Origin of the sequence: Dyadobacter sp. CY351 (assembly GCF_021502625.1) — a bacterium.
In the GTDB taxonomy this organism is placed as follows: Bacteria; Bacteroidota; Bacteroidia; order Cytophagales; family Spirosomataceae; genus Dyadobacter; species Dyadobacter chenhuakuii.
The window spans coordinates 230,686-334,957 of the sequence record NZ_JAKFFU010000011.1 but is presented as its reverse complement, the minus strand read 5'-3'; the positions used below and the strand labels follow the sequence as shown (position 1 = coordinate 334,957).

The following is a 104,272-nucleotide window of genomic DNA, read 5'->3' as shown; positions in this document are numbered from 1 at the left end:
TTGATGAATATAACCACCGAAGACCTCATGAAGGACTCGGCAATATGACACCTTTTGAATGGAAAGACTTGCTGCTGAAAAAGGAAATACAACAACAAATGGCTGTCTGAAAATCGGGGTACATACACCAGACCCTGCCCATTAGATATAAGTTACAATTTCTTCTAAAATACTCTGAAAGTCCACTCTCATTTCTTTCAAGTCAATCATTACCTTGATCACCTCAAAAGTTGTCAGGCTCAATCGGTGAATTGTCCAAACAATTACGACATCTCCTTTGTGAAGATGGATTTCATCTTAATATCCTGTTTTTGTTTGAACTCCTGAAATCTTCCTCCGACCTGCGTTGCCAAGGTCATCAAATTGCAGGTCTTGGTTCTGATGGACTTCGAATCCGTGTGAACTTTAAGAATCTTTGCACGTAAATTTCAGAATTAAATTGCAGTGAGATGAATATTTATTCAGACCTTCAGGGATGTTACAATCGCAAAACGCATGAGAAGTAAAGTAAACCTTTATTTAGGAATTCTGGTCCAACCGTTCAATCTCAATCCCTTCATGCTTTAAGTAATTATAAAGCATTGCCTTAGTCTCGATTTTAAGTTGCTCACAAATTTGCTTCGTTGTCTATTTTGTATTTGTGTAAAGGGTAGCAGCAAGGCCAGCTATCTCCTTGGCTTTTTTAGTTAAATCGTTTGGCCTGCCTACTACGCGGCCCCTGGCACGTGCGGCTTCCATTCCAGCCAAGGTCCGTTCCATCAAAATTTCTCCCTCGTTCTCGGCAAATACCGAACCTAAAATATACCAAAGCCGACCCATTTTTGTTGAAGTGTTGATCCCTTCTGAAATACTCCGAAAGTCTACACCCATCTCTTTCCAGTCAACCATGAGCTTTATCAATGTCGTAAGTTGTTCTACTAAGACGGTCAATTCTGCAGACTACTATTACATATCCTTTGCGAAGCTCAGAGATCATCTTTAAATATTCCGATCATTGGTGGCGGCGCCTGAAATCTTTTCATGATATATTTTCTCGCAGTCTGCTTTTTTAAGGGAGTTAAATTGTAGATCCTGATTCTGTTCAGCCTTCGAAAGACAATGTATCGGATCACCATTCCAAATACAGTTTAACTTTCCCGTTCGCAATAAAGCATTTGTTTTGGTGTACCACTAATCCTTATTTCAAAGTATCGTCATTAAGCATTTTAGTAGCCAAAAGGGAGAAAAATGAAAATCTAGGAGTACATAAAAATCACAGTACTCCCGTTGCTATCGTAACAATAATATTTAAAACGCACATTGCTCTACTCCAAATTAATCTGACAAGGATTTATGGGCTATAAACCTATTACCCTGGACTCTTAAATAGGCAAGAATGTCATTGATTCCGATTAAGAACGCTGATAATCAACTTCTTAACTGTATCCATCTCTTCTGGTTTGCTGGCCGCAGCAAAAAGCGTCAGACTTGCAAGGGCTTCATTGCTGATAAGTGAGGCCCCGCCTGCCGATTTTAAAAGGCCGTTACTTTCTAGGAACAACAGGAAACAAGCAGCAGCAATTCGCTTATTCCCGTCGACAAATGAATGGTTTTTAATGATCAGGTAGAGTAATGTGGCGGCTTTCTCTTCAATTGAGGGGTAAAAGTCTATCTCTCCAAATCCTTTGCTTATCTGTGCTACGGAGCTTTGGAAGCTATCATCCTTTTCCTTACCAAAAATATCTGAGTCGAAATCCCTTCTCATACTCTCAATGATGTTTCGGTAATCTGATACTTCCGGATACTTCGCCTGGCGGGTTGTGATACCTTTCGGATCCAATTGTTCATGATCGTAGTCGTCTAGTAATTCAAGACCTTTAGCAAATTGGTCGAGCAATGTCAGATCTGCATCGTCGGTCTTTATTTCAATTGCCCGGCTGAGTATCCGGATTCCGTCCCTTAAGGTTTGTACCTCTTGCTGCTTTTGATTCAGTCGTTTCTCGTTAATCGCATAACCCTTGATCAGATAATCTCTTAGGCGCTGAGTTGCCCATTGTCGGAACTGAGTGGCTTTTGTTGAATTCACCCTGTAGCCAACAGATATTATAACATCCAGGTTATACAAGTGCATCTTTCTTTTCTTTCCGTCTGCTGCAACCTGTTCCAAAATGGAACAGGTTGCAGCAGGATCTAACTCATTAGATTTATATATGTTGTTAATATGTTTTACCACCGCGGGACGCTGAACTGAAAATATTTCAGCTAAGGAATGAGCGTCCAGCCAAACGGTTTCTTCTCCGAATTTTACTTCTATCTGCGTCTGCCCGTCTTGGCTTTGGTAGATTTCTATTTGATTTTGCATTTTCTAGATTTAGAATTCAAGTTTACAATAAATTCATAAATGTTAATAAGCCGTTGCGAATGGAGCTGATCTCTATAAGGATGTAAAGTGATACACCATTGCTCGTCTTGCTCTTCCTGGTGCGTAAGTCAGGTACAGAGGCTCATAGACTCAGTTGTTCCTAAACGAATTTCCCTAAACTTTACTACCAAACTTCCTATTAAATCAATAAAGAAGATTATCCGACAACAAAAGTCAAAATCAATCCTTTTTAAGTTTGTTAAGCATTTCTCTCGCTTGCTTCGCCTCATTTTGCCTCTGTTGCAATAGTTCCTCAGCTTCTAAAACCGTTAGTTCATGTGCCTCGCGCTTCTGTGTTTCAAGTTCCGCTCTGTCAGGATCTTCATAATAAATGCTATCAACTCTCTCTGTAAGTTCCGGGCTGAGCTGCCTGGCAATCCGAAATTTGAGATCGCTGCCTTGCAGTCGGTTGCTTTCCATGTAATTGTTAATGGCCACTGCGATGCTTATGGCAGTAGAGAGCAACAGCACTGCTGCCGAGATAATGAAGCCCTTCGATTGAAGGTCGAAATGATGGTGGTGCCTGACTTCTGATGCCTTTGGTACGTTTGCAACTGCTTGCTGAATATGAGAAAGGTAAGTCTTTAAATGTTGACTCGAACTTTGATTTAAATCCTCTTTTAATTCAATCAGCGTATCGGCCAGCGTCTTGTTTTGTGATTCAGTAGCCGTTTGGATCAGGTTCTCAATTGATGCATTTTTCCTGATCACAAGCGAAAGCACTTCTTCAATCGATTCGAGTTGTTCTTCTATCTTTTTCATAAGCTTTGTCCTAAGTATTTTTTACGTTTTTTCTTTTTTGATGGATTCGAACTCTGCTGGTCAAATTGCTGGATAGGTTGCAGCAAGTCATCCAGTATTCGATCGTCGGGGATCTGCTGTGAGAGGGTTGCGAGCCGGAATGTTTCTTGCGGGCGGGAGGACTGATATTGTGGCTGCATCCGAAACGGCTGCGACATCGCCAGTTCCTGGTTGTGCCGGATTAGTGCGTCTAGCCTGCCAAAGCTTAAACTCCGATCGATCTTTGATCCTTTAAATTGCAGATCGCCTTTGGCAAAGTTGACGCCTTGGATCTCACTAGTGCCAGATTTATACTTGAAAATGGTCTCGATGCCTTGCCTTTCCAACCTGGCGCGCAGTTCATTCCAGCTTGCAGCGGTTGCGCTTGCTGATTTGATAGCATCATACAATTCATATCTTACTTTGTCGCCACCTTTCAGCTGCTGCCGGTTGACCTGCTGTTTGCCCTTACCGAAATGATATCCGTATCTGAGCGTGATCTCTTTGCAGACCTTGTGGTTCCTCTCTTTTTGAAACCGGTCTGAGATGGCCTTGCCTTCATTGCTAACCCGGTTATAAATAATGTGCAGATGTGGATGATTTTTGTCCTGGTGCTCAACAAGGATAAACTGCGTGCTGGTGCTCTCCATCTTTTCCATATAGTCTAATGCACGTTGCTTCATAATCTCAGGCGAAAGCCGGGCTGCATCTTCCTTGCTCCAACTCAGCGAGATATGCCCGACTGCCTTTGTCAAGTCAGGGTTTAATTTCCTTTGCATATTAAAATCATCGATTATGGAGCGCACTTGATCTGTTCTCACGCCTTCGGATAGCAACAGGCTCGCTTCCTGCTTTTCCATCGCATAGCGGATCACACCGCCGAAGCTGCTGCCAATCGTCACCTTACCGATCATCGCCGCCAAGCTTTTTCAGGATTCCATCGATTTGCAAAAGCAGTTCTTTGCAGGATTGCCGGATGAATGTTAATCCTTCCTTATGGGCAAGGTGCGTCAGCTGATTAAGGTTGTTGGCCATGCCTGTTAGTGTCCTGAAATGTCTGAGGTCATCAGGTTTTAATCTGGCCAAAACTTTTGCTTTTTTGGCAGCCTGCCTAAACCAGGCGCTTGGTTTCATCCCGGCATCCTTGGCCTTTTCTTCGATCAGAAAACGCTCGTTTTCCGTCAGCCTGACCATGAGCTGAGTTTCCCTTTTTACTTTTTTGCGTGGCCTGCCACCTTTGGGATTGTAGGGCTTTGGGTCTTTGATTTCTGTCTTTTCCATCTCACATTCCATTATCTGTATTAACCCTTTTGCGACCAACGGGAGAAAAAGGCAAGTTTCCAGTCACGCGGGAGCGGGACGGGTTTTTGCGAAGCGAAAACACAAACTTGCTCCCCAAAGAGACTCATAGACTTAGCCCCCTCGACTTTTTCAAATCCTTGCGTTGTGTCGTGTCTTGCTGTATTGGCTTCTGTTCTAGTAAGTACTCATTGAGATCTTTAAACTTCTGATACATACCAGATGCATCGACGGCGTTCAGACCAGCGGATTCATATTTTTCCAAAGCTTTTCTGCCTGCATTATCATGATCCAGATAGAGAAAAACATTATGGTAGCTTTTCAAAATGTCCATACTGCGATCCACAAAACTGACAGAGTTTAGGATCAGAAAATCACTAGGGACAGAGCTTTCTTTTCTTAGCGTCAGAAGTGAAAGAAAATCCATAAAACCTTCCATTATACTAACCGATCGGCTGCCATTTTCAATGTGGCTGATATCCTTAGGAGATGACGAGCCTTTGAAGTTTTGACTGCGAAGTTCATATCCACCGGATCTGTTTTTAAAGCCTACTGCAAAGTAGTTTTTGTCTCCGATCTGGTAATACACTTCCTGACAGTGCATTCTGGCAATTTCGGACGCAATTCCTCGTGACTTGATGTAATTTGTAATAGCAGGATTGTTCCCCAATGGCTGGACATGCGAAATTTTTATTCGCGAAATACTTTCTTCCTGGGTAACGCTATCCAATATATGTAATGGTCTTCTTAACGCATATTGCTGTTGAAATAAAAAAGAACCTGCTTCAAGCTTTGATAGCAATCCTTTCACATCACACTTAAAAAGCTGGCATCCCAGATCAATAATATCTCCGCCTATGCCACTACCATGATCATAAAATAGGTTGAGCTTTGTGTCAACTTTGAAGGAGGGTGTATTTTCCCGGCGTAATGGAGACAGATACCAATGATCTTTTCCACGGCTAAACTCAGGATGGATATGATGGCTTTTCAGGAACTCTACAATAGAGATCTCTTTGGCTTGCTGGCAAGTCATAATTACAAGAGTTAAAAAGTTAAAAAGACTGATGAATTGATGCGCTAAGCTCTTACCTTTCTCTATTTCAACCGCTTAGCTCATCATCGAAATCTCATCAAATAGCATCGAACGTCGCATCATGGTTTTCGGATTGATGCGCTGCTGATGCAATCTTGATGCATCATAATTTATTGACTATTAATACATTAAACCTATTTCTCATCAATTCATCAAAATATTAGATGATATCATTGTACTCATTTATCTGCTTTTTCGACAGGGTATAATATCTGCCTTTCCCTGTTTGCTCAAACACACTACCATCAGTAAGAAACTTGTATTGTAGGTAGCTCAGTGAGTTTTTAGCTGGAACCAGTTTCCAAGTATTTTGCAGGATCCGTTTAATTTGTATGAGATCTTTGTACCGGACATGCTTTTTATTAAGCCAATCCTGCACGTCTGCAGTACAGAACTTTATCTCGTCTAAATCTTTTTCATCCACAATTGTCAATAGGACATGGGCAATCTCTAATTCCAGTTTATTCCGGTTTTGGTTGAGCAGCTTCTTTAATGCCGGTGTGGCTATCTGTGCGGCGGTAAACCACATACGTGTCTGCTGCTGATAGGCGAAGTCTCGGTGAATGAGAAAATAAATAAAGTAGGGAATCTCAGACTGAAGCTCAGCCAACAGTTTCTCGTTATCGAATTTGAGCGCCGGGATTTTCCGAACCCATTAACGGATTTCACCAGGCTCGGCAATGATAAAATGATCTTCGTTGTTGCTGCAAAGAATAAATTTTCCGAAGAACTCAATCTCCTGCCGGTCAAATCCCTTAGCTTCTATTTTGTAAAACTTAGCCGTACTCAAATTTTTGATCCGCTCGGAATCTTCTTTCCGGTCAAGAAATGTCTCATCTACCCCAATGATTAGCTTCTGAGCCCATTCAATATTGAAATTAGACCGAAAATCCTCATTGCTGTTAATGGTCATATTTTCTCCGAAAATGGATTTGACAAAGTGAAGAAAAGTAGTTTTTCCAGTATTACGTTCTTCACTGACCAGGCAAAGGATTGGTAGGATCTGTGTAGGTTTTTCTAAAAGCACTTTGAAATAGTCATATCCCATTTCTATCTGTTCTCCGAAAATATGTCGGAGAAAACCGAAAATAGTGATCGGGTCACCTTGTTTGGCGACATGCTGAAATGGTTGATAACGGTTGTAAAAGCCGACCACTTTTTGCTCATAGTTCAAGTGGCTGGGCACAAAACAAAATCCATCATACCGGTCCACCTCGTTTTTGAGGTATTCACGATCATGATCCAGCCGTATGCAATCCGCGGACCATGGGATCAAAGTGGACATGGTGTCGCCGGACGAGAGCGGCTTTCTTACTTCCTTGAAGTAGCTCGTTCCAATCCTCAGATACTTGTGTTTTTCTTTCATTGTTTCGCTGAGATTGGTGTCTGACCATTAGCAACCCATTCCAAAAGCTCTTGTCTAGAAAATAGGAGCTTACCTTCGATCTTACAGAACGGAATCTTTTTTCTTTTCACCAGCCCATATATTGACGTCTCTTTGTATTTGATAAGCTGCGCTGCTTCTTTAGTATCTAAGAGCGTATCAGTATCGTCCGATTTGGGAACTGGTTGCAGTAGTAATGCTTTTCTAACTGAGGCTTCGATCAGCTCATGCAGTTGCTGCCCTGAGAGTGAAATCAAAACGGTTGTGTCCATCATATCTGTCAGTTTTAGTGATGGGCAAAACAAACTTGAAAAAACTGAGAAAAGGAATAAAACGTTGACTACGTCCAAAAGGAAAACTATCGAGAAATAAACTTTTTTTACATTAATTGGCTCGATAAGCACGAACCGGTGCGGCTTAGCTGGGTTGATTATAGCATAAGCAGGACTGCTCCTCCTCCAATCGAAGCATCCGCGTCCTAGCGCATTATTTTAGACTGACGCAAGCTTTGATCACTTAAGATAAATCGCTTAAATTTCAGTGTAAGTTGATATATATTCAGTGAAGAGCGAAGAACAAATCATCCGAGAACTGGCGGAAATTAAACAGGCCATTGTCAGAATTGCAGGCACGTCAGAGCTTCCAAAAGAAGAACAATTCTCTGTAAGTGCGTTGGATAAAGCTGCGGTAGAGTTAAAAAAGTTGGCAATCACAAGAGGTGAGTGGATACAAGACAGAGATTTAAGCCGATATTTTAAAGGCGTTTACAATGGAGGGAAGTTCATTAGAGAAACCTTTGGATTCAATGATTACTTTACAAAGGGTAAATCATATTATTATCGTAAGTCCAGTATTCTCAGGCTATCACAAGAATTAAAATCTCGCAATGTCGATTTGGCTCGCTATATGGAGCTCAAGGAGAGTGAAGCAAAATTTCAAGAAAAGGTTGCAGCAGTCAAGGCAGCGAAAAAGAAAGAAAAAACTAAATCACGCTTTCTACTACCGGATTCTCTCAAAGACATTACAACTGATGGCTTTCAACCCCCAATTGAACAGGTAGAGACTGAATTGAAACAGCTCCAAAAAGACTTCATCAACGAAAATCTTTCAAAATACATTGATGTTTATGGCAGGCATGCAATGCTAAAATTCCGTTATCCGTTTTCAGGTTTTGTTGGTAAGGAAATAAAATCGAGGTGCAAGCGATGGTGCGACCAATACAACATGGCCTGCCAAGCACTTTCTGAGTTAACCGGAAAGCAGTTAAAGTTCTCCCCTCCGGAGAATCCCAGCGCTTACGAATTATAAAGGCTTTTTTCTTCTACCTACTGAAATCTTGAGCACTTCTGATTCTAAATACATCGCCTTCGTTCTTCCTTTTACCAGTTGTGGCTTTACAATACCGGCATTCACGGCTTTTAGGAAAGCTGCATTACTTGCTCCGGTAAGCTTTAAAGCACCTTCTTTTGTAAGTAGTTGATCCTGTTGCAAAACGCTCTTTAATTCCTCCCTGACAATTGTCCGTATTTGGTTCATAAACTCTTCGACTGTCAAAGAGTGCAGTATGATGGTTTCCATAAAAAAAGGCTTTTAATTAGTGAATGGCACAAATCGCCTTAGCTGGCATATTCGTTGATCTTTCCCAAGACTTTCAAAAAGTCAGTCTTGTAGGTTCCATCAGGTAGTGACTTGATGCTCTGAATAATGTTACCGCGCTCTTTATTAATATTACTCTTGAGGCTGGCAACCTTGGTTTTACTGTAACATGAAAAGGTTGCTATCAACGCTTCACAGTATCTTTCAAGGTTGATGTTGTTGCGGTCAGTGTTCAGTTTGTATGTAATATGCATTAGCAGGTTAATAACTCTCTCATATTTTCCTGGCGGTAAAATATAAAACTTATATTCTGATTGTGGGAGCAGTCCCTTGTTCGCCGAATCGTCAAACATGCAGCCCAATAACTCCAAAACATCTTCTGGTTCAAAAAACACCTGGATGGAATTAATAGGCCGACATTTCCACACTTCTAACAGAATCATCCACAGCGAAATAATCTCATTAACCGGATAGTCCAATGGGATCTTATTAAATTTTGTCCTTTCGACCTGTTCACTGAGTAGGCTTGGCAGAAATTCCTGCTTACCATCTTCTTCAATCGCTGAGTCATCATCCGGCCGTTCCTCAATACGCTGGTCTTTCTCTATGATTTCCTCAAATATATTTTCGTCAGAGACCGACTCCCGAATTCTTACCTCCGGAATAGTACTTTCGAGACTCTGGATCAAATTGCGATATTCTCCAAATGCTTTAACCAGATATGCCTGTATAAATCCTAGGGCATAAAGACATTTGGGAGTAGCAAACCCTTCAAAAAACAAATGATCGCCGCAAAACTCGATGAAGCCACGAAGCCTGGTTTCCTTTACAGCACCATCTGGTAGATTTATGGTGGATTGGATCTCTCTTGGGAAGTCTGAACTTCCATCGTAATAGCCCTCAGAGAAATTGGATCTTATTGCGTCAAGGTGTTCAGCCGAAATAGGATGACTGTGATCTATTAGTAGATCATTTTTGAAAACTGGGTTGTACTCAAAGACTTCTATCAGGTTCATTTCGCTGACAAACAGTGTTTGACGGTTGTTGAAAAGAATCTTTTTGAACGGGAAATAGGAATCACAGTAATCAATTTCCTCTTTTTGAAATATTTTGTCGTTAAAATGCAAATAGGGATGCTTTCCACGATCGTCCGTGTCGAGACCACTAACCGGGTGAAAGCCTGGCAAATCAAAAAAATACATAAGCTAAATAGTTGAGTTGATCAAATCATCCAGTACCGGATCTCCGATATCTTCAAGATAGATATCTGTTGTTTTCAGACTATCGTGACCTAGTGATCTGCCAATATTCTCTTTTGACATTCCGTTCCTGCGAAGTGCCGTTGCATACGAGTGCCGAGCTACATACGTAGTCAACGTCTTTGCGATGCCGAGTGATAAACCCAGCTCCTTTATCTGCTTGTTAACCCTTGTGAGTATTTTCTTCTTCCTGTCCCTAACAGATTGAAGAGTCGCATGCCTCTTGTATAATATCGGAAAGACGTGTCCGGAGTCACTATTCCCCTCCATATTTCGATAATGGTCAAGAATTCGCAAGGCGGTCGGATGCAGCTTAAACCGAAACTCCTCTTTTGTCTTGGATCGGAAGTAATGAAGTTCGTCCCCAATAATGTTGGTCCATTTCAAATCTGCGAGATCGGTAAAATTCAATCCACGGCAGTAGAAACTAAAAAGGAAGTAGTTCCTGGAATTGATCAAAGTATCGTTCTTGGGATCAATTACCTGAGCTTCTATCAAACCTATCTGATCCTTGGTAATCGCTCTCTTTTTGGTTCTTGGATTATTATATTTTGAAAATGCGAAGTCCTTGAATGGATAGTGGGTTTCCGGGCAGTATTTGTTTTTGATGGCCAGCTTCCACAATGTTCGAAATGTGCGCAAGTAGAAACTGCGCGTCGTAATGGCGCAACCTCGTGCCAGGAGATATTCCTCATACTTCACTAAAAAACCTGTGTTGATGCTTAGGAACTCTTTGTCCTTATTGCTCATGAAGTTTTTCAAGCTTTTCAAAGTAGACTCGTAAGTTTCCTTGGAACCAAGACGGTTCTGCTGATCCAAGAAAGCGATGTGCTCGTTGAACACGTCAAAAAGCTTTTTTCGCTCTGGCTCGGTGTTTCCTCCCGTGAGCTTCCTAACCAAGGCCTTTATCTCATCAAACGAAGGCCTGACCCCTTTCTTCCCTTCGGATAAGATATAGAAATCTATTTCGGAAGAGATCGTCCTTAACAGCAGATTGATCTCTTTGTGCTTTGGATGTGCCTTGGATACAGATTGTGTTTTATCTTGCCAATTCTCAATTGAACTGTACTTTTTGGTACTTACCAATTGATTCTTCCTGTCAATGATAATCTAAAGCATAATTGGATATTCCGTCTCATTCGGGGAGCTCTGAGGCCGCAGGATCAATCTGGTTGAAATCGCCATATTGAGATAATTTAGTCGAACATTAGTCGAACATTTGTATCTAATCTTACATAGGCAAACTTAGTGAAAATAATTAAAACCTTGATTATTAGATAGATGATAAAATTGAACTTATGTAAAATTATACAAAATTACCATAAAAAGTTGCATGGGGTGCTAGGGGTCGCAAGTTCGAATCTTGTCATCCCGACAAAGCCTGGTCTAACGACCGGGCTTTTTTGGTTTTATGGCGTATTGGCAAGGGTGCTAGGAATCGCAAGCCGACGGAACGCGTATCGGCGTCATCCTGATTCCATACAAAAAAATCTATCTCAACACCCGAAGTGTATCGCAATGTATGGCTTACCAGCTTGGCACGAAAATTTACTAGCGCGGGATTTTTTCAACCACCCATCCACATTGCGAAATCATGAACGATCACACAGCTGACAATACGCCCAGCCCGGATGAGCATGGCAGGGTCAAATTGGACGATTTATTCACACCTGGACTTTTTAGAAAGCGCGACGGCACTTTCTACAACCGGCCCTTGAACAAAACAAAAAGCGATAAGGCAAAAATCAAAAATCAGGAGGATAAAATCCTGACAGAGCCGGGCGGCAACATTTAAACGACCATTTGCCTGAGTCGATGTTGGCATAATTTTTAATGCATCGCCAGCCTAACAGTAAGTATCAAAATCAGTTTGAATTATGGGAAAAGATCAATCAGGTGGATTTCATCCGCCCAAAGGAAAACCTTCAACCATTAACAAAGTGGAGGGATTAGGAATTTCCAATGCGCCAGCTGAGAAGTTGGATGAGTTTTTGGAATTGGATAATAAATATGTCGAAGACGACCTCACCCTGGATCCGTCGCTGCCGGTCCGGCACCCGAACAGGAACACCTCAAAAGGAGAAAATTCTTTTAAGGGTAAGGAAAATAAGCCTGAAAGTGATAAAACAGCCGAGCTTTCGATAGATGACGAGAATAAAACTGAGCCCGAAGAGCTTCCGCAGGTGCTTGATAAAGAGTTGTTTGTTGAGCTAGCCAGTTACCAGGCGCCCTGCTGCGTTACCATGTACATTCCCACCCATAAGTCGGGTGTGGAAGTGAACGAGAAAAAGGATTTAATTAATTTCAAAAATGCTCTTCAGGATGTTTCAAAACGGTTGGCTGATAGGGAAATTCCTCAGGCGGTAATCGAACAAATGCTGACGCCAGGTTATGAGCTGCTGCAAAACGACACATTTTGGGCTGGCATGAACGAAGGGCTCGCAGTCTTCATTTCGGAGGGTTATTTCAGGTATATTAAAATGCCGGTTGCTCCCGAAAACGAGCTGATGTGCGAAAAAAGCTTCTACGTCTCCCCGTTGATCCCGATCATGGCCAGCAAAGAGCATTTCTTCCTGCTTGTTATCAGCAAGCAGAAATGCAAGTTGTTCAGGGCGGATGCGTTTGGAATGGAATATATCGACGTGCCCGACCTTCCAGAGGAAATGATGGACGTGAAACGGATTTCCGAAAAAGATGCGAGCACCGTTCGTGTAGCAAACAGCTCGGGAGGTGGCGCCAATTTTCACGGAATGGGTGGAGGCAATCCCGACGAGAAAGCCAACATTGCAACCTATTTCGAGCATGTAGATGATATTTTGTACAAACAAATATTGCATACCGAGAATGTGCCGCTTCTCCTGGCCGGGGTGGAATATCTGATCCCGATTTATAAATCCGTTTGCGACTATCATAATGTGTGCAGCGAATCCATAACGGGCAGCCATGAGCACGATGATAAGAATGAACTGTACAAATTGGCCAAGGAAATCATGTTGCCTTATTTCGAGCAACCGTTGGACAAAGCGCTGACGATCTTCGCCAATCAGTCGGCTACGGAACTCACTTCATCGTCTCCCAACGAAATCATTCCCGCAGCTTATTACGGCAGGATATCCCACATTTTCGTAAAAAAGGCAAATCACATTTGGGGCACATTTGATGAAAATTCGAACGAGCTCACACTTGGTGATTCAGAAAGTGCCGACTCGGAAGACTTGCTGGACGAAGCATTGATTAAGACGATTCAGAACGGTGGCGAAGTGTATGTGTTGGACGAGGATAAAATGCCCGCCGAATCGCCTGTTGCGGCGGTGTTCAGGTATTAGAATTATAAAGAGCTGAACACTTGTTAAGTTAACATATGAAGTGGCCCGTCGAGTTGATGCTCGGCGGGCCACTTTGTTATTTGCCGCAGAATAACTGATTCCGCACGGTTACTCAATGTAAAGTTGAGTAGTGAACCGAGTGCTTTTTCTTGCGCAATGCAGGGTAACAGGCCTGCACATTACCAAACCACATATGCTAGATTCTATTTCAATCCTGGCCAAAACAATGACACTAGCCATTGTTGCTTTGCTTATGCAGCACGCAGCCAGCGCGCAATGGAGGCCACCTTATGCAAATAGTTGGATATATTATGAAAAGCCGTATGTAAAAATCGGCATAGCGAAAAAAGGCATCCACAGGATATCGCTGACCTCCCTGCCGAAAGATTTCCCAACCGGATCTCCTGACAAATTGCAATTATGGAGACGGGGAAAGCAAATTTCCATTTTAAGCGCCAATAACAAAGAGGTTCTGTTTTACGCGCTTCCCAATGACGGAGCGAGCGATTCGCTGTTATACCGGCCCATGAACTCCCGGGTTAATCCCTATTTCAGCCTGTATTCTGACGAGGGTGCCTATTTTTTAACGGTCGGAGATGCGCAGGGTGACAGAGCAAAATCTGTTGAACAGCCTGTGGATCAGCGTATGCCTGAACTCACATTCCATCAGGAAAAGGTAACTACGGTTTACCGGGAAGATTATACATTGAGCACGCTGAAATATGAGAGCACACCGCCCTTTTTGAATAGTTTTTTTGTGAACGGCGCCAGCAAGACCAGCCGCATCCAGGATAGAGACGGGGCTGGTTCTATAATGGGAAATTTTGAGTTGAAAAACCTGGCCAGCCATGCGCAACTTCCCAATATTAAGCTGCTGATTCACGGCAGAAGCAACATGGAGCATCAGATAGAAATTTATGTTGGTAAAAATCAAAAGTCATTGCGACTGGTGAATGTGCTGCCGATTTCAAGATTTAGTCCGGCTGCGTTTTCGTTCGACTTAAAACCCGGAGATACCGATGCCGAAGGCAAAGGGATCATTTCGCTCAAAACGACCAAAGCGGATATATTGAACCGGTTTTCACTCACTTATTTCTCATTAAATTTCCAACAGTTACTTCAAATCGATAAGCAGGCAAGTAAGGAATTTACGCTGGTCCCTACCCCGGATCCATGGAGCAGGGTTAATATTAAAGGCGCTTCACAAGATTTCATGTTCCTGGAAATTTCAGACCCGGGCAAACCTGTGATTATAACAGGCAAAAAAGAGGGCATAATGGTGCCCCGGCAAGCAGGCAAAACTCAGGTCCTACTTGCTTCAAAAGAGATTATTAACGTTGATGCAGCCAAAATAAAGGCTGTTAAACTAAAACCATTATCTCCTAAAGAAGCGAACTATATCATCATCACCACCGACACTTTACTGGAAAGCGCAAACCAATACGCTGATTACCGCGCTTCTCAGGCCGGAGGGAGCTTTAAACCTTTGGTTATGGAAATCCAGGAAGTGTACAATCAGTTCAATTACGGCGAACCCAGCCCGGTTGCCATCAGGAAGATGATGTCTTATATGCTTACCAATGGTGGGAAGGACAAATATTTGTTCCTGATCGGGAAATCGATCACGCACAATGAGAAAATGAAGCGGGAGCTGCCGGGAGAAGTGCCCACGATCGGGTATCCCGGTTCTGACGTGCTGCTCGTGGAAGGCCTTGCCGGAGCGGCGAGGGATGTCCCTGCTATGCCGGTCGGCAGGCTGTCTGCTTTTACCCCCCGGCATGTTACCGACTATCTGGAAAAGGTAAAGCAGTATGAAAGCAAGAGCACGGATTACGCCTGGCGGAAGAATGTCCTGCATCTGAATGGCGGCAAAACCGTCGGCGAGATCACACAATTAAAAGGACTGCTAAGTATCCTGGAACCCGATGTTCAAAACGGACAGCTGGGTGGTAAAGTGAAACAATATGTAAAACAACAGGCAATGGCCGAGCCAGAACCCGTCAACATAACGGCAGATGTCAATGCGGGAGCCGGACTGATCACTTTTTTTGGTCATGGGTCGACTTACATCACCGATTTGGATTTCGGCTACATTACGGATGCGCCTCGCAACTACAATAACCGGCGCAAGTATCCGATGATGTATTTCAATGGCTGCGGAGTAGGAAATATATTTACCGGAAGGTCCAACCAGAACCCGAAAACGCCTAAGTCAGATGACAGGATTACCCTTTCACTGGACTGGTTGCTGGCCCCTGACCGCGGCGCTATCGCAATCATTGCTAATTCCTTTCAAAGCTACGTAGGCCCCTCTGCGAAATATCTGCGCAGGTTGTATCATTATATGTTCACAGACCCGGCCACTGTGCATTTGCGGATCGGAAAAATCCAGATGGCAGTTGCCAGTGACATTGTCACCAAGGATAAGGATGAATACAGCATTGCCAATGTGCATCAGTCTTTGTTGCAGGGTGATCCCGCATTGCGGCTCGTCACGGTAGACAGGCCTGATTATTCAGTTGATCCGGAGGAAAGCATTTCACTGCACTCAAAATCGGTGAGTCAGTCGTTTGAATCGTCTGATTCTTTGAAAGTTAAAGTCGAAATGCATAATAACGGCAGGTTCGTTGCCGGACAAGACGTGCGGGTTAAGGTGACCTATTTTGGGAAGCAGGGTAATGTTGTCAAAACACAGATGCTGAAATCTTTTCCTGCTCAAGACACATTACAAGTAACTTTTCTTAATTCAAAAGATATCCAAAAAATCCAGGTCCATATAGATCCTGATCATTTGATTGAGGAACTAAACACAAGTAACAACATTGCAGAACTGGATATTGATTGGGATATTATCAAGACAAAAACTACATTTTCTTCCGGGAATACAAAGGACATTGTGCCGCCTATGCTGACAGTGGAGTTTAATGACAGATTATTACAACACAAGGAAACTATTTCTGCGGATCCGACTGTGACGGTGCTATTGTCGGATGACAGACTGCTTTTGCCGGATACTTCGCTGGTTGAAATATTCTTAAAGCGTTGTGGGGACGATAACTGTGATTTTGAAAAAGTCACATATGGAGAAAACGACATTGAAATCACGATCAAAGACACCAAATCACTACGGCTAAGTTATGCAACGGATCTTAAAGCAGGAACTTATGAAATCCTGGTCAATGCCAAAGACCGCGCCGGCAATGCAACCGCACAGCCTTATAGAATGCTTTTTGAAGTGGTTGATAATGAAAATCCGCCTACCGAACTCGTAGTAAGCCCTAACCCAACATCCGTGTATTTGCGTTTCGAGCTTAAAGTGGCAAAAAATGCGGATCTACGGGCCATCCGGACTGTCATTTACAATCAGCAGGGCATTGTTGTGGAAGATAAGCTTATCACAGTTTTACCGGGAACACTTACAAATGAATGGTATTGGCTGCCCGCCAATCCTGTGCCCGGACTTTACGTATATAAGGTTTTCTTGATCAATGAATGGAATGAACCCTTCGCAACATTGCCAGGCAAAGCAATCATCCATGGAAAATAAAAAGCCCAAAATGAGGTTTCAAACATTTTGAATGAAACCTCATTTCGGGCTAAACTAACTTACTCAGCCATCAACTCAAACCTACTCCTTAATCCGGACCGCCGTAGCATCAAACATTCCGTTCATTACCGAGCCTTTCAAATGGTCATCATCTACTTTTGCCAGGTCCAAAGACACTTCTGTTCCTTGCGCTTCGAAGAAAATGGTCATTTTGTTCCCTTCTTCCATAATGTTTGAGATTGGCAAAGCATTTGGGTTTTTTCCTGTGGGATCTTTCAGTTCACCGGTCAGTTTGCCGTCTTTGCGGGTTAATTCGGTCACCAGTTTAGAATCTCCGTCGGGAGTGCCTACAACCAAAACCTCCCACTTACCCAGGAAAAAGTCGTTCGTTGCTGCGGTTTGGGAAAATCCGTTAATAGCAAATCCTAAAAATAAAAATACGAAGGCGATACTGGTTCTTTTCATTGTTCTGATTAATTAAAATTGAGAGACTGACTATTATTTTCTTTAATTACTTATTTCCGTAAGCTTAAACTCCGCTCCAAGCACAACCATCAGCGAATGTCCATCGGCTTGGGGATTGGTAAATACAAGGTAAACATTGTGCAGTTTGCCATCCGGTTGCCCTGCCAGTTTGATTGGAATACTTAGGATGTTTGGTTTGAAATCCATTTTTTCGGTCGGTTCGAGGAATTCGGACGTTCCTACTACCGGGCCGGTAGGGCTGTCGAGCCGCAGCTCTACTTTTCCACCGGCAGCATTAACCTGCGGCTTTGGTGCGATGGCTTGCAACTGCACCTCCGAAATTCCGCTCAGGTCTGTTTGTTTAAGCACAACATAAGATCCTGATTTCGAAGCAATAGCCAGGTTCATTCCACCATTTGATATCTTCATCATGTCTTCATACACATCGAAATTGTGCATATCCATTTTTGCATTTTTCAGCACAAGCGTCTTCTCCGACTTCAATGATGGCAAGCCGCTTGCACCACTATCCTCATAAGCAGCCCTTACAATGAAAACGCCCTTGCCTTTATCGCCTGCCGGAACTTTGGCCACATAGCTGCCTTTTGCAGGCATTGATTTCTCCTTCGGCTTTTCGTTGGTCACATTCAGAATGTATTTCACCATTTCGGAAGCGTCCGCCGCTGAAAGCTGGGGATGTGCAGCCATGGCCGTTTCACCCCAAACACCTCCCCCACCGGCGATCACTTTCTTAGTCAGTTTCTCAACGGCCGAATTATCGCCCTTGTATTTGGCTGAAACCTCGCGGTAAGCAGGACCGATCGACTTTTTATCCACACTGTGGCAAGCTTTGCAATCACTGGCTTCGATCAGTTTTTTTCCAGGAGCAAATGCGGCGCTGGCATCTGCCGAACGGTGTCCCTGCGCAATGGCGATTTTATCAAAACCTTCGGCCAGGTAATCAATGTTCACTGCAACGCGGTCTGCCTCAATGCCTTTTTCTAATGTTCCGTCTTCTTTGTCAGAAACTTTTACATCATAATTGAAAGGTTTGTTGGCAGCATAAAACGACTTGTTACCCATTGGCATATCGAGGCTCAATACCGGCGGCTCGTTGCCAACCGTAATTTCCATCGACTGCGTGTTGACGCCGCCTTTACCATCATTAACGGTCAAAGTAGCTTTGTAAACACCCAGCTTGGTAAGTGTCAAATTCGCTTCCGGCGTGTTGATCTGCTTTGAGAAACCATTTTTCGAAGTGATTTTCCATGCATAATTCAACATATCGTTGTCTGCATCAACCGTTCCTTTTGCATCGAGTTTCAAAGCAAGCGGTGCAGAGCCGCCCATTTTGTTAGCAGCCATCTGGATCTGCGGTTTGCGATTGCCACCGTTATACTCAATGCGGATCAAGCGCGCATCATCATTCGCTGAAAACCAGCCTGTTCCGTATTCCAGCATATACAAATCTCCGTTGTCCGCAAATTCCATATCCATCGGATTGGAGAACTTGTAGCTGGGCATAAACCGCTCCATAGCAGCATAATTACCTTCCTGATCCATCGTCACAGACATAATCCAGCCGCGCATCCAGTCGTAAGTAAGCAGTTTGCCGTTGTAGTAAGCCGGAAATGCATTATTTGCATTCTTGAACCCATCCGAATAGAAAACCGGCCCAGCCATTGCATTTCTACCACCGCTACCCGTTAAAGGAAACTCCTTCGAGGCGCCATATGGATACCAGATAAATGCCTTTTGAGCCGGTGGAAGCACTTTTAAGCCGGTATTGCTCGGCGAATTGTTGGTAGGCGCAGCAACGTCCCACTTTTCCAAAGACTTGCTTGCCGTAAAATCAAACTTATTATATGCCTTATTATCTCCCACAAAATGCGGCCAGCCAAAATTTCCCGCCTTACGGGCCTGTCCTACTTCATCGTGCCCGGCAGGTCCTCTGCTGGAATCCGGCTTGGCTGCGTCCGGGCCAACCTCACCCCAATATACGTAACCCGTTTTCTGGTCCACGGATATCCTGAATGGGTTTCTGTGACCCATTGTGAAAATTTCCGGCCGCGTCTGCGGGGTTCCTTTGGCAAAAAGATTGCCTTCCGGAATGGTGTAAGTTCCGTCCGGCTGTGGCTTAATGCGTATGATTTTGCCACGAAGATCATTTGTGTTGGCAGAAGATTTCTGCGCATCCCAGGCTGACCTTCCCTCGCGCTCATCACTCGGGCTGTAACCATTCGAGCCATGAGGGTTAGTGTTATCCCCTGTCGATAAATACAGGTTACCCGCTTTGTCCCAGGCAATTGAACCACCCGTATGGCAGCATTCTTCACGTTGCGTTTCCACTTCCAGCAGCACCTTTTTGGTTGCAAGATCCAGCTGGTCGCCCTTCATTTCAAACCTTGCCAGCACATTCTTAGGCGCTTCCGGTATGGAATAATATAGGTAAATCCAATGGTTCTGAGCAAAGTTCGGGTCTTTGTTCAAACCCAAAAGCCCATCCTCGCCTGTCGATTCCTTTCCTTCCTTATTTTTGTACTTCGTACTGACCGGAATGTTGGCAATGTTCTTCAATTCTTTCGTTTTGGCATTATAAAGCCGCACTTCTCCTTTACGCTGAATGAACAGGATTCTGTCTTTGTCCAGCACGCTCAGCTCCATCGGTTCATCCAGCTTTTCTTCCAGGATTACCTTTGTAAAGCGGTTCTCCTCAGGTCGGGATTTGGAGAAATCCACTGTTTTCGGTGAATCACCGCCAGCTGTATATTTGATCCCGGCATACAGATGGTTCAGGAAAAGAGGGTCAGAGAATGTCTCGTCCGTATGTCCCATCGCCGTATAAAACGAGCGGCCGCCGTCGAACTCCTGATACCATCCCATCGGGTGAAAATCAGGGTTTTTGCCACCTATATAGCTCTTTTCATCAATTTTAAGTACAACTTTGATCTTGGGTGAAATGTCTTTGAAGCTGTAAAACTCATCCGTTCTTTCAAATTCATCCGGCATCCCTTGCGTTGCCCAATGATTTTTTTCGGTCACGATGAATTTCCCTTTTTGCACATTGCTGGGTATCATGGGATGATCCAGGAAATAGGCACCTGCAAGTTGTCCATACCAAGGCCAGTCATATTCCGTATCAGTGGCCGCATGTATGCCCGTGTAACCTCCGCCCGCCTGAATGTATCGCTCAAACGCAACTTGCTGCTCATTGGTCAGCACATCGCCTGTTGTGTTTAGAAAAACGACAGTATTGTATTTTTTCAGGTTAGGTTCATTAAACTGGCTGGCATCTTCCGTGAAGCTGACACCGAAACCCTTCTCTTTAGCCATTTTGGTCAATGCTGTTTTTCCAGCAGCAATGGACTCGTGCCTGAAAGAAGCGGTCTTACTGAAAACCAACACATTCACCTTTGTGGTTTGCGCGTCAGCAGATTGAAACGTTAAGCAAAAACTCAAAGCGAGCATGCTTAGTAGTAGAGACTTTACTTTCATCCGTTATCTTAGGTTTGATTGAGTCGAAGCAAAGCTATGATTAATTTATTTATTGTCTTAAATTAAGACAATAAATATTTTTCTATTTTACATTTGTATTGTACTACATCCCTAAACCTACATGATACGTAATCCAAGTGAACAAAATTATATTGAACAGCTGTCTATCGACTGTGTGATATTCGGTTACCACAATAAGCAACTCAAAGTTTTAGTGCCTAAGCTCAATTTCAATGGTGATTTCTGGGCCCTGCCAGGTGGTTTTTTTTCGCAAGACGAGGACATTGATACAGCAGCAAACCGCATTCTTCAGCAGCGGACCGGCATTAAGGAAATTTACCTCGACCAGTTTCACATTTTTGGTAAAGCTGCCAGGAACAGCTTGAAATTCATGACTAAGCTTATTGAACTTAATCCGCAGCTCCTGAGCGAAAACGGGCAGTATGGGAAGGAGTTCAATTGGTTTACAAAAAGATTCGTTTCAATTGGCTACTACGCGCTTGTGGACCTGAACCAGGTGGTCCCTGAAAAAACGGATCTTGACTCGTCGATTGATTGGTATAACATTAAAGAACTGCCAGAAATGATCATCGACCACAACGAAATCGTCACCAAAGCGCTTGAAACGCTTCGTTTCCATCTGGACGAAAAGCTGATCGCATTCAACCTGCTCCCCGAAACATTTACGATGAAAGATGTGCAGGAACTTTACGAAACCATTTACGACAAACCTTTCGCCAGAAACAATTTCCAAAAGAAAATCCTGGATCTGAATGTGTTGGAACGCCTGGAAAAGAAATTCACCGGCGCCGCTAACAAGGCGCCCTATCTGTATCGCAGAAAGAGTTAGGGCACAAAAAAGCCGTGATCGTAGTCACGGCTTTTTCGCTAAAAGTTATTGAGATTCTTAAACTCCCAGGCTCCAACCTTCCCGGTAATTCCGGCGGACGAACTGGTTTACTTCGTCGAAGTTGGTAACCTTCATGTTTTGAGCGTCCCAGAGCATTTTCATGTTGCTTCCCGGATATGTGAAACCTTTTCCGTCTTCTCTTGCCTTTGGCATATCTGCGCCGCGGATGGCGAGGTTGGCACCCAGGATTGCTTCGGTTAGCGGACCTGCCAGTTCGAATGGTGAGCTTAGCTCCATCTTACCGTAACCGGCGATACAGCCTTCCACCCATTGTGCGTAGTGACCGTCTGCGCTTCCTGGTACGCGGGCAAATTTTTGTTTTACTTTCACTTCCTGCATTTTGGTTAATGGCAGCAAACGAGGGTTAGCAGCATATTCGCTGGCCATCATTTTGCCTTTTGAACCAACAAACAAAATACCGCTGTTGCCATCTCCGAATAACTCATTCGGGCCAAGTTCCTCCGGACGCTCCGGCTTGATGCCGCCGTCCATCCAGTGCATGGTTACCGGGCCTTTTGTTTTGGCTGTTTTTGGGAAAGTTAATGTTGCGTGGCTTGATGGCGGGCAACTGTCAGGGAAAATGCCTCTCTTGCCAAAAGCAGTAAAAACGCTGCCGACACTCGCCTGCATATCCGTTGCATATTTCAATCCCAGCACGCGGAACGGAGCTTCCATCAAGTGGCAGCCCAGGTCGCCCAATGCGCCGGTCCCGTAATCCCACCAGCCTCTCCAGCTTCCGGGGATCAGGTTTTCTACATAGTCTTTTTTTGGTGCTGTGCCCAGCCAGAGATCCCAATCAAGTTCCTTGGGAACCGGTGGTTTTTCGGACGGCCAGGGAATGCCTTGTGGCCATATCGGCCTGTTGGTCCAGATATAAACCGTGTCGACGTCGCCAATGATGCCTGCGTCGTACCATTCGTGCAATGTTCTTACGCCGTCGCCGGATGAGCCCTGGTTTCCCATCTGGGTCACCACTTTATATTTTGCAGCGGCTTCGGTGAGTTTTCTTGCTTCGTAAATATCATGTGTCATCGGTTTTTGCACATAAACGTGCTTACCGAGCTGCATGGCCGCCATGGCTACAACTGCGTGCGTATGGTCGGGCGTGGAAACCGAAACTGCGTCAAAGTTTTTGGATTCTTTTTCAAACATTTCCCGGAAGTCCTTGTAATACTTGGCTTTGGGATAATTGGCAATGCTTGTAGCAGCACGGCGGTCGTCTACATCGCATAAATAAGCAATGTCGGCTTTCCCGCTTTTTGCAAAGCTCGCAAGATCTGATGTTCCTTTTCCGCCTACTCCTACACCCGCAACCGTGAGCCTGTCGCTGGGTGCAGTGAAGCCTTTTCCACCCAGCACGTGCCTTGGGACAATCATAAAACCTGCCGCGGTCACACCTGCAGCTTTAACAAAGTCTCTTCTGGAAGAGGTTGACTTTTCACTTGTTGTACTCTTTTTTTCCATCACGGGTTTTGGTTTAGTGCTTTGCCAGCAACAATTCAGCCTTTATCCAACAGTTTGGACAGGTTTATTATTTTGTTAAGCAGGTTATTTTCATAATTTACTCGAAAATAATTCACTGACTTCCTGCCTCCCTAGTGCTACTCCAAAACCGTGTGAAAAGACTATTTAACCTGTCCAGCGTTTTCCTCCAACCGTTTGCATTTCGTGTTGCGACCGTTTATCGTTTTTATGCCAACCATTTATCGAACCAGTCAAATGCGTCAGCCTGCATTTGTGCATCGAACTTGTGCGGGCCATCGTAAAAACCTGCCTTATACTTTTCCGCAGCGCCTGCCTTTTTGAAAATCTGTTTTAAAATATCATCTGCCTGCTTCATTTCTGACAATGTAAACAAGGCATCCTGGTTATTGTTCTGGACCAAAGTGGGCAACGGAACGCGCAGACCTAGTATTTCGGGAAAATCCATATAGTTGGCAAGCAATGGCGCAAAGGTCATCCAGGTATGATTGTAGGACCGGTTCAGCACAAGATCATTGAATGTGGTCATAAAACCAACGCAAACCGCACACTTGATACGGTCGTCCAAACCAGCCAGATAAACAGTCCGAACGCCACCCCCGGACAGTCCCGCACATCCAATACGCTCGTTATCAACATCTTTTCGGGCGCTTAACACAGACAATGCTGCCTGGTCCTCAGCCAGACAAACGCCCGGCCAGGTTGTTCCTGCACAAAAGAGGGATTTGGACATTACATGCTCATGCTCTTTGGACCATTCATTATAGGTCAGAATGTGCGTTTCCTCATCCGGATTCTGATCCGTTTTATCCTGTGTTTTCAACGCCCCGTAGTCCAAGCCAGCAATATCACCATAAAATACACGCCGACTCCCAAAAGCAAATGTGTCGTGCACCAGCACAGCATAACCGCGCCTGGCAATGTCGTTGGCCCATGCGTTACTGCTGTAAACCGCAGCCTGGTGTTTTACGATCATCGGATGTTGCTTGCCGGAAGTCTTTACCAACTTCGGATAGCCAAAATACTTTTTCCCCGCATGATCATGCAGCGCAAGAATGGCTGGCAAAGGCTTTGAGCTTCCCTGAGGTTTCAAAAAAACCGCCTTGGTACGCTTCCCATAAGGCAATTGCCAGGACAGTTCCTCAAAATCCAATCCATCGTAAACATACTTTTTCTCCACCTTCACCACCGGCATTTTCCCCGTTCCTGGCGCAGAAAGCAACTCAGCCGCTTTCGCCCTGGCTTTTGTCTGCCAGTCGGATAGGTTTTCCCAACCGGCATTCCGGAAGGATAATGTTCCTGGCTTCTTTGCAAGATTGGCAAAATAGTTTCCGTATGCACCGATAAGGCTTTTTTCGGGTGGCTGGGTTGGATGGTCGTGCTTCATGGTTCATGTTTGATACAGGTGTTGGGTTGGGATCATCGTGCTTGCGCTTCGGCTCCGCTCAGCGTAAGCACAATGCCCCCCTACTCAATCGTCATCAGCGGTTCCACATTTCGCTCGGCTCCGTCATAGCCTGCATTCTGATTGATCACTCCCTTGGTATTGGCTGTGATAACCAGAGAAGGAATGGGCCATAGGACATGGAATGGGGCCATATTAGCGGTGTTACCCAGCAATTGCACCTTTTTCTCGTACGTGTTATTGTAACGCATGACGCGGTCGTAGAAAAAGTTTTTCTCGCTGAAACTGGCCAGATTGTAGCCTCCCAGGTTGGATTTAGCCATAATATAGGATACTCTTACCAGTTCCGAATGTCGCGGCTCTTCGGCGAACAGCTCGCGGGCGCGCTCGTTCATGATGAAGTCGATCGTTACTTCGCCAGCGGATATGGGCAAGGCTTTGGCCCGCTCCCGGACTTTGTTAATGTCTGCTGCTGCCAATGCATGCTGATTTTTCCAGTAATATGCCTCGGCCCTCAGCAAATAAGTTTCCGCTAACCTGAAAATATACCAGTCCCCATTGCCGCCCACAGTGCGGGCGAGCGGATCGTCCATGGGATTGTACATAATGTAATGCGGCATCGCGTACACGTGCTTGAATGTATCGATCGGATTAGCGAGGAATGCGGTGTTGATCACTTTTCCATAATCGACGGAAGCGGGATTGTTGTAGCGCAGCTCGTGCTTATCCACCCAGTTGATGTCGCTTCTGCGTAAATCTGTTGTGTTTTTCCAGGTTTGCCCTTTATAAGCCCAGATATCATATTGATAGTAACCCGTCAGCCGCACATTTGCATTGCCAATGCCCAGCGAATCCAGCATAGGCCCGCTCCTTACCATACCGGGTTTCCCCTGACTGTCCAGCACCTGTGGCTGAAAATACTGGCAATTATACATCCGCATGGTGTAAAGTCCTTCCGAGCGGGCTCCCGGAGGCGCTTCATAGCGATCAATGGATGCGAGGATGGTTTCCGTATTCTGTGCAATGCTGAAATTCTTGGAGCGGTGCAAATCCCAGATCAGATTGCGGTAAGCCTTGTCCGCATCCAGGCCAAAACGCTGGTTCATTAAGGCATAGGGGCCATTAATGACTTTCGTAGCAGCTTCAATGGCCTTATCAAATTCCAGGTTGGCAAGATAAATTTTTGCCAGTAAATGATGGGCAGCGCCTTTGGTAATGACACCAGGCTTGGCAGCAACGGGCAGCCATTCCGCCGCATACTCCGTATCCGACTGGATTTTGGACAGGATCGCCCAGCGGCTATGCGTGCGAAAATCGAGCTTGGCTCCCTGAATTTCCTCATTAATAAAAGGAACATCTCCGTAGGAATTCACCAAACGATAATACCAGTAAGCGCGGTGCCAGTAAGCCTCGGCCAATATCGCATTCCGCTCCTGCTCGGACTTCCATTCAATGTCGTCGATCCTGGAAATGAGCACATTCGCATTTTTTACAGATGAATAAATGACCGTAAACATCGACAGATAGCGGTAATACATGTCGGTGTTCGGGGTGAGATTATAAAAATCCAGCTGCGACCAGGGCGAGGCCAGATCCGATGCTGCAAATTCCATGGTGAGGTTCGGCATGATCGTAGATGTGGACGCTGTGCCTGTGTTCTCTGTTTTGAGATCCTTGCGCATGGTGATGAGCAAAGATTCGAAACCGGCTTTGTCTGTAAATACATTTTCAGGACTGAAAAAAGACAATGGTTCCGGTTTCAGCCAGTCTTTGTCGCAGGACGATTGTGTCAATAGCAGCACAACCATTGCCAGGGATATGTTAATGAGGCGTTTCATGATTTTAATTTCTTCTGATTACAATGACAAGTTCAAACCGAGCGTAAAATTCCGGGGCATGGCAACATTAACCGACTCGGGGTCCCAGCCGGGCCATTTATCAAAACTGTATAAATTGCGTCCAGATGCAAATATCCGTAGGCTGCTCAATTTCAACCGCTCAGATATTGCCCCGGGCAATGCATAGGAAAGGTTCACATCCTGGATCCGTACAAAAGAAAGGGGTCTGTAAATCTGGATTCCGCCGCCAAAAACGTTTGTGTTGGTGTTAAGCCGCGCATATTCGTTGTTGCCGTTTTCCGGCGTCCAGTAAGGGAAATCATTCGTATTGCGTCGATCGTAAGTGTCTGATCCGCCTGATCTTAAACCTTCCTGGAAAGGTGCGATGTGACCAAATTCACCCCGCAAAAACACGGATGCCGAGAAGTATCTGAGGAATGTGAATTCATTCCGGAGCCCAACCCTGAACCGGGGCTGGCGGTAACCGATGAACATTTTGTCTGCTAATGCCTCATATTTGCCATTTCCGTCTGCATCCGTTGCCTTGAAATCGCCCGGTTGCAGCTTGTAGACTTCTGCCGCTTCCTTTCCATTCAACTGCCAGATTCCCGTCACGTCGTAATTCCAGACGCGGTCCAATGCTTGTCCTGGAAACCATTCATTGGAATAATCCGGCAGCTCGGTGGTAACGGTCTTTCCATCCACGGTTTTTTCTTCATAATCTCCAAAAAGACGCTTGATCTTGTTTCTGTTAAAGGAAAAAACCAAACTCGACCGCCAGCTGAAATTGCGTTTTTCGGTGTTAATGGTGTTGATTGTCATTTCAAAACCTTTGTTTCCCAATTCACCCAGGTTGGATGTAATGTTCTTAAAGCCTGTGATTTCAGGGAGTAAGCGGTTCATTAACAGATCCGTAGTGGTCATATCATAATATTCCACACTCAAATCCACGCGGTTTTTCAACAAGCTTAAATCCATCCCGAGGTTAATAGAGCGCGTTTTTTCCCAAACCAGATCGGGATTAGCCAGCGAATTGTTGTAAACACCGACCTGCACATTGGAACCATCATAATATTGGGTTGAAAGAAGTTGCGCAAGGGCCGAATATGCGCCGATATCGCGGTTACCATTCACTCCCCAGGAAGCACGGAGCTTCATTTGACTTACAAAATCGAGGTTAAAGAATTTTTCTTCCGAAATTTTCCATGCAACCGCCGCTGCCGGGAAGGTTGCCCTTGGTTGTTTTGTTCCAAATGCGGAAAAGCCATCTCTCCGGAGCGAGGCCGTGATCAGATATTTATCCAATAATGTGTAGTTCAATCTCGCCATTGCGGCGTCGCCCGTGATCTGCGTGTCGTTGGTCAGTAATGCCGGGTTTGTGCCGTATTGCAGGCCGTGGTATCCGAGGTTTTGATTGGGTACAAAAGTCTGATTGCTGATCGTGGAAGCCCAGCCGCGGTTTCGCTCGGAGCTGTAAAGCAATGTGAGGTCAAAACGGTGCGCGCCAAATTCCTTATTCCAATGCAGCAGGTTATCCAGAATCCATTCGTAAGTGGAAGAATCATCGCGTGTTCCATAACCGTTACTGCGTGTAGAACCGCCGTCAAGCGTTTTGGACGACCAGAAACTATAATCTTTCAGCGTTTCATAGCGCGGCTGGAAAGAAATTTTGTAGTCGAAACCAAAGGGCAGCTTGATCTTTGCATACATGGACGCAAACAATGTGTTGATCTTTCTCATTTTTTCCTGCCCAAAATAATTGATCAGCGGATTGGCTGTTGCGAAGCTGTTGGGATACCAGGAAACGTCGCCATTGTCTTCAAACATGGACCCGTAAGGGCTCATAATGAACATTTGGCCCAGATTTGCCGTCACAGCGCTCTCGTCCCGGTCCGCAAACTGCGTGTTCACACCCACATTCAGGAAGTCGGTAACCTTGAAATCTACATTCAATCGTGACCGGATGGTTGAAAATTTGTCCCCGCGCAAAACGCCTTCGTTATTTTGATAACCCAATGACCAGTAATAGGTTACTTTATCCGATCCGCCCCCGATGCTGACATCGTAATTTTGTCGCTTACCTCTCCGTATGACCTCATTATACCAATCCACAGACTTGCCTTCGAGGAAATTTTCAGTTTCAATAGGAAAAAAACGCAGGCGTCCCAGCCATTCCTGGGTGTTGTCCTGCTGCGGATTGTTACTTGCATTCCGCCATTGGTCAATGGTCACGCCAGCAGGCAGTTGGGTCGGGTTATCATAGTAGAACGTGGGATTATTCGGGTTCGTGGCTTTGAGCAAATCCCTCCTGAATGTAAGATAACCGTCCTTATCGAAAGGCTTGAAGTCATTGGTGGGCTCGGTAATGCCCACATTTGCAGAAAAATTAATGATTGGCTTTCCGGTTGCGCCTTTTTTGGTTGTAATCAAAATGACGCCACCTGCTGCTCTTGCCCCAAATACGGCCGCTGAGCTGGCATCTTTCAGAATGTCCATCGTTTCAATGTCGGCCGGGTTAATGTCCGCAATGCTGCCGTTGAAGATCACTCCGTCCATCACGACCATGGGATTTGTGGACGCATTCAGCGATTTGGGACCGCGTACTTGCAGTGAACTTCCGCCCGCAGCCGTCGCGCCCTGGTTGGCATTGAAGCCGGCAACGGTTCCGGTCAGCATGTCGGTAAACTGGGTCATGGGCTGATTTTTAAATGTTTTGGCATCAATCCGGATCACCGCCCCTGTTAAATCACTCTTTTTCATCGTGCCATAACCGACCACAACCAGCTCATCCAATGCATTCACACTCGGTTGCAGCGTGGTTTCTATCACCGATTTCGTTCCTACGGGAATTTCTTTCAGATTATATCCTACAAAACTAAAAGTCAGCACCTCCGAACCGGCCGCCTGGATCGAAAAACGACCCTCCGAATCGGTGGTGGTTCCACGCTGGGTGCCCTTCACGATCACCGAAACGCCAGGCAGGCCAACCGTGGTCACGCTATCCAGGACACTGCCCGAAATGTTTTTCAAATCTTGCGCATGAAGCTTCTGCCCAAGCCACATGGGCCCGATCCACAACAAGCTGGTCAGCAATGCGAGCATCATGCAGATTTTCATGGATTTGTTCTGTCGTAATTTTAGTTTCATAAGAGTTTGGTTATCATGTTTTTCGCATAGCAATTCTGCTTCACAATAGGAGATTGTGAAAATTTAAAACCTGCATTTCGCCGTTAGTCAGAATTTAATTTGGAGGCAGAACAATGTTACAATGAATTCATTCTGGTTCAATGACATTTGCTGAAAATAGTAGCGAGAACGTTACCGTTAACGTTCTCGAAAATTCCAGAAGCGGTTTTGAGGAAGGTTTGGGAATAAAAACGCTGCTATCAGGGCTTTAAAAACTTGCTGAATCCGGCGGTGGTTGTGTCGGCAATGGTGCTGTCCTGCTTTTGGAAAATGAAATAGGCGTGCAGGTTTTTACGCTTTTTCAAAAATTCCATTGCATGATCTAAACCCATGAGGAGCAATGCATTATCATATCCGTCGGCGGTTATCGCATCGTTGGCGATCACGGTGGCGCTGATTATTTCTGTCGATGCGGGATAACCCGTTTTGGGATCGATAATGTGGGAAATCCGCCGCGAACCGAGCTTGCGGAAGTTGCGGTAACTTCCCGATGTGGTAACCGCGCCATCCGGGACCTGGATAACCTGCCGGATGCCTGCGGCCTGAAATTCATTTTCGGCTGGTTTTTCAATGCCGATGGACATGGCCGTATTTTCGGGATACTTTCTACCCTTAACCCTTATTTCTCCTCCTATTTCGACCAAATAATTTGCTATACCATTGGATTCCAGAAAATCAGCCATTACATCTACGCTATAACCCTGTGCAATGCCATTGACGTCAATTTTAACGCAAGGCAGATCCTTAGTAAGCCGGCTAGGGCTTAAATGCAGCTTTTCCGAGCCAATGCAAGGCATTAAAGATCGAATTTCAGCAGCGTCCGGAATGGCACTAACCCGTTCATTCCCAAATCCCCACGCCCAAACGAGCGGATAAACGGTTATGTCAAATGCGCCCTCCGTTTCCTTGAAAATTTCCTGCGATTTCCTGACCACATTGTAAAAATGGTCATCAATGTCCACACCGGAATCGGATGCATTGAACCGGCTGATGATTGAATTGGGATTATAAATGGAAAGTGAATGATCCAGCTGGCCGAAAATGCTGTCGATCTGCGATTTTTTCACCAATTCAAATTCAGCATAGTAAGTGATCGCGTAGCTCGTTCCCTGTGCTAAACCATTGATCTGAAAACGCTTGAACGATTTAGTTTCCGGAATATCCAGAATGCAAAAAGCAGGCAAGACCAGAATGGCTATGCCTGCGAGCAAAAATTGTTTATAGTTTGAAAGCCGCATGGCTTAAACGGAGTATTCGGGTTTCCAGATCTGCACAGCTTCCGTGTCCGCAGCCGCATTGCCCATATGGATCGCAATAGAGCCGTCGCGGCCGGTTTCGACATTGGAAATCGGCTGTTTTTTATCCTTAATGCATTTTATAAAATCCTGCAAAGCATAAACGGTTGGTTCCAGACTTTCTTCCCCGGGTTTTCCGTAAGCTACTTCCATGCCTTTACCTTGCGTGGTCACAGCCAATGTTGCGCCCGTGACGCCGTCCACGGTTCCTTTCGCATTGTTGGTGGATTCTGCGTAAATGTATGCTTTATCGCGCAGGATTTCCACGGTCGCTTTATCTCCTAAAATCCTGATACTGTAACCATTATAAGCATTTGATAACACCGAAGTTACGCTGGCTTTCACGCCGCCTGGATAATCGTAAACCGTCCGGATGTTGTCGTATGTATCGCGGCCATCTTTCCAATAATTAATGCCTCCCAGCCCGACCACCTTCGTGGGATGACTGTCGACGAGATAATTTACGACATCAATTTCGTGCGCGCAAAGCTCAGAAAGCGGACCGCCGCAATATTCTCGATACATTCTCCAATTGATCTGGCGCTCCATTTTCGGGTCTTTCACAGGAAAACGCCAGTTGGAATTCCGGTTATACTGACATTCAAAATGGGTGATTTTGCCCAGCCAATTTTCTTTGATTATTTCCTTAACGCGATGATAAAGGCCATAGTAACGATACTGATAGCCGATTTGAAAAATGAGTTTCGAATCACGCACTTTTTTCACCAGATCAATGGCCTGCGGAATGTCGTAAGTCATTGATTTTTCAAGATAAATGTGCTTTCCAGCCTGTATAGCGGCAACAGCCATCGGATAATGCAGGTAAAGCGGTGTGGCTATAATGACCGCATCCAGGCTTTTATCTTCAAGTAACTTGCGATAATCCGAATAACCTTTCGCTCCTTTTTCGGCCAGGCTTAATCCCTTTTGCAGATTTTCAGGAATGGTATCGCAGCATGCAACCAGCGCAATTTCCGGCATTTCCTTGATCAATGTGCAGAGGCCGGCTCCCCGGGAACCCGTGCCGATGATGCCCAAACGAATCCTGTCAGCGGCTCCTGACCGCGCTGCAAAAAGCGGATTAGCGATCACCGACAACCCTGCGGCCGCGGTTAAGCCAGTTGTAATGAAATGTCTGCGGGAAGTGGATTGAGCTGCCATGATTGATATAAGTTACGGGCACGTGCCCGTAAATGTAAACATTTTTGTGATTCATCCATAATGATGAGTCTCATGATTACCAATTTAATTATTGCCTATGACTCTGTCCATCAGCATTATTTAAGCCATTTATCAAACCAGTCGAATGCGTCTTTCTGCATTGCAGCGTCGAACTTGTGTTCTCCGTCGTAGAATTTGGCCAGATACTTATCCTGTGCACCCGCTTTTTTGTACACATCTCCTAAAACTTTATCCGCCTTTTTCATTTCAGGAAGCGTGTAAAGCTCGTCCTGATTGTTGTTCTGAACCAATGTTGGCAAAGGCACTCTCAGGCCCAGGATTTCGGGAAAATCCATATACTTGGGCAAAAGCGGCGTATAAGTCATCCAGGTGTGGGTTACGGATTTTGTTAAGATCAAATCTGTCCAGGTGGTCATGAAACCAACGCATACTGCACATTTAATACGCGGATCCATTCCACCGAGGTAAACAGTCCGCAAACCGCCGCCCGACAAACCGCCACACCCTATACGTTGGGGATCCACGTCCTTACGCTGTTCCAAAATATCGAGCGCGACCTGATCTTCGGCCAGGAAAACACCCGGCCACGTCGTCCCGGCACTGAAAAGTGACTTGGACATGACATGCTCATGCGCGCCGGACCATTGATTGTAGGTTTCAATGTGCTCACTTTTTTCAGGATCCTGGTCCGATTTTCCCGTCGTGTCCACATCGCCCCAGGTTAAACCTTCCACATCTTCATACATAACGCGACGGCTCCCGAATGTGAATGTGTCATGGACCAGCACCACATAGCCACGCTTGGCAACTTCATTGGCCCAGGCTATCCCGCTATAATCGGTTGCGCGGTGCTCCACCAGCAGCGGGTGCTGTTCATCTGCGGTTTTGACAATTTTCCGATATCCAAAATACTTCTTACCACCATGGTCATGCAAGCCCAGGATAGCAGGAAGCGGCTTGGTGGTGCCTTGCGGCTTCAATACAATGGCCTGGGTTTTGCGGCCGTACGGCAACTGCCAGGAAATCTCCTCGATTTCCAGACCATCGTAAATGTATTTTTTATCGACCGTAACTTTTGGCAAAGCTGACTTCGGCGGGCTGGCGATCAGTTCCTGCGCTTTGGCATAGGCTTCTTTTTTCCAGGTTGCGAGATCTTTCCATTTGGGATCCCTGAACGAAAGCGGCGGAACGGGTTTCAATAATGAGGCAGCCCAGCTTCCATAGTAGCCGATAATGCTTTTGCCAGGTAAAGATGCGTTTTCAGAAACCATGTTTTGCGCCGGGATAAAATTTGAAATTGCATGAATGTCAAAGCTAAGTGGAATTGCCATGGCAGTCAATGACGCTTTCAAAAATTCCCGCCGCTCATTGTTTCCCTCCGGATTTTCAGGTTTCATATCATAGTTGGGTTAGGCAATCACACTTTCGGGCAGCAGGGATGCGGAGCTTTTATCCAGGAAAAATGTGCAATGTGCATGATTTTGCAAGATGCTCGCCGGATAAATGTTGCTTACTTCCTCCGTCAGACTATTCCTCACAGCCAGCGCCTTACGCTCATCCGGCACCGAGCAGACAATGTGTTCCGACTTCATGATCTGCTTCACTGTCATGCTAATGGCCTGCAAGGGCACCTCGTCCAGCGAACCAAACCAGCCCTCGCCCATTTGCTGCATGCGGCAAGGTTCGTCCAGGTTCACGACGTGGTATGGTTTTTCATTTTCAAAATCTGCGGGCGGATCATTGAATGCCAGATGCCCGTTTTCACCAATGCCAACCAAAGCTACATCGATCGGGTGGTGGCTGATAATGCTGTTCAGATTCTCAATCTCCGCCGTAATGTTTCCCTCGCCATTGATCAGGTGAACGGCTTTTAACGGAGGCACTTTGTCCAGAAAACGTTCCTTTAGATATTTCCTGAAACTGGCTGCATGGGCCAACGGCAAGGCGATGAATTCATCAAGATGGAACATGGTAACCTTGCCCCAGTCTATATTTTCCTCTCTTATTAATTGTTCCAAAGTTTGAAACTGACTGGTTCCTGTGGCCAGGATAATGTTCGCAAAACCCTTTTCTGCGATGGTTTTGCGGATTAGCTCTGCTGCAAGCGTTGCCGCTTGTGTTCCTAACTCTTCCTTAGTCTCCGAAATGACAACTTTCATTACAATCTGTTCTTGATTAAGATTTTATTTTAACTCAGAAATTACGATTTCACACCCGTATTGCCGCCTTGCGAAAGGGCAATGTCCACGGGCTTGTTGGATTTCCAGGCCCCGGCGGTGAAATCGGGGATGTCGATGGAATTGGAGCGATGCGCTACGGACCATTCGCTCAGCGGCGAGATCACGCTCCATGAAGCGGCGTCATAAACGTCCTGATCCAGGGGGAGGCCGTTTCTGAGGCAGTCGATAAGGCGCCAGTCCATTAGAAAATCCATGCCGCCGTGACCGCCTACTTTCTTCGCCAGCTCACCGATTCTTTTCACGATTTCGGGCTGGTACTTTTGTTCCAATGCTTTGAATTCTGCGTCTTTTAACCATTCATGACCCTTGGCAATGCGTCCTTCGGGAGTTCCTGCCGGGCCTTCGGGCAATGGATATTTTTGCGCGGAGCCTTTGGTGCCGCTGATCACATGCAACCTGGAATAAACGCGCGGCGAAGTTACGTCGTGCTGCAACATGATCGTTCTGCCTTTTGCAGTCCGGATGGTTGTCGTGTTCATGTTCCCACGAAACTTCTTCCCTTTGAATTGTTTGAACTCGGGATCTTCGGCGGCCAGTTTTTCAGCGCGGGCTTGCAGCATAAAATCGTTGCTTGCCATGCTTACCAGATAATCCATTTTATCGCCCCGGTTAATGTCCATGATCTGCGCAACAGGTCCCAGCCCGTGCGTCGGATAGAGGTTACCGTTACGCTGGTTTTCTTTCAGACGCCAGAGGTCGAAACGTTTGGATTTATCAAAAAAGGAATCATAAATGTCATGTATATAAGCACCCTCGGCATGAATAATGTCGCCAAAATAGCCTTGTCTGGCCATATTAAGGGTTAGTAATTCAAAAAAATCATAGCAGCAGTTTTCGAGCATCATACAATGCTTCTTTGTTTTTTCTGAGGTTTCAACCAGCTGCCAGCATTCGTCCACTGTGACGGCGGCGGGGATTTCTACGGCCGCGTGCTTGCCGTGCTGCATTGCAAAAACGGCCATTGGTGCATGCAGGCTCCATGGCGTGCAAATGTAAATGAGATCGAGATCTTCCTGCTCGCACATTTTTTTCCAGGCATCGGCTGTTCCGGAATACACTTTGGGATTATGGCCTGTTCCTTCAAAAGTCTTTCTTGCTTCCTCGGCTTTTTCTGGCCGGATATCACAAAGTGCGGTAACATGCACATTTTCTAACTTTTTGATCCTTTGAATGGCTCCGCCGCCTCTGTTACCAAGCCCAATGTATCCGATGCGAACGGTTTCAATTTTCGGCGCGGCATAACCGCTCATGTTGAACTTCGGAGCCGCAGGAACGATCCTGGCAGGCAAATCGAGCGGGCTGGCACCTGCATAACCGGCATTTAGCAACCCGATGCTGCTCAGCCCGGTAAGTTTGAGGAAATCTCTTTTTTTCATGGGTTTAGTTTGATATACTTACAATTTTACAACGATTCGATTAGCTATCGCTGACATTGCAGTTAATTATTAACGAGAACGTTATCGAAAACGACTGACGTTTTTTAAAGCTTTCAGACCCTAAACCCATGCGAAGACCAGCCACCATCAAGGACATTGCAAAAGCACTCGGCATCTCCGTCGCGACGGTTTCCAGGGCGTTGCGGGATGCCTATGACGTGAGCCCGCAGACGCGGACGCTGGTGCTGGAAAAAGCGGAGGAAATGCATTATAAGCCTAATTTTAATGCAACGGGTTTGGTCAAAAGCAGCACGCATAAGATTGGCGTGATCATCCCGGCTATAACCAATTATTATTTTTCAACGGTCATTACCGGCATTCAGGAAGTAGCTCAGCATAAGGGATATAGCATTATTTTATACATTACAAACGACTCGCCGGAGCTGGAAAAAAAGATCGTTCATGATCTTTCATTAAGCAGCCTGGACGGTTTACTGGCTTGCGTTTCTTCACCTTCCGACGCTTGCAAGCATTTCCAGGAACTCATTGACGACGGACTTCCCGTTGTCTTTTTTGATCGTGTTCCCGAGGAGATCAGTATTTCAAAGGTCATGCAGGACGACTATAACGGCGCCTATCAGGCTGTAAATCACCTTATTGAAAGAGGATATAGAAAAATAGCGCATATTACCGGCCCAAAGGGTGTGTTGCTGACTGAAAACAGACTGCGCGGCTATCAGCACGCACTCCGGGAGCATAACCTGGATTTTGATAATGATTGGGTAGTTTATTCGGGGTTTTCTCAAAAAGACGGAGAATCGGATGTTGCGCAGTTGTTTACAGAAAATACTGAAAAGCCTGACGCCATTTTTGCAGTTAATGATCGTAAAGCCATTGGGGCGATGGTGGCTTTGAAGCGTAAAAACATTCGGATTGGGGGAGAAGTCGGTGTTATTGGGTTCACTAATGATCCTATCTGTGAAATTATATCACCGACATTGTCCACCGTAGCTGAGCCTGCTTACGAAATCGGTCGCAAGAGCTGTGAATTGTTGTTGATCCACATTAAAAAAACAGGTTTTGCAGGTGAAGAAGTTGTGCTTTCGGGAGAGCTTATCGTACGCGAATCCACTTCAAGGATTTAATACATTATCACTGACCAATTTTCAAGCTTGACTCTCAAAAGAAAAGTCCGCCCCAATGACGGGACAGACTATTCTTACCAATTTATTTTATCAGTTTTTTCCTTTTGATCAGTTCTCTTTCTTCGGAGTTGATTTGTTCCCTTTGTTCAATGTAGCGTCTCCTTTGTTCATTTTATTCACATTGGATTTGCCATTCGCGCCGTTACCTTCCTTACCTGTTCCGCTGGTTTTGTTAGAACCATTCACTTGTCCGGCTTTGCCAGGCTGGGTGGCATTTGAGTTCCCTACCTCGTGATTGGCCCCTTGCGTAGTTCCCTGCGTATCTGTTCCTTCATTTTTTCCACCGGTTTTGCTGCTGTCCGCAGTGGCAGTTCCTTGTTGTTTCGGATTGGTCGACTGCGTAGTAGATTGTGCATATACCGAAGCAGAAACGGCGAAAGTAAATATCAAACTTGCGATTACCTTTTTCATGATTGGAATTATTAGTTGTTGAATGTTGATGCCTGCTTCTTTAAAAATCATACCCGCAACAATGCGGCCCAAACTGGCATGGATATTTACCAGTGGTTGGCGTTTACACGAAAGCATGCTTCACCATGGACGCTACTACATCAAAACCTAAGTTTTTCTTATCGCTTTTTAAGGACAGTTTTTCAGAGTTTATGGAAGACAATTGCCTTAAATTAAGCGCTGCGCTATCCTATTACACTATTTTTTCCCTCGCTCCGATGTTGCTGGTGATCATCTCGATCGTAAGCATTGTATTTGGGAAGGAAGCATTTCAAGGTGAGCTGTTTGGGCAAATAAGTGGTCTGGTCGGCAAGGAGGCTGCCTTGCAGTTGCAGGAGTTGATTAAAAATGCAGAGCTTTCCAATAAATCAGGACTTGCCGCCACAATCGGGATTGTGACGCTGCTCATTGGTGCGACGGGGGTTTTTGCCGAGATACAGGATTCGATCAATTACATATGGTCTATCAAATCCAAACCCAAAAAAGGATGGCTGCAATATCTTAAAAACCGGCTGCTATCATTCTCCATCATTATCACCTTAGGCTTTTTACTCATCGTTTCCCTGGGTGTGAATACTCTGGTTGATTTAATGAGTGCGCGTTTGGAGCGCTATTTCTCAGAAGTGTCCGTGATCTTTTTCTCAGTTTTGAATGTCGTCGTGGTAATGGCGATCATTACAGCACTTTTTTCTGTCATATTTAAAATATTGCCCGATGGTCATGTGCGTTGGAAAGAGTGCATTGTCGGCGCGGCATTTACGGCTATCCTTTTCGCAATTGGTAAATTTGGCATCAGCTTTTACCTTGGAAAACAGGATCTTGGCGCAACCTATGGTGCTTCCGCTTCAATCGTGATCCTTTTGACCTGGGTTTATTATTCCTCTATTATCCTATATTTCGGGGCGGAGTTTACGAAAGTTTATGCGAAAACCGACGGTGTCGGGATTTCGCCTAATGAGCATGCGGTGCTCATGGTAAGGCGGGAAATGGAACAGGATAAGCCCGAACAGGCTATTGCGGATGCACAGCACGCCACAACCTCCGTAAATCCAAAGGAAGTGACGCATAAAATGATGGACACGGTCACCCAGTTCATCGATGACAAGCTGAATGCGATCAGGGCTGAGATCAAGGCGAAAATTGCCCAGATCACCGCACCTTTTTCCTACTACGCATTTGTTGCGATCATTGTATTTATGATCGTGATCATGGTGGTCGTTTTGCTGGGCCATTTCCTGAACAATGCATTTAACAGCGATTATCTGGGTTTCGTCGTGTTGCTGGGCTTTACATTAGTCCTGTTCTCACTATGTTTTATTTTCAGGGAAAGCTTGCTGGCAGGCATAAAAAAGGCAGTTGCCAAAAAGGTGCAGTCTGGGAACGAACCGTGATATCTATTACTATGGTTAGCAAAAAAAGGGGACATCTGTCCCCTTTTTTATTACCTATAATTCGCTACTGATTTATAAACGGCTTGTGTTAATCCGCTCGTTCAATTATCCCTCTTTTGAATAACCCACATCCAATCTGCCGGCCACGAATTGGAGCGAATGCTATCGTGCCTCACGAGCTTCTCATCAATCACCTCATAGCCAATCAATCGCCCTCCCTGACTTTCCACATCTGCACGTGCATAATTATGAAGCTGGATCCAAACTTCCGGCGCAATCAATTCTACGGAAACAAAGCTTAGCCTCTTCCATTTCGGATCGCTGGAATCATCTACATAACGAAGCAAAAGATAGTGTTTGAAACTTTCGTTGCTCAAAGACAATATCGTCTTCCTAGTGTCTGCATGTTTCATGATACGCTAATTTAATTGTCCTAAAAAATATTCAAATAATACAATGAATGAAATTTAGCATTTGTACGCCGCATATCGGTTGTAACCCCGGTATACAACGCGTCTTCTATACGATATAAAATTCTTGCCACAGCATTTATAAAAGTAATTCTACGCTTCTACATGATATTTTAAAATTTTATATTTATGTTTTCGCGGACTTTAAAAAGTGGCATAAAATTTTAAAATACCATCGGACGATAACACATAAACCGATGGTCACATTGAACTATATGAAGGATGACTGGGTGAAGGAGAAGAACGGAACCCGTATTATGCAAGTTGATGAATATCAAATTGTAGACATTGTAACCTATGTAAATGGTAACTCAACGCCTGTAACAAAAAGAAGTTATAACGGAAAAGTTTGGTGTACCTGGGTAAATGAGAATAAAGCAGTGGTTACCCAGCCTTTTTTAGAATCAGATCTTGAACCGGCTGTACCCCAGCAAGTTGCGCATTACTGATTTCACAAGAACTTTCGTCTCCCGACCATTCAAGCAATTGCATTGTATTAAAATGCCCGAAATTAAATTTCGGGCATTTTAATTTTTGTTTGTTGATGATTATGGTTTTCTGTCGGCTTCGGTTGCTGAGCCAGATGAATTTGTGTCGGTCGCGTTCGCGTCTTTTCTATTTTTCTTCCGGTTTTTCCTATCCATCTTTTTATCACTCGCTGGCATAAGCGAATCCTTTATTACTGCACCGGACGCGCCCTGGGATTTAATCAATGTATCTTCCGACGGTGTATTTGAAGGCCTTACGGGCGATTGCGGAGAGTTGAACTCTGCTTTTTTCTCGGTCGTCGGATTAGACGATGAAGGCGTTGTGGTAGTTGGATCCTGCGTAGGCACGCTCTGTGGCTGCGATGGGGATGTTGGCGTTGTTGGAACAGTTTGCGCATAGCTTGCGGCAGAAACTCCCAGCGCTGCAATCAGGATAAATGCTTTTAAAGTTTTCATCTTAGTTCAGTTTAGTTGTCGATGGTCTGATACTCGCAGTGACATCCAAAACTATTCCTAAGAGTGACATTTTCGTGCTATCAAATATTATTTCAATATTGTTTGTTTAAAATTAATCAGAGGCATTTTTCGACCGATGGTCTTAGATATCAAAATAGTTATCTTATTAACAATAAGTATCTTATCCACAAATTGCGCATTGGTTTACCCAAACTGCCTGCGTTAAGATCATTGGAACAGCATTAAATAAATTTTTCATATACGAAGTAATTCTATTGAGAAAGGGTTCGCTTTTGCACGGATCAAAAATAGAAATATAACGCTAAGGTTTAGCAGGTCAAAAAGTGTAGAACTCGTAGTTGACGTTCCACTTTGTTTCCTGACCCGGTTTTGCGCTGATATGAATGTAGGGCTCAGGGCATGAGGTGGTGGGATTGGCCCAGTATACCAATTTCTCCAAAGGCCTGTCACCCGTAATTCTTACGCCAGCCGATGTTTTTGTATTTTCAATGCGTATATCATAATCTTTCGCGCTTGCCCCGAAGCCTTTCAGGCCACTGGAGAATATCTGATCGCCATTTACAACCGGCCTTGCATAGTTGAGCGTTTTGCCTTTTGCATTGACAATGGTTCCAAAACCTGCTCCTTCCCCACTTACTTCGAAGGGAAAAACGATCCGTATATGCTCGTTCGTTGGCTCTTTATCGATCATGAAAAAGTTGTGATTGTAAGTGCTGGTTGAAATTTCTTTCGAGCCGGTATTTTTAAGGCTGTGTTCTAAAACGAGTTGAGGCTTTCCTTTAACCAGTTTTAATGTCTTTGTATATACATAACCGTAGCCTGTTGCGTCTTTCAATGTATGCGTGAATGTTACGTGATCCTGTCTCTTGTCAACGGTCCATTTACCAGCATCTTTCACCTCATAATTCGTTGCGAAAGAATATTTTTTATCATCAGGCTTAACCAGCACTCCAACGCCGATTTTCACGAATGTCTCTCCTGGCTTTACCGCATCAAAATCCAATGCGACGAACTCCTCAACCGGCCCCATAATGGCGTCATGCAATTTGGGATCATAGGTGCTGTTCCATTGCCCAAAATAAGAGTGTCCCTTGTAATCAAGGCTGGCAACCTGTCCTGCCCAGTCGAAACGCACGCCACGATAATAGCCTGAGCTGGCATCCGGCATCATTAACTTCGCATTAATGATGCCGTTTGAAATGACTGCCTCCGGGAAATCGGCGAATCGGAATGCAGTAATGAACAGGCATATGGAGGCAATGAGCAATAGGGTTTTCTTCATGATAATGGTTAAGAAATGCCTTTGAAAGCTTCCTCGTTTACAAAAGGCTGGTTGCGCAAGCGCTGTTTTGTTGCTTTATAAAATGCATTGGCCATAGCAGCGCCAGCAGGCGGCAATGCCGGTTCGCCCAAACCTGTGGGAGATATGCCGTTGTTGACAAAATGCACATCCACTTCCGGGATTTCGTTCATCCTGATCAGGCGGAAACCATTGAAGTTGGTCTGATCCGGTGCGCCGTCCTTGAATGTCATGTTACCATACATTGCGTGGCCCAAGCCATCTACAACACCGCCCCTAACCTGCTGCAAAGATCCGCTTTGGTTAATTACAATGCCGCAATCGACTGCTGCAATCACATTTTTAAGAACCGGCTTGCCTTTCTGCATGACGATCTCACCTACTTGCGCTACGTAAGATCTGTGAGAAAAGTAAACGCTGAATCCTTGGTAAACGCCTTTCTTCTTGCCCCAGTTGCTTTTCTCAGCCGCCATTTTTACCACAGCGATCATTCTGTCCACATCATATTTAACTGCATTAACGGGTGCCTTTTTCGCTTTTTCAAGCAATTCCAGTCGGAATGCAACCGGATCCTTGCCTGCTGCCTCAGCAACTTCGTCCAGGAAGGATTGCTCTGCATAAGCAAGGAAATTGGTAATTGGCGCACGCCATGGACCCGTTGTGATCGGGGATTTGTGCTCAACAGAGTCGATTAGCAAGTTGTCTACGGATCCGGACGGGAAATTGTCTTCCCTTGTTGAATTTCCCGAGTTCATGCCGACACCACGCAGCTTATAACCGATCATGGTTCCGTCTTTGTCCAATGCGGCTTCGAAGCGGTAACGCACTGCGGGGCGGTAAGTGCCGCCTGTCATATCATCTTCCCGCGTCCAAACCACTTTTACCGGCGCTTTCACGAGTTTGGAAACATGTGCGGCCTCAATTACAAAGTCTGCTGAAAGCCTCCGACCAAATCCACCACCCTGACGGGTGATTTCGACCGTTATTTTTTCGGGTGCTATGCCGGTGATTTTCGCTACTTCCGTACGCGCGCGCTCGGGCGTTTGCGTCGGGCCCACGAGTTCCACGCCGTCCTCACGCACATGCGCAAAGAAGTTCATGGGTTCCAATGGGCTGTGTGGCAGGAATGGGCATTGATACTCGGCTTTGATGACTTTTGCAGCGTTTTTGAATGCTGCTTCCACGTCGCCGTCTTTGCGCCTTACGGTTGCTTCGCCATTGTCCATCAACTGAGAAAAAATGCGGTTATGATCGGCAGTGCTTTCGAGTTCTGCTGCTTTCTCATATTCGATTTTCAAAGCGTCTTTGGCCTTTTTCACCTGCCAGGTAGATTTCCCCACAACGGCAACGCTGTTTCCAAATGTTACTACATCCACAATGCCGGGCATAGCCTTGGCTGCTGCGGAATCGACCGATTTCAATTTTAATCCAAATGCTTTTGGCCGCTGGATCAAGGCGAACAGCATTCCCTCCTTGTAAAAATCAAGTCCGAAAAGTGGCTTACCCGTTGCTATATTATGGTTATCAACATTACGAACGGATTGTCCGATCAGCTTGAAATCTTTTTCATTCTTTAATTTAATCTCCGTTGGTGCCGTCAGCTTCGAAGCTGCTTCTGCCAGTTCGCCATATGTGGCAGATTTGCCTGAGGTTTTATGCAGGACCTTACCATTTTCAGTAGTTAGCTCAGCAGCGGGAACATTCCATTTTGTTGCGGCCGCCTCTACCAGAAGATGACGTGCTGTTGCTCCTGCCTTGCGCAGGCGTTCCCACGAATGAGGAACTGCGCCACTTCCACCAGTAACTTGTCTTTCAAAAATTCCTGTATCCAGATTTCCCTGAACGGTTTTCACTTGCTTCCAATCCGCATCCAGTTCTTCTGCAACGACCATTGGAAATGCAGTCTTAATGCCTTGTCCGATTTCCGGGTTAGGCGAGACAATAGTAATGATGTTATCTGTGCCAATTGACAAATAACTGTTAAAATTTATAGAGCCGGCAGCAATGCTTTTGGCATCTACAACCACGGGAAGCGCAGTGGAGTTGGTCCAATTGAAACCCAAAAACAGTCCACCACCTGCTGCGGCTGCAATTTTCATAAAATTGCGCCTCGAAGTTTGTTCTAATGTCTGCATGGTCAGTTAGTTTTGGATGCTGCTACTTTCACTGCTTCACGAATGCGGTGGTAAGTGCCGCAACGGCAAATGTTGCCGCTCATGGTGGAGACGATTTCTTCTTCGGTAGGCTTTGGTTTTTCTTTGAGCAATGCTGCCGCCGTCATGATCTGGCCAGCCTGGCAGTAACCGCATTGTGCCACGTCCACCTCGTCCCAGGCCTGCTGAACCGGATGATCGCCTTTTTCTGAAAGTCCTTCAATGGTGGTCACTTTTGCTTTTCCAACAGCTGAAACGGGCAGCACGCAAGAGCGCACCGCTTTACCGTCTATGTGAACGGTGCATGCACCACATTGTGCAATCCCACAGCCGTATTTAGTGCCTACAAGTCCGAGATTATCGCGGAGGACCCATAAAAGCGGAGTGTCCCGCTCCACATCCGCGTCATAGGCACGGTTGTTAATTGAAAGTTTGAATAACGCCATGGTGAATTGATTGGGTTCGGAGATGATTGTCCTTATGCAGATACCGAAGTTACAAAAAATGTCAAAACGACGGTGACTGTAAGCAACTTAAAGTTAAATCGCTTATCAGAATAAGTCAATAAATGCTGCAATGAAATGCTTATGCTTCGCCGCCCGGCCCTCCGAAACTGATTGGAAAATTAAATGATGGCTCGTTATCCTGTGAGCTTTGGATCTGGCCGTATTGGTCTTCGTATTTTTGAATATTGTCCTGTAATGCTGCGATGAGGCGTTTCGCGTGTTCCGGCGTGATAATGATCCGTGCCTTTACTTTTGCGCGGGGAACGCCAGGCATTAAGCGAATAAAATCAAGGATAAACTCGCTGTTTGAATGTGCGATCATCGCCAAGTTGGAATAAACTCCTTCGGCCATTTCCTCTGACAATTCTACATTGATCTGCTGTTCGTTTTCTTTTGTGTTATCTTCCATCGGTTGGTTTTATTGGCATTACAGTGCTTGGCAGCAAATGATTATCTCTGCGGAAATTACTAAAATTTAGTATTAAAACAGCAAAAAGCCGGTTCCACATCGCAGAACCGGCTCTTTTTATTTTTACTTGAATTGACCTATACTAATTCCTTTTTCTTGCGAGAAAGCTTCTCACGAGATTCAGTCAAAGCATCGAACTCTTCTTTTGATCCAACGATCAGGCTTTCGTATTGACGCATTCCTGTTCCGGCTGGGATCAAGTGACCGACGATCACGTTTTCTTTCAAGCCTTTCAGTTCGTCACGTTTTCCACGAACAGCTGCTTCGCTCAATACTTTGGTTGTTTCCTGGAACGAAGCCGCAGAAACGAAACTTTCAGTACCCAATGAAGCTTGTGTGATACCCATCAAAGTAGGTTTCGCAACAGCTGCCTGCGCATCACGCGCAGTAACCAGTTTCAAGTCACGACGTTTCAAGCTTGAATTTTCATCACGCAAACGACGAACTGAAACGATCATACCCGGCTTCAGAGTCTCAGAGCTACCAGCGTCTTCAATTACTTTCAAATCCAGGATCTTATCATTTTCTTCACGGAACACAACGCGGTCTACCGGTTGCATTTCAAGGAAGTTGGTATCACCTGCATCCAGGATCTCTACTTTCTGCATCATTTGACGTACGATACATTCGATATGCTTATCGTTGATCTTCACACCTTGCAGACGGTATACTTCCTGAATTTCATTTACAAGATATTCCTGAACAGCGGTTGGTCCTTTGATAGAAAGGATATCAGCTGGCGTGATCGCTCCGTCGGATAATGGATCTCCTGCTCTTACGAAGTCACCATCCTGAACCAGAATGTGTTTCGAAAGCGCAACCATATAACGACGTTGTGTTCCGTCTCTTGATTCGATATGAATTTCACGGTTACCGCGTTTCACACCTCCATAAGAAACTACACCATCGATTTCAGAAACAGTTGCTGGGTTAGACGGGTTACGCGCTTCGAAAAGTTCAGTTACACGTGGCAAACCTCCCGTAATGTCGCGTGTTTTACCAACTACACGTGGGATTTTCGCCAATGGCTGACCTGCCTTAATGTTCGTTCCAGCTTTCACCACCAAACGTGCTCCAACAGGAAGGTTATAACCTTTTTCTGTCTGATCTTTCAACAACGTAGACTTACCTTTTACCACGATAGCCGGGTTTTTGGTTTTATCACGTGTTTCAATGATCACAGATTCCTGGAAACCAGTTTGCTCATCAAATTCTTCACGATATGTAATGCCTTCTTCAATTGCATCGAAAGATACTACTCCGGTGAATTCGGAAAGGATTACTGCGTGATATGGATCCCAGGTACAAAGTTCTTGTCCTTTCAGAACCTTCTCTCCATCTTTTACCAAAAGGTGTGCTCCATAAGGAACGTTGTTTGAGATCAGCAATTGACCTGTTTCTGGATTAGTAATTTTAACTTCTCCTGAACGACCCATTACTACTGTTACTTCATCTCCTTCTGAATTAACAGACTGAACAAGACGAAGATCTTCAAAACCAATGACACCATCGAATTTCGCCTTGATGTTTGCTTCAACAGAAATGTTGGAAGCTGTACCACCGACGTGGAATGTACGAAGTGTCAACTGTGTTCCCGGCTCCCCGATGGACTGCGATGCAATTACACCCACAGCTTCACCGATGTTCACCATATGCGCAGATGCCAATGAACGTCCGTAGCATTTAGCACAAACACCATTACGCGTTTCGCAAGTCAATACCGAACGGATTTCAACTGTTTCAATGCTCGTTTCATCAATGTAAGAAGCGATCTCTTCCGTAATTTCCTGACCAGAAGCCAAGATCATTTCGTTAGACAAAGGATCAAATACATCATGAACACTTACACGACCCAAAATACGCTCAGAAAGTGGTTCAACGATATCTTCGTTGTCTTTCAAAGCAGAGATTGCAATTCCACGAAGTGATCCGCAGTCTGTTTCGATAACAACTACATCTTGTGCAACGTCATGCAGACGACGTGTCAGGTAACCCGCATCAGCCGTTTTCAAAGCTGTATCGGCAAGACCTTTACGTGCACCGTGTGTTGAGATAAAGTATTCAAGAACGTCCAAACCTTCTTTAAAGTTGGAAAGGATCGGGTTCTCGATGATTTCACCTGCACCACCCGCGATGTTTTTCTGAGGCTTGGCCATAAGACCCCTCATTCCACCCAGCTGACGGATCTGCTCGCGCGAACCACGTGCACCTGAGTGCATCATCATATAAATTGAGTTGAATCCGCCTTGGTCTGTTTCCAATTGCTTCATCAACGTCTCTGTGATACGTGAGTTAACACGTGTCCAGATGTCAATAACTTGGTTATAACGCTCGTTTTCAGTGATAAGACCCATCAAGTAGTTGCTCCAAACGTTTTCCACGTCCAGTTTAGCTTGCTCGATCAATTTCACTTTTTCGTCTGGCACCATTACATCGTTCAATCCCATTGACAAACCGCCTTTGAAGGCCATTTGGAAACCAAGTTCTTTGATTTCATCCAGGAATTGAGCTGTACGTGCAACACCAGCCAATTTGAACACCAAACCAATGATCTGCTGCAATTTCTTCTTAGTCAGCAATTCATTGATGTAACCTACTTCCTCAGGAACAGCCTGATTGAAAAGGATACGTCCGGCAACGGTGTCAACCATTTTCGTTTCAAATGTTCCGTCGTCGTTACGAACGCGCAGGCGGCATTTGATATTCGCATGTTTTGACAATTTGCCTTCATTGATGGCAATGATCACTTCGTCAGGACCATAGAAAATCATTCCTTCTCCGATAATCGGATAATGATCTGTGCTTACGCGGCCTTTTGTAACATAATACAGACCCAAAACCATGTCTTGTGATGGAACCGTAATTGGCGCACCGTTGGCAGGGTTAAGAATGTTATGTGACGAAAGCATCAGCATTGAAGCTTCCAAAACGGCTTCCTGACCCAATGGCACGTGAACGGCCATCTGGTCACCGTCAAAGTCAGCGTTGAATGCAGTACAAACCAATGGGTGCAACTGAATCGCTTTTCCTTCGATCAGTTTAGGCTGGAATGCCTGGATACCCAAACGGTGCAATGTTGGAGCACGGTTAAGCAGAACAGGGTGTCCTTTCAAAACGTTTTCCAAAATATCCCAGATCACAGGATCCTTGCGGTCTACGATCTTCTTGGCTGATTTTACAGTTTTAACAATTCCACGCTCGATCAGCTTGCGGATAATGAACGGCTTGAATAATTCTGCCGCCATATCTTTTGGCAAACCGCACTCGTGCAATTTCAATTCAGGGCCAACGACGATTACCGAACGACCAGAATAATCGACACGCTTACCAAGCAAGTTTTGACGGAAACGTCCTTGCTTACCTTTCAGCATGTCAGAAAGTGATTTCAATGCACGGTTACCTTCTGAACGTACCGCGTTTACTTTACGGCTGTTATCGAAAAGCGAATCAACCGCTTCCTGCAACATCCGTTTTTCGTTACGCAAGATCACCTCAGGTGCTTTGATCTCGATCAGACGCTTCAAACGGTTGTTACGAATGATAACACGACGATAAAGGTCATTCAAATCGGAAGTCGCAAAACGACCACCATCCAAAGGCACAAGCGGACGAAGTTCTGGTGGAATAACCGGAACCATCTTGATCACCATCCACTCAGGACGGTTTTCAATGCGTGTGTTTGCATCACGGAATGCTTCTACAACTTTCAGACGCTTTAATGCTTCTGCTTTACGTTGCTGCGAAGTGTCCGTTGCTGCCTGGTGACGAAGTTCGTATGAAAGCTCATCCAGTTTAATTCTGTTCAAAAGCATTTCAAGCGCATCAGCACCCATTTTCGCGATAAACTTATTTGGATCCGTGTCCGGAAGCATTTGGTTTTCGCGCGGCAATTTGTCGATGATATCCAGATATTCATCTTCGGTCAAAAAGTCAAGATAACCTACGCCATCTTCTTCTTTAACACCAGGCTGAACGACTGCATATCGCTCGTAATAAATAATTTGATCCAATTTCTTGGTCGATAATCCCAACAGGTAACCGATTTTGTTCGGCAAGCTGCGGAAATACCAGATGTGCGCAACTGGAACCACCAATTCAATGTGGCCCATACGCTCGCGACGCACCTTTTTCTCAGTAACCTCCACACCGCAACGGTCGCAGATGATTCCTTTGTAACGGATACGTTTGTATTTACCACAATGACATTCCCAGTCCTTCACAGGACCGAAGATCCTTTCGCAGAATAATCCGCCCATCTCCGGCTTGTAAGTCCGGTAGTTGATGGTTTCAGGCTGGGTTACTTCACCAAATGAGCTCTCAAGGATAGACTCAGGTGAAGCCAGACTGATCGTCATTCTGGAAAAATCACTATTAAGTTTTTTGTTCTTTTTGAAAGACATAATTAAAAAGTCGTTTGTCTGTTAGTCGAAACTCAATTGATTTCATTATGGCGCGGTTTCCCGCGCCAACGACTAAATATTAGTCCAGTGTAATCTCCAATGCTAATCCACGAAGCTCGTGAACAAGTACGTTGAATGACTCCGGAATATTCGGTTTCGGAAGGTTTTCACCTTTCACGATTGCTTCATATGCTTTGGCACGGCCAACCACGTCATCAGATTTAACGGTAAGGATTTCCTGAAGAATGTGAGATGCACCGAATGCTTCAAGCGCCCACACTTCCATTTCTCCAAAACGCTGACCTCCGAATTGTGCTTTACCACCAAGCGGTTGCTGTGTAATGAGTGAGTATGGCCCGATAGAACGCGCGTGCATTTTATCATCAACCAAGTGACCCAGTTTCATCATGTACATCAAACCAACTGTAATTGGCTGATCGAAACGTTCTCCGCTCAGACCATTGTACAAGAATGTACGTCCCCAATCTGGCAAACCAGCTTCTTTCAACTCAGCCGCAACTTCTGCTTCCGTAGCTCCATCGAAGATCGGAGTAGCATAGCGACGACCCAGTTTCAAACCTGCCCAAGCAAGAATGGTTTCATATATCTGACCAATGTTCATACGTGAAGGCACCCCAAGTGGGTTCAACACGATATCCATTGGCGTTCCGTCTTCAAGGAATGGCATATCTTCATCACGAACGATACGGGCAACAACCCCTTTGTTACCGTGACGACCTGCCATTTTATCCCCAACTTTCAATTTACGTTTCTTGGCAATGTATACTTTCGCCAATTTCACGATTCCAGCTGGAAGCTCATCACCTACTTCAAGCGCAAAACGATCGCGTTTGAAACGGCCCATCAATTCACTGCGGGCATTCAGGTAATTTTTCAAAACCAACGAAACTTGCAAGTTGGTTTCAGAATCCTCAGTCCAGGAATCCGTCAACACATCACCGATCAAGTTAACCTCTTCGGCAACTGCATATTGAGACTCATCGCGGTAAGGGTTGTTTGCTGGGAACAAGTTCTCCGAGATATTTCTCACATTGAACTTCATTCCTTTGCTAACTAACTCATCGCCAAACTTGTGTTTAACACCCTGGCTTGTTTTACCGTCAACCAATGCAACCAACTTCTCAATGATACGACCACGAAGCGCAGTAAGCTCACGTCCGTATTTTTTCATCAACAGACGAAGCTCGTCTTTGTGTTTAGCACGCTCTTCTTTGGTTGGGCGAGAGAAAAGTTTAGTGTCAATAACCACACCTTTCATCGATGGCGGCGCTTTCTTAGAAGCATCCTTCACATCACCCGCTTTATCACCAAAGATCGCACGAAGCAGTTTTTCTTCCGGAGTCGGGTCCGATTCTCCCTTTGGAGTAATCTTACCAATTAAAATATCTCCTTCTTTTACTTCTGTACCAACCTGAACGATACCATTTTCGTCAAGATTTTTAACAGTTTCCTCACTTACGTTTGGAATCTCAGCAGTAAGTTCTTCTTCACCGCGTTTTGTATCACGCACTTCCAATTCAAATTCTTCAATGTGAATAGAAGTAAAGATATCTTCACGAACCACTTTCTCAGAGATTACAATCGCATCCTCGAAGTTGTATCCCTGCCAAGGCATGAACGCAACCAAAAGGTTACGGCCCAATGCAAGTTCACCACCTTCTGTACCATATCCCTGGCAAAGTGCTTCACCTTTTTTCACCTTCTGGCCTTTAAGAACCATTGGTTGAAGGTTAAGGCAAGTGTCCTGGTTGGTACGACGGAATTTAACAAGATCGTAAGAAACACTGTCTTCAATGAAGCTTACAAGGCGCTCATCATCTGTTCTGTCGTATTTAACAACGATTTTCTTAGCATCTACAAATTCAATGACACCGTCGCCTTCTGCAACAACTAGTGCTCTTGAATCCATTGCAACACGTTTTTCAAGGCCAGTTCCAACGATAGGCGCTTGTGGGCGCAACAATGGAACACCTTGACGCTGCATGTTAGATCCCATCAAGGCACGGTTAGCATCATCATGTTCCAAGAAAGGAATCAATGAAGCAGCAACCGAAACAATCTGGTTCGCAGCAACGTCCATAAACGATGCTTGCGACGGATCAACCATTGGGAAGTCACCTTCGAAACGCGTCTTAATTTTTTCTACCGTAAAGTTTCCTTTGTCATCCACAGAAGCGTTTGCTTGTGCAATGTATTTGGAATCTTCTTCTTCGGCAGTCATATATATAAGCTCATCGGTTAGCTTACCAGCACCATCGATTACGCGATAAGGTGTTTCGATAAAGCCCATTCCATTCACTTTTGCGAAAACGCAAAGGGATGAAATCAAACCAATGTTCGGTCCTTCCGGAGTCTCAATCGTACAAAGACGACCGTAGTGCGTGTAGTGAACGTCACGAACCTCGAAACCAGCTCTTTCGCGAGAAAGACCACCTGGCCCAAGTGCCGACATTCTACGCTTATGCGTAATCTCAGCCAATGGATTGGTTTGATCCATGAACTGCGACAATTGGTTTGTACCAAAGAATGAGTTGATAACAGAAGACAATGTCCGCGCATTGATCAAATCAACGGGCTTGAAATCCTCATTATCACGCACGTTCATACGCTCCTTAATGGTACGGGCCATACGTGCAAGACCTACACCAAACTGAGCATAAAGCTGCTCGCCTACTGTACGCACACGACGGTTTGACAAGTGGTCAATATCATCGACAACCGCTTTCGCATTGATCAAACCGATCAGATACTTCACGATAGAAACGATATCGCCTGTTGTAAGCACGCGAACGTCCAAACTTGTGTCAGAACCTAATTTTTTGTTGATCCTGTAACGGCCAACATCACCAAGATCGTAACGTTTGTCACTGAAGAACAAGCTCTGGATTACATCGCGAGCAGTTTGTTCGTCAGGTGCCTCAGCATTACGCAATTGGCGGTAAATTTGCTCAACTGCCTCTTTATCAGAGTTTGAGCTATCTTTTTGAAGCGTATTATAGATAATGTTATAATCCGCAACATTCATATCTTCTTTGTGCAGGATGACAGATTTCTGTCCTGATTCCACGATTACTTCAATGTCCTCAGCAGAAATAGTCGAATCACGCTCAAGTAACACTTCGTTACGTTGAATAGAAACAACCTCACCAGTATCTTCATCAACGAAATCTTCTGTCCAGGTTCTCAAAACCCTTGCAGCCAAGCGACGGCCAACAGCTTTTTTCAAGTTTGTCGGCGTTGCACTGATTTCTTCTGACAATCCAAAAAGGTCAAGGATATCTTTATCAGATCCGAAACCGATGGCGCGAAGCAATGTTGTAACCGGGAATTTTTTCTTACGGTCGATGTACGCGTACATCACATTGTTAACGTCTGTCGAGAATTCAATCCAAGATCCCTTGAATGGAATAATCCGCGCAGAGTACAATTTAGAACCGTTGGTGTGCTTGCTCATAGAGAAGAACACACCTGGTGAGCGGTGAAGTTGTGAAACGATAACGCGCTCAGCACCATTGATTACGAAAGAACCTCTTTCGGTCATGTAAGGAATGTTTCCTAAGAAAACTTCCTGCTCAATGGTTTCAAATTCTTCATGATCAGCATCATTACAGATCAAACGTAACTTTGCTTTCAACGGCACTGCATAAGTCAGTCCGCGATCAATCGATTCATCGACTGAATATTTCGGTGGTTCAAGAAGATAATCAATGAACTCCAGCACGAAATTGTCGCGTGAATCGGCAATAGGAAAGTTCTCTGCGAAAACTTTGTACAATCCTTCTCCCGAACGATCTTCTACCGACGTATCAAGACTGAAGAAATCCCGGAATGATTGAACCTGGATTCCTAGCAAATCCGGATAATCGATAATCTGATTGATCCTTGAAAAGTTTTTTCTAGGTGTTGTTGCTTTAATTGTAGCCAAGGCTATGTTTGATTTGGGTTAGTAGAAAAACTAATGCGCCGGAGTAACCTTTACGCGCCGCAATCGTAATAATTAGTTTTAAACCTAATCTATTGCCTCGTAGAGATAAATAACTGCCCCTATTCTCCTTTCCTACGAGTAAAGAAGTGTTTCGCGCAAATTATTTGAAAAGAAGAATGATAAACCCGGAATAAAAGAAGGGCTATCTAAGTACAAACGCAAAAAAATTATTTTTCGTTTGGTATACACATAAATAGGAAAAAGACCTGACGTAAATCAGGCCTCATTCCTTAGAATTATAGGCTATTGGTATAAAGCAAATTACTTCACTTCAACTTCTGCACCTGCTTCTTCAAGTTGTTTTTTCAAAGCTTCTGCTTCGTCTTTTGCAACTCCTTCTTTAACAGGCTTAGGAGCGCCGTCAACTAGTTCTTTCGCTTCTTTCAAGCCAAGACCAGTAAGGTCTTTAACCAATTTCACAACAGCAAGTTTGCTTGCACCAGCTGCTTTCAAGATCACATCAAAAGATGTTTTCTCTTCTGCTGCAGGAGCATCAGAACCACCACCAGCAGCAGGACCTGCTACCATTACCGCACCAGCCGCTGCAGGCTCAATACCGTACTCGTCTTTAAGAATTGTAGCCAATTCGTTCACTTCTTTAACCGTAAGGTTAACAAGCTGTTCTGCGAAAGCTTTCAAATCTGCCATTTTTATTTAGATTTTTTGATTATACAATAAGATGATTTTAAAAGCTCCATTTTTTGTCCCGGAGAGCTCAGCCTGGCTATTAATATTAGTCTTCTTTCTCAGACAAGGTCTTCAAAATACCAGCCAATTTGTTTCCACCGCTTTGTAGGGCGCCGATAACATTCTTAGCAGGCGATTGCAACAATCCGATAATCTCTCCGATCATTTCTTGTTTTGATTTCAGAGCGATCAGAACGTCAAGCTGGCTTTCACCAACGAAAACAGATGAATCAACAGAAGCTCCTTTGAATTTAAGCTTGTCAGTACCTGATTTCTTCTTGAATTCCTTAATCAATTGTGCAGGAACCTTACCTGACTCCGGGTGAAACATAACTCCGGAAAATCCTTTCAAAACTTCGTCAAAAGAGGAATAATCCGTATCTAATGTTTCTAGTGCTTTCTTAATCAATGTATTCTTAACAACACGATACTCCACACCGCGTTCGAAGCAAAGGCCTCTTAGCTGGTTTGTTTCACCGACAGACATTCCGTTTGCGCTGGTGATATAGAAGTATGGGGTGCTAGCGAATTTTTGACTTAACTCGTCTATAATTACTGCTTTCTCTTCCCGTGTCATATTATAATCCTGGAATCGTGTTTTTATCAATAGTAACACCCGGGCTCATCGTACTTGACAAGTGAATGCTTTTTACGTAAGTTCCTTTTGCCGAAGATGGTTTAAGGCGAACCAGAGTATTGATAACTTCTGTAGCATTTTGAACAAGCTGCTCGTTTCCAAAGGAAACTTTACCAACACTTGCGTGAATGATTCCTGTTTTATCAACTTTGAAATCAATCTTACCTGCTTTTACTTCCTTCACAGCTTTCGCTACGTCCGGTGTTACCGTTCCTGATTTAGGGTTTGGCATCAATCCGCGAGGACCTAAAACCTTACCTAACCGTCCCACTTTTGCCATTACACTCGGCATTGTGATAATTACGTCGATGTCTGTCCAGCCTTGTTCTATCTTTTGGATATATTCATCAAGACCAACAAAATCTGCTCCTGCTTCTTTCGCTTCTGCCTCCTTATCTGGAGTACACAAAACCAATACACGAACTTCTTTTCCGGTTCCGTGTGGCAATGTTACCACGCCACGTACCATTTGATCAGCCTTACGAGGATCTACGCCCAAACGAACGTCGATATCCACGGAAGAATCAAATTTGGTATAAGAAATCGTCTTAAGGACGTCCGCTGCTTGTTCAAGAGAATAAACTTGATTTGCGTCGAATTTCGAAAGAGCTTCTTTTTGCTTTTTGGTTAATTTTCCCATGTTCTTTGTTTCTTTCAGCGTATAAATATTTTTACGCTCAGTTGTTTTCTTCCCACGGGGCCTTGCCTGCTACAGTAATACCCATACTACGAGCCGTTCCCGCAATCATTTTCATAGCAGAATCAATTGTAAAGCAGTTTAAGTCTGGCATTTTAGTCTCAGCGATCGTACGAACCTGATCCCATGATACCGAACCTACTTTCAAACGGTTTGGCTGAGCCGAACCTGTCTTTACTTTTGATGCTTCCAGAAGCAGAATCGCGGCCGGGGGGGTCTTAATGACGAAGTCAAAAGACTTATCCTTATAGTATGTAATAACTACCGGCAATACCACACCCATTTTATCCTGGGTACGGCCATTGAATTGCTTGCAAAACTCCATGATATTCAAACCTTTCGATCCTAATGCAGGACCGATTGGAGGTGAAGGGTTGGCTTGGCCACCTTTTACCTGTAGTTTGACGTATCCACCTATTTCTTTTGCCATTGTTTTGTAATTTGTCGGTTCATTGATTGTTTAACGGCTTAACATGCAAGTGGAAGCTTACCCTGCCCGTTACTCTTTCAACTATCCTTTTCTACTTGTGCGTAACTGAGTTCCACGGGTGTATTACGCCCGAATATTTTTACAACTACATTGAGTTTTTTCTTCTCGTCGAATACTTCTTCAACCACGCCGATAAATCCGCTGAAAGGACCATCAACAACTTTGACAGTTTCCCCTCTGATAAATGACATGCTTGGTGCTTCTTCGTGCTGCTCAGCTTCGTCTACTTTACCTAAAATCCGGTTGATCTCAGATTGACGAAGCGGCACAGGAACTTTTGAGTTACCTTCTGCACTTCCGAGGAAGCCTATAACACCAGGAATACTGGTTATAATGTGCAAAACCTCTCCTTTTGACAAATCCGCTGAAATGATAATGTAACCAGGAAAGAAGTTTTTTTCTCTAACCCTTTTCTTACCGTTACGCATTTCATATATCTTCTCAGAAGGTATCAGGATCTGCGGAACGAATTCATCCAGTTTCTGCCGAGCGATTTCATTTTCAATGTAGGACTTGATTTTCTTCTCTTGTCCAGACACCGCTCTCAATACAAACCAATTTAGACTACTCATACCATTCCGGGGGTTGCCACTATAATAAAAATAGCCTTAGAAAGACTGATAAAACAGATTCAGTGCATTCTCAAAGACAAAGTCCATAATGCCTACAACGAAGGCAAAAATGAGGGAACCGACAAGCACTAATGTCGTATTAGCCTGAAGCTCGTTAAAAGGAGGCCATGTTACGTGCTGGGTGATTTCTTCCCAGGAAGCTTTCAAAAAAGAAGTAAATTTTTCCATTTTTCCTTTTAATATGCACGGGTGGAGAGATTCGAACTCCCATCAACGGTTTTGGAGACCGCTATTCTACCCTTGAACTACACCCGTTTATCGAACGACCCGGTACTTTCGGGCTGCAAAGATACGATTTTATTATAAAAAACAAGTGCATCTCATGAGAAATGCACTTGTTTTAATATGCTAATCTTGATTAGTCAAGAATTTCAGTTACCTGACCAGCACCTACGGTACGTCCACCTTCACGAATCGCGAAACGAAGACCTTTTTCCATAGCAATCTTGTTAATCAATTTCACATCAATTGTGATGTTATCACCAGGCATAACCATTTCTACACCAGCTGGAAGAGAAATTTCACCTGTTACGTCCGTGGTACGGAAGTAAAACTGAGGACGGTATTTGTTAAAGAATGGAGTGTGACGTCCACCTTCTTCTTTCGAAAGTACATAAACCTCGCCTTTGAATGCAGCGTGAGGCTTAACTGAACCTGGCTTGCAGATTACCATTCCACGACGGATATCTTCTTTGTTGATACCACGAAGCAAAAGACCTACGTTATCACCAGCTTCTCCACGGTCAAGGATCTTACGGAACATCTCAACACCAGTTACTACTGATTTAAGACCTTCTGCACCCATTCCTAGGATATCAACTGCTTCACCAGAGTTGATTACTCCTCTTTCAATACGACCAGTTGCAACAGTTCCACGACCAGTGATCGAGAATACGTCTTCAACAGGCATAAGGAAAGGAAGATCAGTCATACGTGGAGGAATTGGAATGTAGCTGTCAACAGCGTCCATCAATTCTTCTATCGTTTTAACCCATTTTTCTTCGCCATTCAAACCACCCAAAGCAGAACCTTGGATTACAGGAATGTTGTCTCCATCGTAATCGTAGAAGCTCAAAAGCTCACGGATTTCCATTTCAACAAGTTCAAGAAGTTCTGGATCATCAACCATATCCACTTTGTTCATGAACACCACAAGCTGAGGAACACCAACCTGGCGAGCCAAAAGAATGTGCTCACGAGTTTGTGGCATTGGTCCATCAGTAGCAGCAACTACGATGATAGCGCCGTCCATCTGAGCAGCACCAGTTACCATGTTCTTTACATAATCCGCGTGACCTGGACAGTCAACGTGAGCATAGTGACGGTTTGCTGTCGAATACTCAACGTGGGATGTGTTAATCGTAATACCACGCTCTTTCTCTTCAGGAGCATTATCAATTGATGAGAAATCGCGAAGTACTGCTAAACCCTTTTTCGCCAACACAGTTGTGATAGCTGCAGTAAGGGTAGTTTTACCGTGGTCAACGTGCCCGATAGTACCAATATTTACGTGGGGTTTCGAGCGGTCAAACGTCTCTTTTGCCATGACTTAAGTACGCTTAAAATTAAAAGTTACAATTTATTAAACACTAATGATTGATCCTGTTTAGCTTACACTAGCCAAGCACCCCAAAATCAATTTAACTAAATACAAGGATCAAAATCTTGTCTTACTAACTGCCAATTTATATTAACAATTAAAAGCAAAAGAACGTTTTAAACATTCATCCGAGCTTTTGAGGGGATTTGAACCCCTGACCTCTTCCTTACCAAGGAAGTGCTCTACCCCTGAGCTACAAAAGCAAAATTTCAATACATCTGAAATGCTACCTTAAACAATTCCGCACAACCGCCCTGACCTCTTCCTTACAAAGGAAGTGCTCTACCGCGCGGCGGACCGTCCCTGAGCTACAAAAGCAAAATTTCAATACATTTGAAATGCTACGTTAAGCAATTCTGGGCTATTACAACCAAAAAGCGATTAGCGAAAAAGTATCTAATGAATGTTTTCGCTAATCGCTTCGATGGTGTTTTAAATGAGCGGAAGACGAGGTTCGAACTCGCGACCTATAGCTTGGAAGGCTATCGCTCTACCAGCTGAGCTACTTCCGCATTTGTTTTTGCCTTCTCCTGAAACTGGTGATTTCAAAAGCTCATTTTGGCATTAACTGTGGGGGCGGATGGATTCGAACCACCGTAGGCATACACCAGCAGATTTACAGTCTGCCCCATTTGGCCGCTCTGGTACACCCCCAATCAACATTTCAACACAACCGTGAAAACCGCTTGTCTCACTTTTTGGAGTCGCAAAATTAAGCCCTTTTCTTAAATTCTCAAATTCTTTTGAAAAAAAAATAAAGAAAAATAGCGGCTCAAACAAAATACATTGTTTTAAACCGCTATTACGCACATTTGAACTCTCTTAAAATAACCTTACCCCAAAACTAAGCATCCTTACAGACGGTCCTTTGCCATCCTGATAGAGATTATTGAAATCATAGTTGACAAAGAAATCCGGGAAATTTCTGATTCCTAGCTCTGCGGACAGGCCATATCTCAGATCTTCAATGTAAAAGTTTTTTCTGACATGGTCTACATCCTTGCTTCCCTCACGTCTTAACTTGGTATAGCTGCCTAACCGGTAGCCTCCGTAAACGCCTGCGCTAATGTATGAGATGAATGATCGGGAGAAACTAAGCGTCGGCATGAATGAAATGTTTACGTAAGGAACAGTGAGCTTGCTCTTTTTCATCTCAATCTCTTCGCCGTTTTCATTGGTAACAAGTGGAAAACTAATTTGAAGCGAATCTTTCGCAACTGTATTATTCCCATCGAACATCAAGTTGTACCAGGAGAAATCAACCCCAAAATCAAGGTGAAGGCGCGCATTTTTGCCTTTTGCAATGGTTGTACTCGCAATATAGCCTAAGCTGATATATCGGGATCCAAATGGTTTAAGGTCATAGTCGTCCTTAGAGAAGCCTGGCGTCGTTTCATTTGTGCCGTAAGTATTGAGGCCTAATGCGATATTAAACCCTTTTCGCGGACTGGAACCACCGCCCGATCGATAGAAACGCTTGCCCGTGCGCCTGTAATTTGAATCTGATTTATCGTTGTCATCATCCTCGTCCTCCACCTCGACTCCCTTCGCATTAATTTTGACTTCTGTGTCCCCATTTTTAATGTGGATTCCCCGCAGGCCAATTCTTACATAATCCTCGTCATTCGATTTATCTTTCAAATATTTACTGCCATTAATCTCCTCCCGCAAATAAGTGGTGTCTGCATCGGTACTATCAAGCCTGATTTTCAAGTCCTTCAACAATGTGTTCAGGTCATACTTCATGATCTTTTCTAGTTCCTTGCGGTCTTCTCCATAGATAATGAGTCTTGTCCTGTCGCCAAAGGTCACGATAATTGAATCTTTCTCCTGTGGGGTATTTTGTTGTGCAGGTTTCAGAGCGCCTGCATACACATTCATTCCAAAAACAAGGAATAGGCCGGCAATATATAATTTCAGTTTCATGGCTGTGATTTTAAAGTTTTGTTTTGTCTTTGAGGTTATGATACTTTTCCGACACTTTTTCTTCTCCGTTGCGCAAACGGTCGTCTACTTTCGCAACGAGGCTTTTTGGATTAAAACCCACTTCTTCCCAATCCACGCGCTCGCCCGCTCTCGCATTTTTTAGCTGACGAAATACTTTTGAAAATTTAGAAGACTTGGGTTTATCCTCATCCTGATCACTGGTCTCCACGGCCACCACAACAACTCTGGTTTGTTCAACCGGCATTGGCGTGATCTTGGCCGCCAAAACTTCTTCTGCTATCGGGGCACTTTTCTCGATCGCTGGCAACTTAGCAACAGGCTCTTTCTCTAATTCAACATCATTTATTGCCAGGTTTTGAGGTTCAATGCTCTGAATGGGCTTATTAACAGAAATCGGTTCCTTCGCATTTGGCCTCGCATTACCTGGATGCTGTAATGGCTTTTTCTTCTCATTTAACGCAATGTCCTCAGAAGAAACTTGAATCTCCTTAGCAGGAACCGGAATCTTTTCAACTTGATGTTCCTGAACGATTTCCCTTTCCTTTGCTATTTCCGTTTGTTTAGAAATAACTGCGATTTTCTCCTCCTTACCAATCGTTTCAATATTGGAGCGCTCACTATTCCAAACGATATAACCTGCTACAAGCGTGATGACAACGCTCGCTGCGGCATACCAGACCCAACCCGCAAGCCTGCGCTCTTTTTTTGTGCTTGTCTGAATTTTTTCCCAGGCAGCGGCAGATGGCTTTTTTTCGAACTCCGAAAGCCTGCGCTTGAAAAGATCATCAACCGGATGCTTTTTCATATACTACTTTTTTTTTAAAATCATTTTCCCAATCCGCCACCATTTTTTGCAGCATTGCCCTTGCCCGGTGCAACTGCGACTTGGATGTGCTTTCTGTTATGCCAAGCATTTGCGCAATTTCAATGTGCGGATAACCTTCAATGGCATATAAATTGAAAACCGTCCTATATCCTGTTGGCAGCGACTCAATCAATTGCAACAATTCCTGCGTTTCCAGATTCTGATCAGCGTGTGCATAATCCGGAATGTTATTGGCCTCTTCTGACAGCGTGTCTTCGAGGATTCGTTTTTGTTTTCTTAAATAACCCAGCGCCTCATTTACCATAATCCGACGGATCCAGCCTTCAAAACTGCCTTCTTCGCTGAACTGCTCTATTTTGGCAAACACTCTTATAAAACCTTCAACCATCACATCCTCAGCCGCCATGTCATCACAGATATAACGAAAACATAAAGCCAGCATGCGAGCGCTGTATTTATCGTACAACTGTCGCTGAGCCTTAGGATCTTCCTTCCTAAGTGCTTTGAGCAGCTGTGCTTCGTTACTGAAAAGTGATAAAAGTCGACCCATTCATTTGGTGGTTTCAATAGCAAGATGCGCATTCCACATCGTCGGGTTGCATGCATTTCCAAAAAATTTCTGAATAGGTCTAATTTTTGAAAAGTTATTCAAACCGTTCCTTTAGTTTTGGACCAAATATTCTTAGTCAAAAAGATTTACTTCTTCCATTATGTTTGATTCTTCGGCGCCGATTGGGATTTTTGATAGTGGCATTGGCGGGATGACCGTTGCCAGTGCAGTTACCAGGCTTCTGCCGCAAGAGAATACAATTTATTTTGGCGACACGGCGCACCTTCCCTACGGCGATAAGTCTCAGGCGGCAATTCAAGCTTATTCTATCAAAATTTGCAACATGCTTCTGCAGCAAAATTGCAAGTTGATCCTCATTGCCTGCAATTCGGCTTCTGCGGCGGCTTATGAGCTGGTGCGGGAATATGTGGGTAGTAAGGCGAAGGTTTTGAATGTAATTGATCCGGTGGTGGATTACATTAAGGAACATTATGACGGCAAGACTATCGGCCTGATCGGAACAAAGCAAACGGTCCTTTCCAATGTATATAAAAAGAAAGTGGATGCTTTGGGTAAAAATATTCAGTTAAAATCACTGGCTACTCCCTTGCTGGCACCTATGATCGAGGAAGGTTTTTTTGATAATAACATTAGTGAAAGCATTATAACCAGCTATTTGTCTGATCCTTCGCTGACAGATATTGAAGCATTGATTCTTGGCTGCACGCATTATCCGCTGATCAAAAATCAGATCGGTGAATTCTATAAAAGCAATGTAGAAATCCTCGACACATCCGAGATCGTGGCTTTTTCATTAAAATCCTGGCTCGAACAACATTATCTGGTTAATGAAAAGGGAGAAGGCAAGCGCGCATTTTACGTGTCCGACTACACGCTGTCCTTTGAACAATCGACAAACATATTCTTTGGCAGGCAAATCCAGCTTGAACATTACCCGCTTTGGGAGTAGTATTAGTGGAAAAGGATTTTCACTGGTCCCAGCAAACCTGATGGCATAGGCTCCCATTTTGTCGCGTCAAACTTTTTATAAGTGATATCGACAATGTTAATGTCATGAAATTTTTTCCAATCGGGCTTTTGCGTGTCCCTCAGGCGCATATAGTTGGCTGAAAGATTGGTAACCTCAATTTCAAGCACGTTATCCTTTGATTTAAGCTTATCTGTAAAACCCAATTGGAAAGGAATGCTCCAAGCTGTTCCTATGGGCTTACCGTTCAGTTTTACCGTGGCCACTTCTCGCACATCGCCAAGGTCCAGAATTTTAGCGTCAGTCTTCATTAGATTGTCAGGACAATCGAAGTGAATTTCGTATCTGGCTGTCCCTGAGAAGAAAACTGCGGAATCAGGCAGGCTTGTCCAGGTTTTGAGTTCGTTCAGATTGGCGGAGGTTGGGATCGAAGGCCGGCCTTTTAGAAATTTCAGATTCCAATTACCTTTTATTTCAAATTGCTTATCGGCAATGTTCGCTTTCCCTGTGCCTGTATTTTTTGCTGTTTCTCGTAAAAAACATGATTGTCCTGGCAAAAGCTTTAAATAAATGGCATCTCCATTTCGCGGAACTGGCTTCCAGGTTGCATTTTCATCCAGTGCATCAAATTTTTCAAGCCCGCCGACATTGCTGACTTTAATCCAACCTTCCTTACAATGATCAGCCAAGTTACTGACAAAGTAAAGTCGTTTGTTGTCTTGTGTTTTTTTACGGATAAATGTCAACCCATTATCTGCGAACGATTCCCGAAGTGCTCCGCTTGCCACTAATTCTTTTTCAATATCATTCGAAATGCGGACATTCTTTTCTTTTTTCAGCATTACTAACTCATTCTCAAAGCTGTTTTGCCTTTCAGTCTCGACAGCGTAACCGGTTGCTTTTTCCGGCATGTGGTTTTGGAATATAATCTTTGCTCCGTTCCCGGCGAGTCGTTGTAATTCTTTTAATGTTTCCCCGGGCATATAGGTGCTTGAGGGTATTATTATGGATTTATAAACTGCGTTTCCGCTGGTGAGATTACCATTACTATCCAGCTTTAAACGGCTCAATTGCAAATCTGAAACATAGTCAAATCCAAAACCTCTTTTCCAAAGTTGCTGTGCAAGCTTACGAAAAGGCAAATCCAGAAGCCAGCGATCCACGTGATGCACTTCGAGTAAATGCACATTGCCGGACGACTTCGCTTTGGTTGCCCAAAGGTCATGTATCGGAAAATACACCAGCACATCGTTGTCCGACTTACTGTTTTGAAGCAGCTCCTGGCAGCGCTGTACGTATTTATTTAGCAGGGGAAAGTGTTCAGCGAAATGTGAGGTCGATCCAAAGTTCGTGGAAGCGTAAAATAACCAGCCCGGAAATGGCTCCTGAGCAGGTGAATAAGTGCTCCCATGATAAAAAATGTGGTTAATACCCGCCGTGAAAAGCTCATCGATCTGCGGCTTGACCTGCGACAGCGAAACTTTGAAATGGTTGGCAAGCCATGTTCCGGTTTCGGAACTCACAAGCTTCTTGCCAGAAAAATGTGCTGCCGATGAGGCAAATTTCATTGCCAACGGATCAGGTGTCCCAAACTGGTCGATGGAATAATCAGGATCGATGCGTAACCCGGGAATTGAAAAACGGCTGGTTCCAAAAGATTCAGTTTCCGGAATGTCAGCGGTGTCGTACAGGTCGAGCAGGTTTCCGGGCGAACCGTGCGCCTGATATCTGGTCAGAAAACCGTGTTTCGTGCTCCAATCGGTCCAGGGCTTGGCATAGCGCTCTCTCAATAACTCCGATAATGTTTGATGGTAATCGATCCGGACAAGATCTGAGCCGGCCTTTCCAGTTGAATCAGTCAGTAAGGCCAGATTTTCACCCAGTTCATAACCGCGTCTTTTTTTAAATTCCTGCAAAAAATCGTCGGTCCAGTTAGCTCCATAAGCCTCATAGGAATCATTGTACATGGAACGCGGCAAATCTTTTCTATTAGCAAACGCAGAATCGAACCTCGTAAGATAGCGTGGCATTGCGGTCGCATGAAATGGATCGAGGACCAATCCTTCTCCACCTGGCGCCGCACGTTTTACTTTTTGTTTTGTGGGTTCAATGGCGATAGCTCCATTTTTAACCAGCATTTGCGTCGCCCCGAGCTCCGGCGAAACATTGGGACCACCAAATGGCCAGCCGGTTCCTGTCGTCATATCAACACCCAGTCCCAGCCGCTTGCCTTCGCGCACTGTATACTGCATCAGATCCAACCATTTGGGCGTCAAAAACGGAACGGATTGTGATTCGTAACCCTTAACCTGATAAATGGGGATAATGTGTACGCCACCAACTCCTGATCTTTGAAAGTACTCCAATTGAGCCGTAATGTCTTTCTCATTCACCGCACTGCCCATCCACCACCAGAAAGTCCAGGGTTTTGAAGTGGAAATTGTCTGTGCATTTGCTAAGGCACTATTCAGAAGCAATATGAGTAAAATTAACAGTCGCATAATCCCAGTTTTCTCATTAAAGACACTGGAACGCTTTTCTACGCCCTTTGATAACATTTTTTATGCATTCAGATTGGACATAAAAAAAGCGAAGCAGTTTGCCTCGCTTGTCATATCATTATCCTAAGTCCTAGCCTTGATAAGCCTGCTTCACACGGGAAGCGATGAACTGGCGTTCCTGTAAATTCTTTTTGCTATTCCGATACCATAGGTAGCCAATTACCCCAACCAATAAGTAAGGCATCACGAATAGAAACATAATGCCGGTGTTAAGCCCGACACCTACATTGTTCCTGCCATTTCCCATAGAACTTTCCACAGAACCGCGGCACATCGCACATTGCGCCCAGGTATCGACGCCTGAGAGCACAAACAGCATTACAAAACCGAATATGATCTTAAACTTTTTCATACATAATAAGGACTAATCATCAGGTAAACCACAACGCCACTGATACTCACGTAAAGCCAGATAGGAAAAGCCCATTTCACAGCCTTTCTGTGTTCAATAATTTGATTAGTATAACCAAAATACACCGCACGCAACACAAACCAAACGACTACAATAGACAATGTAATGTGTGAAATCAATAAAAAGTAATAGATCGGCCGCACAACGCCTTCGCCACCAAAAGGCGTGGATTGATTCGAAATGTGATATAAAATATAACAAACCAAAAATACAGCTCCCAACAAAAATGCACCTGTCATCGCCTTGCGGTGCGCACTAATGTTATTGTTTTTGACAAAATAAAACCCTGCAATCAAAAACACCGCCGTCAGCGTGTTGATTACCCCGATAACATGAGGCAGAACCTTCGTCCACGCTCCTAACTCAACTTTCTGCCGAATGCCTAACAACGCCGCAACCGCAATCGGGATCACAATGGCGAGAATGTTGATAATGCGTTCGTATTTGGATTTCTTTTCTAATACCAATGAAGCCATAACTATTTATCAGCACTTGCTTTATTCTCGTAATTTAAAATCTTTATTTCCGCCATCAGGCGATCAATCTCCTCGGGATCCATCCCATTGTAGTAACCTCTGGTGTAGCCTCTGCTATCTATCAACATTAACCTGCTTTCGATCGGATAAAGTTCAGAGGTATCTTGCGAAGATGGCAACGCCAACAAACGTTCGGCGTCCATTACTGAAGCTTTCCAAGTTTCCCATCCCTCCTTACCCAACTCAATCGGATAGGTTGAGGAAGTGGCTAAACTATCTTCGGTAAGCGTCTTAATAGTGAGGTTATTGGTCTCGCTGCGCATATCAAAGATCCTTTTCAGGTTTGACAGCCCAAGCTTGCAACTATCCGCGCAATTTTTTGGTAAAAAACTGATTACCGTAATTTGATTTGCAATATCATAACTCCCCGATGACAGTTGCACCACTGACTGCTTGCGAAAAACAGTATCTCCATTTGCTATCAACACCTTTCCATCGTTACCAATCTCCGGATTGAAATAGGGAAGATCGTAATGATTGGTTGCGAAAAGTCTGAGTAGTACAAAAATCAAAGCCGGTATTACTAATGTTACGATCAGTAATCCGGCCTTGGGAAAATTCTTCATGCGTATTATTTAATCGAATATGGCTTCAAAAATCGCATTACCTTCCAACATAAGCGCCAAAATTAACCAGGCTACGAAGATAACGGGAACCAGAATCGACCAGATCAGTGACTTCGTTTCATGCTTTAAGTGCATGAATTCACCCACGATATAGAACGCTTTAACAATCGTCATCACAATGAAAATGGTGACCTTCAATATTCCGTGAGGAACCGTGAATGCGATAAGGAATTCTACGGCAGTCAGGATAAGGAGAATCCAAAAGGTTTTCCAGATTGCTTTACGTTGCTCAGCACCTGCGTTTGGATCCTGGTTATGAATATGGTGTACTTCCGACATTTGATTAGGAATTAGTATTATTGGATGATTTAAACCAGATAAAAGAATGTAAATACGAATACCCACACTAAGTCTACAAAGTGCCAGTAAAGTCCAACTTTCTCGACCATTTCGTAACTTCCTCTCTTATCATAAAAACCTGTGGCAGTACGGAAGAAGATCAGAATGTTCAGGATCACACCACTAAATACGTGCGTTCCGTGGAAACCCGTGATAAAGAAAAAGAAGTCAGCAAATGCAGGAGGACCATACTGGTTTTCCGTAAGGTTTGCCCCAAAAATTGTCTTATCGACCCAAACTCCGTTTTCAATAACTTTCATTACACTTCCTGTATCCGTTCCATGGATAAAGTGAGCCCATTCCCAAGCCTGGCAGCCCAGGAAAGTAAATCCGCCAAGGATTGTCCAAAGCATATATTTTTCAACATTGGCACGGTCCATACGGTGACCTGCTTCTACTGCAAGAACCATCGTCACGCTACTCGCGATCAGGATGAATGTCATGATCCCCACAAAGACCAGGGGAAGAGAAATTCCGTGAAGGAAAGGCACCGCCTCGTACACCTTTTCTGGAATCGGCCAATACATGTTTGAAAATGTAAAGTCATCCACGTTTCCGGAAAATGCCGGAAAGGCGAACCTTGCTGTACCGTAGGCAACGAGCAGGGCTGAGAAAGTAAAGGTATCCGAGATAAGGAAAAACCACATCATCAGTTTACCATAACTAGCTCTCATAGGCTCAATTCCCCCCATCCACATTTTGGGTTCTACCGCGCCAGGTGTTGTTACATTTGCAGCCATTGAAAAAGTATTAATTAAAAGTCAATAAAAAAACAAAAAGGTATAACCAAAGTAAATCTAGAAAATGCCAGTAACTGGCACAGATCTGAATGCGTCTCAAATTCTTCGCGTGCACTTTCAACTTAAAAGCGGCCGTCAAAGAATACAGCAACACAATTAATCCGCTGATGATGTGAAAACCGTGTAATCCTGTGAACACATAAAAAAACGAACCAGACGGGTTTCCAACGAAATAAACATTCATGGCAACCAGCTGTTTCCATCCTTCAAATTGCATCCAAAGGAACGCCAGACCAAGTACAAAAGTAATAGAAATTGCTATTTTCAATTGTTTGAACTGATCTTTTTTTGCCGAATAAAACGCCCATTGCATAGCTGCGCTGCTCATTAAAAGAACGCCTGTGCTATACCAGAAAATTGTTGGCATTGAGAATTCCAACCAGTTCCCCTCGGCTCTTCTCACCAAATAAGCACTTGATTGAGAAGCAAATAACATTATAATACTAACCAAAAACAGCCACAGAATAAATTTCATTGGATCCATTGCCAATGTTTCCTGCGGTTCTCTATCTACTTTATACTGCTGAACACTTTCCATTTTCACTGATTTTTCATTTTCACAATTTATCCAACAAAAACGCGATCTGCACAATTGGCAAATATATAAACGATCCGAACATCAATTGCCTTGCCGTTTTATCCGTGCAAGTGCGCATCAAATGGAACGTCTGAGCCAGGAACAAAACGCCAAACACGGTTGCAACAAAAGCCGAATTGATCCCGGTCATACCCAATTCGTAAGGCAGCCAGCCAATCGGCAACAGGAACACCGTATAAATCATTATTTGCAATGTCGTATTAACGTCCTTCAGGCCGTTGGCAGGAAGCAATTTAAACCCTGCTCTTTTATAGTCCTCATCAAGCACCCAGGCAATCGCCCAAAAGTGTGGAAATTGCCAGAAGAACTGAATCGCGAACAAGATTCCCGGCTCTAAGCCGAAATGATTTGTCGCTGCTACCCAGCCAATCATCGGAGGAAATGCCCCTGGAAAAGCTCCGACAAAAACCGCTATCGGACCAACCCTTTTTAATGGTGTGTAAACAAAACCATACAGCACCAGCGACAAGAGCGAAATCAAACCTGTGCTGAGATTAAACACCAGCACGAAAATCGCCAGGGAAGTAATTCCCAGAAAAACCGCCCAAATGATTGCCTGATCTACCGTAATGCGCCCACTAGGCAACGGTCGGTTGGCGGTCCGCTTCATCAATTTATCGAAATCCTTTTCGAGAATCTGATTGATAATGTTTGCTGCTCCGGTGATTCCGATTGATGCAATGATGAAAAGCACCAACTTTCCCGTCTCAACTTCCTTCGCACCCAGGCAGTAACCCATAGCACCAGAAAATGCGATCAGCGAAGCCAGCCTGAATTTTAGCAACTCAAATAAAACGCCTATCCTCTCTCTTAACTTCCCTACGCCTCCTAAGCTTCCCTCAGCTGATATCATTACTACAACTATTTGTTTCTAAATCGTACTCTTTTCCAGACGGATATCTGACGAATACTTTAAATACTTATTTCCATTTACGACAAGCCAAATCACAAATTGAAGGCCAATCAATAATATTGCAAATGTAAGGTGCAATGGCTGGGCAAATGCCGGTACTCCAAAATAAGCCATCAAAATCCCTGTGGCAATTTCGACTATCAATATACAAAAGCAAGCATTTGCAATCCTTCCTGCTATCGAATACCTGCCTTCCGCTTTAAAAATTTTGCTGATCCAATAAAGGTTTACAACAAAAAGAAGAATTGAAAAGGATCGGTGTATATAAAAATTCAAACCCAACTCATCAATCCATTGGCTTCTCGCCTGATAACCTAACCTGTGAACCACCTCGTCAATTGCCTCCCTAACCTGAGTTCCAAGCAAGATCTGAATCAATGATAATGTGATCACTACTACGCCAATCCCACCGATTGCCTTCTTGCTTGACTCTTTCAACTGTAAAATGTTGCCAGCATAAGCCGACCAGGTGTAAAGAAACAAAAGCAGAAAAACGATCACAATGGCTAACAGCATATGGAGCGTTACAACCACCGGCAACAATTCAAAGGACACAACTTTGGCACCCAGCCACCCCTGAAATCCTACCAGAATGAACGCTGACAAACTGTAATAGAAGATTCGCTTGTTTCCGGATTTAAGGAAAGGTATGGAGGCTAATAGTGTCAGGAAGATCATTACCCCTGTGAAAGCGCCCAGAAGTCTGTTTACGTATTCAATCCATGTTTTAACCGGATTAAATTCAATCTCTCCTTTTAGCTTAGCGCCGTAAATTTCCTTGTAGTTGGCCGGTAATTGCGAAATTTCAGTCGGCGGAACCCATCGTCCGAAGCAACGCGGCCAATCCGGACAACCCATTCCAGCGCCCGTGCTCCTCACTACCCCACCCGCTATAATAAGAAAATAGAGTACAATGACAGTATTCAAGGCCAACCGACGGAACCGTCGGTTGGCCTTGATTTCAATGTGCGTTGAACTGATCATTATAATTTTGTGACTCAATCGCCTTTTCTGTGGCTATCAGTTCATTCTCATGCGGGAAGTTGGATTCCAGTGTTTGAGAATATGGTACGTTTTGCGGAATGAAATCTTCCTTAGCGCCCGGCTTGCTGTAATCGTAAGACCAGCGGTAAACTGCTGGGATCTCTCCAACCCAGTTTCCGTGACCAGGATTAATTGGTGTAGTCCATTCCAATGTGTTGGATCTCCATGGATTCTGTGGGGCTCTCTTACCTTTGAAGATGCTGTAAAAGAAGTTCCAAAGGAAAATGAACTGCGCAAGGAATGACAAGATCGCCGCGATAGATATGAACATGTTCATGTCCATAAACTTATGCGTAAAGTCGTAGCTGGTGAACTGGTAGTATCTGCGTGGGAAACCTGCGATACCCACATAGTGCATCGGAATAAATACAAGATAAATACCAATGAATGTCAACCAGAAGTGAATCTGACCCAAAGTCGTATTCATCATTCTGCCAAACATTTTAGGGAACCAGTGATAAACGCCTGCGAAAAGTCCGAAGGCAGATGCAGCTCCCATTACAAGGTGGAAGTGGGCTACAACAAAGTAAGTATCGTGAAGCTGAATGTCAAGCGCACTGTTTCCAAGGATAATCCCCGTCAAACCACCAGATACGAACAACGAAACAAGACCGATCGAGAACAACATTCCAGGTGTGAAAACAATGTTTCCTTTCCACAGTGTGGTAATGTAGTTAAATCCTTTCACAGCAGATGGAACCGCAATGATCAATGTAAGGAACATAAATACGGATCCAAGGAATGGATTCATACCTGTTACAAACATATGGTGAGCCCATACGATAAATGCAAGGAATGCAATACCCAACATGGATGCAATCATCGCACGGTAACCGAAGATAGGCTTACGTGCGTTGGTTGCAATAACTTCGGAGGTGATACCAAGTCCTGGTAATAGTACAATGTAAACCTCAGGGTGACCCAGGAACCAGAACAAATGCTGGAACAAGATCGGGCTACCACCTACGTTAGGAAGGGCTTCGCCATTGATATAAATATCTGACAGATAAAAGCTTGTGCCGAAGTGACGGTCGAAAATCAGAAGCAATACAGATGACAAAAGAACAGGGAAAGAAATCAGACCCAAAACCGCTGTGATAAGGAAGGACCAGATCGTTAGCGGAAGACGGTCGAACGACATTCCTCTTGTACGCAAGTTGATAACTGTAGTAATGTAGTTGATCCCACCCAAAAGCTGAGATACAATAAAAAATGCCATACTAGCCAACCAAAGCGTCATACCCATTCCTGAGCCTGGGTGTGCCTGTGGCAGTGCGCTCAATGGTGGATAAATTACCCAACCACCTGCTGCTGGTCCAGCTTGCAAGAATAATGACGCAAACATGATAACACTGGCCAGGAAGAAAAACCAGTAAGACAACATGTTCATGAAACCAGACGCCATATCGCGTGCGCCGATTTGCAAAGGAATCAAGAAGTTACTGAATGTTCCGCTCAGACCGGCAGTCAATACAAAGAATACCATGATGGTTCCGTGCATTGTAACCAAGGCGAGGTAAAAATTAGGATCCAATTTACCAGCATCACTGATCCATCCGCCCAAGACAGGTTTTAGCCAGGAAAGATTAGAGTCCGGCAAACCCAATTGAATACGGAAAATCACTGACATGGAAATCCCGATCACCGCCCACAAAATCCCGGTGATCAAATATTGCTTCGCTATAACTTTGTGGTCTTCACAAAATATATATTTCTGCCAAAAGTTTTGTGCTTCATGGTGGTGTTCATGCTCAGTTTCGTGGTGATGAGCTGTTTCCAATCCTTCAATAGCTGACATATACTTTTAATGTATTTAAATTAACAAATTAGCGTAGACTTGTACTTGTTCCTGCTCCTCCTGTGGAAGTTGCTGAACTATCAACAGGAGTTGCCGCTTCGGCTGGCACATATTTCATCGCCTTCGCTTTCAAATTCTCTGGCACTTTCGCAAGATATTCAGGGTAAGTTTGAAGGAAAGTTGCTTGCTCAGCACACCACTTCTTATAAGACGCTTCGTCTTCAACTATCAATCGCATTTTCATTGAAAAGTGTCCCTGACCGCAAACCTCAGTACATGCAATTTCGTAATCAAAATTAGCATTACCTGTTTCAGCGCGCATATCGGCTGTTGTCTTGTCCGCCACGAACCAGAATTTAGTCGGCATACCTGGAACAGCATCCATTTTCACACGCATGTGAGGGATAAATACACTGTGCAAAACATCCCTGGCGCGTATTTTAAGCAGCACTGGACGATTTACAGGAATGTGCATTTCACTTGGATTGGTGAAATCATCAAAAGAATTCTCATCAGAAAGATCTATACCAACCTCATTTTGAGAATCGATCAATTTATAGTTATAGTCTCCCAATTTATTATCGCTCATCCCAGCATAACGTGCAATCCAGTTGAATTGCTTGCCTGTGATTTCAATCACTTCCGCATCTCTCGGTGCATCAGAAGTTATATCCGACCATGCTTTCCAACCTGTAAATACCAAAAGCGCCATTACAATTGCCGGAACGATCGTCCAGATAAGTTCAAGTCTGTGGTTATCAGGATAGAATGATGCACGGTGATTTTTCTTATGCTGATATTTCCATGCAAAAAAGAAGATCAGGAAGTTAACGATGATGAAAGGAATCGTCAAGATTCCCATTGAAAACCAAAACAGGTCGTCGGTTCTCCTTCCGTGAATCGAAGACGCCTCAGGCAAAAAGAACTCACGGGCATGAAGATAAGACCAAGTGATCGCAATCGCTCCTACAATGAGGATTACGATAAACATGGCACCATTCCATTTATTACCCGACGGCTCCGCATCAGGCGAATCGGTTTTATTTACATTCTTGAGAACATTCTGAAGCCTGGATATCACAACGCCTGTGAGAACCAGAAAAACAAGAGCAACTAATGCGATAATAATATTCATGATAATAAACTGGGTTTTGCAATTAGGCTATATCGTGATGCAATGATTCCTCCAACATTGGATGATTCCTTGGTATCAAATTCGCCTTTTCTAACTGACTTGCAATTGAATAACCAAACGCACATATAAAAATAAGGAAGAAACCCCATTCCAACGGACCGAAACCTGCACTTGCTCCAAGCGTACCCGGCATTATATTGGTATAAAAATCCATATAATGACCAATAATCACACTCCAGCAAGCCACTTTGAGAATTGAATGTGTATACTTCGCATCACGCGTCATTAAAACAAGGAATGGGAAGAAGAAATTCAGGAACAACGTGATAAAGAATGGCGCCTTGAAAAACCCACCGTGACCTCTAAAACGCTCCAAAAAGTAAATCGTTTCTTCCGGTAAGTTAGCGTAGTAAATCAAAAGGAATTGAGCAAACCACACATAAGTCCAGAAGATACTGAATGCAAATACGAATTTCCCTAAATCTCTAAGGTGACTTGAATTTACTGCTCTCAAATATCCACGCTCTCTCAGCATTACAATAACCAAAGTGATTACTGCAAGGCCAGCAACGTGCCAGCTAGCAAGCGTATACCATCCAAACATTGTGCTGAACCAGTGGGTGTCAATCGACATAACAAAGTCCCATGCAGAAGTCGAAGAAGTAACACCAAACACTACCAGGAACGCAGTTCCGAACCGGATCGATTTTTCATAAAACTCAGTTCCGCCAATTTCATCTTCTTTCAAAGATAAATTACGGATCACACGCCACAACCAATACCATACCGCGAAATAAAATACAAGTCTGAAAACAAAGAATGGTGTATTCAAAAAGCCTCTTTTCCCAGCGATAATCGGATCATATTCAGGTCCGCCTACTTCGTAAAGCCCTTCATGAGTCCAGTGAAACAAATCGTGACCTCCGAAAATAAACGTTAACAACATCACAATCCCCGTAAATGGCAAAAACGCTGGTAACGCCTCAGGAACTCTTTTAAATACAGCAGACCATCCCGCTTGCGCCAGATAATTGTAAGAAATAAAGAACATTCCCACAACGGCCATACCAGTGAAATAAACACCATTTACCCAAAGGTTAGCCCAGATGCGAGTCATCAAGCCAGCCTCGTGATGTCCCGTCGCAGCAGCAGCTTCATGTCCGGCAGCACCATGTCCTGCTGCCCCATGTCCAACTGCGGCAGCTGCTTCCGCACCATGTGCTGCAGCCTCGTGTCCGCCACCATTAGCTGCCAGGAAAGCACCTAATGCAACTAACGCTATGCCGATGCCACCGCCAATAATTAAATTTCTTTTAGCCCCCGAAGTAAATTCAAACCGTTCTTCAATAGAAGGAATCGAATGTGCTGATGCCATTATTTATTTTATTTCTCTGTTATCAAAAACTAATTAAGCTCCCTTCTGCAATTTTTGTACATAATGTACAATCTTCCAACGCTCCTCAGGATTGATCTGAGATCCATGTGGCCACATACGTGCTTTTCCATGCGTAATGACGTGGAAAATGTGACCTTCATTTAGATTTTTGTAGGCGTCGCTTGCATAGTTGGGAACCCCTTTATACATCGCTGCAACTTTTCCGTCTCCGGCTCCTGTTGCGCCATGGCAATGCTGGCAATATCTGTCGTAAAGTACTTTGCCTTCTGCCAAAGTATTTTCGTTTAATGGAATAGGGTTTTTCAACACACGCTCTGAAATGGAGATGCTGTCAGCAGGAATGTTGTAAACCATCAAATCTGTATTTACAGAATCCGCTTCACCGAAGGATGTCTGATAATTACGTCTTGCCACTGTTCCGGCCACAGGTAATCTCATTGTCAGACCCATTGGATTAATAGGGTTTGCCTTTTCCTGTTTGTATGGTTCATAACCAACAGGCAAGTACATATTGGGTGCATACTCTTTACCAGGATCATTAGGATCCCTTGTGCAACCAGCCGCAGCAGTAAGGATTACAGCAGCAACTAACAGATATTTATATAAATTTTTAAATTTCATTTTCTCAAACTCCATTAAAATTGCTTAATGTTGACTTCTTCTGCTCCGCTGTCTCTCAATGCTCTTGAAATTTCATCTTCTGACATTGAATTTCTTCCCAGATCAATCGCCATTACAAACTTGTTATCTGTTGAGCGCAAATCAAATCTTGGATGAAAATGCGTACCGGGTCCCAGGCCATTTGAAATAAAGAATGTTGTAACCATTCCAAAAGCTGTGAATAGAACAGTAAGCTCAAATGTGATCGGAATGTAGTTAGGAATTGAAATAGGATCCTTACCACCGACAATCATCGGCCAGTCAATTCCCATTGTCCAGATCATCAGCGTCAATGCAACGCAGCATCCAGTTACACCAAACATGAAGGCGGCAATCCCAATCCTTGTTCTTGGATGACCCAATGCTTCGTCCAGTCCGTGAATCGGAAATGGAGAATACACTTCTTTTATTTTTACTCCTGCTTTTCTGAGCTTTGGCACTGCATGAAGAACAGTATCGTCATCGTCGTAAACTCCGACCAAATATTTACCAGATAATTCTGCCATATCAATACTTATATTAAAATACCTGTCAGTCTAATTATTCTTTATCCTTATCAAAAGCCGGTTCAGCTGTACCACGCTGTCTAACCTTCGCCACACCAGCAATTTTGGTAGGCAGATTAGCAGATGTAGAACGAATCACTGCCTTAACTTCCGCCATATTGATCACCGGCAAATATTTGGAGAACAATAGGAATAGGGTAAAGAACAAACCGAATGAGAAAATGTAGTCACCGATGTCATAGCGTGTAGGCGAGAACATTGCCCAGCTAGAAGGAATGTAGTCACGGTGCAGCGACGTAACAATGATTACAAAACGCTCGAACCACATACCAATGTTTACAACTACTGAAATGAAGAATGTAAAGGTGATGCTTCTGCGTAATTTTCTCGACCAGAAAAGCTGTGGAGAAATTACGTTACAAGTCATCATCGCCCAGTATGCCCACCAGTAAGGACCGGTCATACGGTTGAAGAATGCATAATATTCATATTCAACACCCGAGTACCAAGCAATAAAGAACTCGGTAATGTAAGCCACACCAACCACAGAACCGGTCAACGTGATAACCTTGTTCATCGTTTCAATGTGCTCAAGCGTGATATAATCTTCAAGCTTGTAAACAACTCTTGTGATCAGCATCAGGTTTTGCACCATTGCGAACCCTGAGAAAATCGCACCCGCAACGAAGTATGGAGGGAAAATTGTTGTATGCCATCCGGGAATAACCGATGTTGCAAAGTCCATACTTACAATTGTGTGAACTGAAAGTACAAGAGGTGTAGAAAGACCCGCGAGAATTAAGCTGATGTATTCATAACGTGCCCACGTCTTTGCTGATCCGTCCCATCCCATTGCGAATGTTCCGTACATTAAACGAGACACTTTACTTGTTGCACGGTCACGGATTGTAGCAAGGTCAGGAATAAGACCAATGTACCAGAACACTAATGAAACTGAGAAATATGTACTGATCGCAAATACGTCCCAAACAAGTGGCGAGTTGAAGTTAACCCAAAGAGATCCGAATGCGTTTGGAAGCGGAAGCGCCCAATATGCCATCCAGGGACGGCCCATGTGCATCAGGATAAATGATGCTGCGCAGATAACCGCGAAAATCGTCATCGCTTCTGCTGCACGGTTGATAGATGTTCTCCATTTCTGACGGAACAAAAGCAAGATCGCGGAGATCAGCGTTCCGGCGTGACCGATACCAACCCACCAAACGAAGTTAGTGATATCCCATGCCCAGCCAACTGTCTTGTTCAGACCCCATACGCCAAGCCCTTCCCACCAAGTCCATGCAAGACAAACCGATCCATAAGCCAAAACAATCAGAGAAAGCCCAAAAGCAATTTTCCATTCCTTGGTTGGAGCTCCTTCGACATGCCGACATATGTCTTCCGTTACGTCTGCGTACGTTTTCCCACCTTGAATCAGCGGTTCTCTTACAGGTGAAGTAACATGCATACTACTATAATTTATAATGATTTAATCTTCTAAAACTCTATTTTCAAATTAAGCGTGTTCCTTTTTTTCAGGAGCCTTCGCAGCAGCGTCTTTGTTACGAACCTTGGTTAAATAGGAGATTTGTGGACGAACATTGATCTCTTCCAGCATGTGGAATGCGCGGCCTTCTTTCTCAACTTCAAGCAACTTCGAAATTCTGCTCTCGGGATCGTTCATGTCTCCGAATGTGATCGCGTTAGTCGGGCAAGACGAAGCACAAGCCACATTTACCTCTCCATCTACGATGCGTCTTCTCTCTTTTTTAGCAGTCAGTTTCGCTTCCTGGATTCTATGAACACACATTGAGCATTTTTCAATAACTCCCCTCGAACGTACAGTAACGTCAGGGTTGATCACCATTTTACCAAGATCATTGTTGAAGTGGTAATCGAAGTTTTCGTTATCAAAATATTTGAACCAGTTGAAACGACGTACTTTATATGGGCAGTTATTCGCACAATATCTCGTACCAACGCAACGGTTGTAAGTCATTTGGTTGAGCCCTTCTGAACTGTGCGTAGTAGCCAAAACAGGACAAACCGTTTCGCAAGGCGCATTGTTACAGTGCTGGCAAAGCATCGGCTGGAATGTAACTTCCGGATTTTCAGAAGCGATTTCTAATCCTCTCAAATCTTCAACATCTGCATCACTGCTGTAATAGCGGTCGATACGCAGCCAGTGCATTTCACGCGCATTGATTACTTCCTGACGTCCTACAACTGGGATGTTGTTTTCAGCCTGGCAGCTAACGACGCAAGAACCGCAGCCAAAGCATGTGTTCAGGTCAATGACCATTCCCCATGAATGGTTTTTATATTTATGTCCATTCCAAAGAGACAGATCGGTCGCATCTACTACGCCATCTGATGTCGGGATTTTCGGAACAAACCGGCCCGCCATTGGATCTTTCTGGAAATGAGCCAAAACAGTCTCTTGAAGAACCGACTTACGGTTCATCACCGTATTGTGTGTCTGAGTCTGTGCTATTTCTCTTGTATCACCTGTTTTAGAAACAGTTACTTCACCAGGAGCGAATGTCAGATAACCATCAGCGAATGCTGCAAGCGGATAAACATTCTTTCCAACTCCATTTGCAGATTTCCCTGCTTTTTCGCGACCAAATCCAATTGCAATAGCAACTGTGCCGTTGGCCAGACCGGGTTGGATGATAACCGGTACTTCAACCGCTTTACCTTTAATATCCACTTTTACCACATCTCCCTGTGCAAGGCTAAGATCTGCCGCTGTCTTCTGGGAAACACATGCGTGGTTATCCCAGCATGCTTTGGTAACCGGCTCAGGTAACTCCTGAAGCCATGGGTTATTTGCTGCAAATCCGTTACCAAGACCGACATTTTCGAACAAGGCAAGTTCAATTCCGGAAGTAGAAGCTTTATATTTTTTAGCAATTCCTGCTGCTGCTGCACTCAAATCTCCTGAGAATGTTGCTCCCGTAGCTGCCGTAGTTGCAGGCACGTCATACACACCGTCATGAAGGGACTTAATCCAGAATTTTTCGAAATCTCCCGTTCCACCTTGCGTGTAAACATTCTTTTTCCAATATGCCTTAACGTACTCGTGATAGTCAGTTGGCAGTCCAGCCCATTTCAGTAAGCTAACTTGCGCCTGACGTGTGCTGAAAATCATGCTGATAGCAGGCTGACCAAGGCTGTAAGATCCTGCAACCGGCTCTGCATCATTCCAGGATTCCAGGTAATGTGGAGCTGGACAAATGTATTTTAACAATGAAGATGTTTCGTCCGCGCGGTCATTAAATGAAACGCTCAGTGAAACTTGTGGTAAAGCTGCTGCCAATTCTGCACCGCGAGGGTGATCATAAACCGGATTAGCACCAAATAAAATCAATGCCGCAACTTTTCCGCCTTTCACTTCGTCAACAAGACTGTTCATCGCCACGTCATTTCCTTGACGATAATTAGCAGGCTTATCCAGATTAATGGTTGTTCCGTAACTTCCAAGCAAGCCGTTCAAAGCATTGATAACAACTTGAACAGATGCATCATTGATACCGCTTACAACCAATGCCTGTCCTTTTGCAGCTACTAAATCAGCTGCTGCTTTATCAAGATTAGGAACATCGATTGCAGCCGTTGCAATAGGCGATCCACCTAATTTAGCGGCTACCTTATTATAAAGAGCAGCTGCTACCAAACCAAGTTGTGATGGCTTAACTGCTGTACGATAATCTGAGTTAGAACCCGTTACAGAAAGAATCGCTTCAAACTGATAATGACGGGACATTTCTTTCTTGCCTTCTTTGTCGCTGCCTAGTCTACGTGTTTCTGCAAACTGAGCCGAGAATGTATCAGGTGAAACCCAGGTTCCAAGGAAATCAGCGTCAATGCCAACGATGACCTTTGCTTTGCTGAAATCGTAAGATGGGAAAACTGCTTTGCCAAATGAAAGCTCATTTCCTTTCAAAATCGCTGACGACGAGTTAGCGTCGTACATGACATGCGTAGTCGTAGGATATTTCGTGGTGAAATCGGCAATAACCGACTTTGTAGAAGGGCTCAGAATCGTAGAAGAAAGAATTCTGATCGCTCCGCCTTGCGCTGAAATTTTAGTAAGTTGATCTAAGATCTCTTTATCAACTGCATCCCAGCTAATCTTTGTATCTGAACCCTTTTTAGGGCCTTTTAACTTTTCGTTATCATATAATCCCAAAAGCGAAGCGTGAGCGCGGGCGCTGACACCAAAAGATGTTTTGGAAAGTGAATTGCTTTCAATTTTAACAGGGCGCCCTTCGCGTGTCTTAACGAGAATACTTGCGTAATCGCCACCTTCTGCATATGTCGATGCGTACCAGTTGGCTATGGTTGGGAATTCGCCCTCAGGCTTATTAACGTACGGTATTGCTTTCTTTACAGGTGCTTCGCAAGCTGCCAATGATACTGCAGCCATTCCAAAACCCAGCACTTTCAAAAAATCTCGGCGGTGGGTTCCAGCTCCATCTACCAAACTTTCGTATTGGTTTTCGGTCGGACCGTCGGAAAACTCAGAACGCGCTTCTTTTACAAATTTCTCGTCGTTCCGCAGCTCTTCTAGTCCCCGCCAGTATCTTTTATTAGTATTTTCCATAAAACTATTCAATACAAATGAGTTGTATCAGGTAATATTGTTTTGATTAATAGTGGCATTTAGAACATTCCAACCCACCTATATCAGCAACTTTCAATGCTTCTTTGCTTTCACCAGCGTGCAGCTGCACCAACTTATCGTAGTACTTGTTGTCTTTTGTATTAACCTCCGTTTTACGGTGACAGTCGATACACCATCCCATTGTCAAGGATGAGCGTTGCTGGATCACTTCCATTTTCTCAACCTCTCCGTGACAGTTCTGGCATTCAAGTCCACCCACATTAACGTGCTGAGCGTGATTGAAGTAGGCCAGATCAGGAAGGTTATGCACCCTTACCCATTCGATAGGCTGGTTGTTTTCAATAGAAGTATAAATTTTCTGAATTTCAGGTGATTCCTTTTTGATGACGCCGTGGCAGTTCATACAAATGTTAGCAGAAGGAATATGTGCTGATTTACCGCGGTTTACGCCGGTATGGCAATAGTTACAGTCAATCTTGTATTCACCTGCATGCAACTTGTGAGAGAATGAAATCGGTTGTTTTGGTGCGTAACCTTGTTGCACACCTACACTATACGCACCGTCCAATGTTGCTTTTAAAACAAGCAGAACAAAGATCCAGATAGTAGCAGAACGAATGGCAGGATCAGAAGCGATTCTTTTCAGCGAGTTGCCCAGGCGACTCATAAAATCCCCTTTTTCAACCGTTGTTCCCGGCTCACCGCTCACTGCTTTGGAAAGCAATGATACAATTACTAAAAGAACACCCAGCACCAGAAGCATTACCACTACAAGTGCCGCAAGCACAATCACAAACAAATCAGAAGGACCATCGCCTTGTGAAGAAGCACCACCAGCAGCAGCGCCACCAGCAGCAGGAGCTCCGGCAGCCGCAGGAGCAGCGGTTCCAGCTTGATCAATATAAGCGAAGATTCCTTTTATATCATCGTCTGATAAGTTAGGAAAGCTTGTCATTTGCGCTTTCGAATACTCGTTGTAGATCTTAACGGCATAAGGATCTCCGGAAGCGATGACAGCCTGGGAATTGCGAACCCATTTTGAAAGCCATGCAAAGTCATGACGTCCGCTCACTCCTTTAAGACCCGGACCAACTACACGTTCATCCGTAACAGCGTGGCATTGCGCGCAGTTATTTTTGAAAAGTGTCTCGCCTTTGGCAGCATCTCCGCCACCAGCTGGCGCACCGGCAGCAGGTGCAGCTCCCGCAGCAGCAGTGCTGTCCTGAGCATATATTAAGCTTGGTACACTTAATAATATAGCCACGGCGATGGCAGCTATAAATGTTTTTGAGTAACTAAAGAAGGAACAAAACTTAGCGTCCTTTCGGAATGGTATATTCATAATCAACTATTCATTATTCTTCAACAGACAAAACTAGTTCACGATTTTTTATCCACAAAAGTATTTAAGGGATATTTTGGGCACCTATCTTATTTATAATTTGTCTAATTTGTACACATATTTTAGATCACTGAGTGATGGAATTTTTTATTGATTTTCAGACACTTAGCAACAAAAAATGCCATTTGGAAACCAGCTTCGAGGTTTCAAACAAATGGCATTTTTCTACTATAAATTTGTGTGCCAATTTCATCGAGGCACGGGAGGTTCCGAGCGGATTCGAACCGCTGTACGAGGTTTTGCAGACCTCTGCCTAGCCACTCGGCCACGGAACCAATTTGGATTAGCTGCTGCTCTCGCTGGCAGCTAATCCGGGTGCAAAAGTATCAAAAAAATTCGCTACTCCGCACTATTGTTTACTTTTTTCCTTTCTTTTCGCTTTCTTCCATTTGTTCTTTCAATGCTGAAAGAACGCTCAGGTCTCCGAAAGTTGATTTCTCACCTTCTTTGGTTGAGTCCGAAGAAGGAGCGCTTTTCGCAGGAGCAGAAGATTGTGCCTTTGCAGGACGATCTTCTTTTTTCTCCTCAGGAGCAGGCGCTGCTTTCGTTACTTTGGAATGCGTAAGAACGATTTTCTTTTCGTCTTTCAAGAATTCAAGAACAGTGAAGTCAAGGCTTTCACCTACTTCTGCCACTGTACCGTCTTCTTTCGTCAGGTTTTTGATAGCAGAAACGCCTTCGATTCCGTAAGGAAGTTCAAGGGTTGCGAATTTATCACCTTTTGCAACGATTGTAGATTTATGAACAGAACCCACTTCAAAGATGCTTTCGAAAGTATCCCATGGGTTTTCTTCAAGTTGTTTGTGGCCAAGAGCCAGACGACGGTTGTCCGCATCCAGTTCAAGAACAACAACTTCAAGCTCGTCATTTACTTTCACGAAGTCAGAAGGATGTTTGATTTTCTTAGTCCATGAAAGGTCAGAAACGTGAACAAGACCGTCGATACCTTCTTCTAGCTCGATGAACAAGCCAAAGTTAGTAAGGTTACGAACTACTCCTTTGTGACGTGTTCCGATTGCATACTTGTCTTTCAACGAAGCTTGTGTCCAAGGATCCTCAGTCAATTGCTTAATACCAAGAGACATTTTACGCTCGTTACGATCCAGTGTCAATACTACTGCACTGATTTCGTCATTTACGTTCATGAATTCCTGAGGATTGCGCAGGTGCTGAGACCATGACATTTCAGAAACGTGGATCAAACCTTCAACACCTGGTTTGATTTCAAGGAATGCGCCGTAATCAGCAACATTAACAATACGTCCTGTAACTTTTGATCCAACCTGCATTTCTTCTGCAAGAGAATCCCATGGGTGAGACTGAAGTTGTTTCAAGCCAAGAGAAATACGTTTTTTCTCTTCGTCGAAATCCAACACAACCACGTTCAATTTCTGATCCAGCGCAAGCAGGTCAGATGGATGGTTGATACGGCCCCATGAAATATCAGTAATGTGAAGAAGACCATCTACACCACCAAGGTCAATGAACACACCGAAGTTTGTCATGTTCTTGATAACGCCTTCCAGAACCTGACCTTTTTCAAGGTTGTTCAGGATTTGCTGACGTTGTGCTTCAAGATCTTTTTCGATCAATATTTTGTGAGATACAACTACGTTATCATTTGCGTAGTTAATCTTAACAACTTTAACCTCCATACGCTTTCCAACAAAAATGTCGAAATCGCGGATAGGCTTAACATCGATTTGTGAACCTGGCAAGAAAGCCTCGATGCCGAATATATCAACAATAAGACCACCTTTGGTTCTTCTTTTCACGTTCGCATCGATAACCACATCCTCGTCAAACGATTTCTGAATGTTATCCCATGCAGTAATAACTTTTGCTTTTTTGCGTGAAAGAACAAGCTGACCCTGTGCGTCTTCCTGGTTTTCTACGTAAACTTCCACTTCGTCGCCAATTTTCATTCCTGGCAAATCGCGGAATTCATTTGAAGATACGATACCATCAGATTTGAAACCGATGTTAAGGATCACTTCACGGTCTGTAATACCTACTACAATACCTTTTACTACTTCCTTTTCCTGAACAGGAGAAATGGTAGTCTCATACATTTGTTCGAAACGATCGCGGTCAGCAGTTGAATAACCCGTACCGAAACCTTTGTCTGCTGCTTTATCCCAATCGAAATCAGGAAGAGGTTGATGTTGATTTTCCTTAGACATAAATAGGAATTATTGCTCTGTGTACATCAGCTTCCGAGCTAAATAGCTGAAAATTAGTTAAACAAGTATTTTTTGAAAAAATAGAGCGCAAAAGTACGCATTATTCAAAATAAAATCCCTAGTAAGAGTGGATTTTTTTGAAATCAATAATAGACGGGAAGAATTGAAGCTTTCGGAAGGGGAAATTCAGGCTATAAGTTAATATGATCTTTCCTTAACACCCAGATACGGAAGCCATTCTGCATCAGCCAAACCGGAAAAATCCCTGATGAACATTAAAAACGAAGGACGGAAAGGGCGCTGGCGAAGTGGCATGCCTACTTCTTCCGGTGTGTGGTCTCCTTTTCTTGAATTGCAGCGCTTGCAGGCAGTGGCGAGGTTATCCCAGGTGGTTTTGCCACCTCTGGATTTGGGAATAACGTGGTCTAGTGTGAGATTATCGTGTGTTCCGCAATATTGGCACCGGTTACTGTCCCGCTTGAAAAGGTTTTGCCTCGTCATGACAACACCTCTGTATGGAATATGAATGTAGCGGTTGAGGCGGATGACAACGGGCATGGGAAACTGATCGTTGACCGTTCGGAGATAATGTCTCGGCGATTCGGCCAGCATTTCGGCCTTGTTCATGTAGACTAATAAAAACGCCTTTGGAACGGTGCAAACACTTAACGCACTATAATCTTGATTAAGAACCAGTACTTTACCCATGAGCCCTAGAGGTATTTAATTCCGACAATATAGGAATTTTTACCTTACAAAACGCGCCCGCAAATTCAATTATTGTGAAAAAATAATTTGCAGAAGATGCCCTGTATCACCCGTTTAGCTGTTTTTAGAGTAAAGAATAGTTACCTAAAGATTCATGCGATCCGTTTCGCGCTTCATGTCCTTTTCTTTGATGGAATCGCGCTTGTCATACAACTTTTTACCTTTGGCCAATGCAATGTGCAACTTCGCCAGCCCGCGCTCGCTGGTAAAAAGCCTCACCGGAATGATCGTTAAGCCCTGATCTTTCAGATTCTCATTCAACTTCCGGCGTTCTCTCTTGGTAATGAGTAATTTACGGTCACGCATTGGGTCGTGATTGTAATGTGTCCCTTCCGTATAAGGGGAAATGTGCAGGCTCCTTATATAAAGCTCCCCGTCCATAAACAGACAGTATGCATCCTGGAAATTCACTTTGCCCTGCCGGATCGACTTTATCTCAGTTCCCGTCAGCACCATTCCGGTCGTAAACTCTTCCAGGAAGAAATATTCGAAGGAGGCCTTGCGGTTTTTTATATCTACTTTTTTAACTATTTTTTCAGACATATTAATTCTCAAATTCAAAAGGGGCTCAAAATTAAGCTTTTGTTAAAACTATACCAATTAATGAAAAAGCACGCACGCATGAACCGTCTGAGATTCGTCCTGACGATGATATCAATGTTTTTCTTTGCAAATAGCGCATTCAGCCAGAAATACGACCCGACCATTATGAGCACTGTAAATGCATTGTTTGACGGAATGCGCGAAGGAGACTCAACGAAAGTGCGAAATGCTTTTGCGTTAGGCTGCACAATGATGTCGGTGCCGGAAAATCCAAAGGATTCCATTGCGATTAAGAAAAGCTCAATCGAAGGATTTGTAAAAGCCGTGGGTAAACTACATTCAGAAAAGTGGGATGAGCAGATTTATAAAGTGAACATTTCAGTAGATGGGCCAATGGCGATTGTGTGGGCCCCTTATAAATTCTTCCTGGGGGAGAAATTCTCACATTGCGGCGTGAATGTTTTCACATTGATAAAAATCGCTAATACCTGGAAAATAACCTCCATAACAGACACGCGAAGAAAAGAAGGCTGCTTATAAACTCAAAACCGCACCATCTGCTTCCAGGTGCCTTTAATGCGGTTATACTTAATGGTGCTGGGAAGCGCTTTCCACCAGTATTTATTCATTTCCACGGCAAATGAGGGCTGCATATAGCAATTGATTGCGCAGCTTTCGCATGCCGGTAATTTGCCTTCCAATGCTACGAGCTTTTGGACTTCGTCGGAATGATAGAGATCGAAGAGATTTCCTTCGATAGGAAAATCTTTCAGGCCCAAATGATAACAGGGCAAAACGAGCTTGTTTTCGGGAGAGATGACAATAGTTGTGCTGGCTGCTTTGCACACCGGATCTTCGACGTGGTTTCCGCCATCGAGCCGCAATTGGATGAATGCTTCGTTAAGGTAAATGTTCTTCTGTTTTCCCCACCATGTCAGCTCGTTCAATGTTTCTTTGGAAAGATTGGAGCCGACATTGTTGTATTCAAAAACAGGGTTTAAGATCAGAATCAGATCATTGGGTAAACAAACTTCTTCCCAAAGCTGCCGGATTTGATTAACATTATTTTCAAAAACCGTAAAGATAATGTCCGGGCGTTCGCCTAGTGATTTGGCGATCGCTATGGATTCCATTACCTTATCAAAGCACTTCACATTTCTCGATTTATCATGCTCATCGCGATCCGGGGAATCGAGCGAGAAGTGGAGCATATCAATGAGGCCACGAAGCTTTTCCGCTTGTTTTGGATAAAGCAGTCCGTTGCTGGTCACCGTAGTGATCATGCCGTGGTCCTTGGCCTCTTTTAAAAGCACTTCCAGCTGCCTGTGGAGCAATGGTTCGCCGCCGGTAAAGTCGATGACCTTAACGCCCAGCTTTTTCAGATCCCTTAAATTTTCTCTTAAATTCTCAACCGTAATGTAGGGCGAAGGCTTTTCCCAAATGTCGCAGAAACCACATGATGCATTGCAGCGATAAGTCACGTAGTAATTGCAAAGGACCGGATGGGAAATCAAACGCATATCAACGAAGCATGGTAAGCAGGCTGGTTAATTTATCTTTCAGGTCTTTGCGGTCCACAATGAAATCCAGGAAGCCGTGTTCCAGAACAAATTCAGCGCTTTGAAATCCTTTTGGCAAATCTTTACCAATGGTTTCACGAATTACGCGCGGGCCTGCAAAACCGATCAACGCTTCTGGTTCTGAAATGTTGAAGTCGCCCAACATTGCATAGGATGCAGTAACACCGCCCGTTGTAGGATCCGTCAAAAGTGATATATATGGAATTTTTGCTTCCGATAGTTGTGCCAAACGTGCCGAAGTTTTGGCCATTTGCATCAGTGAAAATCCAGCCTCCATCATCCGCGCTCCACCCGATTTTGAGATCATCAGGAACGGGTGCTTGTGCTCCAATGCATATGTAATCGCACGGGCGATCTTCTCCCCCACAACCGAGCCCATGGATCCGCCAATAAAATTGAAATCCATACAAGCGATCACAATGTCCAGCTCATTCATCTTGCCGTGACCTGTCCTGACCGCATCTTTTAAACCCGTTTTCTGCATTGTTGACTTAATGCGGTCGGGGTAAGCTTTTGTATCAACAAAATGAAGCGGGTCGCCCGACATGAGATTTTCGTCGAGCTCTATAAACTCATTATCATCGAATAACAGGTTGAAATAAACATCAGAACCCACCTTTTCGTGATAATTGCAATGCGGACAAGTGAACGCATTCTGCTTATGCTCTCTGGTAGGCGTAATTTTTTTACAATTAGAACACTGGTACCATAAACCGTCAGGAGCTTCACGCTTCATTTCGGTGGGTGTATTAATACCTTTCTCTTTACGAATAAACCAGGACATACTATTACGTGAGTTAATTCTAAAAATCTGAATATCAGATTTTTAACTGCTTTTCATGATGAATGTTGGCCTCAAAGATAGCAATAAATGTCATGCATAGTAAAATGAACTATGCCGCAACATTACATTGATAAGCTGTTTACGGCACTATCTTGAACAATTTTGGCCTTAATTTGTTACTAAATCAGCCCATTAAGGGGCAACATACAGGCGACATCCGCCTCTTTACTTTACATTCATGACAACAACTTCTTCTCCTATCGTGATCATTGTAGGCACTAACAGGCCCAACTCCATGTCACGAAAAATAGCCGACTATTATCAGGAAATATTCAATAAGCTCAATGTTCCCAGTACAATCCTTGATCTGATAAACCTGCCGCATGATTTCACCGTGTCGGCGATGTACGAAAACTCAGGAAAAAACTCAGATTTTAATAATCTCAAATCCCTGCTGGAACAAACGGACAAATTTATCTTTATCGTTCCCGAGTACAATGGTTCCTATCCCGGCGTTCTCAAAGCATTTATCGACGGACTGCCTTATCCCAACAGCTTTACCAATAAGAAGGCCGCGCTGGTGGGCTTATCTTCCAATATGCAAGGGGCTGCATTAGCATTGAGCCATTTGAATGATGTATTTAGTTATCTGGGCATGAACACATTGGCATTACGGGTGAAATTAGGGCAGATCCGCTCACATTATCATGACAATGTAATATCCAATGCGTTGTACAAAGAACTGCTGGAACTCCAAGCCGGGCAAATGATCCATTTCTAAGCAAAAAAGGGAGCGTTTGCTCCCTTTTTTGTCCTTAATTATTTCAACCAGTGCTGCTCCATTTCGGTCGCTGGAACTGTGGGGCGCTTCCAGAGCTCCACACGGCTCCTGCGGAATGCGGGGCCTTCGAGATCCCCGAATTTTACCAGGCCGTCTTTGAACGAAGCGATCATTACATCCAGTTTTCCAATTTCTTCATTGTCCCAGTCACTATTGCCTTCAACATCTGTTATGGGCAACTGAGCAAATCCGCTTGGTACAATTTCACGGTCGATGATCAGATCGATCGGGCCGGTTGGCGTGCTTTCTTCCAACTCGCTGGTCACGACCAATTCTGTTTCGTATTCAGGCGCTTTAATTTCTTCTATAACAGGCTTAGCATCCGGTGTTTTGGATTTAATGCCGTTTCTAAGCTCAATTCCCGGGATAGGTGACTCTATGCTATCAAATCCTGCTGCAACAATCGTCACGCGTAATTTATCACCCAAAGAATCATCTGTAATGGTTCCCAGCTTGAACATCCGCGCTTCTCCACCCACTTGTGAAAGCACATAACGCCAGATTTCGCGCTGCTCCTTCATGGTCGCTTCCTTTTTCTTGCTTGTAGCAAGCGTTACCAGGATGCGTTTTGCTCCGCGGATATCCCTGTCATTCAAAAGCGGTGAATCCAGCGCTTCCTTAATGGCCATGGAAGCACGATCAGCTCCGGTCGCCTCAGAGGTTCCCATTACCGACTGGCCTGCATTCTTTAGGACTTTCTCAACATCTTTAAAATCCGTGTTGATATTTCCGTTTGTCGTGATGATCTCAGAAATACTTTTTACAGCATTAAGAAGAATTCCGTCTGCCTCGGCGAATGCCTGTGTCAGGGTCATGTCCTCATAAAGCTCTTCCAGCTTGTCATTCAAAACCACCAGCACCGTGTCACTGAACTCCTTTAATTGCTCAATCCCTTCGAGTGCCTGTTCCTTTTTATCAAGTCCTTCCCAGGTGTAAGGCGCAGTTACTACCGCCACTGTAAGCTTGCCCATTTCCTTTGCAAGCTGTGCAATCACCGGCGCGGCGCCTGTTCCTGTTCCACCACCCATACCCGCCGTGATAAACACCATTTGGGTCGATCCGCCGAGCAGGCTTTTGATTTCTTCAATCGTTTCCAACGCAGCTTCCTTGCCTTTGGTAGCATCCGTTCCGGCTCCCAAGCCCTGCGTTAATGTTGCACCAAGCTGGATTTTTACGGGCACCGGGCTGTTCGCAAGCGCCTGGCGGTCGGTATTACACACTGCAAATTCTACATCCTTGATCTTTCTCTCAAACATGTAGTTGACCGCATTGCTTCCTCCACCTCCAACACCGATCACCTTGATAATGGCTGGCTCTGCCTGGTGTTCGCCGGTAGGCTGGTCTTTAATTATTTCGTTCACAATGTAGTCCTGGTCTAAAGATTGCAACAAGCTTTTATTCATATTTTCGGAGATTGAATGCGTTTATGCTTTGTTTTCAATAGTCACTCAGACCATCATCTTTTTTGCGGATAATGCTGTTAAAGCTATCCCAAAAAGTCCCGACTTTCTTACCAGGCTCTTCCTTAGGCGGAATTTCCTTTACTTTCTCACGCTGCACAACAGTGCCTGTGTTAAATGAAGTCGTAGGCTTGCAAACCGATTTTACCCGGGGATCTATATTACGAAGTCCGGCCCAAGCCAGACCGATCGCTGTGCTGTATGAAGAATTGCTGACCGCATCTGCTTTGGCGGTTCTTTCCAGGTTTTCGGGATAACCCACCCGGACTGACATGTTTGTTACTTTCTCAAATAGTTTTTCAATCTCATCAATATTCGCAGACCCGCCGGTGAGCACGATTCCACCGATAAGCTTATCCAGATATCCTGATTTGATAATTTCTGCATAAACCATCGCTGCGATCTCTTTCAATCGCTCTTCAATGATCAATGCTACATTTTTCTTTAAAACTTGCTTTGGAGCACGTCCAGCCAGGAAGTTAACCAGGATTTCAATGTTTAACGGAACGTCGGCAGCAATAGCTACGCCGTATTCCTGCTTCAATCGTTCTGCATTCTCAACCTGAATGCCGCAACCTGTTGCGAGGTCATTCGTAATATGCCTGCCGCCAATCGGGAAAGTAGCAATGTGGCGTACAATGCTATCATGATATATTACCAGGTCCGTCGTATGGTCCCCGATATCCACCAGCGCAATGCCGGCTTTTGTTTCATTGTCTGTTAAAACCGCAAGACTGGTAGCCAACGGCGCAAAAACCATCTTGTCGCATTTCAAATTATGGTCTGCATCTGCCAGACTCTTTTTTGTACGCAAAACAGATTGACTGTTTGCCGAGATAATCAGGAAGTTACCGCCCAGTTTAATACCCGTCCTGCCTACTGGCTCCCGCACATTCATGGAATTGTCTACGACAAACTCCATGGGTAAAACATGCAGAACGTCGTAATTAGGCTCGATTTTAGCCCTGTACATATCATCAACAAGCTGATCCACATCTCTTTGCGTAACCTCTTCGCCGGAAGACGCCGAAGGCCGGATCACGCCATCATTATGCTGACTTACCTTTACCTGCGTGCCGCCAAAACTAACATTCACCACCGCAATGTCCAGGTCCGAGCGGGAAGATGCTTCCGCGAGCGCTTCACGAACTGCGGTCCCTACTTGTTTTATATTTTCAACGGCTCCGTTTACAACTGCACCTTTGGGAACAGGGACTTCGCTAAAACCTAAAATTTCAATATTGTTTTGACGAGAGCCCGACGCGGCTCCCTGTGCAGCAACCACGGTAATTTTCGTGCTCCCAATATCTACGCCTACTACAATTTTTTCGTGTGCCATGCTGATGGTGAATTATTATTCACAAACTATTTGATTCTGAAACTTAATACTAATTTTTTTATACCTGCTCCAGTCCTGGCTCAATATCTTGTTATAGAACATTTTGAGCTTATCGAATTTGGATTCATAATTTTCTGCCGATCCAAACTCAATGCGCTGGTCCCCCAGGACCGTCATCATATGAATTTCACCATCTTTGTCAGCGTCCAGCTGTGCTACCTGTGCTTTCCAAAAGGGATCCGCATTTAAAAAGCGCAAAAGCTCCATCAATGAAGCCCCTTTGGTTGTCTTTAATTTTTCAGGATCATTGAAAAATGAACCGGAAACCAGCAATGTCCTGGCCGAATAACTATCCGATAACGGAAAAAAAACGCCTTCATCACTGATATAGTAACCAGATGAATTGCGCATTTCGCCATTTTCAGAAGTGTTGATCCATCTTGCCAGCGGCCGTTCCTGCTCCACTTCTACCACCACATTCCCTTTCAAGTCACGATAAACCTGACACTTCCTGATCAGTTTGTTCCTGCGCACCCGATGCTCTAAATCATTGAGTGCAACGTCACTTAACCTGCTGCCTAACAGCGGATCTGCTCCGTTTTCAGTTACCAGCATGCGTACATCCATCTGATTAAGGAACCTTGCTCCCGAATCTCCTTCAATGGATATCACAAGATTTGTACAACGCTGATTACCAAGCTTATTTTCTGCCATGCCTATCCCGGCTATTGGCAAAATGAGCCATAAACTACGTTTTAACAAAAGCCATGGATAGTCAAATTTACGTAACATCTTAGTAATATTAAAAATGCTTTGACTAATTATTCACAATTGAATTTTTCAGCAAGTTCCTGATCGGTTCAACCAATGTATCAATGTCTCCGGCCCCTATTGTCACCACAATATCCGTATTTAAATCAGCTAAAACGTTCAAAACTTTATCTTTAGTGATAAGTTGTTTCTCCTTTGCAGTGATCTTTTCCATCAGCATTCCCGAATTCACTCCTTCTATAGGCTGTTCCCTCGCCGGGTAAATTTCCAGCAGGAGAAGCCGATCTGCCAGCGAGAGGCTCTCGGCAAATCCGTCCGCAAAATCGCGTGTGCGGGTGAACAGGTGCGGCTGGAAAATCGCCGTTACATGTCTTCCCGGATACAGGCCCTTTACAGATGAAAGAAATGCTTCGATTTCTGTCGGATGATGGGCATAATCGTCAATGTAGATGTGTCCATCCTCTTCAAGCTGATATTCGAAGCGCCGTTTTACGCCGCCATAATTTTCGAGTGCTTCTTTGATTTTTTCCGGATCCACACCCACATGCAAAGCCACCGCGCTGGCTGCAACTGAATTTTCAATGTTATGGTAACCCGGGATCTTCATCGCAATTCCTTCGATCGTGCCGTCAGGATGGATGAGGTCAAAAACAAAACGCGCGTTTTCAATGTGAATGTTTGCCGAATGATAATCTCCTGAATTGAGCGAATAGGTAAGCACTTTCGCTTTTGTCGATGAAGCCAGCTCCAATCCTTCACGCATAAAAAGCACGCCATTGTCGTCGATCTGGCTTACATAATCCCGAAACGATTCAAGCACATTTTCATGCTTTCCATAAATGTCCAGATGATCCGCGTCAGTGGAAGTAACAATGGCGATTTCAGGAAATAATGTCAGAAATGACCTGTCGAATTCGTCGGCTTCAACTACACAAAAAACTTCTTCCAGGTTGTCTGTCGGCTCATTGAGGAGGAGATTTGTCCCATAATTTTGAGTGATCCCCCCAAGAAACGCGGTGCTGTTTACCTTCGCATGACGCAATATGTGTGCTACCAGCGAAGAAGTTGTTGTTTTTCCGTGCGTTCCGGCAACGCCAATTGTTCTCAGATTTTTAGTTAACAATCCTAAAACCTGCGAACGCTTTAAAATCAGGAAGTTATTATCCCGAAAATAGATCATTTGCTTATGCTGAACCGGAACTGCCGGCGTGTAGATCACAAGCGTTTCATCAGGATTTGCCGCGAATTCGGCTGGAATAGTGCCGATTTCGTCTTCAAGCGTTACAGTAATGTCCTCATCTTGGAGCTTTTGGACTAATGTTGTCAATGTCTTGTCATAACCTGCCACATTAAAACCATTGGCCTTAAACCATCTTGCCAATGCGCTCATGCCAATTCCGCCGATTCCAACAAAATATATGTATTTCCAATTTGTCATAGATGACGACATAAGATCAATTCCTGAGGTTATTTACTTAATTAATTTAAAAACTTCCGCTGCAATGTCGTCAGCAGCATTAGGCCGGGCCAGCTTCCTGATGTTTAGCTTCAATCCGTCCTGTTTTGCAATATCCTTTAACAATTGAAGTGCCTGAGAGACAAGCTTTTCCATTGTTTCTGAATCTTTGATCATTAATGCCGCATCCTGCTCCACCAATGTCAATGCATTCTTCGTCTGATGGTCCTCAGCCGCGGCCGGAAATGGCACCAGAATAGCCGGTTTAGCAGCCAGACATAGCTCAGAAACAGACAATGCGCCTGCTCTGGAAATCACTACATCGGCAACCGCATAGGCCAGGTCCATTGTATATATGAAATCGAAAGCTTTAATTTTATCTGTTCCAAGGCCCGCAATGGTTTGCTTGGCCGTATCAATGTAACTTCTTCCCGTTTGCCACAAAACCTGATAACCGGCTTCTAATAATTGAGGCAGGCCTGCATTGATACTCTCATTAATAGATCTGGCGCCAAGGCTTCCGCCCATGACAAACAAGGTCTTATGCGCACCATCCAGACCAAATTCGACCAGCGCCTCCTTATTTCTGGCAGAAACATCCACAATGTCACTCCTTACCGGATTGCCTAGCAGCGCGATCTTCTCAGCAGGGAAAAACGCATCCATACCGGGATATGCCACACAGATTTTCTTCGCTTTTTTACTCAAAAACTTATTGGTAATGCCTGCATAAGAATTCTGCTCCTGGATCAATGTCGGGATGCCCGCCAGAGACGCCATCATGAGCAGAGGACCACTCGCAAAACCGCCTACTCCTACCGCAACATCGGGTTTAAAATCCTGAATAATGCGCTTTGCTTTGGACAGGCTGTTTAAAAGTTTGAACGGAACCAGGAGATTATCCAGAGACAAGGATCTCTTCAGACCTGCAATGGGTAAACCAACGATTTCGTAACCCGCACGCGGCACTTTTTCCATTTCCATTTTTCCCAAAGCTCCCACAAAAAGCACTTCGAGATCCGGATCTTTCTTTTGTAACGCATTGGCTATTGCAATGGCCGGATAAATGTGTCCGCCCGTGCCGCCGCCGCTGATAATGACCTTTTTTGACATTTTAAATCTTTTTCTCTTCTACTGTTTCCCCGCGGCTTACGCTCAGGATCATGCCCATTGCGATGCCGGTGAAGAGCAAAGACGTTCCGCCCTGACTAAAAAATGGTAATGTTTGCCCCGTAACCGGCACCAGCCCGACTGTTACGGCCATAGCCGAGAATGCCTGGCTGACGACAATGAATGTTAACCCTGCGGAAAGCAACCCACCGAACGGGCGTTTGGTCGCTTCAATGGCTTTTAAGCCCCGGTATAAAAGGATGAGATAAAGAACGATCAGAATGGTGCCTCCTAATGTGCCGTATTCTTCCACGGCAACAGCAAAAATGAAATCTTTCTGAGGCTCTGGCAGGAAGCGGCGCTGGCGGCTTTTTGCGACGCCTTCTCCATACAATCCGCCGCGGGCCATGGCCATGTAGGATTGCTGGGATTGATATACAACAATGTCTTTGTCAAAAAACGCAGAGATCCGGTTTTGGGCTGTTCCGGACCGTTGTGTTGAATTAAGTAAAATGGCGATGGTTGCGAAGAAAACGAGGCCTAATGCCGTGAAAAACAGATAATGCAGCGGGACTTTGCCTACAAACATTAAAAGAAAGCAAATGCCCGCCAGCATTACTGCCGTAGAAACATTGCTAGTAAAAATCAGCCCGCAAACGATCCCTACCAATGCCAGCGGCTCTGTAAAAAGCTCTCTGGTGTTCCAGCCGCCTTTAATGTGCCTGGCCAGGATCAATGATAAATGCGCAATCAAAGCCACTTTCGCCCACTCGGAAGGTTGAAAACGCTGGCCTATGACCGGAATTTCTATCCAGCGGGCTGCATCATTCACCGACGTCCCAAAGAACATTGTGAAAATCAATAGCAATATCGAACTCCAAACCGCGAGCCGGGTAACGTAAACGAATTTGATATAGGGAATGCGATGGACGAAATACATGACCATCAGCGACAGAAAGCACAACAGGACGTGTTTGTAAAGATAGTATTCGGTGTTTCCGTCCATCTGGCTGTACGCGTCCTTAACACTTGCGCTATACACCACCACAATGCTCCACATCAGCATTACAATGCAGATCCCCCAGATCCAGGGATCACCTTTCAGATTTTTGCTGAACCATGCTTGCGTGTCTTCTCTTGATTTGAGCAAGAAATCCATAATGGTAACCGGTAATGCTTATTAGTTATTATGAATGGTAAGATTTCTTACAGCAGTTTTAAATTTTTCACCCCGGTCCTCGTAATTTTTGAACAGATCAAAACTTGCGCAGGCGGGAGAAAGAAGTACGATATCCTCTGAAACACTCCATTGCTGCGCTTTATTTACCGCATCTTGGACGTCCTGGGTTATGTATATTTGAGGAGTAATTCCGGAAAAGTATCTTTCCAACTTTTCGGAATCTTTACTAAGAACTACTAAACCCTTCACTTTATTACGTACAAGCGCTTCTATCTGGCTATAATCATTGCCTTTGTCCACTCCGCCAGCAATTAAAATGATCGGTTTTTCAAAACTGCCCAATGCGTAAAATACAGAATCAACATTGGTTGCTTTTGAATCATTAATGTAAGTCACACCATTGATAACTTCCACTAGTTCAAGCCTGTGCGGCGCATTGGTAAAGGATTTCAAGCCCTCTGAAATCTTCTCGGAACTAACGCCAACGAGCTGCCCAACCGCAATTGCAGACATGGCATTAATCGCGTTATGCGGTCCTTTAATTGGTAAATCATCAAATGTTTGTTCAAACGAGCCGTTGCCAACATTTGATACCAATCTTCCTTCATGCAGATAGGCCCCTTCTGCGGGCTTGTTTGCGAGCGATATTTTTATCAGATGAGAATCAATGTTGCGCTTGGAAAGCTCGGCCGCGATCACCTCACTATCTTCAAAAAAGATCAGATGATCTTCCGTAGTCTGATTTTGGACAATGTTGAATTTTGAATTGATATAATTCTGAAAATCATAGCCATACCGATCCAGGTGATCGGGCGTAATGTTTAGCAGAACAGCGATGTGCGGATGAAAATCTTCAATGTTATCCAGCTGAAAACTACTTATTTCCAGCACATAATAATCGAATTCCTTTTCAGCAACCTGCCACGCAAAACTATCCCCAATGTTTCCCGCAAGGCCAACATTGAGTCCCGCATTTTTCAGAAGGTGATAGGTGAGCAGCGTGGTGGTGGTTTTACCGTTGCTGCCGGTGATGGCGATTATCTTTGCAGTGGTATAGCGGGAAGCAAACTCGATTTCCGAGATAACCGGAATCCCTTTTTCCTTCAATGCAACGATCAGCGCGACCGTATCGGGAATGCCGGGACTTTTGATAACGAGGTCACTTTCGAGAACCCTTGATTCTGAATGCATTCCCTGTTCAAACGGAATCTGCTCGCGGTCAAGGACGTCAATGTATTTTTGGTTCAATTGGCCACGATCTGATAAAAACACGTCAAAACCTTTTGATTTGGCAAGGATTGCAGCGCCGGTGCCACTTTCTCCCCCACCCAAAATAACGACCTTTTTTTGCACAAGACTTCTTTTAAACGTTGAACAAACACCATTGAACACGAAGGTAAATCTTTTCCAGAAATAAAAAACGAGACACATTAAATGCGCCTCGTTTTCTCATTTTTTATATAAAATTGTCTACTCTTTTTTCACCAGTGACTCCGAAATCCTGAGCCTGTTAGCGAGTTTTACGATCATGAAAATCACCCATGCAATGATGATAAACTGGATCAGAACCTGGATGAAATTGCCGTATTTAACGGCCACCTCGGGCGTATCGCCCACGGCTTCTTTTAACACGATTTTCAACTGAGTGAAATCCACTCCGCCGATGATCAGACCCAAAATCGGATTGATAATGTCTTCAACCAGGGAAGTTGTGATCTTTCCAAATGCAGCACCAATGACCACACCGACGGCCAGATCAAGGACATTTCCCTTAGCAATAAAAATTTTGAACTCCTGGAGCATAACAAGTTGAGGTTAGTTGGAAGAATTAAAATGAGTATAAAAATCCGATGCTTAAAGCCTGGGCAAACTGCACTTTGTTGCTTTGGTCGTCATCATAAACCATAATGGCTCCCAAGTTAACATTCACATACTTGTTTATTTTCGCTGTCAGCATTGCGTCCAGCCGGTTATCAATGTTACCAGGTCTTTTGAAGCTGGAAAACATCAGATATCTGAATTTTAAATTCACGTCCTTGGCGATGTCTTTGTCAAAGTTGGCGACGATTTGTATCAAAGCAGCCTCGGTCCTGAAACTTTTTCCAATGGGCACTCCATAATTATTCTGGTCGGGTGTGTTGACGTACAGATTTTTATCCAGCACGATGGTCTGCCGTAGTGCGCCCGGCGCGAAATCAATAAAGAAATAAGACGCAGGACGAAATTCTATACCGATGGCTTCTGTCACATATGCCGGAGAAAATATTCCGGAAACCTTTTTTTTAGCATCCGTGGAATCGGGCGCAGCGGAATAATTATATCCGTCCCCAAATTGCGAGAGGAAGTTAACATTGGCAAAAAGGCTCCACTTTGAACCGATGGACCTGTTGTATTTCGTATCAAAAAATATCCGGTCAACATTCTTGCGGCTTTGCTGGCCTTTATTCCTTACAATCCCATATTGCGATTGAAAGTCATTCCGCCAGGCATTTTTCCCTTTAATCTTCTCATTAAGGGCATTGAAAAACAAGCCTAATGCAATAGAATTAACACCACCACCGGTCCAGTTTGAACTGAAAGAGCCTTGATTCAGATTAGCTCCGAATTCAATTTTTTTCCACGCCGTATCACCAGGAACCTTTAATTTTCCTGCATTAAGCGGATTACTAAGGTCTACGGTTTGTGCTAAACCGGTAAGTGTTATCAAAAACACAAGAATAATGGAGAAATAGCGTGAAAATGTTCCGCTCATTTGAGATGTGGTTAGTAAAAAATTGCAGAGCCTCAGCTCTAGGCTTACAGGAAGAGAAATTGCAACTGTAAGTAATCAATAGATTACCAGAATTCATAACTCCTGCCCGAAATTCACTGCGTATGATATTTCCAGATAGATAATTCTCAACTTCTCACGGGAGCGTAAGAGCCTCATTTTAACTGCACTTTCTGTTATTTGGGACGTTGTTGCAATGTGCCGGATGCTCCGGTCATCCATATACTTCATGTATAGTAAGGCTTTTTCCTCCGCAGGTAATTTGTCGAGCGCTTGTTTTAGAATCTTAGTATTGACCTCCTCAGTAGTAAAAGCGCTGTCGAGATCTGCGTGTTCAATGCAATCCGCATCTTCTGCATGCACAATGATCACTTTTTTTCTGTTGGATCGCATGAGATCCATGCAGTGGTTATACGTAACAGTGTAGAGCCAGGTGGAGAATTTTGCTCCTTTCTTAAAAGTATTCATTTTAAATACCAATTTAAGAAATACGTCGTGGGTAATGTCTTCTGCCTTGGAGGCGTCGCGCGTAAGTGAAAGGCATTTTTTGAATACTTTCAGCACATATCGGTCGTAAAGTTTTTCAAAATATCGGTTTTCCCCGGATTCCAGAAAAAGCTTAACCAATTCCTCGTCTGTTACATTATGCGGTGCATAATTTGCGAATTTGTCAACCATCTTAATTTAAATCACTGTATAGCGCGTGTCCAAAAAATTAATGGATTAATTAATTTTTTGTAAATATTAAAAAACAACGCCTGGTATACAAATAGATACCAGGCGTTGTCAACATTATTTTATAAGAAGTGCTTTCTAAGCGCCGATTGACACTCTTTTGAAAGATTTTACCGTTAAGCCCTTAGCAGTTTTTTCTAATAACTGACGGATTGTTAGCGAAGAATCCTTTACGAATTCCTGATTCAACAAAGTGTTGTCTTTGTAGAACTTCTGCAATTTTCCTTGTGCAATTTTCTCAAGCATTGCTTCTGGCTTGCCTTCTGCTCTTGCTTGTTCTTTACCTACTTCGATTTCACGCTCAACAGTTGCAGAATCCACTTCGTCTTTATCCAAAGCGATAGGCTTCATCGCAGCGATCTGCATAGCAACGTCTTTACCAAGCTCGCTTACATCTGTTCCATTTACGCCCTCGAACGCTACCAGAACGCCCAATTTGCCGTTGGAGTGGATATAAGGAACAACTTTGTCAGCTGTTACATTTTCGTAAGCAGTGATTTCAAGTTTCTCTCCCAATTTACCTACCAGATCCACGATATGCTCGCTAACCGGACGGCCGTCAGGCAATGTAGCCGAAAGCAAAGCATCTTTGTCAGCAATGTTATCTGCTACAGCTTTGTCCAAAATGCTTTGTGCAAGATTTTTGAAATCTTCAACATTAGAAACCGGCTCAGTTTCGCAAGCAAATGCGATCAATTTACCATTTGTTCCGTCAGCGCTGATCTGTACAACCACTGTTCCTTCTGAAACGGCGTTGTCAGCACGTTTAGCTGCCACTTTTTGTCCTTGCTTACGAAGAATATCAACGGCTTTGTCAAAATCGCCATCAGCTTCCTGAAGTGCTTTTTTACAATCCATCATGCCCGCGCCGGTCATTTGGCGGAGTTTGTTTACATCTTGTGCGGTAATTGCCATGATCTATTTTTAATATTGGTTATTACTGATTTGAAAGGAAACGGCTGTTAATGCTGTGTTAGAAAACGATTAACAAATCCGCATCCGGTAGAATTTTAAAAAACTGTAGCCCATAGCAATAGGCTATGGGCTACTTTATCTGTTCAGACAGGAAAGGTCAGAAACCTATTCCGTATCGCCCTGATTACTCTTCATCACTTTCAGCAGCAACGCTTGTCTCAGCAGGCGCTTCAGCACGAGGAGCAGCCGCAGCTGTTTCTTCATTACCTTTGTCAACCTGACGTTTTGCCTCTTCCTCCTCTACCATGCGCTGATCGTCTTTATCTTGTTTGCGTTCCATCAAACCTTCTTCGATTGCTTTTCCGATCGCCAACGTGATCAATGAGATAGCTTTGTAAGCATCGTCATTGCTTGGGATTGGGAAATCAACTAATTCCGGGTTTGAGTTGGTGTCGCAGATTGCAAAAATGGGGATGTTCAATCTTTTTGCTTCTGAAACGGCAATGTGCTCGCGTTTTACATCAACGATGAAAAGGGCAGCAGGAAGACGTGTTAAATCAGCTACACCACCTAACACTCTTTCCAATTTATCCTTTTCACGTGTAAGCATCAGGCGTTCTCTCTTCGCGATATTGCTAACCGTGGTTTCGTCTTTTAGCATCTTCTCAAGAGTCTGCATTTTTTTCAAAGACTTGCGAATTGTGCCGAAGTTTGTAAGCATACCACCCAACCAGCGATCAGTTACGTAAGGCATTTTAAGGCGTTTCGCCTCTTCCGTTACGATCTCCTGTGCTTGTTTTTTAGTAGCAACAAACATGATCTTACGTCCTGAACGAACGATTTGCTTCAACGCAGCCTCAGCGTCGTTAATGCAGCTCAAAGTTTTGTTCAGGTCAATGATGTGGATCCCGTTCTTCTCCATGAAGATGTATGGAGCCATACGTGGATCCCACTTGCGGGTAAGGTGACCAAAGTGTACACCTGCATCCAATAGTTCTTTATATTCTATTTGTGCCATTACAGATTAATGTTTTGAAAAAATGTCTTAATAAAATTACGCAGCACAGCACATCGGGCACGATAAGTACTGTCTGGACATTTGAATATTAACGTTTCGAGAACTGGAATCTCTTACGAGCCTTAGCGCGACCGTATTTCTTACGTTCAACCATACGAGGGTCACGGGTAAGGAATCCTTCTTTTTTCAACGCGCCACGGAATTCTCCGTTGTATTCGCAAAGTGCGCGGGAAACAGCCATACGGATTGCTTCCGCCTGTCCTGAAATTCCACCGCCTCTTACATTTACTTTAAGATCATAACCATTTCCTCCGCTGATCACAGCAAAAGGTTGCTGAAGAACAATCTGGTGAACTTCAAATGGAAAGTATTCTTTGTAATCGCGACCGTTTACTTTGATATCTCCTTTACCGGGCGTCATATAAATACGGGCCACGGCTGTTTTTCTTCTACCTATTGTGTTGATAACTTCCATGAATTACAACTGGATTTCTTTTGGTTGCTGAGCGCTGTGCGGGTGTGTTGCATCAGCATAAACAAACAGATTTGTGAATAAACGACGTCCCAAACGGTTCTTTGGAAGCATGCCTCTTACGGCTTTCTCGATTACACGACCTGGGTGTTTTTCGAGCAACTCACGAGGAGTTTGAAAACGCTGACCTCCTGGGTAACCCGTATGACGAACATAAATTTTGTCGGTCATTTTCTTACCTGTCAACTTGATTTTATCGGCGTTGATAATGATAACATTATCACCACAGTCCACATGAGGAGTGTAATTTGCCTTGTGCTTGCCTCTGATAATTTTCGCAACTTCACTTGCCAAACGGCCTAAAATTGCATCCTGAGCATCCACAACAACCCACTCCTTGTTCACTGTGTTTTTGTTCGCCGAGATGGTTTTGTAGCTTAACGTATCCACGATTAACAAAAATTTAATTGATTTTCAATAAATTACACTGTAACAAGACAGTCCCATCGCAAAATGGGAGTGCAAATATAGAGTTTAACAAATTGAATAACAAGTATGTTTGTGAAATTTCACCGACCATGAGGATTCAAGGCCGCTTTGATGCTAATACATCTCTTAATGTTGCAGCGGAAAACTCAGCGCAGCATACGGCATGCCATAGTTTTGCGAAACACGGCGCTGCTTGTTGTCGAGGAACACCTTGCGGTCATCCGCCTTATGCGTGTGATACGCAATATGCCCGTATAAGTATCCGATTTTAAGCCCGATTCCCCTGGTCAGATAGATGCGTGCGTATGCCTCAGACTGCCCGTTATAGTTATCTAAAAATAAAGGCGCAGCATTGAAAATAATCGGCGAGGTTGACAACCACTGATTGTAATTAGGTGCGCCAACACCCGGCGTTGTTGTTGTTTTTTCATAAAAAGCCTTTCTTTTTGATCCAAAAGATGCTCCTATAAGGTCTGTATTAACGCCGAGATCGATTTTCCAGAATCGCAGGTTTGCCCCAACCACAAAGCTTAACCCATTGGCAGATACTTTTCTGTATTCCAGGTAATCCTGCGGAGAGCCGGTTTTTGTATATAAATTGGTCCGGTTGGCATAATAACCCCATGCTCTTATCCCCAGCCCAAGCCGGAACCACGGAACGCGGTTCAGAGCTATCTGCTCATAATATAATACAGAGGGTGCCCAGGATTTATCATCGCTGAAACCGGTGCCAACGTCGATAACCGCACTGATCTGTGATTGGCCTTGGCCATAAACCTGAACTGTGCCGAGGGCTGCTGTAAGTGCTGCGAAAAAGCAAAAGAGCTTCATTCTGAACATTTTAAAAAATTTTAGTGTGAGAAATTTATTTTAATAAAATTAACCTGGATCCAAATATAGTTTACTGCATTTGAAGAATTGCGATATTGCGCCTTTCCCAATCCTAAACCTCATAAGTAAATCATTCAGATGAAAAGTACTTTTTCAAAACATTATGCGACGGCCTTGCTGGCTTTCGCCCTCTCGCTGCAAATCAGCTTTGCGCAGGCTCCTGAAAATCTTTCATTCCGGCCGCTCTTCAATGGCAAAAACCTCGATGGTTGGATTGATGTAAACACGTCGAAGGAAACCTGGAAAGTAAAAAACGGAACATTGATCTGTTCCGGTAAGCCCATAGGCGTGATGCGGTCCGACAAGCAGTATGAAAATTTTATCCTGGAAGTGGAGTGGAAACATATGGAAGCAGGTGGGAATTCGGGCATTTTCGTATGGAGCGAAGGCACGCCGCAGGAAAATGACCCGCTGACCAAAGCGATTGAGGTTCAAATGCTGGAACTGGATTACGCGCCCCAGCACAATGCGACAGAAGATTACGTCCACGGAGAGCTGTTCCCGACCATGGGTATGACAGCCATTCCGGATAACCCTCGCGGCATCAGAAGCAAATCCCTCGAAAAGCGCTGTAAAGGCAAAGGCGAGTGGAATAAATATGTGGTGGTGTGTGTAGACGGAACCGTGAAGCTTTCTGTTAATGGCAAGTTTGTCAACGGTTTGCGGAACTCTGAAAGAAAACGCGGCTACATTTGCCTCGAAGCCGAGGGCGCTGAAATCCATTTCCGTAACATGCGCATTATGGAATTGCCCGATGGCATTACCAGCGCAGCACAAACCGCCCCGCTCGTCAACTGATTTGTGAAATTAACTTTATGCCATATCTTAGGCGGATATAACGTTTTGTGAATGAAAATCTCTTTCGTTGGTTCCGGAAACGTGGCCTGGCACCTTGCCCAGGCCTTTGAAGATGCCGGTCACTGGATTTGTGAAGTATATAGCCGCGACACCCAGAAAGCCCGTCAACTGGCTTCCTACCTGTATGATACCAACATTCAGCCGGACCTTAATTTTGCTGAAAGTGAAGCTGACCTCATCGTGATAGCCGTTTCAGATGATGCTCTGGAAAGTGTGATCGAACGCATCGTGCTCCCAGAAGGCGTAATGCTGGTCCACACCTCAGGAACCAGATCATTAGCAGAATTCCAGAACCTGGTCGAAATTTACAGCGACGTATATGTGCATACCGGTGTCTTTTACCCGCTTCAAACCTTCACAAAAGGATTGGAAATGGACTATAAAGAACTTCCATTTTGTATTGAATCAAAAAACGAACTGATTGAAAATAAGCTCATTCAATTGGCGCAGAGCGTGAGTGACAATGTGAGCCGCATGGATTCCGATGAGCGCTTTATCCTGCATGTGGCAGCCGTATTTGCCAGCAATTTCACCAATTATCTTCTCACTGTTTCCCAAAATATGCTCGAAAGGGAACAGTTGAATTTTGATTTACTAAAACCCCTTATCCAAACCACCATTCACAAAGCATTGCTTTCCAATGATCCTTCGCTGGGCCAGACAGGGCCGGCAAGGCGTGGCGACTGGAAAACGACCAACCGGCATTTGGAATATTTGCAGGAAACCAATGAGGATTGGACTGAGATTTACAGGCTGCTGACGGATAAAATCAGGAACTTCTACATTTCAAAATAATAGGCACCCGTGCTGTCTCCTGAAAAG

The 104,272-nt window shown here is 44.3% G+C and carries 93 protein-coding genes and 5 tRNA genes; 13 read left to right on the top strand and 85 right to left on the bottom strand.

The features are described from left to right. Nucleotides 1-141: 141 nt before the first annotated feature. From L0660_RS26395 to L0660_RS20540, 10 genes are all read right to left on the bottom strand, one after another. On the bottom strand, nucleotides 142-291 hold the full coding sequence (locus L0660_RS26395; protein ID WP_409013450.1) for a recombinase family protein: 150 nt from the start codon (nucleotides 289-291) through the stop codon (nucleotides 142-144). Nucleotides 292-627: 336 nt separating this feature from the next. Continuing rightward, nucleotides 628-930: a recombinase family protein gene (locus L0660_RS20580; protein ID WP_235161137.1), complete on the bottom strand. Its 303-nt coding sequence runs from the start codon at nucleotides 928-930 to the stop codon at nucleotides 628-630. A 448-nt stretch (nucleotides 931-1,378) separates the two neighbouring features. Further along, nucleotides 1,379-2,341 (bottom strand): virulence protein RhuM/Fic/DOC family protein, encoded by a 963-nt coding sequence (rhuM, locus tag L0660_RS20575; protein ID WP_235161136.1) that lies wholly within the window; start codon nucleotides 2,339-2,341, stop codon nucleotides 1,379-1,381. A gap of 240 nt (nucleotides 2,342-2,581) precedes the next feature. After that, on the bottom strand, nucleotides 2,582-3,163 hold the full coding sequence (locus tag L0660_RS20570) for a hypothetical protein (protein WP_235161135.1): 582 nt from the start codon (nucleotides 3,161-3,163) through the stop codon (nucleotides 2,582-2,584). Continuing rightward, entirely contained in the window at nucleotides 3,160-4,095 is a 936-nt protein-coding gene (locus L0660_RS20565) for a relaxase/mobilization nuclease domain-containing protein (RefSeq protein WP_235161134.1), read from the bottom strand. Before L0660_RS20565 ends, L0660_RS20570 begins: the two co-directional genes overlap by 4 nt. Further along, complete coding sequence (locus L0660_RS20560) at nucleotides 4,085-4,462, bottom strand: plasmid mobilization protein (RefSeq protein WP_235161133.1); 378 nt, start codon at nucleotides 4,460-4,462, stop codon at nucleotides 4,085-4,087. Before L0660_RS20560 ends, L0660_RS20565 begins: the two co-directional genes overlap by 11 nt. Nucleotides 4,463-4,586: 124 nt before the next feature. Beyond that, nucleotides 4,587-5,516, bottom strand: coding sequence for a toprim domain-containing protein (locus tag L0660_RS20555; protein WP_235161132.1), 930 nt, complete (start codon nucleotides 5,514-5,516; stop codon nucleotides 4,587-4,589). Nucleotides 5,517-5,736: 220 nt separating this feature from the next. Further along, on the bottom strand, nucleotides 5,737-6,186 hold the full coding sequence (locus L0660_RS20550; protein ID WP_235161131.1) for a hypothetical protein: 450 nt from the start codon (nucleotides 6,184-6,186) through the stop codon (nucleotides 5,737-5,739). Nucleotides 6,187-6,231: 45 nt separating this feature from the next. Then, the gene (locus L0660_RS20545; protein WP_235161130.1) at nucleotides 6,232-6,942 is read right to left on the bottom strand and encodes a primase-helicase family protein; all 711 of its coding nucleotides are present in this window, start codon (nucleotides 6,940-6,942) and stop codon (nucleotides 6,232-6,234) included. Beyond that, on the bottom strand, nucleotides 6,939-7,235 hold the full coding sequence (locus L0660_RS20540; protein ID WP_235161129.1) for a helix-turn-helix domain-containing protein: 297 nt from the start codon (nucleotides 7,233-7,235) through the stop codon (nucleotides 6,939-6,941). The genes L0660_RS20545 and L0660_RS20540 overlap by 4 nt, the downstream gene beginning before the upstream one ends. A 286-nt stretch (nucleotides 7,236-7,521) precedes the next feature. Between L0660_RS20540 and L0660_RS20535 the strand changes: the two genes are divergently transcribed. Next, nucleotides 7,522-8,268, top strand: a complete 747-nt coding sequence (locus L0660_RS20535; protein ID WP_235161128.1) for a hypothetical protein — start codon at nucleotides 7,522-7,524, stop codon at nucleotides 8,266-8,268. Here L0660_RS20535 and L0660_RS20530 read toward each other — a convergent pair. From L0660_RS20530 to L0660_RS20520, 3 genes are read right to left on the bottom strand one after another with little or no spacing between them, the layout of a single operon-like run. After that, nucleotides 8,263-8,538 (bottom strand): hypothetical protein, encoded by a 276-nt coding sequence (locus tag L0660_RS20530; RefSeq protein WP_235161127.1) that lies wholly within the window; start codon nucleotides 8,536-8,538, stop codon nucleotides 8,263-8,265. The genes L0660_RS20535 and L0660_RS20530 overlap by 6 nt on opposite strands. A gap of 38 nt (nucleotides 8,539-8,576) precedes the next feature. Beyond that, nucleotides 8,577-9,758, bottom strand: coding sequence for a hypothetical protein (locus L0660_RS20525; protein ID WP_235161126.1), 1,182 nt, complete (start codon nucleotides 9,756-9,758; stop codon nucleotides 8,577-8,579). Nucleotides 9,759-9,761: 3 nt separating this feature from the next. Then, nucleotides 9,762-10,919, bottom strand: a complete 1,158-nt coding sequence (locus L0660_RS20520) for a phage integrase SAM-like domain-containing protein (protein WP_409013448.1) — start codon at nucleotides 10,917-10,919, stop codon at nucleotides 9,762-9,764. Between the two features lie 490 nt (nucleotides 10,920-11,409). Between L0660_RS20520 and L0660_RS20515 the strand changes: the two genes are divergently transcribed. From L0660_RS20515 to L0660_RS20505, 3 genes are all read left to right on the top strand, one after another. Beyond that, on the top strand, nucleotides 11,410-11,610 hold the full coding sequence (locus L0660_RS20515) for a hypothetical protein (protein WP_235161124.1): 201 nt from the start codon (nucleotides 11,410-11,412) through the stop codon (nucleotides 11,608-11,610). An 82-nt stretch (nucleotides 11,611-11,692) separates the two neighbouring features. Next, nucleotides 11,693-13,141, top strand: coding sequence for a hypothetical protein (locus L0660_RS20510; RefSeq protein ID WP_235161123.1), 1,449 nt, complete (start codon nucleotides 11,693-11,695; stop codon nucleotides 13,139-13,141). A gap of 193 nt (nucleotides 13,142-13,334) precedes the next feature. After that, the gene (locus tag L0660_RS20505) at nucleotides 13,335-16,688 is read left to right on the top strand and encodes a C25 family cysteine peptidase (RefSeq protein ID WP_235161122.1); all 3,354 of its coding nucleotides are present in this window, start codon (nucleotides 13,335-13,337) and stop codon (nucleotides 16,686-16,688) included. 81 nt (nucleotides 16,689-16,769) lie between these two features. On the opposite strand, the gene L0660_RS20500 is transcribed toward L0660_RS20505, so the two are convergent. Both L0660_RS20500 and L0660_RS20495 read right to left on the bottom strand, forming a co-directional pair. Then, complete coding sequence (locus L0660_RS20500) at nucleotides 16,770-17,153, bottom strand: hypothetical protein (protein ID WP_235161121.1); 384 nt, start codon at nucleotides 17,151-17,153, stop codon at nucleotides 16,770-16,772. Between the two features lie 42 nt (nucleotides 17,154-17,195). Further along, complete coding sequence (locus tag L0660_RS20495; protein ID WP_235161120.1) at nucleotides 17,196-20,648, bottom strand: ThuA domain-containing protein; 3,453 nt, start codon at nucleotides 20,646-20,648, stop codon at nucleotides 17,196-17,198. 121 nt (nucleotides 20,649-20,769) lie between these two features. On the opposite strand from L0660_RS20495, the gene L0660_RS20490 reads away from it, so the two are divergent. Further along, entirely contained in the window at nucleotides 20,770-21,498 is a 729-nt protein-coding gene (locus L0660_RS20490; protein ID WP_255712400.1) for an NrtR DNA-binding winged helix domain-containing protein, read from the top strand. Nucleotides 21,499-21,555: 57 nt separating this feature from the next. Here L0660_RS20490 and L0660_RS20485 read toward each other — a convergent pair whose 3' ends face one another. The 9 genes from L0660_RS20485 to L0660_RS20445 form a co-directional block, all read right to left on the bottom strand. Continuing rightward, complete coding sequence (locus tag L0660_RS20485; RefSeq protein WP_026631804.1) at nucleotides 21,556-23,022, bottom strand: Gfo/Idh/MocA family protein; 1,467 nt, start codon at nucleotides 23,020-23,022, stop codon at nucleotides 21,556-21,558. Nucleotides 23,023-23,248: 226 nt separating this feature from the next. Beyond that, nucleotides 23,249-24,427, bottom strand: coding sequence for a dienelactone hydrolase family protein (locus L0660_RS20480; protein ID WP_235161119.1), 1,179 nt, complete (start codon nucleotides 24,425-24,427; stop codon nucleotides 23,249-23,251). Between the two features lie 80 nt (nucleotides 24,428-24,507). Further along, nucleotides 24,508-26,283, bottom strand: a complete 1,776-nt coding sequence (locus L0660_RS20475) for a RagB/SusD family nutrient uptake outer membrane protein (RefSeq protein ID WP_235161118.1) — start codon at nucleotides 26,281-26,283, stop codon at nucleotides 24,508-24,510. Between the two features lie 18 nt (nucleotides 26,284-26,301). Then, entirely contained in the window at nucleotides 26,302-29,430 is a 3,129-nt protein-coding gene (locus tag L0660_RS20470; RefSeq protein WP_235161117.1) for a SusC/RagA family TonB-linked outer membrane protein, read from the bottom strand. A 239-nt stretch (nucleotides 29,431-29,669) separates the two neighbouring features. After that, nucleotides 29,670-30,707, bottom strand: a complete 1,038-nt coding sequence (locus tag L0660_RS20465; RefSeq protein WP_235161116.1) for an FAD:protein FMN transferase — start codon at nucleotides 30,705-30,707, stop codon at nucleotides 29,670-29,672. Between the two features lie 3 nt (nucleotides 30,708-30,710). Then, entirely contained in the window at nucleotides 30,711-31,925 is a 1,215-nt protein-coding gene (locus tag L0660_RS20460) for a Gfo/Idh/MocA family protein (RefSeq protein ID WP_235161115.1), read from the bottom strand. A gap of 116 nt (nucleotides 31,926-32,041) precedes the next feature. Next, nucleotides 32,042-33,343 carry an alpha/beta hydrolase family protein gene (locus L0660_RS20455; RefSeq protein WP_235161114.1) on the bottom strand — a complete coding sequence of 434 codons (1,302 nt, stop codon included), beginning with the start codon at nucleotides 33,341-33,343 and terminating at the stop codon, nucleotides 32,042-32,044. Between the two features lie 12 nt (nucleotides 33,344-33,355). Next, nucleotides 33,356-34,105, bottom strand: coding sequence for a glucosamine-6-phosphate deaminase (locus tag L0660_RS20450; RefSeq protein WP_235161113.1), 750 nt, complete (start codon nucleotides 34,103-34,105; stop codon nucleotides 33,356-33,358). A 41-nt stretch (nucleotides 34,106-34,146) separates the two neighbouring features. Next, nucleotides 34,147-35,562: a Gfo/Idh/MocA family protein gene (locus L0660_RS20445; protein ID WP_235161112.1), complete on the bottom strand. Its 1,416-nt coding sequence runs from the start codon at nucleotides 35,560-35,562 to the stop codon at nucleotides 34,147-34,149. Nucleotides 35,563-35,690: 128 nt separating this feature from the next. On the opposite strand from L0660_RS20445, the gene L0660_RS20440 reads away from it, so the two are divergent. Continuing rightward, a complete protein-coding gene (locus L0660_RS20440) occupies nucleotides 35,691-36,707 on the top strand; it encodes a LacI family DNA-binding transcriptional regulator (protein WP_235161111.1) in 1,017 nt (338 codons plus the stop codon). A gap of 108 nt (nucleotides 36,708-36,815) precedes the next feature. Here L0660_RS20440 and L0660_RS20435 read toward each other — a convergent pair whose 3' ends face one another. Beyond that, on the bottom strand, nucleotides 36,816-37,178 hold the full coding sequence (locus tag L0660_RS20435; RefSeq protein ID WP_233798985.1) for a hypothetical protein: 363 nt from the start codon (nucleotides 37,176-37,178) through the stop codon (nucleotides 36,816-36,818). A 125-nt stretch (nucleotides 37,179-37,303) separates the two neighbouring features. Here L0660_RS20435 and L0660_RS20430 point away from each other — a divergent pair, with 125 nt between their 5' ends. Then, complete coding sequence (locus L0660_RS20430) at nucleotides 37,304-38,608, top strand: YihY/virulence factor BrkB family protein (RefSeq protein ID WP_235161110.1); 1,305 nt, start codon at nucleotides 37,304-37,306, stop codon at nucleotides 38,606-38,608. 101 nt (nucleotides 38,609-38,709) lie between these two features. On the opposite strand, the gene L0660_RS20425 is transcribed toward L0660_RS20430, so the two are convergent. Continuing rightward, a complete protein-coding gene (locus L0660_RS20425; RefSeq protein WP_235161109.1) occupies nucleotides 38,710-39,021 on the bottom strand; it encodes a hypothetical protein in 312 nt (103 codons plus the stop codon). 254 nt (nucleotides 39,022-39,275) lie between these two features. Here L0660_RS20425 and L0660_RS20420 point away from each other — a divergent pair, with 254 nt between their 5' ends. Further along, the gene (locus tag L0660_RS20420; RefSeq protein ID WP_035361827.1) at nucleotides 39,276-39,527 is read left to right on the top strand and encodes a hypothetical protein; all 252 of its coding nucleotides are present in this window, start codon (nucleotides 39,276-39,278) and stop codon (nucleotides 39,525-39,527) included. 99 nt (nucleotides 39,528-39,626) lie between these two features. Here L0660_RS20420 and L0660_RS20415 read toward each other — a convergent pair whose 3' ends face one another. The 21 genes from L0660_RS20415 to L0660_RS20315 form a co-directional block, all read right to left on the bottom strand. Further along, nucleotides 39,627-40,022, bottom strand: coding sequence for a hypothetical protein (locus tag L0660_RS20415; protein ID WP_235161108.1), 396 nt, complete (start codon nucleotides 40,020-40,022; stop codon nucleotides 39,627-39,629). 337 nt (nucleotides 40,023-40,359) lie between these two features. Then, nucleotides 40,360-41,325: a hypothetical protein gene (locus L0660_RS20410; protein WP_235161107.1), complete on the bottom strand. Its 966-nt coding sequence runs from the start codon at nucleotides 41,323-41,325 to the stop codon at nucleotides 40,360-40,362. An 8-nt stretch (nucleotides 41,326-41,333) separates the two neighbouring features. Next, nucleotides 41,334-43,478, bottom strand: a complete 2,145-nt coding sequence (locus L0660_RS20405; RefSeq protein WP_235161106.1) for a molybdopterin cofactor-binding domain-containing protein — start codon at nucleotides 43,476-43,478, stop codon at nucleotides 41,334-41,336. Between the two features lie 2 nt (nucleotides 43,479-43,480). Next, nucleotides 43,481-43,942, bottom strand: a complete 462-nt coding sequence (locus tag L0660_RS20400; RefSeq protein ID WP_233798992.1) for a (2Fe-2S)-binding protein — start codon at nucleotides 43,940-43,942, stop codon at nucleotides 43,481-43,483. Nucleotides 43,943-44,081: 139 nt separating this feature from the next. After that, nucleotides 44,082-44,411 (bottom strand): DUF3467 domain-containing protein, encoded by a 330-nt coding sequence (locus L0660_RS20395; protein ID WP_026631783.1) that lies wholly within the window; start codon nucleotides 44,409-44,411, stop codon nucleotides 44,082-44,084. A gap of 137 nt (nucleotides 44,412-44,548) precedes the next feature. After that, on the bottom strand, nucleotides 44,549-48,871 hold the full coding sequence (gene rpoC / locus L0660_RS20390; RefSeq protein ID WP_235161105.1) for a DNA-directed RNA polymerase subunit beta': 4,323 nt from the start codon (nucleotides 48,869-48,871) through the stop codon (nucleotides 44,549-44,551). Between the two features lie 79 nt (nucleotides 48,872-48,950). After that, entirely contained in the window at nucleotides 48,951-52,817 is a 3,867-nt protein-coding gene (gene rpoB / locus L0660_RS20385) for a DNA-directed RNA polymerase subunit beta (protein ID WP_235161104.1), read from the bottom strand. A gap of 321 nt (nucleotides 52,818-53,138) precedes the next feature. Next, nucleotides 53,139-53,525: a 50S ribosomal protein L7/L12 gene (rplL, locus tag L0660_RS20380; protein ID WP_026631780.1), complete on the bottom strand. Its 387-nt coding sequence runs from the start codon at nucleotides 53,523-53,525 to the stop codon at nucleotides 53,139-53,141. Between the two features lie 85 nt (nucleotides 53,526-53,610). Beyond that, on the bottom strand, nucleotides 53,611-54,141 hold the full coding sequence (gene rplJ, locus L0660_RS20375; RefSeq protein ID WP_026631779.1) for a 50S ribosomal protein L10: 531 nt from the start codon (nucleotides 54,139-54,141) through the stop codon (nucleotides 53,611-53,613). 1 nt (nucleotide 54,142) lies between these two features. Beyond that, the gene (gene rplA, locus L0660_RS20370) at nucleotides 54,143-54,841 is read right to left on the bottom strand and encodes a 50S ribosomal protein L1 (protein ID WP_233798995.1); all 699 of its coding nucleotides are present in this window, start codon (nucleotides 54,839-54,841) and stop codon (nucleotides 54,143-54,145) included. Between the two features lie 37 nt (nucleotides 54,842-54,878). Next, complete coding sequence (rplK, locus tag L0660_RS20365) at nucleotides 54,879-55,328, bottom strand: 50S ribosomal protein L11 (RefSeq protein ID WP_026631777.1); 450 nt, start codon at nucleotides 55,326-55,328, stop codon at nucleotides 54,879-54,881. A gap of 77 nt (nucleotides 55,329-55,405) precedes the next feature. Then, a complete protein-coding gene (nusG, locus tag L0660_RS20360; RefSeq protein WP_026631776.1) occupies nucleotides 55,406-55,960 on the bottom strand; it encodes a transcription termination/antitermination protein NusG in 555 nt (184 codons plus the stop codon). A gap of 36 nt (nucleotides 55,961-55,996) precedes the next feature. After that, nucleotides 55,997-56,188, bottom strand: coding sequence for a preprotein translocase subunit SecE (secE, locus tag L0660_RS20355; RefSeq protein ID WP_026631775.1), 192 nt, complete (start codon nucleotides 56,186-56,188; stop codon nucleotides 55,997-55,999). 16 nt (nucleotides 56,189-56,204) lie between these two features. Further along, nucleotides 56,205-56,275: transfer RNA gene (locus L0660_RS20350), tRNA-Trp, on the bottom strand. 103 nt (nucleotides 56,276-56,378) lie between these two features. Next, nucleotides 56,379-57,566, bottom strand: coding sequence for an elongation factor Tu (gene tuf, locus L0660_RS20345; protein WP_026631774.1), 1,188 nt, complete (start codon nucleotides 57,564-57,566; stop codon nucleotides 56,379-56,381). Between the two features lie 185 nt (nucleotides 57,567-57,751). Next, nucleotides 57,752-57,823: transfer RNA gene (locus L0660_RS20340), tRNA-Thr, on the bottom strand. 236 nt (nucleotides 57,824-58,059) lie between these two features. Then, nucleotides 58,060-58,132, bottom strand: a tRNA-Gly gene (locus tag L0660_RS20335). Nucleotides 58,133-58,191: 59 nt separating this feature from the next. Further along, nucleotides 58,192-58,274, bottom strand: a tRNA-Tyr gene (locus L0660_RS20330). A 168-nt stretch (nucleotides 58,275-58,442) separates the two neighbouring features. Next, on the bottom strand, nucleotides 58,443-59,546 hold the full coding sequence (locus tag L0660_RS20325; RefSeq protein ID WP_235161103.1) for an outer membrane beta-barrel protein: 1,104 nt from the start codon (nucleotides 59,544-59,546) through the stop codon (nucleotides 58,443-58,445). A gap of 10 nt (nucleotides 59,547-59,556) precedes the next feature. Next, nucleotides 59,557-60,372, bottom strand: a complete 816-nt coding sequence (locus L0660_RS20320; RefSeq protein ID WP_235161102.1) for a hypothetical protein — start codon at nucleotides 60,370-60,372, stop codon at nucleotides 59,557-59,559. After that, the gene (locus L0660_RS20315) at nucleotides 60,353-60,943 is read right to left on the bottom strand and encodes an RNA polymerase sigma factor (protein ID WP_235161101.1); all 591 of its coding nucleotides are present in this window, start codon (nucleotides 60,941-60,943) and stop codon (nucleotides 60,353-60,355) included. The genes L0660_RS20320 and L0660_RS20315 overlap by 20 nt, the downstream gene beginning before the upstream one ends. Before the next feature lie 160 nt (nucleotides 60,944-61,103). Here L0660_RS20315 and murI point away from each other — a divergent pair, with 160 nt between their 5' ends. Next, nucleotides 61,104-61,913: a glutamate racemase gene (murI, locus tag L0660_RS20310; protein WP_026631770.1), complete on the top strand. Its 810-nt coding sequence runs from the start codon at nucleotides 61,104-61,106 to the stop codon at nucleotides 61,911-61,913. A 2-nt stretch (nucleotides 61,914-61,915) separates the two neighbouring features. On the opposite strand, the gene L0660_RS20305 is transcribed toward murI, so the two are convergent. The 21 genes from L0660_RS20305 to smpB form a co-directional block, all read right to left on the bottom strand. Next, nucleotides 61,916-64,432, bottom strand: coding sequence for a glycosyl hydrolase (locus tag L0660_RS20305; protein ID WP_235161100.1), 2,517 nt, complete (start codon nucleotides 64,430-64,432; stop codon nucleotides 61,916-61,918). 130 nt (nucleotides 64,433-64,562) lie between these two features. Next, on the bottom strand, nucleotides 64,563-64,844 hold the full coding sequence (locus L0660_RS20300) for a hypothetical protein (RefSeq protein ID WP_233799000.1): 282 nt from the start codon (nucleotides 64,842-64,844) through the stop codon (nucleotides 64,563-64,565). Then, complete coding sequence (locus L0660_RS20295) at nucleotides 64,841-65,380, bottom strand: DUF420 domain-containing protein (RefSeq protein ID WP_233799001.1); 540 nt, start codon at nucleotides 65,378-65,380, stop codon at nucleotides 64,841-64,843. Before L0660_RS20295 ends, L0660_RS20300 begins: the two co-directional genes overlap by 4 nt. A gap of 2 nt (nucleotides 65,381-65,382) precedes the next feature. Next, a complete protein-coding gene (locus tag L0660_RS20290) occupies nucleotides 65,383-66,006 on the bottom strand; it encodes a hypothetical protein (RefSeq protein ID WP_233799002.1) in 624 nt (207 codons plus the stop codon). Between the two features lie 9 nt (nucleotides 66,007-66,015). Then, nucleotides 66,016-66,345, bottom strand: coding sequence for a cytochrome C oxidase subunit IV family protein (locus L0660_RS20285; RefSeq protein ID WP_026631765.1), 330 nt, complete (start codon nucleotides 66,343-66,345; stop codon nucleotides 66,016-66,018). Nucleotides 66,346-66,374: 29 nt separating this feature from the next. Then, the gene (locus L0660_RS20280) at nucleotides 66,375-67,145 is read right to left on the bottom strand and encodes a cytochrome c oxidase subunit 3 (RefSeq protein WP_233799003.1); all 771 of its coding nucleotides are present in this window, start codon (nucleotides 67,143-67,145) and stop codon (nucleotides 66,375-66,377) included. A gap of 10 nt (nucleotides 67,146-67,155) precedes the next feature. Next, on the bottom strand, nucleotides 67,156-67,743 hold the full coding sequence (locus tag L0660_RS20275) for a cytochrome c oxidase subunit 3 (protein ID WP_233799004.1): 588 nt from the start codon (nucleotides 67,741-67,743) through the stop codon (nucleotides 67,156-67,158). A 19-nt stretch (nucleotides 67,744-67,762) separates the two neighbouring features. Then, entirely contained in the window at nucleotides 67,763-68,656 is an 894-nt protein-coding gene (gene cyoE / locus L0660_RS20270) for a heme o synthase (protein WP_235161099.1), read from the bottom strand. Between the two features lie 18 nt (nucleotides 68,657-68,674). Further along, a complete protein-coding gene (locus tag L0660_RS20265) occupies nucleotides 68,675-69,700 on the bottom strand; it encodes a heme A synthase (protein WP_235161098.1) in 1,026 nt (341 codons plus the stop codon). Continuing rightward, nucleotides 69,678-71,558, bottom strand: coding sequence for a cbb3-type cytochrome c oxidase subunit I (locus L0660_RS20260; protein WP_051350275.1), 1,881 nt, complete (start codon nucleotides 71,556-71,558; stop codon nucleotides 69,678-69,680). The genes L0660_RS20265 and L0660_RS20260 overlap by 23 nt, the downstream gene beginning before the upstream one ends. A 28-nt stretch (nucleotides 71,559-71,586) precedes the next feature. Next, the gene (locus L0660_RS20255) at nucleotides 71,587-72,693 is read right to left on the bottom strand and encodes a cytochrome c oxidase subunit II (RefSeq protein WP_235161097.1); all 1,107 of its coding nucleotides are present in this window, start codon (nucleotides 72,691-72,693) and stop codon (nucleotides 71,587-71,589) included. Nucleotides 72,694-72,715: 22 nt separating this feature from the next. Further along, nucleotides 72,716-74,068, bottom strand: coding sequence for a quinol:cytochrome C oxidoreductase (locus tag L0660_RS20250; protein WP_235161096.1), 1,353 nt, complete (start codon nucleotides 74,066-74,068; stop codon nucleotides 72,716-72,718). Nucleotides 74,069-74,101: 33 nt separating this feature from the next. Then, complete coding sequence (locus L0660_RS20245; RefSeq protein WP_235161095.1) at nucleotides 74,102-74,725, bottom strand: cytochrome c; 624 nt, start codon at nucleotides 74,723-74,725, stop codon at nucleotides 74,102-74,104. Further along, nucleotides 74,725-75,255, bottom strand: coding sequence for a DUF3341 domain-containing protein (locus L0660_RS20240; RefSeq protein WP_233799010.1), 531 nt, complete (start codon nucleotides 75,253-75,255; stop codon nucleotides 74,725-74,727). Before L0660_RS20240 ends, L0660_RS20245 begins: the two co-directional genes overlap by 1 nt. A 34-nt stretch (nucleotides 75,256-75,289) precedes the next feature. Next, complete coding sequence (gene nrfD / locus L0660_RS20235) at nucleotides 75,290-76,723, bottom strand: NrfD/PsrC family molybdoenzyme membrane anchor subunit (RefSeq protein WP_026631755.1); 1,434 nt, start codon at nucleotides 76,721-76,723, stop codon at nucleotides 75,290-75,292. 48 nt (nucleotides 76,724-76,771) lie between these two features. Beyond that, nucleotides 76,772-79,864 (bottom strand): TAT-variant-translocated molybdopterin oxidoreductase, encoded by a 3,093-nt coding sequence (locus L0660_RS20230; RefSeq protein ID WP_235161094.1) that lies wholly within the window; start codon nucleotides 79,862-79,864, stop codon nucleotides 76,772-76,774. Nucleotides 79,865-79,910: 46 nt separating this feature from the next. Next, a complete protein-coding gene (locus tag L0660_RS20225) occupies nucleotides 79,911-81,149 on the bottom strand; it encodes a c-type cytochrome (RefSeq protein WP_235161093.1) in 1,239 nt (412 codons plus the stop codon). Between the two features lie 342 nt (nucleotides 81,150-81,491). Beyond that, nucleotides 81,492-81,562: transfer RNA gene (locus L0660_RS20220), tRNA-Cys, on the bottom strand. Nucleotides 81,563-81,643: 81 nt separating this feature from the next. Continuing rightward, nucleotides 81,644-83,470 carry a 30S ribosomal protein S1 gene (gene rpsA, locus L0660_RS20215; RefSeq protein ID WP_233799013.1) on the bottom strand — a complete coding sequence of 609 codons (1,827 nt, stop codon included), beginning with the start codon at nucleotides 83,468-83,470 and terminating at the stop codon, nucleotides 81,644-81,646. A 198-nt stretch (nucleotides 83,471-83,668) separates the two neighbouring features. Beyond that, entirely contained in the window at nucleotides 83,669-84,178 is a 510-nt protein-coding gene (locus L0660_RS20210) for an HNH endonuclease (RefSeq protein WP_026631751.1), read from the bottom strand. Between the two features lie 144 nt (nucleotides 84,179-84,322). Then, nucleotides 84,323-84,781, bottom strand: coding sequence for an SsrA-binding protein SmpB (gene smpB, locus L0660_RS20205; RefSeq protein WP_026631750.1), 459 nt, complete (start codon nucleotides 84,779-84,781; stop codon nucleotides 84,323-84,325). 60 nt (nucleotides 84,782-84,841) lie between these two features. Here smpB and L0660_RS20200 point away from each other — a divergent pair, with 60 nt between their 5' ends. Then, complete coding sequence (locus L0660_RS20200; protein WP_235161092.1) at nucleotides 84,842-85,321, top strand: nuclear transport factor 2 family protein; 480 nt, start codon at nucleotides 84,842-84,844, stop codon at nucleotides 85,319-85,321. Nucleotides 85,322-85,323: 2 nt separating this feature from the next. On the opposite strand, the gene L0660_RS20195 is transcribed toward L0660_RS20200, so the two are convergent. Together L0660_RS20195 and accD are read right to left on the bottom strand one after the other, a co-directional pair. Continuing rightward, nucleotides 85,324-86,301 carry a radical SAM protein gene (locus L0660_RS20195; RefSeq protein WP_235161091.1) on the bottom strand — a complete coding sequence of 326 codons (978 nt, stop codon included), beginning with the start codon at nucleotides 86,299-86,301 and terminating at the stop codon, nucleotides 85,324-85,326. A gap of 1 nt (nucleotide 86,302) precedes the next feature. Then, nucleotides 86,303-87,145 carry an acetyl-CoA carboxylase, carboxyltransferase subunit beta gene (gene accD, locus L0660_RS20190; protein WP_233799016.1) on the bottom strand — a complete coding sequence of 281 codons (843 nt, stop codon included), beginning with the start codon at nucleotides 87,143-87,145 and terminating at the stop codon, nucleotides 86,303-86,305. A gap of 238 nt (nucleotides 87,146-87,383) precedes the next feature. Between accD and L0660_RS20185 the strand changes: the two genes are divergently transcribed. Then, nucleotides 87,384-87,926 (top strand): NADPH-dependent FMN reductase, encoded by a 543-nt coding sequence (locus L0660_RS20185; protein WP_084439741.1) that lies wholly within the window; start codon nucleotides 87,384-87,386, stop codon nucleotides 87,924-87,926. Nucleotides 87,927-87,964: 38 nt separating this feature from the next. Here the strand turns inward: L0660_RS20185 and ftsZ are convergent, their stop codons facing one another. The 15 genes from ftsZ to L0660_RS20110 all read right to left on the bottom strand — a co-directional run bounded on the left by ftsZ (nucleotide 87,965) and on the right by L0660_RS20110 (nucleotide 102,532). Then, nucleotides 87,965-89,389: a cell division protein FtsZ gene (ftsZ, locus tag L0660_RS20180; protein WP_233799017.1), complete on the bottom strand. Its 1,425-nt coding sequence runs from the start codon at nucleotides 89,387-89,389 to the stop codon at nucleotides 87,965-87,967. 34 nt (nucleotides 89,390-89,423) lie between these two features. Further along, on the bottom strand, nucleotides 89,424-90,785 hold the full coding sequence (ftsA, locus tag L0660_RS20175; RefSeq protein ID WP_233799018.1) for a cell division protein FtsA: 1,362 nt from the start codon (nucleotides 90,783-90,785) through the stop codon (nucleotides 89,424-89,426). Nucleotides 90,786-90,800: 15 nt separating this feature from the next. Further along, complete coding sequence (locus tag L0660_RS20170) at nucleotides 90,801-91,577, bottom strand: cell division protein FtsQ/DivIB (protein ID WP_235161090.1); 777 nt, start codon at nucleotides 91,575-91,577, stop codon at nucleotides 90,801-90,803. 25 nt (nucleotides 91,578-91,602) lie between these two features. Next, on the bottom strand, nucleotides 91,603-92,994 hold the full coding sequence (murC, locus tag L0660_RS20165; protein ID WP_235161089.1) for a UDP-N-acetylmuramate--L-alanine ligase: 1,392 nt from the start codon (nucleotides 92,992-92,994) through the stop codon (nucleotides 91,603-91,605). A 33-nt stretch (nucleotides 92,995-93,027) separates the two neighbouring features. Next, entirely contained in the window at nucleotides 93,028-94,125 is a 1,098-nt protein-coding gene (gene murG, locus L0660_RS20160) for an undecaprenyldiphospho-muramoylpentapeptide beta-N-acetylglucosaminyltransferase (protein WP_235161088.1), read from the bottom strand. 1 nt (nucleotide 94,126) lies between these two features. Next, nucleotides 94,127-95,281, bottom strand: coding sequence for an FtsW/RodA/SpoVE family cell cycle protein (locus tag L0660_RS20155; RefSeq protein ID WP_235161087.1), 1,155 nt, complete (start codon nucleotides 95,279-95,281; stop codon nucleotides 94,127-94,129). 21 nt (nucleotides 95,282-95,302) lie between these two features. Further along, nucleotides 95,303-96,655, bottom strand: coding sequence for a UDP-N-acetylmuramoyl-L-alanine--D-glutamate ligase (murD, locus tag L0660_RS20150; protein WP_235161086.1), 1,353 nt, complete (start codon nucleotides 96,653-96,655; stop codon nucleotides 95,303-95,305). Between the two features lie 117 nt (nucleotides 96,656-96,772). Then, entirely contained in the window at nucleotides 96,773-97,105 is a 333-nt protein-coding gene (gene mscL / locus L0660_RS20145) for a large-conductance mechanosensitive channel protein MscL (protein WP_235161085.1), read from the bottom strand. A 25-nt stretch (nucleotides 97,106-97,130) separates the two neighbouring features. After that, nucleotides 97,131-98,054 (bottom strand): DUF3078 domain-containing protein, encoded by a 924-nt coding sequence (locus L0660_RS20140; protein WP_235161084.1) that lies wholly within the window; start codon nucleotides 98,052-98,054, stop codon nucleotides 97,131-97,133. Nucleotides 98,055-98,147: 93 nt separating this feature from the next. After that, on the bottom strand, nucleotides 98,148-98,750 hold the full coding sequence (locus L0660_RS20135; RefSeq protein WP_235161083.1) for an RNA polymerase sigma factor: 603 nt from the start codon (nucleotides 98,748-98,750) through the stop codon (nucleotides 98,148-98,150). A 135-nt stretch (nucleotides 98,751-98,885) separates the two neighbouring features. After that, nucleotides 98,886-99,722 (bottom strand): translation elongation factor Ts, encoded by an 837-nt coding sequence (tsf, locus tag L0660_RS20130; RefSeq protein ID WP_233799026.1) that lies wholly within the window; start codon nucleotides 99,720-99,722, stop codon nucleotides 98,886-98,888. A 184-nt stretch (nucleotides 99,723-99,906) separates the two neighbouring features. Further along, the gene (rpsB, locus tag L0660_RS20125; protein ID WP_233799027.1) at nucleotides 99,907-100,740 is read right to left on the bottom strand and encodes a 30S ribosomal protein S2; all 834 of its coding nucleotides are present in this window, start codon (nucleotides 100,738-100,740) and stop codon (nucleotides 99,907-99,909) included. A gap of 88 nt (nucleotides 100,741-100,828) precedes the next feature. Next, a complete protein-coding gene (gene rpsI, locus L0660_RS20120) occupies nucleotides 100,829-101,215 on the bottom strand; it encodes a 30S ribosomal protein S9 (RefSeq protein ID WP_026631735.1) in 387 nt (128 codons plus the stop codon). 3 nt (nucleotides 101,216-101,218) lie between these two features. Next, entirely contained in the window at nucleotides 101,219-101,662 is a 444-nt protein-coding gene (gene rplM / locus L0660_RS20115) for a 50S ribosomal protein L13 (RefSeq protein WP_026631734.1), read from the bottom strand. Nucleotides 101,663-101,827: 165 nt separating this feature from the next. Continuing rightward, entirely contained in the window at nucleotides 101,828-102,532 is a 705-nt protein-coding gene (locus L0660_RS20110) for a hypothetical protein (RefSeq protein ID WP_235161082.1), read from the bottom strand. A gap of 138 nt (nucleotides 102,533-102,670) precedes the next feature. On the opposite strand from L0660_RS20110, the gene L0660_RS20105 reads away from it, so the two are divergent. Then, on the top strand, nucleotides 102,671-103,390 hold the full coding sequence (locus tag L0660_RS20105) for a DUF1080 domain-containing protein (protein WP_233799029.1): 720 nt from the start codon (nucleotides 102,671-102,673) through the stop codon (nucleotides 103,388-103,390). Between the two features lie 51 nt (nucleotides 103,391-103,441). After that, nucleotides 103,442-104,245, top strand: coding sequence for a Rossmann-like and DUF2520 domain-containing protein (locus tag L0660_RS20100; RefSeq protein ID WP_233799030.1), 804 nt, complete (start codon nucleotides 103,442-103,444; stop codon nucleotides 104,243-104,245). The last annotated feature ends 27 nt before the right edge of the window (nucleotides 104,246-104,272 follow it).

Bases quoted from the DNA above. Each gene is read 5' to 3' on its own strand.
- rhuM (WP_235161136.1), bottom strand. From the start codon at position 2,341: ATGCAAAATCAAATAGAAATCTACCAAAGCCAAGACGGGCAGACGCAG.
- L0660_RS20570 (WP_235161135.1), bottom strand. From the start codon at position 3,163: ATGAAAAAGATAGAAGAACAACTCGAATCGATTGAAGAAGTGCTTTCG.
- L0660_RS20565 (WP_235161134.1), bottom strand. From the start codon at position 4,095: ATGATCGGTAAGGTGACGATTGGCAGCAGCTTCGGCGGTGTGATCCGC.
- L0660_RS20560 (WP_235161133.1), bottom strand. From the start codon at position 4,462: ATGGAAAAGACAGAAATCAAAGACCCAAAGCCCTACAATCCCAAAGGT.
- L0660_RS20555 (WP_235161132.1), bottom strand. From the start codon at position 5,516: ATGACTTGCCAGCAAGCCAAAGAGATCTCTATTGTAGAGTTCCTGAAA.
- L0660_RS20545 (WP_235161130.1), bottom strand. From the start codon at position 6,942: ATGAAAGAAAAACACAAGTATCTGAGGATTGGAACGAGCTACTTCAAG.
- L0660_RS20540 (WP_235161129.1), bottom strand. From the start codon at position 7,235: ATGATGGACACAACCGTTTTGATTTCACTCTCAGGGCAGCAACTGCAT.
- L0660_RS20530 (WP_235161127.1), bottom strand. From the start codon at position 8,538: ATGGAAACCATCATACTGCACTCTTTGACAGTCGAAGAGTTTATGAAC.
- L0660_RS20525 (WP_235161126.1), bottom strand. From the start codon at position 9,758: ATGTATTTTTTTGATTTGCCAGGCTTTCACCCGGTTAGTGGTCTCGAC.
- L0660_RS20515 (WP_235161124.1), top strand. From the start codon at position 11,410: ATGAACGATCACACAGCTGACAATACGCCCAGCCCGGATGAGCATGGC.
- L0660_RS20510 (WP_235161123.1), top strand. From the start codon at position 11,693: ATGGGAAAAGATCAATCAGGTGGATTTCATCCGCCCAAAGGAAAACCT.
- L0660_RS20505 (WP_235161122.1), top strand. From the start codon at position 13,335: ATGCTAGATTCTATTTCAATCCTGGCCAAAACAATGACACTAGCCATT.
- L0660_RS20500 (WP_235161121.1), bottom strand. From the start codon at position 17,153: ATGAAAAGAACCAGTATCGCCTTCGTATTTTTATTTTTAGGATTTGCT.
- L0660_RS20495 (WP_235161120.1), bottom strand. From the start codon at position 20,648: ATGAAAGTAAAGTCTCTACTACTAAGCATGCTCGCTTTGAGTTTTTGC.
- L0660_RS20490 (WP_255712400.1), top strand. From the start codon at position 20,770: ATGATACGTAATCCAAGTGAACAAAATTATATTGAACAGCTGTCTATC.
- L0660_RS20485 (WP_026631804.1), bottom strand. From the start codon at position 23,022: ATGGAAAAAAAGAGTACAACAAGTGAAAAGTCAACCTCTTCCAGAAGA.
- L0660_RS20480 (WP_235161119.1), bottom strand. From the start codon at position 24,427: ATGAAGCACGACCATCCAACCCAGCCACCCGAAAAAAGCCTTATCGGT.
- L0660_RS20475 (WP_235161118.1), bottom strand. From the start codon at position 26,283: ATGAAACGCCTCATTAACATATCCCTGGCAATGGTTGTGCTGCTATTG.
- L0660_RS20470 (WP_235161117.1), bottom strand. From the start codon at position 29,430: ATGAAACTAAAATTACGACAGAACAAATCCATGAAAATCTGCATGATG.
- L0660_RS20465 (WP_235161116.1), bottom strand. From the start codon at position 30,707: ATGCGGCTTTCAAACTATAAACAATTTTTGCTCGCAGGCATAGCCATT.
- L0660_RS20460 (WP_235161115.1), bottom strand. From the start codon at position 31,925: ATGGCAGCTCAATCCACTTCCCGCAGACATTTCATTACAACTGGCTTA.
- L0660_RS20455 (WP_235161114.1), bottom strand. From the start codon at position 33,343: ATGAAACCTGAAAATCCGGAGGGAAACAATGAGCGGCGGGAATTTTTG.
- L0660_RS20450 (WP_235161113.1), bottom strand. From the start codon at position 34,105: ATGAAAGTTGTCATTTCGGAGACTAAGGAAGAGTTAGGAACACAAGCG.
- L0660_RS20445 (WP_235161112.1), bottom strand. From the start codon at position 35,562: ATGAAAAAAAGAGATTTCCTCAAACTTACCGGGCTGAGCAGCATCGGG.
- L0660_RS20440 (WP_235161111.1), top strand. From the start codon at position 35,691: ATGCGAAGACCAGCCACCATCAAGGACATTGCAAAAGCACTCGGCATC.
- L0660_RS20435 (WP_233798985.1), bottom strand. From the start codon at position 37,178: ATGAAAAAGGTAATCGCAAGTTTGATATTTACTTTCGCCGTTTCTGCT.
- L0660_RS20430 (WP_235161110.1), top strand. From the start codon at position 37,304: ATGGACGCTACTACATCAAAACCTAAGTTTTTCTTATCGCTTTTTAAG.
- L0660_RS20425 (WP_235161109.1), bottom strand. From the start codon at position 39,021: ATGAAACATGCAGACACTAGGAAGACGATATTGTCTTTGAGCAACGAA.
- L0660_RS20420 (WP_035361827.1), top strand. From the start codon at position 39,276: ATGGTCACATTGAACTATATGAAGGATGACTGGGTGAAGGAGAAGAAC.
- L0660_RS20415 (WP_235161108.1), bottom strand. From the start codon at position 40,022: ATGAAAACTTTAAAAGCATTTATCCTGATTGCAGCGCTGGGAGTTTCT.
- L0660_RS20410 (WP_235161107.1), bottom strand. From the start codon at position 41,325: ATGAAGAAAACCCTATTGCTCATTGCCTCCATATGCCTGTTCATTACT.
- L0660_RS20405 (WP_235161106.1), bottom strand. From the start codon at position 43,478: ATGCAGACATTAGAACAAACTTCGAGGCGCAATTTTATGAAAATTGCA.
- L0660_RS20400 (WP_233798992.1), bottom strand. From the start codon at position 43,942: ATGGCGTTATTCAAACTTTCAATTAACAACCGTGCCTATGACGCGGAT.
- L0660_RS20395 (WP_026631783.1), bottom strand. From the start codon at position 44,411: ATGGAAGATAACACAAAAGAAAACGAACAGCAGATCAATGTAGAATTG.
- rpoC (WP_235161105.1), bottom strand. From the start codon at position 48,871: ATGTCTTTCAAAAAGAACAAAAAACTTAATAGTGATTTTTCCAGAATG.
- rplL (WP_026631780.1), bottom strand. From the start codon at position 53,525: ATGGCAGATTTGAAAGCTTTCGCAGAACAGCTTGTTAACCTTACGGTT.
- rplJ (WP_026631779.1), bottom strand. From the start codon at position 54,141: ATGACACGGGAAGAGAAAGCAGTAATTATAGACGAGTTAAGTCAAAAA.
- rplA (WP_233798995.1), bottom strand. From the start codon at position 54,841: ATGGGAAAATTAACCAAAAAGCAAAAAGAAGCTCTTTCGAAATTCGAC.
- rplK (WP_026631777.1), bottom strand. From the start codon at position 55,328: ATGGCAAAAGAAATAGGTGGATACGTCAAACTACAGGTAAAAGGTGGC.
- nusG (WP_026631776.1), bottom strand. From the start codon at position 55,960: ATGAGTAGTCTAAATTGGTTTGTATTGAGAGCGGTGTCTGGACAAGAG.
- secE (WP_026631775.1), bottom strand. From the start codon at position 56,188: ATGGAAAAATTTACTTCTTTTTTGAAAGCTTCCTGGGAAGAAATCACC.
- tuf (WP_026631774.1), bottom strand. From the start codon at position 57,566: ATGGCAAAAGAGACGTTTGACCGCTCGAAACCCCACGTAAATATTGGT.
- L0660_RS20325 (WP_235161103.1), bottom strand. From the start codon at position 59,546: ATGAAACTGAAATTATATATTGCCGGCCTATTCCTTGTTTTTGGAATG.
- L0660_RS20320 (WP_235161102.1), bottom strand. From the start codon at position 60,372: ATGAAAAAGCATCCGGTTGATGATCTTTTCAAGCGCAGGCTTTCGGAG.
- L0660_RS20315 (WP_235161101.1), bottom strand. From the start codon at position 60,943: ATGGGTCGACTTTTATCACTTTTCAGTAACGAAGCACAGCTGCTCAAA.
- murI (WP_026631770.1), top strand. From the start codon at position 61,104: ATGTTTGATTCTTCGGCGCCGATTGGGATTTTTGATAGTGGCATTGGC.
- L0660_RS20305 (WP_235161100.1), bottom strand. From the start codon at position 64,432: ATGCGACTGTTAATTTTACTCATATTGCTTCTGAATAGTGCCTTAGCA.
- L0660_RS20300 (WP_233799000.1), bottom strand. From the start codon at position 64,844: ATGAAAAAGTTTAAGATCATATTCGGTTTTGTAATGCTGTTTGTGCTC.
- L0660_RS20295 (WP_233799001.1), bottom strand. From the start codon at position 65,380: ATGGCTTCATTGGTATTAGAAAAGAAATCCAAATACGAACGCATTATC.
- L0660_RS20290 (WP_233799002.1), bottom strand. From the start codon at position 66,006: ATGAAGAATTTTCCCAAGGCCGGATTACTGATCGTAACATTAGTAATA.
- L0660_RS20285 (WP_026631765.1), bottom strand. From the start codon at position 66,345: ATGTCGGAAGTACACCATATTCATAACCAGGATCCAAACGCAGGTGCT.
- L0660_RS20280 (WP_233799003.1), bottom strand. From the start codon at position 67,145: ATGGCTGCAAATGTAACAACACCTGGCGCGGTAGAACCCAAAATGTGG.
- L0660_RS20275 (WP_233799004.1), bottom strand. From the start codon at position 67,743: ATGGAAAGTGTTCAGCAGTATAAAGTAGATAGAGAACCGCAGGAAACA.
- cyoE (WP_235161099.1), bottom strand. From the start codon at position 68,656: ATGATATCAGCTGAGGGAAGCTTAGGAGGCGTAGGGAAGTTAAGAGAG.
- L0660_RS20265 (WP_235161098.1), bottom strand. From the start codon at position 69,700: ATGATCAGTTCAACGCACATTGAAATCAAGGCCAACCGACGGTTCCGT.
- L0660_RS20260 (WP_051350275.1), bottom strand. From the start codon at position 71,558: ATGTCAGCTATTGAAGGATTGGAAACAGCTCATCACCACGAAACTGAG.
- L0660_RS20255 (WP_235161097.1), bottom strand. From the start codon at position 72,693: ATGAATATTATTATCGCATTAGTTGCTCTTGTTTTTCTGGTTCTCACA.
- L0660_RS20250 (WP_235161096.1), bottom strand. From the start codon at position 74,068: ATGGCATCAGCACATTCGATTCCTTCTATTGAAGAACGGTTTGAATTT.
- L0660_RS20245 (WP_235161095.1), bottom strand. From the start codon at position 74,725: ATGGAGTTTGAGAAAATGAAATTTAAAAATTTATATAAATATCTGTTA.
- L0660_RS20240 (WP_233799010.1), bottom strand. From the start codon at position 75,255: ATGGCAGAATTATCTGGTAAATATTTGGTCGGAGTTTACGACGATGAC.
- nrfD (WP_026631755.1), bottom strand. From the start codon at position 76,723: ATGCATGTTACTTCACCTGTAAGAGAACCGCTGATTCAAGGTGGGAAA.
- L0660_RS20230 (WP_235161094.1), bottom strand. From the start codon at position 79,864: ATGGAAAATACTAATAAAAGATACTGGCGGGGACTAGAAGAGCTGCGG.
- rpsA (WP_233799013.1), bottom strand. From the start codon at position 83,470: ATGTCTAAGGAAAATCAACATCAACCTCTTCCTGATTTCGATTGGGAT.
- L0660_RS20210 (WP_026631751.1), bottom strand. From the start codon at position 84,178: ATGGGTAAAGTACTGGTTCTTAATCAAGATTATAGTGCGTTAAGTGTT.
- smpB (WP_026631750.1), bottom strand. From the start codon at position 84,781: ATGTCTGAAAAAATAGTTAAAAAAGTAGATATAAAAAACCGCAAGGCC.
- L0660_RS20200 (WP_235161092.1), top strand. From the start codon at position 84,842: ATGAAAAAGCACGCACGCATGAACCGTCTGAGATTCGTCCTGACGATG.
- L0660_RS20195 (WP_235161091.1), bottom strand. From the start codon at position 86,301: ATGCGTTTGATTTCCCATCCGGTCCTTTGCAATTACTACGTGACTTAT.
- accD (WP_233799016.1), bottom strand. From the start codon at position 87,145: ATGTCCTGGTTTATTCGTAAAGAGAAAGGTATTAATACACCCACCGAA.
- L0660_RS20185 (WP_084439741.1), top strand. From the start codon at position 87,384: ATGACAACAACTTCTTCTCCTATCGTGATCATTGTAGGCACTAACAGG.
- ftsZ (WP_233799017.1), bottom strand. From the start codon at position 89,389: ATGAATAAAAGCTTGTTGCAATCTTTAGACCAGGACTACATTGTGAAC.
- ftsA (WP_233799018.1), bottom strand. From the start codon at position 90,785: ATGGCACACGAAAAAATTGTAGTAGGCGTAGATATTGGGAGCACGAAA.
- L0660_RS20170 (WP_235161090.1), bottom strand. From the start codon at position 91,577: ATGTTACGTAAATTTGACTATCCATGGCTTTTGTTAAAACGTAGTTTA.
- murC (WP_235161089.1), bottom strand. From the start codon at position 92,994: ATGACAAATTGGAAATACATATATTTTGTTGGAATCGGCGGAATTGGC.
- murG (WP_235161088.1), bottom strand. From the start codon at position 94,125: ATGTCAAAAAAGGTCATTATCAGCGGCGGCGGCACGGGCGGACACATT.
- L0660_RS20155 (WP_235161087.1), bottom strand. From the start codon at position 95,281: ATGGATTTCTTGCTCAAATCAAGAGAAGACACGCAAGCATGGTTCAGC.
- mscL (WP_235161085.1), bottom strand. From the start codon at position 97,105: ATGCTCCAGGAGTTCAAAATTTTTATTGCTAAGGGAAATGTCCTTGAT.
- L0660_RS20140 (WP_235161084.1), bottom strand. From the start codon at position 98,054: ATGAGCGGAACATTTTCACGCTATTTCTCCATTATTCTTGTGTTTTTG.
- L0660_RS20135 (WP_235161083.1), bottom strand. From the start codon at position 98,750: ATGGTTGACAAATTCGCAAATTATGCACCGCATAATGTAACAGACGAG.
- tsf (WP_233799026.1), bottom strand. From the start codon at position 99,722: ATGGCAATTACCGCACAAGATGTAAACAAACTCCGCCAAATGACCGGC.
- rpsB (WP_233799027.1), bottom strand. From the start codon at position 100,740: ATGGCACAAATAGAATATAAAGAACTATTGGATGCAGGTGTACACTTT.
- rpsI (WP_026631735.1), bottom strand. From the start codon at position 101,215: ATGGAAGTTATCAACACAATAGGTAGAAGAAAAACAGCCGTGGCCCGT.
- L0660_RS20110 (WP_235161082.1), bottom strand. From the start codon at position 102,532: ATGAAGCTCTTTTGCTTTTTCGCAGCACTTACAGCAGCCCTCGGCACA.
- L0660_RS20105 (WP_233799029.1), top strand. From the start codon at position 102,671: ATGAAAAGTACTTTTTCAAAACATTATGCGACGGCCTTGCTGGCTTTC.
- L0660_RS20100 (WP_233799030.1), top strand. From the start codon at position 103,442: ATGAAAATCTCTTTCGTTGGTTCCGGAAACGTGGCCTGGCACCTTGCC.